We start from the raw sequence: 115,343 nt of genomic DNA, 5'->3' as shown, positions 1-115,343 counted from the left end.
ACCGTAACATATTTGTGAAATTTATTGTTTAATAACCCAAGCATGAAAAGCTTGGGATTTTTTTTAGGTAGGTATAAGAAACGGTTATTATTTTCAAAAATCATTTATCCATGTATGAGTAAATTGATTTTATAATCAACTTCTTGGATGCATTTGTTTCCAGTCTATTGAAATATTTATATTTGTAAGTTAGGCTTCGGGTATTTTAAATAGGAGAAAAAAATACTTATGGTTGAATTAAAGGTCAATAATCATTGTCATCTGCAAAATGATTTGAATGAAATCAAATTTCAGGACTTAACAGCTGACAAATTTGAATTTGCTGCCCTTCCTCCAGAATCTCCTATTGAAATGCCTGTGCAAAATTTATTTTCAAGGCCAAATATTCATAATCGATCTAAAAGAATGAAAACTGAACCAAAGACAATTTTCTTTAGAAGATTGTTTGTTTTTTTATTATCTTTTTTATTAACGGCGTACGCCTCCTACGAAATGAATCTAGTGTTTAACAGCACAGGCATGAATTCCCTTGGCGTTATTATTCTGATTATTTTTACAGTATTGTTTTTATGGATTGCCTTTTCTTTTGTTTCATCACTTGGAGGATTTTTTGAGCAATTGAAACAAAAGGGAGGTCTTTCGCTAAATATCGATCCCAAAGCACAAATTCCTAATTTGCATAATAAGACAGCAGTGCTAATGCCTACCTACAACGAGGATCCACATCGTGTTTTGGCTGGTTTGAAAGCAATCTTTAACAGTCTTCAAGCGACTGGTCAGGGTGATCACTTTGATTATTTCATTTTATCGGACACTACCGATCCGGATGTATGGGTTGAGGAAGAGGCAACTTATTTACGCCTGATTGAAGAAACAAAGGGTCTAAATAAGATTTTTTATCGACGCCGTTTTGAAAATACCGATCGTAAGGCTGGAAATTTGGGGGAATGGGTTCGACGTTTTGGTGGGGCCTATGAACATATGTTGACTCTTGATGCGGATAGCCTGATGGAAGGGGACACGATAGTAAGAATCTGTGCAGCCATGGAAGAAAACCCAGAAGTTGGATTGATTCAAACTTTACCGGTTATTGTCAATGGCACAACGTTGTTTGCGCGCTTGCAACAATTTGCCGGACGGGTTTATGGTCCTACTATCGCTTATGGTTTAGCATGGTGGCACGGGTCAGAAAGTAATTATTGGGGACATAATGCGATCATACGGATCAAAGCTTTTGCCGAGCAGGCTGGATTGCCCCATCTTCCGGCAGTGAGAAAACCTTTTGGTGGCATGATTATGAGTCATGATTTTGTTGAGGCGGCTTTGATGAGAAGGGGGAGATGGGCCATTCATATGGTTCCTGCATTACAGGGTTCCTATGAGGAAAGTCCGCCTTCCTTGACTGATATTGCTATCCGTGATCGTCGTTGGTGTCAGGGGAATTTGCAACATGCCATGATAATTCCAACAAAAAAGTTGAGCTGGATAAGTCGTATGCATATGATAACAGGTATTGGGGCGTATGTAATGTCACCATTGTGGCTGTTATTTTTGCTTGCCGGTATTCTGGTATCACTACAGGCTTTATTCATGAAACCGGAATATTTCAGTACAACGGATCGCGTATTATTTCCTCACTGGCCCCAGGTTGATCCAGTTCAGGCTGAATATGTTTTTATTTTAACTATGCTTGTTTTGTTGGCCCCTAAATTTTTAGCGTGGATTGCTCTTTTGGCCAATCCTTTTTTAAGAAAAGGATGCGGTGGAGAAATCAAGGCTTTGTTCTCCATTGTTATTGAAACGCTTGTAGGTGGATTGATTGCACCTGTTGCGATGTTGATTCAAACCGCGGCGGTAGCGTCAATATTGTTGGGATATGATTCAGGATGGAATGCCCAACGTAGAGACGTCGGTTATATTCCCTTAAAAGATGTTATCCGGGATTATTGGCCACATACAGTTATTGGTATTTTAATGGGTGCAGCTGCCTGGGCAGTTTCTTTTTCTTTATTTTTATGGATGACACCTGTATTGCTGGGATTATTATTGGCAATTCCTCTAGTATGGATGACTTCAAGTCAGAAAATTGGAATTTTATGTCGCAAATTGGGTTTGCTAATAATTCCTGAAGAAGTTAATCCGCCAAATATTTTGCGACTTGATAAAAAAGAAAAAGAAAAAATTGCAAATTTGGAAGTTAAAAATGCCTTTCACAATTTAGATAACAGTAAGCTAATTCAATTTCATTTGGCTCAGCTCCCTCAGGAACGGAATAAAGGGGAAGCTATTAATGCAAATGAATTGGTAAGTATTGTTAAAATTGAGGAGGCAGACAATCGTCAGCAACTTTTGGAGAATTTAACAAAAGCAGAAAAATCGGCTGTACTAGCCTGTAAAAAAGCTCTCATCAAATTTTTTAAAGTGCCTTTATAAAGATTATAAAAAATGAGATAAAATCTTTAGAGATTGTCTTACTTCTATGCTAGGAAGTAAGACTTAAAATAAATTATATAATTTTTTATAGTTTCTCATTTTTAAAAATTAATTCAGAATGTAATATTGTTGAATAATCAACGGTTTAGTTAAATTGATTAGATAATGATTATTATATAATATTTAATATTTGTTTTTCAAAAACAATAAATGGTTTTGTTTTTATCTCTATTGTTCGATAAACGCATTTTTTTTTCCAATTCAAAAATTTTTTCTGTCAAAATTTCACTGGATTGATTTGTTTTTTTTCCTTTTTTGGTTAGAATTACAAATTCTACGTTATTGGCTTTATGAGAATAACGCTGGCTGCTGACACGATAACGTTTATAAATTTTTGCAAAAATTGATACACGGCCAATTGTACAGTTTTGGCGTATCATTTCCTCCAAAGGTATAAAACCATCTGTACTATAGCTAGTCATTATCCATTGTGTAGGCAGAGTCTGAAGAAGTGTATTATAAGCATCACTTGCCTGTTTGCGAATGGTATAAGCACTTTTTCGGTCTTTTCTCCAATCCTTACGAATTGCAGATTTATCCCGGCAGGAAATTTTGTTGGATATATTAGGCTTGTCCCACAAGGTAATACTGTTCAGGACATGATAATTGGATCCGTATGGATGCTGGTTATAGGGTGGATCTAAATAGGCAATTGAGTAATCGGGTAAATTCATATTTTGTAATTTTTCAGCAAGAAGTTGCGCATCCATTTGAAAAATTAAATTTTCCTGATGATTGTTAAAAAATTGTATAGGTTGTAGCTTTAAATCTCCCGCAATACGATAAAGGGCGGTTTTTGTTTGTCCGCCCCATCCCTTATGAAAGCCTTTGAAAACGCCACTTGTATTTGCATGATAACACGCACAATAAAGTAGTGGAGCAAGCAGGCAGGCAAATTGAATTTCGCTAAGTTTATCTTTTTGTTCCCATTCGAATATTTTTTCACGTATTGCATCAATTTTTAAACCGTTTTTTCGCATGTAAAAAAGCCGGTCTTTGGATAAATCATATTGGTCATCATTTTCAGGACATAAATGAGAGGTTACCCAATTCTGTATCGGTGGCAGATTATTTAGATACAGCAAAATATCTTCATAGGATTGTTCATTGAAGAATTTGGGAGAAGATTGTATCTGTATTGAAGCAATATTGAGGATTCGGCTATAAGGTTCCCAATCATTGGAAAATACGCGATAGCCTATTTTTTTTGCAAGGCGGCTGACTACGCCGCTGCCTGAAAATAAATCTATAAACAATCCATTTTTTGGCGAACCTTTAGTTTTGGACAGACCGAGATGAATTAAATCCAATAATTTTCGTTTATTCCCTATATAGGGTATAAGCTGATTAAATAAAAAGTTATCAGTTTGATAAGCTGAATGTTTTTCTTTATTCCACTGCATTTAGTATATTAAACTTGTATGGTTTACTTGTCACGATCATGAAGGAAGAGAAATAACAAAATTATCATAGAGTAAATTTGATCAAAAAATTTGTTTTTTATGGAAAATATTACATTTTATAATGATGTAAATTCATTACGTTTGTAACCTTGAACGAATAAAGCGGATAGTAATGAGGTATGCTGAATTTTATTTATAATTTTTTCAGCAACAATCGGTTTGGGATAAAAACCGATACCTAATCCTGCAGAACTTAACATGGGCAAATCGTTGGCACCATCGCCAATTGCCATTGTTTCATCATTGGACAAGGAAAGTTCTTTTGTAAGGCGTTGAAGATGATTCAACTTAGCTTCTTTTCCAAGAATGGGAGGAATAACCTTTCCATCAAGCATATTATCCTGAAAACTTAATTGATTTGCATGATTTTCATCAAATTGACAAATCTGGCTTACTTTTTCGGTAAAATAGGTGAACCCTCCGGAAATTAAAGCTGTATGCGCATAATGGTTTTTCATTGTAGCTACAAGAATTTTTGCCCCTTCATTGAGTTTTGTTTTATTCCAGGTTTTTTCCAAAAAATTTATAGAAACATTTTTCAACAAGGCGATTCTTTCTTTTAGGGCTGTTTCAAAATCAAGCTCACCATTCATGGCACGTTCGGTTATTGCAGAAATGCGATCGCCAATTCCTGCTTCGGCAGCCAGGTCATCAAGTGTTTCATTTTTCACGATAGTACTGTCCATATCAGCTATTAAAAGCCTTTTTTTTCTGTGCGTGGAACAGGTTATAAAAAAATCTGCCTCATCAATATCCAGCGATTTTTTTATATCTTGATAAAGTGTCAGAGCTCCGGTTAGATTATTAATGGAAGCTGGAGCGATAAAATCTATCGCTTCTTCATGAGAAAGCCATTGATAATTCAGATATGAGAATTTCTGTCTAACTCGATCTATAATTGATTGATTAAGCAATGAGGGTGGTGTTACCAAAGTAAAAATAAAGGACATAAAATTATCCGTGATAAGATTGGGGCTTTAACATAATGAATTCAGATCAATTTGATTTTGGTTAACTTTTAATGATTTTTCTCATAAAAACAAGAACTTCTGAAATTTAATTATATAAAGCGGTTTTCAGGGAATTGTTTTATAACTAATTAGTGATTCAATTATTATGAATAAACCAAAACATGGATTATGCTTATGGAACAGGCGGTGCTTCAATCACGGTCTTTAAATAATGAATTGCGGCAGGAAAAAAAAAATTGGGCGGTTATTGTTGCCGGTCCAACATGTTCAGGTAAATCTTTCCTCGCTTTACAGCTTGCACAAAGTTTAAATGGATCAATTATCAATGCGGATGCAATGCAATGTTATGCTGATTTACGTATCATAACCGCTCGTCCCTCTTTTGAGGATGAAAAACGAGTTCCACATTATTTATATGGGGTGTTGCCTTGGTATGAAACGGGTAATGTTGGTTGGTGGCGACAACAGGCACTTAATCAGTTGCAGAAAATATGGGAAAATCACAAATTGCCTGTATTATGTGGTGGAACAGGCATGTATTTTCATTCCTTAATTCATGGTATTGCCACGATACCTGAACCGGATCCGTCAATAAGGAAACAGGCACGTCAGTTGGTCAATGATGGAAAACTAGCGGATTTATATAATGAATTGGCCAAAGAAGATCCTGAATCGGTCGAGGAATTAAAATCTAATGATTCTCAAAGAATTGCTCGAGCATGGGAAGTCTGGAAATCAAGTGGGAAAGGATTGAGATATTGGCAAAAACATGCGCATTTACCTGGTGCAGATTGTAATTTTATTGTTATTCGCCTTGCACCTGAGCGTTCTGTTTTACGTCAAGCCGTAGCTAATCGTTTTGGATTGATGATTGATGAAGGTGCACTGGAAGAGGTTAAACTTTATGCGGAAAAAAAACCGTCTTTGTCATGTCCTTTGTCCAGAGCTCATGGAGTTCCAGAGTTTATGGCTTATCTTAATAACAGGATTTCTATTAAAGAGGCCGTTGAACAGGCTGTAAAGAATACGCAACGATACATTAAGCGTCAGGAAACATGGTTTTCACATCGAATTTTAGCGCCAGTGCAGCAAACTTGTATTTTTAATTCAAGAATAGACAGAAATACGCAATATTTGCAAAGAATTATTAAAAAATCTGAACTTTTTATTAATAGTTTTATTGACGAATAATCATTTATTGATTAGGGTAATTTCAATAATAATTTATAAGATAAGATTAAACTGCAAATCATTTTATTTGGTTTAAATTTATAATTCTATTAATACCAAGGATTAATTGAAAATGACAGAGGCTATGCAAAAGAACGGTAATAATGCTCTTAAAGAAAAAAAAAATTATGATATGACTGGAGCAGAAGTTCTTTTACAGGTACTCGTTGATCAGGGTGTGGATATTATTTTTGGATATCCGGGTGGGGCTGTTCTGCCCATTTATGATGTTTTATTCAAGCAAAAGAAAATTCGCCATATTCTAACACGCCATGAACAGGCTGCCGTGCATGCCGCTGAAGCCTATGCCCGTTCAACGGGAAAGGTAGGTGTTGTTTTGGTTACCAGTGGACCGGGCGCAACCAATACCGTTACTGGGTTGGTGGATGCCTTAATGGACTCCGTTCCCATTGTTTGTATCAGTGGACAGGTCTTCAGAAGTTTGATTGGTAATGACGCTTTTCAAGAAGCGGACACGGTTGGGATTACTAGGGCCGCGACTAAATTTAATTATCTGGTTAAGGATACGGAAAAATTGGCTCAGAAATTGCATGAGGCATTTTATATAGCCAAAACAGGTAGGCCCGGACCTGTTCTTGTCGATATTCCAAAAGATGTCACTTTAGAAAAAGCACCCTATATTAAGAAAAACAAAGTCGAACCTTATCCATCTTATAGACCGGTTACTGAACCCGATGAAAATCAGGTTGTAAAAGCGGTAGATGCAATGAAAAAGGCAAAGCGTCCCTTATTCTATATAGGAGGTGGGGTTATTAATGCTGGAAAAAAGGCATGTGAATCGTTAAAGAGATTGGTTAACTTAACCGATTTTCCGTGTACTGCTACGTTAATGGGTCTTGGTGCATTTCCCGGTTCAGACAAGCATTTTCTCGGCATGTTAGGAATGCATGGAACTTATGAAGCAAATATGGCCACCCATGATTGTGATGTCTTGATTGCTTTGGGTGCGCGATTTGATGACCGTGTTACAGGCAGTGTAAAACATTTCTCACCGAATTCCATTAAAATACATGCTGATATTGACCCTTCTCAAATTAACAAGATTGTAATTGTTGACATACCTATTGTCGGGGACGTGGCCAAAACGATCGAGTTGATGATCAAGCTATGGGACAAAAGGGAAGATCAGAAAAAAGATTTGAAAAACTGGTGGAAACAAATTGAAGCATGGCAGTCAATAGAGTGCCTGAAATATGATCAGGATAAATCAAAGGGCAGTATTGTAAAGCCCCAGCATGCCATTCGTTCGCTTTACAAAGCGGTTAAAAAAAGAAAAAAAGAGGCATATGTAACAACAGAAGTCGGTCAGCACCAAATGTGGACAGCTCAATATTATGTTTTTGATCAGCCTAATCATTTCATGACATCTGGTGGATTGGGAACCATGGGGTATGGATTACCGGCTTCTGTAGGAACACAAATTGCGCATCCCGAGGATCTTGTTATAGATATTGCGGGCGAGGCCTCTACCATGATGAACATTCAGGAACTGGCCACAATCAAACAATATCGTCTGCCAGTGAAGATTTTTATCTTGAATAACCATTATATGGGTATGGTGCGACAGTGGCAGGAATTGGTTCATGGTGGACGCTATTCTGAAAGTTACAGTGAAAGTCTGCCTGATTTCGTCAAATTGGCGGAAAGTTTTGGCATTAAGGGATTGAGAATAAAAACGATTGATGACTTGGATAATGTCATTGATGAAATGCTTGATGAGCCGGGACCAGTGTTGGTTGATGTTTGTGTTCAGCAAGAGGAAAATTGTTTTCCAATGATTCCAGCGGGTGCACCCCACAATCAGATGATATTGGGAGCAAATAAAAAATAAGGCTTGGCATTTTTTATTTTATTTTAATGTTGGGAATAAAAATGGGCAATCAACGTAATAATGTATCGTTATCGGAAGTCATCGAAGATAAAGATAATTTTGTTAAAGCTGTTTTTTCTTTGATTGTTGAAAATGAAAGTGGTGTTCTGTCCCGTGTTATAGGTCTGTTGTCGGGACGCGGGTATAATATTGAAAGTCTTACTGTCGCGCCTGTAAATAAGGATGAAAAGAAATCCAGAATCAATATTCTGACTTCTGGCACTCCCATGGTGATTGATCAAATCAAAGAGCAGTTAAGTAGGCAGGTTCCTGTCTATCATGTTGTTAATTTATGTGAACAGAGTTCATATGTTGCACGCGAATTAGCATTAATTAAGGTTGTTTCCAAAGGAAATGAAAGAACAGAAGCGTTAAATTTGGCTGGTGCATTCCGGGCACAGGTTGTTGATGCAAGTATTGATTCCCTTGTGTTTGAACTGACTGGTAAAACTGAAAAAATAAATGCTTTTGTGGATTTATTACGTCCATTGGGTTTGGTAGAATTGTCCAGAACAGGTATTGCCGCAATTGGACGTGGTTGTCATACAATTTATTAAATTGAAAATTTGTAAGGATTATTAAGATGCGTGTTTATTATGATCGTGACGCAGATGTTAATTTGATCAAGAATAAAAAAGTTGCCGTATTGGGCTATGGCAGCCAGGGTCATGCCCATGCAAACAATATGAAAGATAGTGGGGTAAAAGATATTGTAATTGGTCTTCGTCCAGGTTCCAAGAGTGCACAAAAAGCAGAAGCGGCTGGTTTAAAGGTTATGAGTGTCGCAGATGCTGCCGCCTGGGCTGATGTTGTTATGATTTTGACTCCAGATGAAGCGCAAGGGGATTTATATCGTGAAGAATTGGAAAAAAATCTTAAGCAAGGAGCCGCAATTGCCTTTGCACATGGTTTAGCCATTCATTTCAAGATTATTGAACCTCGTCCTGATCTGGATGTTTTCATGATTGCTCCAAAAGGTCCAGGCCACACTGTTCGTTCAGAATATCAGCGTGGTGGAGGGGTTCCATGTTTGGTTGCCGTTCACCAGAATCCTTCAGGTAATGCCCTAGAGATTGCGCTTTCTTATGCCGCCGCAATAGGTGGTGGCCGTTCTGGCGTTATTGAAACAACCTTTCGTGAGGAATGTGAAACAGATCTTTTTGGTGAACAGGCGGTATTATGTGGTGGATTGGTAGACTTGATCCGAAATGGGTTTGAAACGCTTGTTGAAGCAGGATATGCACCTGAAATGGCATATTTTGAGTGTCTTCATGAGGTTAAGTTGATTGTTGACCTTATTTATGAGGGAGGGTTTGCCAATATGAACTATTCAATTTCAAATACAGCGGAATATGGAGAATATGTTTCAGGTCCTCGGGTTATTACAGAAGAATCTCGTAACGCCATGCGGAATATTTTAAAGGATATACAGGATGGAACCTTTGTTAATAAATTTATGACTGATAATAAGGTTGGACAAATAAGTTTAAAAGCACGTCGCCAGCAATTGAACAATCATCCAATTGAACAGGTTGGTGGAAAATTACGTGAAATGATGCCATGGATTACAAAAAACCGTTTGGTTGATAAAAGTAAAAACTAGTTTTTTAAATTTTTTCGTTTTAATAAAGCTATGATTTAATAAAATCATAGCTTTTTTGTGTAAAAAGTAAAAAAATTACCAGCTTATTGAACGATCCAGCTGTTTGTTCAGGGCATTGGTTTTATCAAGGATATTGGCAATGAATTGATCTTTTTCACTCGCTTTGAAATAATTGAAAATATCCTGTATTGTATTGAGTGCTGTATATCCCCGGTTATTTTTAAACAACTTTTCAGCATGGTCATACATACCCTGCGCAATTAGTCGTTTGATATTGATATTTTGATCGTCAATATAAAAATTAATCAGTTGATCATATGTTTGTTTAATTTCAATACCTTTATGTAACATAATTTGAAGCTTTGCTTTTTTTAAAATTGCATCGGCACCATTATAGCGGGTTTTTGGATTATTTTTATGATGAGCAACAGCGATAAATTCTGTATAAGTTGAAAGAGCCTGGTCATATTGCTGTGAATTGATTTGAAGTTCGGCCTTGGTTAGATAGGCATTGCTGATTTCATAATATAATTTCTCGTCTTGAGTATCCTTATAAAGTTTTATTACATCGGTTAAATATTGCAAGGCGAATTTGCTCTGTTTCTGTTTTTCCAAAATAATGCTTTTATTGATATATGCCTTGATAATTATGTCATTCAGGTCATTTTGTTCTGAATCATGAACTGATTTATATTTGTTCAAGATCTGGTCGTAGACAGAAGAGGCCTGGTTCAAGCGGTTAAGATCAGTGAGGATATTGGCTTTGGTAAGCAGTGCCATAGCGACGATCTTCCTGATTTTTGGGTTGGTGAATTGTGAAAAATCATCATGAATTTGGTTGCATAGAACCAACGCTGTATCTGTATCATGTTTACTGTTTAAAATCTGCGTTTTACCTAACAGGGCAATGGATTTGTAATATGGCAAATCTTCATCTTTGTTTGTAGAGGCATTGATTTTTGCCAGAATTTCATCATAGGTTTTTAATGCGGCGTTTTGTGGATCATTGCCAAATAAATCTTTTTGATTTTCAGGAATGTGAACTACGCGATGAAGTATTTCGGCTCGATATAACAAATTTTGCAAAAGAAATTTTTTGATCTGAGGATTGGGATCATCATGATATAACCGAATAAATGCATTGCTGTTATAAAGTGCTATTCCCCATTCTTTACGGTCAAGACGGTTTTTGGTTCTGGCCATAATGGATCGGGCAGTGATTAACCGAAGGGTTGGATCTTTGTCTTTGACAAATTTTTCTACAATTGATGAATGGATGTTGAGGGCTGTATCATGATGCCCAGTTTCGTTCAGAATTACAGTTTCATTATACATAACCTGAGCAATCATGCGCTTAATATCAATTTTCTGATCAGATCCATATGTGGAAACCAAATATGAAAAGGCTAGCATGGCTTCATCATATTGTTTTTGTTGAAGTAAGAGGTTACCTTGGTTAAACCGCGCTTTTGCTACATCATACCGTATTTTTTTATTGTTGCTGCCCATGTAGAGGTTGCTGAGTTGTTCATAGGTAATGATGGCTCCTTCAATATCATGAAGATTGGTAAGGATTTCGGCTTTTTTTAATAAACCCTTGGCTACAATTTTCTGAATTGTCTTATTGTGACGATTACCGTAATATTCTGACAGAAAACTAAAGTCCCCCATAGCCTGTAATGGTTTGTTATTTTTCAGATATAAATATCCAGATTGCAAGGCTGCATCTGCGTGATTTTCGCTTTGCACTTCATAGCGATAATATATTCCAATACCAACACAGGTTAAGAAAATGAAAGCATATAAAATTATTTTTTTACGCATGAATATTACTTTACCCTTAATTTAGAATATTTGGGGATAATTCTGACTATTTTATCGTTTTTTTTGAATAATTACACTTTATTTAAAAATAAAATATTTTTCACTCGACAATGAAAATTCTATTTTCTGTTAGGATTAACAATTATACCATAATTGTAATCTATTTATAAGATGAATAGCTAGAAATTCATAACATATTGTGTTTAATTATATATTATTTAATTTTCAGGAAAGAACATATGAAAAAAAGAATTTGGGCAAAACAGGATTGCAAATTGATATTATAGATCTTTATCAATCGAATTGGATGGATGAAAATATAGCTTATAAAGAAACGCTTTTTGCCTATGAACAACTTTTGAAAGAAGGAAAGATCCGTGCCATAGGTGTATCAAATCCCAATTTGAAACAATTGTCAAATTTCGATACAGGTTGTTCACAAAGCAGTAATTATCAATATATCAAACATTACAATCTAAATCTTTACGACAATCCGCAATTTGATGATACATTACGTAATCTTGTGATCAGAAAAAATATTGGGGTAATTATTTATTATAGTCTTAATTCAGGATTTTTAATGGGGAAATATCGAAATTATGAAGATATGATCACAGTGCGAGAAATGACAAGATTGCCACATACTTGAATGATCAGGGCATGCGGATTTTAAAAAACTTTAGATAAGATTTCAGTCAATCATCATGTTAATCAGGCATTTATAGCTTTGGCATGGTCGCACGCACAAAAAGAAGTTGCCGGCCTCTATTGCAAGTGCGACAAGTATCAAGTCAACTAAAGGATTTAATTAATTTTTTAATGTTAAATCTATTACTTGCTGAATTATCTGACCTGGATCAGGCAAGTATGAAACAGTGGCAATTAAATGATTCAAGAGATTTTCAGACTTGGATTTTACCCTAAACCTTTTTAACTGCTAAAATAATAATCATGCTGATAATACAGGCAGTTCCTAGCCAGTCTATTAAGGTAAATTTCACATTTAAAAGGAAAACAGAGAAAAAAACAGCTGATAACGGTTCCACCGTTGCTAAAATGCTACCTTTTGTGCTGCCCAATAATTTTATTCCTATAAGATAGAAAAGAAAACCAAACATTCCTCCGCCAAAAATGACTATCATCAGTTCAATCCAGTTAATAACATTTAGATTTACTTCTAGATGCCAGAAAGGGTAGAAAAAATTGAGAATGATCCCGCCGATTAACATACCCCATCCCGCAATGGTTGAGGTATTATATTTTTGGAGAAGGGGGATTGGATATAATGTATAAATTACCGAGCTAAGAATACTGATACCACCGTATAACAAAGCTTTTGGGGGAAGGGTGATTTCATAAATCGAACCGTTTGTAATGATACAGAATGTTCCTGTAATTGCTAAGATAATGGATAGGATAACATATAAAGAGGGAGGTTTTCTCAAATAGATAGTCAATATGACTGCAATGACGATTGGATATAAATATTGCAATATTGTTGCTGTTGCCGCATTGGAATATTTAACGGTTAAAAAGTAGCAGAGTTGTGAAACAAGAATGCCAAAAATTGAAAAATTCACCAGGTAGATAATGTCTTTTCTGTTTTTTAAGGGAAGAAAAATATTTTTCCCGTATTTGCGATAACAAAGTCCTAACAGGATTGTTCCAGGTAACCACATGCGTATAGCGATCATCCAGGCTGTATTAATATGAACGGTTTGTAAAAGATATTGTCCGATTACACCACTCAATCCCCATAGGCAGCCAGCAAGGATGGCAAAAAACATTCCTTTTGTTTGATCAGAGAATTTGAAACGGTATGGGGATTTATCCGGGGAAATTGTATTGTTCATGTTTGAATACTTCATGAAAATATTTAAGTGAATTAAATTCACTATAAAAAATATTTGGATGACTCAATAAATGGCTAAATGCTTATTTAATAAACTTTTTTGAAAAATAAAGTTTAATTTTGATGAGATTGGTAGATTTTTCTTGAGCTTAACTTAAATAGTGTTTATATAACACACTACGTTTATGGGTTGGGCTTGGAAAATGGGCTGCCCTTCTTATGACGTAAGTTTCGATGTTAGCAATAACGTATCCAGAATTTTTAAGGAGTATGAAATGCCCAAGATCAAGACCAAGTCATCGGTCAAGAAAAGATTTAAGATCACGGCAACAGGTAAGGTGCTGGCTGGTCCAGGTAACAAACGTCACGGTTTGATTAATCGTACCCAAAAAGCAAAACGCAGCAATCGCGGGACACAGGTATTGGAACCACAGGATGGTCGTACAATTAAACAATGGGCCCCATACGGTCTGCCACGCTAAGGAGTACAAAGAACTATGGCAAGAGTAAAAAGAGGTGTTACCACACACGCCCGTCATAAAAAGGTATTGGATCAATCCAAAGGTTTTCGCGGTCGTTCATCAACCAATTATCGCATTGCGCTTGAACGTTTGGAAAAATCTTTACAATATGCATATCGTGATCGTCGCGTTAAAAAACGAGATTTCCGTTCATTGTGGATTCAACGTATCAATGCCGCTGTTCGTGAACATGGATTGACCTATAGCCGTTTTATCAATGGTCTGAATAAGGCTGGTATCGAGCTGGATCGTAAAGTGTTATCTGCAATTGCTTATGATGATGCAGCAACCTTTGCAGAAATCGTTAAAAAGGTTCAGGCTGCACTTGCTTAACTTTTTATGAGATTAATCTGTTCATGAAAATGAATGGAATAGAGAGGGTTGTCTGATGACAGCCCTTTTTTGTTTATTGAGGGGTTAGATGGATAAGGATCTTGAAATCATAAAGCAGGAAACGCTTCATGCTTTAGATCAGGCACAGGATTTGCGTGCATGGGACAGTGTTCGGGTATCAGCGTTGGGGAAATCAGCCCCGTTGGTACAGAAATTGAAAGAATTGGGAAAGGTTGAACCTGCATTACGTAAAGAGCGTGGTCGTGTTTTAAATGAATTAAGAAATGAGCTGACCAAAGCAATTGAAATACGTAAGGCCATTCTTGAGGAAAAAGCGTTAAATGAAAAATTGAATGCGGAGGCAGTTGATGTCTCAATGCCTGTTTCTGTTGTAAAAGGTACATTGCATCCCTTGCAACGAACAATCGAAGAAATTGTTGCCATTTTTGCGGCAATGAACTTCAAGGTTGCAGAAGGGCCTAATATCGATACGGATTGGTTTAATTTTTCTGCGTTGAACATTGATGAAAGCCATCCCGCGCGTGCTGATCATGATACGTTCTATCTCCCCTCCAAATCTACAGATGAACAGCAACTATTATTAAGGACTCAGACTTCAACAGTACAAATTCGCACGCTTTTGGAACAGGAACCTCCCATACGCATCATTGCACCAGGTCGTACCTATCGTGCAGATCATGACGCAACTCATTCACCGATGTTTCATCAGTGCGAGGGTATGGTTGTAGAGAAAAATATCACTTTGGGTCATTTAAAGGGATGTCTTGTAGATTTTCTTAGAGCTTTTTTTGGAATACCAAATTTACCCGTTCGTTTTCGTTCGTCCTATTTTCCGTTTACTGAACCTTCCATGGAAATCGATATCGGCTGGAACCGCAAAACTGGAGAATTAGGTGGTGGTTCAGATTGGCTTGAAATTCTCGGCGCAGGGATGATGCATCCACGTGTATTGGCAAATTGCGGTGTTGATCCTCGTGAATGGCAAGCTTTCGCTTTTGGTGTCGGTATCGAACGTCTGACGATGTTAAAATATGGAATTGCTGATTTGCGGTCATTTTATGAAGGTGATGTACGTTGGCTGCGTTATTACGGGTTTTCCCCTTTCAAATCCCCAAGTATTCATGAAGGGATATAGGAAATGAAATTTACACTGTCTTGGCTTCATGATCATTTGGATACAAATAGATCTCTTGAAGATATATGTGCAGCCTTGAATAAAATTGGTTTGGAAGTGGAAGGGGTCGAGGATCCTGGTAAAACACTGGCACCTTTTAGGACAGCCCAAATTATTTCTGCCGAACAGCATCCCAATGCTGACCGTCTTCGTGTTTGTCATGTTGATGCTGGTAAAGGATTTGAAGATATTCAGATTGTTTGTGGTGCACCCAATGCCCGTGCTGGGCTAATAACGGTTTTGGCACCTGTTGGTACCTATGTGCCTGGAAGTGATATTACAATCAAAGCGGGTAAAATCCGTGGAGAGCAAAGTAATGGCATGATGTGTTCTTCCCGTGAATTAAATCTGGGAGATGATCATGATGGTATTATGGAATTGCCAGTTGATACTCCAATAGGTGTATCTTATGCAGAATATGCCCAGTTGAATGATCCAGTCATTGAAATTGCTATCACTCCAAATCGTGGTGACGCATTATCAATAAGAAATATAGCCCGAGATTTGTCTGTCGCCGGTATGGGAACACTGAAACCACTGAAGGTTCCAAAAATACAAGCGCAATTTTCATCAGCTTTGAGTTGGAATAACCAATATGAAGACGCCTGTCCCTGGATACTGGGCAGAACAATTCGAAATGTTAAAAATGGTCCAAGTCCCGAATGGTTACAGAAACGCTTAAGAGCTGTTGGAATAAGACCAATTTCATGTTTGGTTGATATAACCAATTATTTTGCCTTTGATCTTGGACGTCCATTGCATGTTTATGATCTGGACAGGATTGCAGGCAAGCAGCTAACAATATGTCGTGGCAATGGTGAAAAATTCCTGGCCTTGGATGAGAAAGAATATCAAGTCACTGACAAAGATTGTGTCATGATTGATGAAGCCGGTGTTCAATCCTTGGCAGGATTGATAGGTGGTAAAAAAACAGGTGTCAGCGAGAATACAACAGATATTTTTCTTGAATGCGCTCTTTTCGATCCTGCTTTGATTGCCTTGAGTGGTCGACGTCATATGATCGTGACTGATGCGCGACAAAGGTTTGAACGGGGCGTTGATCAGGCTTTGTTACCAGATGCGATCGAATTGGCTACGCAAATGATTATCAAATTGTGTGGGGGGCAGGCAAGCGATGTGGTTCATGCAGGTCAAGAACCCAAATGGCAGCGTACTGCAACATTGCATTATAATCGTTTGAAAGATTACGGGGGATTGACAGTATCGGAAAATAGAGTTTCGGAAATACTGACCAATCTTGGTTTTGTGATTGCAGAAAAAAATTCGGAATGGATAAGGGTTGATGTACCTTCATGGCGTAATGATATCGCAATGCCTATCAAAATGGCCTATAATTCCAAGTTGGATATGGTAAAAAAAGACAGACTGCTTGATTCTGTAAGAGCCCTGGAGGGTGAAGCCGATTTGGTGGAAGAAATATTGCGTATAGAGGGATTGGATAAAATTCCCGCCTGTTCAATGCCTTTGATTCAGCCCGTTCCTTCACCTGCACTAACAACAGATCAGGAGCGTTCTATTCTTTGTTCCCGTCTGCTTGCTGCACAAGGTCTGATCGAAACAGTAAATTTTTCATTTGTAGATCATGAAATTGCTGCACGATTGGGGGAAGCGCCTGAATCTTTACGTTTAATGAATCCAATTTCAAATGATATGGATCAATTACGGCCAACCCCTCTGGCTTCGATCCTGCCTGTTATGCAGCGTAACATAGCACGAGGTATTGGTGATATTGGACTTTTCGAAACTGGTCCTGCCTTTACACGAAATCAGGAACGCCTTATTGCAGCCGGTGCACGGTACGGACATATGCAACGTCAATATGATGGTAAAGCACCAAAAGTTACTTTATGGGATGTAAAAAAGGATGTTTTAACGGTTCTCGATGGACTGGGCATTTCAATTGATTCTTTAAAAACGGTTGGTGAAACACCGAATTATTATCATCCCGGACGCTCTGGCAGGTTGAGTTTGGGGCCAAAAAATATATTGGCTTATTTTGGTGAGTTGCATCCTTCTTTGGTAAAAGAATTTGGTTTTGATCAGACTCCCATGATTTTTGAAATTATGCTTGATACAGTAATTCCAAAGAAGATTATCAGGAAAAAGGCACCTGTACTTTCAATCTTTCAACCCTTAAAGCGTGATTTTGCCTTTGTTTTAAAAGACGGGATCCCTGTCGAGCAGCTTTTACAGGTCGTTAAACAGGCTGATCGCAAATATATAAATTCGGTTGAATTGTTTGATGTTTATAGAGGAGATAAAGTTCAGGCAGATCATAAATCCGTCGCTGTTCAGGTAACTATCCAGCCAAATGACCGAACATTGAAAGATGGGGAAATAGAGGCAATCTCCCAAAAAATCATCAAGGAAGTTGCACGTTTGCTTGGTGGAAATTTAAGATAAACCCAGTCTGTTTGTATTAAAGCCCATGTAAGAAGCCGTTACATGGGCTTTTTAAATTCCGCGATATATTTATATATTTACTATTTCACTCTTAATTTTGTCTGGTCTAAATATTATGCCTGTGACGAATAAATCCTTGGGGAATTTTTCTTTTAATCTGTTTGCGACCCTGTCAGGACTTTTGACGATTTTGTTATGGTCAAGTCTGGCCATCATGACAACTTTTGTAGCCTCAATACCCCGATTTGAGCTTCTATGGTTTGGTTTCGGTTTGTCTTTTGTTATTGGCACATTGATTCTGGTCCTAACGGGACGTTTAAATGAAATGAAACAGCCATTAAAACCCTGGATCACCGGATTTAGTGGAATTTTCTTTTTTCATTTGTTCTATTTTTTGGGATTGGCTTTGGCACCGCCAGCGCAGGTAACCTTGATGTCATATCTATGGCCAACAATGCTGGTTGTTTGCAGCGCTTTTTTAAGTAAGCGACAGTTTCATATAGCATATTTGATTGGCGTTCTGATGGGATTGGCCGGGACTGTTTTTTTAATGTATGGAGGAAAAAATACAGTAATTACCCCGTGGGTTTTATCAGGGTACTTTCTTGGTTTTTTATGTGCCATCGTATGGACAATCTATTCATTGGTTAATAGAAAATATGTAAATGTTCCAGCCGGCATGCTGATTGGTGTTTGCGGTGGAATTTCATTGGTAGCCATGCTGATTCATTTCAGTATTGAACCAACAGTCATCCCATCCCTGAAAGAAATGATAATCTTGATCTATATGGGTTGCGGTCCGATGGGAATTGCCTTTCTTGCCTGGGATTATGCCTCAAAAAATGCTAATATGTCATTATTGGGAAGCTTGGCCTATTTGGCACCTTTACTATCCATGGTATGGCTGGTGGTGGCCGGTAAGGCTTCAGCAACATTTGGATTGGGAATGGCTGTTATTTTAATTGTGGGAGGGGCAATAGTTGCAACTTACCCTTTAAAACATGTAAAAGAATAGCAATCTTTGTAAAAAATCTATAGATATATAACTAAAGTTAAACTTGATTTATTGAGACAGTCCTATTGATATTGGTGCACCATGACAGATACGCCTTTGGAATCTATTCGTAATTTTTCTATTATCGCTCATATTGATCATGGGAAATCCACCCTTGCTGATCGTCTTATCCAGGCATGTGGTGCATTGACGCAAAGGGAAATGCATGCCCAGGTCTTGGATAATATGGATATTGAGCGTGAACGTGGCATTACGATCAAGGCGCAAACTGTAAGACTGCATTATAAGGCAAATGATGGAAAGACCTATATCCTTAATTTAATGGATACACCGGGTCATGTGGATTTTGCCTATGAAGTAAGCCGTTCTCTTGCCGCTTGTGAAGGATCGTTGCTGGTCGTTGATGCCTCTCAGGGGGTAGAGGCGCAAACCCTGGCAAATGTGTATCAGGCCATTGATGCAAACCATGAGATCGTTCCAGTTTTAAACAAGGTTGATTTACCAGCTGCGGATGTTGAAAAAACCAAGGAACAGATTGAGGAAATCATAGGCATTCCGGCAGATGATGCCATTGGCGTCTCGGCAAAAACAGGTTTGAATATTGATGCGGTTTTAGAAGCATTGGTGACCCGTCTACCTTCCCCCAAAGGGGATTTGGAGGCACCCTTACAAGCTTTGTTGGTGGATAGCTGGTATGATACTTACCTTGGCGTCATTATTTTAGTGCGTATTAAAGAAGGTCGCCTTAAAAAGGGGATGCGTATCCGCATGATGTCAAACAACAGAACATATCATGTTGAACAGGTGGGTGTTTTCACGCCCCATATGCGCGAGGTTGAATCCCTGGGTGCTGGAGAGCTGGGTTTTATCAATGCCGCGATTAAAACCGTGGCAGATTGTCATGTGGGTGATACGATTACCGATGATCGCCGACCTGCGACCGAACCTTTGGCTGGATTCAAGCCATCAATTCCAGTTGTTTGGTGTGGATTATATCCAATGGATGCCGATGACTTTGAAAAGCTGAGAGAAAGTCTAGGTAAATTGCAGCTTAATGATGCATCATTTCATTATGAACCGGAAACTTCCGCTGCGTTGGGATTTGGTTTCCGCTGTGGATTTCTGGGATTGTTACATCTTGAAATTATACAGGAACGGTTAAGTCGAGAATTTGATCTTAACCTGATAGCTACAGCACCCTCGGTTGTTTATCATTTATACAAACGGGATGGGACGATTGAGGATCTTCATAATCCTGCTGACATGCCTGATCCTACCCTGATTGAAAAAATAGAGGAACCATGGATAAAAGCATCCATTATGGTTCCTGATGAATATCTGGGAGCTGTATTGGGTTTATGTACAGAGCGCCGTGGTCAACAGGTTGACCTGACGTATGTTGGGGCAAGGGCAATGGTTGTTTATCGCCTGCCGTTAAATGAGGTTGTCTTTGATTTCTATGATCGCCTCAAGTCCGCGACACGAGGATATGCCAGTTTTGACTATCATATGGATGGCTATGAAGAAAGTGATTTGGTTCGAATTAGTATTTTGGTAAATCAGGAACCTGTTGATGCCTTGGCCTTTGTTGCTCACCGTTCCGTAGCCGAATCACGCGGACGGGCAATCTGTGCCAAATTGAAAGACTTAATTCCGCGTCAACTGTTCAAGATTGCCATCCAGGCAGCAATAGGGGGACGTGTCATAGCTCGTGAAACCATTGGGGCCCTATCAAAGGATGTTACTGCCAAATGTTATGGAGGTGACATTTCTCGAAAACGTAAACTGCTTGAAAAACAAAAAGAAGGTAAAAAACGTATGCGACAATTTGGTAAAGTTGAAATTCCTCAGTCAGCCTTTTTAGCAGCATTGAAAATTGACCGATAATTTTTGATACAAGATTTTCATTATTACTCTGACCTATTTGATTTTTTGAAAAATATCAAATAGGTTTTTTTATTGTTGATTTGTCTGAATGCTAGCGTTTCTTTTAATTTGTACTTTGATCTATTTTTCTGCTTTTTTTTATTTTTTGGGTAAAAATCAAGTTCCTTTAAAAAAAGGGTTTACATTTGTTTCCAGTCGTAAAAATAAAAATCATATTAATTATAAAAATTGTAAACATGAATTATTTTCCGCTGACGATTTTATTTATAAACGATATGCAGAACAAAACACTAACATTAACCGATGTAATCTATATCCTGTAATCCCCGTTAATTTCGAATCTATTTTCATATTTAATTGTCTGCAAATGTGGTTGATCGATAAGAGATTGCATTGGTATATAGGTTTTGAAGTGTCAATGGGGGCATTCATCAAGACTGATTCTTCCTTGCCCCAGGAAATTCAAGATCAAGCTTTTTGGTCCTATAATAATAAACGTGTTGATTTTTTACTGGTTAATTGCTTCGGAACACCCAAATTGGTAATTGAATATCATGGTTCTGGTCATAACCTTTCAAGGGATGCAGAGGACCGTATGAAAATCAAACGGGCTATTTTATACAAAACAGCCATTCCTTTGCTTGAAATTAGTTATACGATGTCTAAAAATGAGATTATTTATTGGTTAAATCAGTTTTACAAGGAACATATCAAAAGTGATGAGAGGGGTTGAAATCGAACCTACAGTTAAAAATTCATAAAGTTTTTAAAACCATATTAAATTCGATATAAAAGATCAGTTTAATATTTAAATATATGAAAATTATACATGAATCATTTTTTGAAATTTATTTTAATCTATATTGTTAAATGGTTTAATTTCAGTTTTAAAGTTTTTCAGAAATAATCTTTGTTTTTTATGAAATTTTTCTTGCCTAATATGAAAAAATTGTTATCTTTCACCTTAGTTAACCTTTTACGGAGAGATGGCCGAGTGGCTTAAGGCGCACGCTTGGAAAGCGTGTGTACGTGAATAGCGTACCGTGGGTTCGAATCCCACTTTCTCCGCCATTAAATAAAACATTATCCCACATTACCTAACATTTCTCGCAGAAAACTGGCGTTTTTAAGTAAATTACCAAACATTATCCCACATTATAAAACATTTGAACGCATTTAATATTGGGGTATGTCGATGTTAACGGATAAAGCCATAAAAACAGCCAAATATCAGGAACAGGGTAAAACAAACTTTATGAACGTGGTTTATACCTTGGTTATAACAAAAGCAAATTCTAAAATATGGCGTTTTAAATACACTTTCGCAAAAAAGTGAAATGCTAACATTTGATTCTTATGCTTAAATACCATTGGCAGACATGTGAGAAGCAAAATATGGTTAAAGCTATCGATCTTGGAATTGCTAATTTACAACAAAAATTTTTTCAATCTATACAGCAAAAAAATGTTTTAAAAATATGTTAATGATTGGTGGATTCAAATAAAGATAAGTATTTGAAGCTTATATATAATCTTTAAATGTAATATTATTTCTAAATTTGAAATTAATATCGCATGCATACTTCTAAAAGAAATAACATACAGGAAAAAAAATGACTGAAAAAAAATAATATTCTTGAGCCATATCTCTGAAGAAAAAGAATTGGCAATATTATTAAAAAAAATATTAAAGAATTGCTCCTATCTTCAGTTGATGTTTTTGTATCTAGCGACGATCAAAGTATAACACTTGGCAATAAGTGGCTTGAAACAGTCAGTAACAATCTAGAAAAGTGCATTCTAATCATTGTTTTGTGTAGTCAAGAAAGCATTAAAAAACCATGGATAAATTTTGAATGTGGAGCTGGATGGTCGCGAAAAATACCAATTATACCTATCTGTCACTCTAATTTAACAGTTGCCAACTTGCCCATTCCATTAAATCTATTGCAAGGATTTGATATACAAAAACAAGGTAAATTAACAGGATTAATATCCAGAATAGCGAAAGAAATAAATATAGATACACCAAAATTTGATGAACCGTCCATATTACAAGAAATAGAAAAATTTGAAAAAAATTATCAGATAAATTCTAAAATAAAAAACGAACTAAAGAAGATAGAAGAAAACACCCCATCTTTTTATAAAATCCTGAAAGATATATTCGCTAGTGGTCAAATTAATTCATCGAATTGTAATATTTCTATAAATGGATTTACTCAGTCATTATTTGATGACATTAAACAAAATCTAAAAAATTTACAAAAAAATCAACTTTTAGAATTTCAATATAAATCTAATGGAGGAATATCTTTAACAAACGAAGCAACAGATATAATGGGAACACTTCATTTAAATTTTAAAGACTTTTTTAACATCTACAAACAATATTTAACTTCAAATCCTACAACATCATCCCTCTAGACTGATTTTGTTCTTTTTCTTAGTTTTCATGAGCATATTTTTGAATCTTTACTCTAAATTTTTCGATCATTCTAGATAATAAAAATTCTGAAGAAATCTCAAAAAAGATAAAGGTCAATCTTCATATTGCATTGGAGAAAATTATGCTCACTCTGATTTTATGGAAAAAGTGCAATGGAATGAAATAATAGAATTGACAATTTTAACACTACATGTTAAATTATTATTTATAATGGAATATTTGTAATTTTTTATTAAAAAGCGGTGGCTTATTTCAGTTTAATTAAAATATATCAGATTTTTAATAGGGATAGGATAGTTGTGTTTTTCACAGAATCCATGTATCGAAGGTAATTCGCTAGTGTCTTTCATCGGTAGCTATTAAGATTTTTTGGTATATATATTCTTTATAAATTAATTATTTGTTGAGAAATTGAGGAATTTTACGGGTGTAAACTTGGTAAATTTTAATTTTCAGGTAAAATTTAAAAAATACCGATCAAGCTGCTGTTTTTACATTTATAGGTTATACCTAGATTCCTTTAGATTTCATCATGGTTATATTTGAATGGCAGCTGATTAATTTCACATATAATGGCAATGATTAGTATTAGTGCAGCCTCAAGGATTGCTGGGACTTGCAGTTTTTTGTCAACACGATTTTGAATGAGATATTCGAAGATTTTGGTGAGAATGCATTGTCAGAACTCACCTTGGCAAGACGTACTGAAATATAATTTGGTGAAGTTTCTAAGTGTGTTGCCTTATTAATGGGCAGCTGATGAAGCGTATGATGATTGTATAGGGCTTGAAATTGTTGCTTGAATACGTAATTAAGAACGATTGTCAATTTTTCATACTGTGATTTATGAAGATCCTGACATCCAGCTTTATGGTTAGATCCTTTTTGACATTTCCAGAATGTATGAAAACTTAAATATTTTCTGTTTCTTATCCTAAAAGGAACGAGTGTAGGAATGGGTGAAGGTAGCAAACCATTTATAGTTAATTTACCAACAAGTTTTACTGGAAGGTTCAAATATGTTTTGAAGACAAGTAAGCAGTAATATATCTTATGTTATTGCCGCAAATGATTGTCAACAATAATTAATTAACTTTTTGTATTTATCAATCAGAATACATTTTTTTTACAAATCATGTTGATATTATGATTTGGTATTGGCGATTACTTTTGCAAATGTTCCAGATGAAAAAGATTTATTCCTATTATTTTAAAAACAATGGAACAGATGGAAGGTTTTAGGATTATTAAGAATCTGTTCAAGAAATATCTATAAAAAATCAAGTTGTTTCTACATTAAATGAAGATAAAGATCATGTATTAGCCATTTTTATTCATATTTAATGAAGCAACGTTGTCAAAAATATAAAACAAACAATGTCGCCATAATATTATGGGTAGGCATTGTTTTATAATATCAATTTAATAAAAACCGTTCTTGTGAACGGTTTTTTTTATTAAGGATAAATAGATGAATAATTATTTAATTAATAATAATGAACCAAAAATTTTACCGGTGAATGAAACTCTATGTAAATCGCAAAAAAATAATATTATTGAACAAAATGATCGTGAAATATTTGAGTTGCCAGGTGGATGTTTGAGTGGAATAATACTGCGTTTATCTTGCAAGGGACCAACAGAGCAAAAATTCTATAGTTTTTCTATAAAAAACCGTATGCTTGAAAATGATACAATCGCAACTGTTAGGTTTAGTCCAACAAGCGATAGTAATGTTACGGCGGATAAATATTCGCTTCAGGAACAAACTTTTACAGTTCGTTTCAATGGAGGGGAACTTAATAAAGATGTCCCCTTGAAATGTGAAGTCAAGACAGAAAAAGAGGAGATTTTAGATTTTGTCTGTATTCTTCCAATTCGTGCGGAGGGTGTGCTGTATGAGAATAATGATGGTCTTGTCGTCATTATGGGGGCTACAGGTCCAAAAGGGGAAAAAGGTGATAATAATTTAAACGATGAAACAACAGATTTACATGTTAAATCAATCAATTCCTCAGCTCTCGTTCCAACAAAAGCCGCCCCTTCAGCCTCACTTTTTTCAATAGTAAATAAGGTATATGAAACACGTTCATTTAATCTGCCAAACAGACCAATTGAAATTACAATGCATAGAGGCGGGAAAGCAAGAATTATAGAAAATACAGTATATAATGCTGTAAATTCTTATCGTGCCCATCAAGAGATATCCTTTGAATTTGATATTCAGTCAACAGCTACGGATGGAAAGTTCATTATATGGCATGACAATCAAACCGACAGACTGCTTGATCATAGTTTGGAATTGCGAACATCAACCTATGAAGATTTGAAATCTTTACGTTTTACTGGCTTAAAAAATACACCTTATTATGATGTTGTCAAATTAAGTTCACTGGATGAATGGTGTCAGTTTATAGCAAAAGTCAATCGTCCATTTTATCCTGAAATCAAGAGATTTGAAACCATAGATCAAGTTACACAAATTGTAAAAACTATTCAATCTTATGGGTTAAGTCATCTGGCGACTTTTGAAAATGGTGCCTATTCAGTATTGGAACATGTTCGCTCTTTAGATTCAAAATGTCGTGTAGGGTATATACAATTTGGTGAAGACAACAATATAGATTCAGCTATTAAAAAAATGCAAACCTTGGGAAACGGGGTTTTGTTATGGCAAATTGACACTGTTTCGCAAGATCCCTCAATTATACAAAAATGCATTGATGCCGATGTTGGATTAAGTGTTTGGACTGCTGCTGATGATCATGAATTTTTAAAGGCACTTACAGCTGGAGCAACTTCTGTAACTTGCAATAATTATCCTGTTCAAGCATTTTAAATAAGGGGTTGAAAATGAAAGATATTATAATAGCGGGTCGTGAACTGTCACAATTTCCAATAAAAATAAATGGAACATCAACAATTGACAAGAATAGTGATGGAACATGGACATTTAAATCAACAGATACGAACAGTAATGCTTATGGATATTATAATGTTCCCGCGATATTTGGTGAAACGGTTAGTCTTACAGTAACGGCAGTATCCTTGGAAGAAGCTGATGATAATCAAAAATATCCTTCGATTGCCGTACGTTGGATATCAGCTAACGGAGTATGGAAACAATCATCAGAAAATTATGTAAATTCAACAATGGTTGGAGTATATACGGCTGAGTTGACCATCAATGAACCTGTTGATCCAGGTGATATCATTCAAGTTTCATTTGGTCATTTCCGTCCGTCCATGGCATCTGGAAAATTTTTTGATGCACAAGTTAATATATCAAATAGTAGGTATCCAGTTGTAAGAAAAATGTTTGCCTCGACATTGACAATCGAAGCGAGTAAAGCCGGTGAATTGCCCGATTTTTCTTATAAAACCCAATTCCAACAGTTAAATTTGAATATGATAAAATGGGATGATAACAGCACCTTAATATTGCAGGATGATCAGCTGAAAGTGGCAAATGCAGAAAATAATCTTTGGTACGTTAATCCGAAAATATTGATGTCCTTACCAGAACTTAGTGATTATTTTACAGTCAATGTTTTTCATGGAATGTATGATTGGACCGGTGGAAGTTTTAAGTTGACTTTTGCAGATACAAAAACTGGAAAATTAATTGATTTTAAAACCGATGCCACAAAAAAATTGGTAATACAATATGAAATAAATATATGATGGTGCACTTGATTATTAATCAAAATGGATAAAGGATGCATTGGAGATTATTTATAGGAGTAATATATAATGCATCTTGTTAAAGAAATTTTTCAAAATTTTCATAAATATAGAATTTTACCGCATTATAATTGTGGTGCTCTTGGAGGGTAATAATTATTCAGAATTATGTCAAAGCAGCATCCAAGGGTTAAACTTGGACCAGCGGCAGTTTAAATATTATATGTAGCTTGAATATTTTTATTTATTACGTATTAAAAATAATATTAGTTCAAGAAACTAATATTGATGGATAAATTCGTTTTATTGTTATAAAATATCACGTAATGTTGTAATGACATTCAATGTTATTTACTGTCAGTAAAATTATACCTATCCAAATTATTAATTTAATTCATTTTTAAATAAAGATGTGGATTTATGGTACATTCTGCAGTTTCAGTTGAGAATGAATTTTTCTGTCTCGCAAAAGATGAAGATAAGTCAATTACAAATATGAAATTTCAGAAATTGCCTTACATTGCACATAATTGGAGTTTAGCTTTACTAAATCAACCTTTAATTTCTTCACGTGTATGGGTAACATTTTGTAAGTTTCCTTTTAGAATTTTATCAGAAAAAGGAGCGTCATTATTTGATTGTATATTGATGTTGTATTTTGAAATAATGGTTTGCAAAAGTTTGTTTATGGTGCCTCTTTTTTTGGTCTTCATTTAAATCAGATTTGAAAATCTTGTTAATTTATCCTGTTAGGAACTGATTATTCCGTAAAAGTTGCCGCCTTGCATCAAGCTTATGTTTGGTTTTTAAAATAGATGAAGAAATTTCTTTTCTTTTGGTCAAGGTAAAATTCTTTATTCAAATATGGCCTTTCATGCCAGCTATGTGATTGTCAGGATTTGGCGAAAAACTCTTGATGTGTCAAGAAAACGGTTTAAAGGAAAGCAAACCTAAATTATTGAATAAAGTCTTAAACTTTTATATGAATAAATTAGGTTATGAAAAAAATGAATTAGCCAAAGTAATACAATGCAATATCGACGACCTAGATCAATTGATAAGGTTGAATTCATATAATTAAAATTATTATTTTACAACAGTAAAACTTCAGTTACCCACCCATTGCGGTGGGTTTTTTATTATCCATTTCCCATTCTAAAAAGGAAAAACCAGCATGACCAAAACGATAGGTGGAATTTATCTTAATCATTTGAAACATGAGGTGATAACACCAGCCCTGAACTATATAAATCTTGGTGGACAGAGGGCGATCAATCAGGTAACGGGAACTTTTCTGGTTGAGGGATATGCATGCAACTATACATATCTCAGGCAGCTGGGAAAGGGGCCGGCGTTGGGGCCATGTCAGATGGAGCCCGTGACCTATCATGATATATGGGACAATTATCTCAACAATGCGAGAAGGCAACCGCTAAGAAGTCTTTTAATGCATATCGCGGGTGATTTTAACCTGGACAACAGGGGGATACCGAAACCCGAGACATTGACAGGAAACCTTTTCTTTGCCGCGGCCATGTGCCGCGTTTTCTATATCCGGATCAGGGAGATACTGCCAGATTCCAGGAATGCAACGGCAATGGCCCAGTATCACAAGAAGTATTACAATACGGCGTTGGGAAAGGCGGATTGGCAAAAGAATATCGACCGTTTCCAGCAGGCCATTGATTGTTAGGATTTATATGTTTTATTCTTCAAAATAATAAGCATTTATAGGCTATTAAAATATTTTTAAAATAAAAAAAACAAGCTTTTTCATTTCTGGGTATAATGTGGGGTATAAATAAAATAAAAATATAAAATTTATTTTATTTATCAATTTGTTATTTGTTTAATTCGTCGGACACCTTCTCCGCCATTCAATAAATTATTCTCTATAAATTACATTTCCCAAAAATATTAAGTTTTTTTTGTAACTTTATGATGTTTTAATATTATGAAAAAATTATCAGTTAATAAAAAAGAAATTTATATCTTTTGTTTTATTTTGTTACAATTCTTTAGGTTAGTGAGTTTTTTTATTATTATTGCTTCAATTTCAAATAAAGTATCATCTAAAAAAATTTACAAACCATTTTTGTTGATCCATCTAAAACTATCTAATTCATTAATTTGTTTTTCTATCTTTATTTTATTTGTCAACCTTGTCATATTAATGGGTGGTTTTTAAGGATTATTAAAAAAAACAAATAAATTTTTTAAATTTACAATATATTATCAATGTTCTGCTTAGTATAAGACTTGGTGATGTTATCATGGTTATTGATGTTATTTTTGCGGTAGTCAGGGTTTTGCAGGAAAGTTATTGACGCTTTTATTTTTGAATATTTTATGACATAATGTCAATATTATTTCCAATTAAAATAATGTTGGATTAAAATGTTACGTACAGAATTCGCACAATTACGAGAACAGGCTGGGATTTCCATTAAAGATTTGGCTAATGAGGCAGGTTTTACACAAAGAACATTATATAGATGGGAAAAGGGTGAAGCCGTTCCGCGTAAGGCTGTTATGACATTATTACAAAACAAGATAGCCATTGCGGGAAATGGGCAATGCAAATTCAGGTTCATTGATCTGTTTGCGGGCATAGGGGGGTTGAGACGTGGATTTGACCGGATTGGCGGTCAATGTGTGTTTACAAGCGAATGGAATATGTATTCGCAAAAAACCTATAGGGCCAATTACGCATGCAATCATGAAATTGCGGGTGATATAACCAAAATAAGTGAGCGGGATATACCTGATCACGATATCCTGCTGGCGGGTTTTCCATGTCAGCCATTTTCAATTGCCGGCGTGTCAAAAAAAATATCCCTTGGATTGAAGCACGGGTTTGCATGTGAGACACAGGGCAACCTGTTTTTCGATGTCGCGCGTATTATCAGATATCATCGTCCAAGGTGTTTCCTGTTGGAGAATGTGAAAAATCTTGTCAGTCATGACAGGGGAAGAACCTTTTCAATCATTCGCAATGTGTTGGAACATGAGCTTGGGTATTGCCTGCACTGGCGTATCATTGATGGAAAAGGGTTTGTTCCCCAGCATCGTGAGCGTATTTTTATCGTCGGGTTTCTGGATAAAAACGATTTCAGTTTTGACACATTATCCTTGCCCGATCCGTTGTCAGGGCCCCGCCTCTCGGCAATCCTGCACCCTGAAAACGGTAGTGAAAAACCGGAAAGCCACTATACCGTGGGAAAAAAAGCCTCTGTTTCCGAAAAATACACGTTATCCGACAAATTATGGAAATATCTGCAAAACTATGCTGACAAGCATAAAAAGGCGGGAAACGGTTTTGGTTTTGGACTGTGCGATCATGACAGTGTGGCCAGAACATTGTCGGCACGCTATTACAAGGACGGATCTGAAATCCTTGTCTCACAGGGATGCGATAAAAACCCGAGACGGTTGACCCCGAGAGAATGTGCGCGGCTGATGGGGTTTGACAGGCCTGGGCAGTCAGATTTTAAAATTCCCGTTTCGGATACCCAGGCATACAGGCAATTCGGAAATGCGGTCGTGGTTCCTGTTGTTGAGGCTGTTGCCAGTCATATACTTCCCCATTTGCTGGATTGATGGGTGTTTCATTATTAAAATGATCGATATTGTTGATCAGAAAACCAGAAGTAGAATAATGTCGTGTATTCGTTGTAAAAATACAGCTCCTGAAATGTTTATACGCAGAATATTGCATTCACGAGGTTATCGTTACAGGTTGCATGATCATAAACTGCCCGGCAAGCCAGATATGGTTTTTCGAAAATATAATGCTGTAATTTTTATTCATGGCTGTTTTTGGCATGGGCATGACTGCCATTTGTTTAGGATGCCTTCATCAAGAGTGGAATTCTGGAAAAATAAGATAGAGACAAATAAGAAAAGGGATATGAATGCTATTTGTAATCTTAGGGAACTTGGTTGGAGGTCGATGATTATATGGGAGTGTGCCATTAAGGGGAAAAAAAAGGTTTCTGTAGAAGACCTGGTGTCTATTACCGATTACTGGTTTCGTAAATGTAATGATAATATGCAAGTTAGAGGAAAGTAAATGGCCTCATTAAATGAGCTTTCTTATTGGCTGAATGAACAGAGAAGAATGGATAGGGTCTGGTATGTAAAACGTCTTTCAGCCAATGATACTTTGGCATCAGGATCTCATCAGGCTGGTCCTTACATGCCTAAAAAGCTGCTTATGGATCTTTTTCCATCATTGCAATATAGTGGTAAAAAAAATCCAAGGGTTACATTTGAACTGTGACTTGACAGTTGTCATGATATCAGGGATGTAACGGCAATATGGTATAATAACAAATGGCATGATGGTGGAACTCGAGATGAAGTGCGTATAACAAACTGGGGAGGTCAGCATTCGGCTTTGCTTGAACCTGAAAATACGGGTTCTTTGGTTATTTTTTCTTTTCAAAGACAACAGGGACGGGATGTTTCTCTTTGTAATGTGTGGGTGTGTGATCATGTAACAGAGGAAGATTTGATTGAAAATCTTATAGGAGTTATTATTCCCGGGAAACATATTATTCGATCCTGGGATAGGAATTGCTTTGAAGAAAAGAACAAAAACAATTCTTGTTGCTTGTCACCAGAGAATATACCAGAAGATTGGAGAAATAACTTTCCGACAACTATAGATATTTTTAAAAAAGTAATTGAGTTAATACCTGATATTGGTGATACTATCGATGAGCGTCTTATTAGACGTAGAAATTGTGAATTTGAGCTTTTTAGAAATATTGAAAAAAATATAGAGTTTTCTTTTATTCAGCAGGGATTTAGTACGATTGACGCATTTCTTGAAACAGCAAAAAAAATTTTGCAAAGAAGAAAAGCACGGTCAGGTCGTTCGTTAGAGCTTCATCTCAGAGAGATTTTTTTAGAAGAGAAATTAAAGGAAGGGTTAAATTTTTCATATCAACCAGAGACGGAAAATGGTAAAAGACCAGATTTTGTTTTTCCATGTGAAAATGCCTATAAAAATCAACATTTTTTATCAAAACAATTGAGAATGCTGGCTGTTAAAACAACATGTAAGGATAGATGGAGACAAATATTAAATGAAGCGGATCGTATCCCAGTTAAACATTTGTTCACATTGCAAGAAGGGGTTTCGGTAAATCAGTTTCAGGAAATGTGTGAATCAAATGTTAGATTGGTGGTGCCAAAACCTTTAATAAATAAATATCCTTTGGAAATTCAAGGACATCTTCAAACCCTAGAATCTTTTGTGGGAGATGTGCGTTTATTGTCCAATTAATATAGATGCGAAAATTTATCGTGATAGTTTTCTGGTAAACTTATATCTTTTAAAGATAACTTATCAAAAGCGGGTGTAATTTATATATTGTGATTGCCATCTTCTCCGTTATTTAATAAATTTTTCAAGATAGAATAATAATTATTCTCAGAATCAATTTACTCAATAAGAATTTTAAATTCGTAATTTCAATATTTCATCCCATCGTGTTGTATAGCGTTGGCTCAACTGTTCCCGTTTAAGGTGCCATCTTGCCTTTTTTCTCTGTCCACCTATAAGAATTGTATGGGATCCCATTTGTTGATTAATCCTGTCGATCACTTGCATAAGACTATTATTGCGCTTGATTGATTGGTCATTTTGGGTATGGGTGAAAAAATCGAGCTGTCTTTGATTTTTATGGATGATATCCAAAAGCATTATGCCTGCTTTATGATAATGGTATTCAGCCCTGAAAATATTACGAAGCCCTTTTTGAGCAGCCCTGATGATTTCTCGGCTATCATCTGTAGGATATGGCATGGATATGGCAAAGGAAGGGTTGTATTGTAACGATTGATCGTGAAAACGGTTGGTTCTTAAAAAAACCAGAACAGCATGGGTAATGGAATGCTGTTTTCTTAATTTTTCGGTAGCTCGGCAAGTATGCAAGCGAATGGCTTCCTCAATATCAAACAGGTTGTTGGTACTTTGACCAAAACTTCGAGAAGCGACTATATTTTTTTTTGGTGTATGAAAATCTGTCAGTTCAATACAGGAAATTCCTCTTAATTCCAGAACAGTACGTTCCAAAACAACTGAAAAATGCTGTTGCATAAATTTGGGGCTGCAATTTTTTAATTGCCAGGCATTTTCAATACCCATTGCGATCAGTTTGGCATTTAAGTGACGACCGATGCCCCATATTTCAGAAATTGGTAAATTTTCAAGAATATGTCTAAAATCAGAAGCATGAATATCTAAACAGAAAATACCTTCATGTTTTTTATCTTTTTTAGCGATATGGTTGGCTATTTTTGCAAGAGTTTTGGTGGTTGACAGACCAATGGAAACAGGGATTCCAGTGTTTTTTTTAATGATTTTTTGAACATGGCGACAATAATTATTGGTTTTCTGATCCCCATTTAAATGAATAAATGCTTCGTCAATAGAATAAGGCTCAACATGATAAAAATAATTCTGAACAGTTTCAAAGACACGTTGGCTCATATCACCATAAAGTTCGTAATTGGAACTTAATAAAGTGATTTTCTCTTGTAAATCCAAAGGAATTTTAAATGCCGGCATTCCCATGGGGATGAAAGGTTTAAGCTCGTTAGAGCGGGCAACAACACATCCATCGTTATTTGAAAGAATACCAACCGGACGATTTTCCAATTTTGGATTAAAAACACGTTCACATGAAACGTAAAAATTATTACAGTCAATTAGTCCAATCATTATTTTATTTATTATGGTAGAACAGTTTTTAACGATTGCGGTTTCTGAAAGAATGGATTGTATGAATGACCACTCCCCAGATCATGGTTTCTTTGTCCTTGATTTCTATAGGGGGGTAATTAGGATTGCCAGATTTCAAATAAGGGATATTGTTTTTAATTGCCAAAGCTTTACAGGTTAACTCTCCATCAACAGAAGCAATGACAATATCACCCTGACGGGGATCTAGCGATCGGTCAACTATCAAAAGATCATGATCGAAAATACCGTAATCAATCATGGAATCCCCAGAAACCCGTATGTAATAAGTTGCAGAAGGATGATCAACCAAATGTTCTGTGAGTTCCAGTTTCCCTTCAAGATAGTCATCTGCAGGAGAGGGGAAACCCGCTTTCACCAGCATTTCAATGTGAGGTAAAAAATATCTGCATGTGTCAGGATGGACAGGGTGAATAGAAACCATTTCTGTCTCAACCATAATTTGATCTCCATAAATAATTTTTTGGCCGACTATAAAAGTTAATTTTCTATTAATCAATGAAAGAATAAAAATTTTTATAGTTCTTTGAATGACTTATTTGGTTGTGTTATCAAGTTTGAGATATGGGATCATTTAGGGTAAACGAATTAATTATTTAATTAGTCGGAATAAATTTTAAAGTCCGAAAAATTGCAATCTAGATATTGGGTAATTATGACCGATATAAATCGTTAAAGTAATGAATATGTTATTTATACCATGAATTATATATAAATCATATGGTTATCTTTTGAGGTTGGAGTATATTCAGTAATTTATTTTAGTTTTTATTAGGTTAAATTATGAAATTTAGATTTATACAGACAATTTTTATGGGTATATAATTATAATCTTGTTATATCGCTTATATATGTTGCGGGTTCTTAAATGAAACCTATCATCGATATGACGAAATCATTATCAAAAAGGAATTATAACATATTGACAGCTCCTTCCATTGAGGTATCTCAATGGAAAATCAATGACCAAATATCAAGTTTTAGATGGATCAATTGTAAAGTGTTCATTAATCAGGTTTGTTTCAGATAGTCAATCTATGTTTACATTGGGACAGCAAATATTACAGCTTGGTGGTGATATGGAAAATTCTCATTGGTGCGAATATACACGATATTAATGGATATTATGGGAAATTAGTAATTTTGCCTGATTAATTTACGACACCAAAAATTATGGAGCATCAAATAATTAGGTCATTCTTCCGCTTCTTATTTTTTCACTGCATCATGTATGTTGGGTGAATTTAAAAGATGATATAAATTATCATTATGTTTGTGTAGTAGCCAATCACTGGAAAAAATTTATATTATCATATTTTTAACTAAAAGTAATAATGTTGAAACAAATGGTAATAAAGATGGTAAATAATCCTAATATTAGTAAATTGAAAATGAAGAAATTTTTTCTTTGAAGATGCGGTAAAACATTACTAAATATAATGTTTAGAATTATAGCCACCCTACGGGGTGGTTTTTTTATTAATGTATTTATATATTTAAAAAATCAATTATTTATTTTATTATATATATTTAATGAATTAGTTTAAATATTAAAATAATATTTTTTAAATGCAAAAAAAATTATTAATTTTTAAAATTGAAAACTAATATGTAATGATATATAATAAATATGTTTTAAAAAGCCGAAAAATAGAATGAGAACAATAAGGTGCTTAAACAAGTTTCCAATTCTATTTTCCGGAAGCGAAATGTATTATATGGAATGATATGAAGATATTCAATACTTATTATTAAAAAATTAACTGTTTTTTTATATTTTAATTATAAAATTATTAAAAAGCATTGAAATTCAAATAAAAATTGAACTAATAAATTTTTGTTGATTTGTATAAAAATCAAATTGATTTTGATTTTGTTTTCAGCGACAGTTTTTTGGCAAATTGTTGCAATAATTCGTGATGCAACAAGGCAACTTGAACTGAACTTGCCAATTGTCGGGCGGAAACAGTATAAGAAGCATTGGAAACAACGGCGGCATAATCAGCGTGATAAAATTCTTTTGCTGATAAAACTTCTTGCACTGCTTTGTTGCCAACCGGTTTGGTATACAATTTGCATTGTAAAATTAATGTCTTGTTGTTTTTATAGGCAATAACATCGGCTCCCTGATCGCCACTAGCGTTTGTTACCTTAGCATCCCACCCAATCTGTTGCAGTAAATTTGCACAAAATGCTTCATATTCCAGAGGTTTTAGATAATTGACGTTATTAACATTTTGTTTTTTTTCTAAATTTGTTTGTTCAACAATTATATGAATATGTTTGACTAGTTGTTTTTTGATTGATGGTAACAAATCAACAAGATTTTTTTTTGTCAGACGCGGATGAATTCTAGTCTTAATAAATCGTTGTATTTCTTTGAACCATCTATCTTCGATAATGGAGCCATAATCATCTTTATAACAAAGTTGTTCTCTTTTAAGTGTTAATATTTTCCGATGACGTTTTATTTCATTGATTGCCAATTTCATAGCTCTTTTTTTACGGTAAAAGCTTGTAAATTTCAGGAATGAATTTCTAAGTGTAAATTTCTTGCGGATAGTAAAGATAGTTATAAAAACAATAATAAATATGAATATCCGTTGATATGGATATGTAAATATTAAATTTTTAAAATTATATAAAATAAAAAAAGTTGTATTATTTGTATAAGAATTTTTTTCCTCTGAAATAATTTTCAAAGCTGTATTGAACATCGATGTTGTTCCTTGTAAGGAAAGTTCGATAGTTTGATTGGGAAATGTAATGTATGCGTTTTTTTTTGTAATAATTTCTTTTACAAATATATTGCTTTGGTCCGTATTCAATGAGGTTTCATATATGAATGGATGTGTATTTTGCTTTTTTTTTAAATAGTAAGAGTGATGATCGGTTTTGAAAATAATTGAGGGTTGCTTATTAAATTGATTATCGAATTGAATAAGGGCTAGCTTGATCAATATGGGTTGATTGGTTTTTAAATTGATAAAAAAATTAAATTTTTTTTCTTTTTTTTTAATAATTATTTGATTGTTGGTTACAGATTCTATTTGCCAATTATTGGTTGCAGCTTGTGATGCAAAAGGATAGAAAAGATAAAAACTGAAAAATAATAAGTTAAAAGCAAATTTAGGTAGCATAAACAAATGAATAGGGGTTTCGTGAGATATTTTTTTAATAATTTATGAGAAAATTGACAAAGATTTATATTATTTTATACAATTCAATAGTGCCAAATATCATTTTACATGATTAGTTTATCATTTTTATGGTGCCCAAAAGAAGACTCGAACTTCCACAGCCTTGCGGCTACAGGTACCTGAAACCTGCGCGTCTACCAATTCCGCCATTTGGGCTCTTAAATATATTGATACTTCTTACTGATGTTCTTATAGTTGGTCAATGGAATTTTTGATTTTTTTAATTTTTCAAATGAGAATAAACACTATTCGATAAATTTGATTATGAAGCTGGGAAAGTTTGATGCGTAAAATAGCAACGATTATTGGTGGTGATGGATTAATTGAAAATTACCTTGTTGAGCGGTTGGTTAAGCAGGGATATGTGATAAGATTGGCAGTACCTTTTCCTGCACATACGAGAGAACAGAAAATATTTGGTAATGTTGGACAGGTTACCCCATTGTTTTGTTCATTTGATCAAGAAAATACTATTGTTCGATCCATTGAAGGTGCAAGTGTCGTTATTAATCTGGCAGAAGCTTTTGTTGGAAAAAGCAAGGGTAATCTTGAAAAAATAAATGTAAAAATCGCTGAAAAAATAGCAAAAATCGCAAGTGCAGCAGGTGTCAAAAATTTATTGCATTTTTCTGCTTTGGGTGCTGATTCCACAAGTCCTTCCTCATATCTGGTCAGCAAGAAAAAGGGGGAGGAAACTGTATTGAAAACATATCCTTCTTCAACGATTGTAAGGGTTGGAATCAGTTTTGGTCCAGAAGATCAGTTTTTGAATAAGTTAGGATTTCTATCAACTTTTTTCCCTATTATGCCAGTTTATAATGTTAATACACGTTTACAACCTGTCTATGTAGGGGACATTGCTGATGCTGTTATTAAGATTGTTGAAAGTGAAGAAAATAATGGGGAAATTTACGAGTTGGCGGGTCCTGAAATACTTACTAATCGTGAGTTGATTTCCAAGGTTTTAAAAATAGTTCATCGAAAAAATGATGTAAGCGGGTTATGTCCAGGTTTTATAAAATTAATGGCTTGTTTCCTGGAATATATGCCAGGTTCCTTAATGACCGCACGATTGGTTAATTTAATGAAATATGATTCTGTTGCTGGTCACAAGGGTAAAAATTTTGAATTTCTAGGTATTGTTCCATCTTCAATTGAAATGATCGCTCCCGCTTATCTATATTGTTACAGGCCTGCTTGCGACTTTGAAGAATTAAAAAAATTACAAAAAGAAGCCTATATTTGAAAAAAAGTTATGAAAGGTCAGTAGTACTGTCTTTTTATTAAAAACGGAATAGGATAGAAAGTTTAGGTGTAATCTGCCTTAAATATTAAGGAATTTAATTATGCCTAACCTAATGCTTAAATTTGTTAATTTAGATCAGCAGCAGCCTGAAAAACGTAATGCTGTTGAACGCAAACATGATTTTAACGAGATTTATCGACGCTTTTCAGAGGAACAAGCCAGAATTCAGGCCAGTCGCTGTTCACAATGTGGTATTCCATTTTGTACAACGAAATGCCCATTATCAAATTATATTCCTGACTGGTTGAAACTTACGGCTGAAAATCGTTTGGCAGAAGCTTATGCACTTTCAACTGCAACCAACAGTTTTCCTGAAATCTGTGGGCGCATCTGTCCACAAGATCGTTTGTGTGAAGGAAGTTGCGTAATTGAGGCGGATTACAAAAGTGTTACGATTGGAGCGGTGGAAGCATTTATAACCGATCATGCATTTGATCAGAATTGGGTCACACCTATTATGCCTTTGGAAGAACTATCGCAATCTGTGGGAATTATTGGTGCCGGACCTTGCGGTTTGGCTGCAGCGGTCGTTTTACGAAAAAAAGGATATCAAGTCCATGTATATGATCGCTATGATCGGGCTGGTGGTTTAATGGCTTATGGTATACCTACCTTTAAACTTGAAAAAAATATTGTAACTCGTCGTCAGGAATGGTTAGAGAAATCAAATGTGATTTTCCATTTCAATACAAGTGTCTCAGATAAAACAGCTGAGCATTCCATTGCTTTTGAGGATCTAAGAAATAAACATGATGCGGTATTGATTTCAACGGGAGTTTATAAAAAGAAAGAAGTAAGCCTTTTTGGTTCAAATCTTAATGGAATTGTGCAGGCACTGGATTATCTGATTGATTCTCAAACGCAAAATAACGATAAAAATGAAATGAATGCAAAGGGTAAAAGAGTTGTCGTTATTGGCGGTGGTGATACTGCCATGGATTGCCTAAGAACTGCAATTCGTCAGGGGGCGACCTCGGTTCAATGTTTGTATCGTCGAGATAGGGCAAATATGCCTGGCTCCATGCGAGAGGTAAAAAATGCAGAAGAAGAAGGTGTGGAATTCATTTGGCAGGCAGCTCCAGACGCTTTTGTAGGTGAAGAAAAAGTGGAGGCAATTCGCGCATTAAGAACCGAATTGGGTTTGCCAGATGCTGGTGGTAGACAAAAAATCAGAATTATACCTAACAGTCATTTCACCCTGCAAGCGGATATGGTTATCAAAGCACTTGGATTTGATCCTGAACCATTGACCACCCTGTGGGATAACGACCAATTGGATACAAATGAATCTGGTACCATAAAATTGAATCATCATAGTCGTATGACTTCTTTACCTGGCGTTTTTGCAGGCGGCGATATTGTACGCGGGGCAAGTCTTGTTGTATGGGCTGTCAAGGATGGGCAGGATGTGGCGGAAAAAATTGCCCATTGGCTTGAGCAACAAAATAATAAACAGAATGTTTCTGCTGCTTGAAAACAGATATCCAGAATTGAATGGATTCATTACGGTAGGTTAAGAAAATGAATAATTATTCCTTTGTTGAACAAAGAAAAAAGAATGAAGCGATCCTAAAAGATGTTTATTCCACCGAACAAGAACATGATGCTTGTGGTGTAGGATTTGTTGTGGCTCTTGATGGTCAAAAACGCCGAGATGTGGTTGAGGCCGGTTTGGCAGCTTTAAAAGCCTTATGGCATCGTGGCGCTGTTGATGCTGATGGGAAAACAGGAGATGGTGCCGGTATTCATGTTGAAATACCACAGGATTTTTTCTTGCAATCCATTCGTAGTGGTCATCATGCGGTAAAACAGGGGCAGCTGGCTGTGGGAATGATCTTTCTTCCTAAAAATGATTTGGCAAGTCAGGAGCGCTGTCGACAAATTATCGAAACCGAAATTATGGGGTTTGGCTATTCAATTTATGGTTGGCGTCAGGTGCCAATTGATACGAACTGTATCGGTGAAAAAGCGAATGCCACACGTCCTGATATTGAACAGATTCTTGTCATCAATACACATCATCATTCAGAGGATGTTTTTGAACGCAATCTTTATATTATTCGACGGAAAATAGAGAAAAAGGCTGTTGAAAGTCATGTTGATCTTTATATTTGTTCAATGTCCTGCCGTTCGATAATTTATAAGGGCATGTTTTTGGCGGAAAATCTGTCCGATTTTTATCCGGATCTGTTGGATGAACGATTTGTCAGCCGTTTTGTGATTTACCATCAACGTTATTCAACCAATACCTTTCCGACATGGAAACTTGCGCAGCCGTTTAGACGCATTGCCCACAATGGTGAGATAAATACATTATCAGGTAATATAAACTGGATGAAAAGTCACGAAACAAGACTTTCCCATCCGGATTTGGATGCCTATATGACAGATTTGAAACCGGTCATTCAATTCAATGGATCTGATACCGCGGCGTTGGACAATGTATTTGAGCTATTAACCTTTGCGGGTAGGGATGCCCCTACGGTAAAGGCCTTGATGATTCCACCGGCCCTGGGATTGCTGCAGGATATTACCCAGGATGTGAAAGATATGTACAGCTATTCCAACGCGGTAATGGAACCTTGGGATGGACCTGCCGCTTTATGTGGAACTGATGGTAAATGGATTATTGCCGGATTGGATAGAAACGGGTTACGTCCTTTACGTTATACGATAACAGCTAATGATTTGATGATTTTGGGATCAGAAACAGGAATGGTGCATATTCCTGAAGACCAAATTCTTGAAAAAGGCAGATTAGGACCAGGAGAAACAATAGGTTTTGATATGGATAATTGTCTTTTTTATCGCCCTGAAGATATAACACAGCTTCTAGTTAAACGTCATAATTATAGTGATTGGATTACGAATACACAGCAGATTACTTCCATAGTAAAAGATCAGGATAATGAGCCTGTCTTATTCGCAGAGGATGAATTACGTAAAAGACAGCTTGCTGTTGGAATGAGTATTGAAGACCTTGAAACAGTATTGCAGCCTATGGTTGAAAATTCTGCGGAAGCGATCGGTTCAATGGGCGATGATACGCCCTTGGCGGTACTTAGTGAGCATTATAGAGGATTATCGCATTATTTCCGTCAACGTTTCAGCCAGGTTACCAATCCACCGATTGATAGTCTACGAGAAACCCAAGTTATGACGTTGAGCACTCGTTTGGGAAATTTGGGTAATATCTTGGATCAGTCTTCCGAACAGTGTCAGTTATTACGTCTAAGCAGTCCGGTTTTGACGAGCAGTGAATTTATAGCATTGAAACAATATTGCGGTAAAACCGGGTGCAGTATTGATTGTAACTATAAGGTCAATGATGGTGAAAAAGGGCTTCGTCAAGCATTGGCAAGAATTTGCAGTGAAGCTGAAGAAGCTGTTCGATGTGGGTGTACACATATATTCCTTAGTGATGACAAGCAAGATAGGGATTATGCCAATATTCCAATGATTTTGGCAACGGCTGCCGTACATACTCATCTTGTTCGTCAATCCCTGAGAACCTTCACTTCTGTTAACGTGCAGGCGGCAGATTGTCTTGATGTGCACTCTATTGCGGTCTTAATCGGGGTTGGAGCTACGACAGTCAATGCTTATCTTGCTCAGGAATGTATAGCGGATCGTCATAAAAAAGGGCTTTTTGGAAATATTACATTAAGACAGGCTGTTCAAAACTATTGTAAAGCCGTAGATAAAGGCTTGTTGAAAATTATGTCCAAGATGGGAATTTCTGTGGTTTCTTCTTATCGAGGTGGATATAATTTTGAAGCGATTGGCCTGTCCCGGGCATTGGTTGCTGAATTTTTTCCGGGAATGTCTTCCAGAATTTCAGGGATAGGTTTATCAGGAATTGCACAAAATATAAAAAAGTCCCATCAATTAGCCTGGGATCCCAATGTGAAATTGTTGCCGATCGGTGGGTTTTACAAATGGCGTCAACAAGGTGAGAAACATGCTTTAAGCAGTTCTGTCATTAAACTGATTCAGCAGGCTGTGGAAAAAGACAGTTGGCCATTGTACCAACAATATGTCCATGAAATTCACAGACAACCTCCAATGGCTCTAAGGGATTTATTCGATTTTCAATCGACAAACAAACCGGTCCCTGTTGAATCGGTTGAGAATATTACAAAATTGAGAAAAAGATTGATTTCCCCCGGAATTTCTCTCGGTGCGTTAAGCCCCGAAGCACATGAAACTCTTGCGATTGCCATGAACCGGATTGGAGCCCGTTCAGATTCCGGGGAGGGAGGAGAAGACGCGGTTCGGTACAAACCCCGTGAAAATGGGGATAATGCATCGTCGGCAATTAAACAGGTTGCATCTGGAAGATTTGGGGTAACCGCTGAGTATTTGAATAATTGTCGTGAAATTGAAATCAAGATTGCCCAAGGTGCAAAACCGGGTGAGGGTGGACAATTACCAGGATTTAAGGTTACGGAATTAATTGGTCGTCTTAGACATGCCGTCCCAGGAGTTACTTTAATTTCTCCGCCTCCTCATCATGATATATATTCGATCGAAGATTTGGCGCAACTTATTTATGACCTCAAACAAATTAATCCAGAGGCAACTGTGGGTGTTAAGCTGGTTGCGGCTTCAGGAATTGGAACAATTGCTGCCGGTGTAGCTAAAGCCAAGGCTGATACAATATTGATTTCAGGTCATAATGGCGGAACGGGTGCCTCTCCATTGACTTCCATTAAATATGGTGGAATTCCTTGGGAAATGGGGTTGGCGGAAGCGCATCAGGTGTTGATGTTAAATGGTTTGCGTGACCGGGTGGTTTTACGTGTTGATGGTGGTATCAAGACTGGTCGGGATGTTGTTATTGCTGCCATGCTAGGAGCGGAGGAATTCGGTATTGGTACACTCAGTCTTATAGCAATGGGTTGTATCATGGTTCGTCAATGTCATTCCAATACCTGCCCCGTTGGGGTTTGTACCCAGGATGAAAAATTGCGTGCAAACTTTGTTCAGGATGGGGCTGAACGTGTGATCAATCTGTTTTCTTTCATTGCTGAAGATGTAAGAAACATTCTCGCCACACTTGGATTTACATCTTTGACAGACATAATCGGGCGAACAGATCTGTTACGTCAGGTTTTACGTGGTGCATCTTATCTGGATGATTTGGATCTGAATCCATTATTGGCACGAGTGGATCCGGGGATGCATGCTGGTTATTGTGTTCGTGAAGGGCGTAATGAGGTGCCTGAAACATTGGATGCACAAATGATTGTTGATGCTCAGCCATTATTCGAACATGGTGAAAAAATGCAATTGCGATATAATGTTTATAATACATATCGAGCAATTGGAACAAAAATTTCATCAATGATAACCCGTCGGTTTGGTATGAAAGGATTGGCGCCGGATCATCTGACTGTTCGTCTTAATGGATCAGCAGGCCAATCGTTGGGTGCGTTTGCAGTTCAGGGTTTAAAACTTGAGGTTTTTGGGGATTCCAATGATTATGTCGGGAAAGGGTTGTCAGGAGCCACCATTATTGTGCGTCCTGTACCAGAAACAAAACTTGTTTCAAATCATAATGTGATTGTTGGCAATACAGTCTTATATGGAGCAACGGCCGGATATCTGTTTGCGGCCGGAAAGGCAGGTGAGCGTTTTGCGGTTCGCAATTCGGGTGCCACGGCTGTGGTTGAGGGATGCGGTGCCAACGGATGTGAATATATGACTGGGGGAACAGTGATCATTCTGGGTGAAATAGGTCCTAATTTCGGGGCCGGTTTCACAGGTGGAATGGCCTTTGTCTACGATCCCCACCAACAGTTTGAACGTCGTGTCAATGCGTCAACTTTGCGATGGCAGCGTGTGATTGATAAAAAATGGGAAGACAGGGTAAAAAACCTTATTGAAAAGCATATTGAAGAAACAAAAAGCCGATATGCTGCGCATCTTTTACATGAATGGCAGAATACAATAAAACATTTCTGGCATATTGTTCCCACAGAATATGCTCGAGTTATAAATTTTGAATTTAATGAAGATATTTTAAAAGAAACTGCATAATTTAGAACGGTATTACATCAAATTATGGATGGGCAATAGGATCAATTTCATAAAAATTTATCCTATTTTCAAAGATTTTATCATTTTATTTTAATGAAAATATGTTAATTATAATGCAGTAAAGCTTTCATAACGGTCTAAGATGAATTCTATATTTTTTTACGAGGAATTTTTTTAGTTATATTGACTTAAGTTGATATCCCATCCGTATTAGGCTTGATATATAAAATAATTCTAATTTTGTTTATAGCGGAGAGACATCAATATGCCAGTTACAGGCCTGGCCACTGTTTTATTAGCGACAGCTATATTATTGGTCATTGTAAGCGCCGTTCAGCCATTGGCAAAACGGCTGGAATTATCTGAAACTGTAATACTGGCTATTGTTGGGGTTGTTCTTGGTGGAACAGCTGATTTGATTTTACACAGCTCCCACATACATGTTTTTGATACAGCCGCTGAAATATTACTTGATTTTCCAATAAACAGCGAAGGTTTTTTGTTAATATTTCTGCCCATATTGGTTTTTCAGGCGGCATTGGCTATTGATGTGCGTCGTTTGGCCCATGAAATCGGCACGGTTCTTTTATTGGCCATTGTTGCGGTCATTGTCTCTACTGCCACTATAGGTCTGGCCTTATATCCCTTTTCGGGAATGCCTCTGACAGTTTGTCTGCTGGTTGGAGCGATCGTTGCAACGACGGATCCCTCTGCTGTTGCTGGCATATTCAGAGAAATTGGGGCGGCAACTCGTCTTACCCGTTTGGTTGAAGGCGAAGCTTTATTGAATGATGCTGCAGCAATTTCCATTTTTTCGACTTTGGTTGCCGCTATTATTGCGCATAAAGAGGTACATTTATTTAGTTCAGCTCTAGCAATTTTTCTTTCTTTTGTCGGGGCATTGATTGCAGGATTTTTCTTTGCACGTTGCGCTTTGTGGATGATTGTAAGTTTGGGTTCAAATACAGGTCGATCTGCGGAAATTACTTTAACGGTTGCCTTACCATATATTTCCTATATTGTCTGTGATGACTTGTTGCACTGTTCCGGTGTTGTGGCAGCGGCAGCGGCAGGATTGACCTTATCCGCTTATGGTCCCTCGACATTTAGGCCTCAAACATGGCGATTTTTGAATGAGTTATGGCAACAAATAATATTTTGGGCAGGATCGCTATTATTTGTGTTGGCTTCTATGCTTGTTCCCCGTTTATTGATTGGTATGACAAAATGGGATTTTATTCTTATTTTATTGGCGACAATTGCCGGGTTGCTGGCACGCGCAATGGTTATTTTTGGGATGTTGCCTTTACTTGCAGCTACAAAACTTTCGCCTCCAGTGCCGACGCCATTTAAAGCGACAATGGTATGGGGTGGATTAAGAGGTGCCATTACACTGGCCCTTGCATTGGCGGTAACGGAAAATGAATTGATACCAACACCGATTTCCCAGTTTGTAGGTATTGTTGCAACGGGTTTTGTATTGTTTACCTTGTTGGTTAACGGAACAACGTTAAGAGCGGTGGTAATTTATTTTCGGCTAAATGAACTTACACCCATTGACCAGGCTGTGCGCCACCAGATCCTAGGAATTGGATTGGGTAATGTTAAGGACAAGGCTCGTCGCGTGGCAAATGAATTTGGATTTTCAAATGTCATTACCAATTATACGCTTGAAGAGATTGACCGTCGTATTAATGAGGAAAGAGAAGCAAATAGTTTTGATACAATGTTGACTGATCGTCAACGTATTTCACTGGCTTTGATTACAATAGCTGCACAAGAGCGGTCAATTTTACTGGATCTTTTCCGTATGCAAGGTTTGCCACGAAGAGTGATGGAAACTCTTTTGCGCTCAGCGGAAGCTACGCTGGATGGTGCATGGACCGAGGGAAGGTATGGATACGTAAAAGCGATGCAGAAAAGATTGCATCCTCCTTTTCGATTTCGTGTTGCGCAATATATACATCGAAAATTGCATATCGATCGTCCCTTGATGTACTGCATGATGGAACGGTTTGAAATATTGCTGGTATCCCGATTTGTATCGATTTCCTTAACACGTTTTATGAAAAGGCGTATAGAGCCGACATTGGGTGTGCGAATTGCCGAAATTGTTTCAGAAGTTCTGGATAGGCAAAATCGTATGTTGGATGATGCGTTGGAAATTATGCGCATTCATTACCAGGGATATATTGAAGCTCTTGAATCAAGGTTTTTGAAATTGGTCACTCTCAGATTGGAAAGTGATGAATATAACAGTCTTTGGGCTGAATCCCTGGTTAGTGATGAGCTTTATTCCGAACTGGAAAAAAATGTTGAAAAGCGTTTTGAACGTTATAATCGTCGCCTAAAATTCAATCTCAAAAGTGGATTGGAAGAGCGCGTGAAGGAATTGCCATGTTTACGCGGTGTGCCACAGGCTGTTTTATATGATATAAGTATGTCTATGTCGGTCTATTTTGTATTTCCGAGTGAAAAAATCCTTCATCGTAAACAGAAGGTTAAAAATGTCTATTTTGTCAGTAGCGGATTATTTGAAACACATTCTGCAAGTAAAAGTCTAACATATGGGATTGGTGATATTCTTGGTGCATCAGAACTTATTGCGGGTAAAAGAATTTATGCAAATTATCGTGCATTGAGGTTTGGATATTTATTGGTGATGCCAGCCGATGTATTTAAACGGTTAATTCAAGATTATCCGATTGTGGCCTATAATCTTTCAAAAATTGACGAGGCAAAAGATCGCCCCAATTCCCAGGATGACGATTTCATGATGTTGGGATATACACGACGTATAGCCAATAAGGAAAAACAGTTGATGTTGGGGTATGAGTCCAAGGAAATCAATAATTTAAAAAATGAGGGTAACATTGAAAATAATGATAAACAAAATAAAAACTGATAATTTATTCTTTTTGAATTAAAAATAGAACAGCAATCAGAACCAGATATGATTTCCATCACAGTTAATAAAAAGAAAATAGAACTGGATGTTCCATTAGATATGCCATTACTTTGGGTTTTGCGGGATATTGTTGGATTAACGGGTACGAAATATGGATGTGGTATTGGTTTATGCGGATCATGCACCGTTCATCTAGATGGTAAAGCTGTAAGATCTTGCTCCATTCCTGTTGGTGATATCGGGAATAGGGAGATAGTTACTATCGAGGGGGTTGGGGAAGACTCAATATTTCAAAAATTATTGGCGGCCTGGAAAGAGACGGAACCAACGCAGTGTGGTTATTGTCAACCTGGTCAGATCATGACGGCTTTAGCCTTGTTAAAAGAAAATGATAAACCTGATAAAAACGAGATTATAGAAGCTATGACAGGTCATATCTGTCGATGTGGAACATATCAACGTATTTATAAAGCTATTCAAATTGCTGCAGGTATAATGGATGAAGCATAAAAAAATTTCCCGTCGTGTTTTTTTGGGAAAAACGGGTGCTTTGCTTTTTGGGTTTATGTTACCGGTAGGGGGCAATGCACAAAATGATCAGTTAGAGAAAGATTCAGATTTTTCCGAGCGAAAAAACAAAAAACAACAATATTTAAATGCTTTCATAAAAATAAAAGCAAATAATGAAATCACTTTTTTCATACCCGATATTGAAATAGGGCAAGGGATTTTAACGGCTGCCTCAATGATTTTGGCCGAGGAATTGGATGTTGATTTAAAATCGGTTTCAATTGAAACCAAAATGATTGAAAATGAACAAATAAAAAATATGAAACCAAATGAGGATTTAAATCTGACCTATGGTTCATGTTCTGTTGCGAAAGATTGGTTCCCTCTCAGACAGGGTGCGGCCGAATTACGAATGATGCTTTTACAAACAGCAGCTGCGGAATTGAATATAGATAAAGGACGATGTCATACTGAAAATGGATATGTTATTTGCCCTGATAATCAAACATTCTCGTACGGAATGTTAATTTCAAAAATTATGACACTTGATATTCCAGAATCTGTTCAATTTAAAAATAGATTAGATTATAAAATTATTGGCAAACCACAACCAAGGATTGATACGAATAAAAAAATTAAAGGTCAGTCTGTTTATGGTATGGATATTAAACTTTCCGGGATGAAAACGGGTTATATTATCAGCTCTCCTATTGAAGGGGATCAAATCCATCAAATTGATGATAGACAGGCCAAAAATGTTCCTGGAATTCAGGATATTTTAAAAAATGAAAAGTCAATATGTATTATTGCTGATAATTTTTGGCGTGCCCTGAAAGCGGCTGAACGTCTTGTAATAAAATGGCAGGGTGATGAAAATATTCAACTGAATACATCAATGATTTATGAGAATTTAAAAAAGGGTATATCAAAACCTTCCACTATGCTTTTTCATAATAAAACTGCTTCAGTATCAGTTGAAATGGAAAATGAAAAAAAACTGTTTCAATGGGATTTTTTTCAGCCTATGCTTTTGCATGCGGCATTGGAACCTATAAATTGCACAATATATTTTCACGACAATCAATGTGAGTTATGGATAGGTTCCCAAGCCCCATCAATGTTAAAGGAGCATATTGCTGAAAAATTTCATCTTTGTAAAGAAAATGTAATTCTTCATTATAATGAAATTGGCGGTAGCTTTGGTCGTAGATTGGATCAAAAATACATTCTTGATGCAGCTGAATTTGCACGACAGGTGTCATATCCGGTAAATTTTATATGGTCAAGGGAAGCCGACTTTCAAAATGATGCGTTACGTCCTCCATATTATGACCAGTTAAAGATAGGCGTAAATAACAAATTGGCGATTACCTCTGTTCATCATAAAATGATGACTTTTATTGACGATACAGACAAGAGGAATCCATCCAGTCCGAATTACCTTTTGGGGTTGGATACAATGCCTTATCATATTCATGACTATAAGTTTGAATATTCTGTATGTGATGCTCCAAAATTGAATTTCGGATCTGGACAGGGTAGAGAGGCAACTCGTAATGTTTTTGTATTGGAAAACATGATTAACAATCTGGCATTATATACACGTATGGATCCGATCGAATACCGTAAAACTTTGGGTCTTGATGATCGTGCAAAAGCAGTTGTTGATTTGTTATTGCAAAATGTCGAATGGAATAAATCTCAATCTGGAGACATTCGGCAAGGTTTCGCCATGGCACATGTATTTGGCAGTTATATCGCTCTAATTATAGAAGCTGAAATTACAACCAGTTCAGTCATTCTTATACATCGTGCTGATGTGGCGGTTGATTGTGGTTTTATTGTAAATCCAGAACAAGTTTGTGCGCAAATTGAGGGTTCAGTTGTTTTTGGATTAAGTGACGCCTTGTATGGCGAAGTGCAAATAGAAAACGGACAAATTAAACAGCGGAATTATAATCAATATCGAGTATTGAGAATGAATGATATGCCTAATGTCAAGGTTCATATGGTTAACAGTAATGAATCTCCATCAGGGGTAGGTGAATTGGGAACAATAGTGGCAGCACCAGCACTGGGCCATGCCTTGGGATTGATTCAGGGTAAATTTTTTCATTCATTGCCTTTGGCGAAGCAGGTATTTCGCATAAATAAGAATTTTCATGATTAAATTCATCAATTCCTTAATTTTTTTTATGAAAAATTATCGTTTATTCATAATTTTATGTATCAATTTTTCCAGCTCATCATTTGGCATATTGATCGGTCGGGCAGCTGATGTGAAGAATGACCAAATGGATAAAGGAGAGTATCTTTTTCACGCATCAGGTTGTGAAAGTTGTCATACAGCTGATTATGGACCAAGACTGGCAGGGGGAAAACCTTTTTATATATCCAAACAGGGAACTGTTTATTCTTCAAATATTACCTCAGATGTGAAAACAGGAATTCAGAGTTATACAGATGATGAATTTATAAGTGCATTACAAAAAGGAATTGGTCATAAAGGAAAATATTTGTATCCCATAATGCCCTATACTGCCTATCGTGCCATGAGTCGTGATGAAATATTGGCAATCAGACGTTATCTTGAAAAACAACCTGCAATTGAAAATAAAGTTCCTGATAAAGAAATGGCTTTTCCCTACAATATGCGGTGGGCCATTCGTTTTTGGCAGATCATAAATTATACGGGCAAGCATTTTGAGTATAACAATCAGAAATCACAATCATGGAACCGGGGAAAATTTTTGACTGAAGGACCAGGTCATTGTTCATATTGTCATACTCCTGAAAATTGGTCCAATGGTCGCTTTGTTGTAAAAGATTATGCAGGGGGCGGTCATAGGGGATGGACAGCATATAATATTACCGCTGATGAGGATACGGGAATTGGTTCATGGAGTGACACTGATTTGGAAAAATATTTATCCCGGGGATATGTTTCAGGTCATGGAGCTGCATCCGGTCCCATGGCAGATGTTATAAATACGCAACTATCTTATTTAACACCCCAAGACATTCATGCAATTGTAATTTATCTACGTTCTTTACGTCCCATGGAAAAGCAACAAGGGGCAGCCAAGATATCTGTTGAAGAATTGGAGGTTACTGAACAAAGTCATAGTCATGGAAGCCATCTTTATTCTTCTGTTTGTTCAAATTGCCATCTGGAAAATGGTCAAGGAAGACAAGGGGAATATGAAAGCCTTTGGGGTTCGAGAACAGCAACGATAACGGGTGGTAATAACCTTGTTAAGGTTATTTTAAAAGGATCAAACCTTAAAGATCCTAAGCTGGGTAATTATATGATGCCTTCTTTCAAGGATATTTTCAATGATCAGGATATTGCAGATATTGCCAATTATGTTATTTCCCGTTTCGGAGGAAGAAACGGGCATGTAACCGCTGAACAGGTTGGAAAAGAAAGGGCACTGTTAAATAAAGAATAAATAGTGTAAATTAAAATACTATTCATTTTTATTCATTAATTCTAAAATCTCTTTAGCTGCTTCATAAGAGGGTGGTTGATGATGTGGTGCTTTTAAAGTGTTTAGAATTTGAATAAAAGCTTCTTTTTGTTTTTGAACCATATTTTTATCATTTAAAAATTCGATAACCTTCTCAGTCAATTTTACGGGATTACAGTTTTCTTGCAAGAGTTCAGGTACAACCTCTTTTTGGGCTAGAAGATTAACCATTGCTACAAAAGGCACCTGAATCATGTGTCTGGCAATCATTGCCGTGATGGGATGAACCCTATAGGTTACGATCATGGGTATATGGGCCAATGCAAGTTCCAAGGTTGTGGTTCCGGATTTTGTCAGGGCAATTTGTGCTGCTGCGTAGGCACTATATTTATCCTTTTTTTCATGAATAACCAGTGGTTTTACAGGCCAGTCTTCAATGATTCTTTCAACATAATGTCTGGCGAGCGGAGAGGTGGGTAGCACGGCAATAAGTTCTGGTTTTGTTTGTTTTAATAAAATTAAAGTTTTTTTGAATACGGGCATAAGCTTCGGCAATTCTGACCGACGACTGCCAGGCATTAAAAGTAAAATCGGTTGAAGTGGATCTATATGATGTTCAGTGCGAAAATCATCGGCATTTGCATGATGAATTTCTGTCTCGATAATGGGATTGCCAACAAATTGGGCTTTTATTCCATGTTTTAAAAAAAAATTTTCTTCGAAAGGAAAAAGGCAAAGAAGTTTTTCCCATAGTCCAGGAAATTTTTTTACTCTATTTTCATGCCATGCCCAAACCTGGGGCGCAACATAATGAACTCTGGGAATTGATAAAGATTGGACTTTTTTTAATAATCGTAAAGAAAAACCGGGACTATCAATTGTTACAATGATATCTGGATGAATTGTTTCAATATGTTTGACAGCTTGGTTAAGGCGTTTTGACAAGGTCCATATTTTGGGAAGGACTTCAACCAATCCCATCACGGCAAGATCCTGCATGGGAAAAAGGATTTTCATTCCCTGTTCTTGCATTCTTGGCCCCCCAACACCTAAAAACTGCAGATCGGGGTTAAAATGACGCAAAGCTTTAATTAGTTTTGCTCCCAATTCATCACCACTGGTTTCACCAGCCAAGATCCATATTATTGTTGGATTTTCTGATTTGTTCATTATTTATGTTTATTTTGATATAATTTTTCAGGATTAATCAGGGGACGGCTTATTTCATTGATAGATCCGTTTTGCCACGCATTATAGAAGCAACTTTTACGACCGGTATGGCATGCCACGCCTTTCTGATCGACAAAAAGCAGCAGTGTGTCGCCATCACAATCAAAAAGGAAATTCACCAATTTTTGTGTCTGACCTGAAGTCTCACCTTTATGCCATAATTTTTTACGGCTGCGAGAATAATAACAGACCTGACCAGTGGAAATAGTTTCAATAATTGCTTCCTGATTCATCCATGCCATCATTAAAACTTCCTTACTATCAAATTGTTGGGCAATAGCTGGAACCAAACCATCCTGATTGAATTTTATCTTGGCCAATAATTCATTGAAATTGGAACTGTGCATTATAATTTTTTTTCGTTGTTAAAACCATATTGTTAGAATACAGTTTGTTCATTGAGAATATCTATCTTAATTATCATTTAATTAATTAAATGATAAATAGCTTTGAATTAAACTGTTTTAAATTGCCAACTTATATATTATTTAATTTGGATTGAAAGAATAAGGGTTTGCATGACGGTATCTTCAATCAGGAAAATTCTGTTTATCACCTCTACCCGATTGGGAGACGCCGTAATTTCAACCGGAATACTTGATTATTTGTTACAAACCTATCCACAAGCAAAGTTTACAATCGCTTGCGGACCAGTGGCTGCTGGTCTTTTCGATGCAATGCCAAGGCGTGACAAGACATTGGTTATGAATAAATACCGCTTTGATTTTCATTGGTTGTTATTATGGTCACAATGTGCGATGCAATCCTGGGATTTGGTGATTGATCTTCGTGGTTCAGGAATAGGCTATTTTTTAAGAACAAGAAAAAAATGCATTGTACGTGGTGGAAGGATTAAGGAACATCGCGTGCATTATTTGGCCAGGTCATTATCATTGCCCTATACACCTTTACCAGTAGTATGGATTGATGAAAAAAATAAAAAAATGGCTGCAGAAAAATTGCCTGCCAACCATTATATTGCCTTGGCACCAACCGCAAATTGGATTGGCAAGATTTGGCCAATCGAACGGTTTATTCAAGTGGCAAAAAAACTTTTGGTTTATAATAAGGATTATGAATTCGTTCTTTTTTATGGGCCAGGAAGTCAAGAGTTTAATCTTGTGGATCCAATGAAAAGGACCAGTCTGCCAGTTATAGATAGTGGTGGTCAAAATACTTTAACAGAAGTTGCCGCTTTATTATCACGTTGTAAAGGTTTTATAGGTAATGATTCAGGTTTGATGCATTTGGCCGCCGCTTGTCAAATTCCAGTACTTGGTTTGTTTGGACCAAGTAAATTGTCTGAATATGAGCCAGCCGGGAACCATGCTCAAGGGTTGTCAGCGTCGAGTGGAAATGGAGTGGCAAATATGGAAAACTTAACTGTTGATGAAGTTTATAATGCTTTTCAGAATCTTTTGGAAACCTATAATAAACAAGATAGGCAAAATGATTAAAATGTAATTTAGGAATAAGTTTTGTAAATATGAGCAATCCATCAAATTTCCGTATTGCACACATTATGGCGGGAGCGGTTAATGGTGGGGCAGAATTGTTTTTCGAGCGATTATGTATTGCCCAGCATCTTCAAAAATTGTCTGTATTACCTATTATACGGAAAAATTCCGATCGTAAACGGAAATTTACCGAAGTTGGTTTATTCTCCCATGAATTACGATTCGGTGGGTTGTTGGATCTTTCAACGAAGTATGAACTAAAAAGAATTCTAAAGGATTTTTCACCAAGAGTAGCGGTGGCTTGGATGAATAGGGCGGCCTCTTTTATGCCAAGGGGTGATTGGATAAACGTGGGACGTTTAGGCGGGTTTTATGATTTAAAATATTACAGGCAATGTGATCATCTGGTTGGAAATACCAAAGGAATTGTAGAATGGATCAAAAACCAAGGATGGCCGGAAAATCGCGTTCATCATGTTCCCAATTTTGCAAGAACATTTCCCGATGCATGTGCAAGACGTCCCTCTTATATTCCCAATAACGCACCGTTTTTACTGGCGTTGGGTAGACTGCACGTTAATAAAGGATTTGATATTCTTATAAAGGCGATGCCTAATCTTGTAAATACCCATTTGCTTATAGCTGGGGAAGGTGAGGAGCGTCAAAAGCTTGAAAATTTGGCAAGATTCTTAAAGGTTCAAGATCGTGTCCATATGCCTGGATGGATTGGGGATATATCAGGTATTATCCAGGCTTGCGATATTCTGGTTTGCTCCTCTCGTCATGAACCTTTGGGTAATATAGTTCTAGAAGGTTTTTCCGCGACTAAACCGGTGGTTGCATTGGCTGCGCAAGGACCTGTGGAATTGATAGACAATGGGAAAAATGGTCTCCTAACCCCTCTGGAAGATGAAACAGCCTTATCAAAGGCTATCGCGTCCTTGACAAATGATGCGGCATTATCTCAAAGAATTGCAATTGCAGGACGTCAAAAATTCGAAAGGGAATTTAGTCAGGCGACTGTTTTACAAAAATGGTATGAATTTTTAACGAGAATTGAGAAAATCTGATGTGCGGAATAGCAGGAATTGCCTTGAAAGATGGCCACAGCATTTCTGAACATCAAAAAAAGATCTTATTGGAGGCTTTGCATCACCGGGGTCCTGATGGAAACGGATCATGGGAAAATAGTCATGTTGTTTTGTTGCATTCGCGTCTTTCCATTATTGATATAGAAGGGGGAAAACAACCTCTATCCAATGACAGTCAACAGGTTTTGATTGCAAATGGTGAAATATATAACAGTCCCGAATTACGCCATCTTTTTAAGAATTATATTTTTAAAACGGGAAGCGATTGTGAGGTAATCCTTCCCTTATGGCAGAAATTTCATGCCGATTATGTGAATTCCCTACGTGGTATGTATGGAGTTGCCATGGTTGACATAGATGAAAAAACGCTTGTTTTAAGCCGTGATCCCTTTGGTATAAAACCTTTATACTATGCTAGTGTAGAACAGGGTGTTGTATTTGCTTCTGAAGCGCAAGCAATTATCAAGGCAGGTTTTGTTAGGCATGATGATATAAATCAGTCTGCAGTCGATACATTGTTGCAATTGCAATTCATACCGGGCTATAAAACAATCTATAATAATATTTATCGGATTTTACCTGGTGAAACCCTGATAATCCGAAATGGTGAAATTATTCATCGGCAAACACAGTCTTGTTTTCCAAAAACAAGGTCTATGATTACAGATGAGAAAAAAGCTTTAAATCAGCTTGATAGTCTTTTGGAAGATTCGATTCGTATTCATGAACGTTCTGATGTGCCATTCGGACTTTTTCTATCAAGTGGTATCGATAGCTCAATTATATTGAAAATGATGCAGCGTCTGGGACGAATTAATCGTCTTCATGCCTGGACAGCCCGTTTTGAGATAAATAATGATTCTGGCTATGTTAAGGATGAAGCATTACAGGCGGCATCATTGGCAAAGGAAATAGGTATTCAACATCATTGCGTCACCATAAATCAGCAGGATGTTTTCAGACATTTACCTAAAATTATTGCTTGTATGGATGATCCTGTTGCCGATTATGCAATTATCCCAACATGGTTTCTTGCAAATGAGGCCAGATCCATAGTTAAGGTTATTTTATCTGGTGAGGGTGGTGATGAATTATTTGCAGGTTATGGACGATATCGTAAAGCAGCAAAATCTGTTTGGCTAGGCGGTAAAAGACTTTATCGCAAGGGTATTTTTGAACGAGACAATTTTTTCCTTCATTCCGTTTCCAGCGAATGGAAAAATTATTTCAGATTACAATATAAATTGCAGGATAAAAATGATTCACGCCTGAAAAATGCTCAAAAAATTGATATGAATGATTGGTTACCCAATGATCTTCTAATCAAGCTTGATCGTTGTCTCATGGCTCATTCTATTGAGGGAAGAGTCCCATTTCTGGATAAAAAAATTGCAGCATTCGCCTTCAATCTTGAAGATCATTTGAAAATAAGAAATGGCCAAGGGAAATGGATATTACGCAAATGGCTTGAATGGCAGTTTCCTCTAGCACAACCTTTTGCCAAAAAATCTGGATTTAGTGTTCCAATTGGTTTGTGGATCGAACAGCACGCCAATGAATTGGCCCAGGCGGTTTTTTGTCAGACAGATATTGGTAACAAAATTTCCTTATCAAATGTGAGATCTTTATTTGAAAAGGCATCTGGACGCAAGGAACGATTTATGGCTTGGAATATTTTATTTTATGCAATATGGCATCAGGTGCATATTGTTGGGAAAAATCCGCTGGGAAATGTTTTAGAAGTTTTAATGGATTGATAAAGGATTTTGCTTGTGCATTACGATCTGATAATTAAAAATGGTAATTGTGTTTTACCATGGGGACAATATGAAACCGGTATTGGTGTAATCAAAGGGCGTATTCAATCCCTGTCTGTTCAATCAAGTGATGCTGCCGAAAAGATTATTGATGCGAAGGGTCTTTATGTTCTTCCAGGTTTGATGGATTGTCATGTGCATTTTCGCGAACCGGGAAATGATATGGTTGAAACAATTGAAACCGGGACAAAAGCGGCAGCGATGGGTGGATTGACCACTGTTTTTGATATGCCCAATACAAATCCTCCCACAGCGGATAAGGAAATGATCATATGGAAACAAGAAAGGGCAAGGAAGACAAGCTGGGTTAATTTTGGATTTTACGTTGGTGCCACAAGGGAAAATACGCAAAACCTACCCAAGCTCGAAACGATGAAAGGGGTGTGTGGTATCAAGGTTTACGCCGGCTCTTCAACCGGTTCCTTAATGGTGGAAGATGATGAAAGCCTTGAAAATATCATGCGGTATGGTCATCGCCGAGTATGTTATCATGCCGAGGATGAATATCGTTTACAGACTAGGAAAAAGTTATTCTGTGAGGGTATGCCTTATGAAAATCATCGTTTGTGGCGTGATGAGGAATGTGCATTTCTTGGAACACGACGTATCATAAAATTAGCCCGTAAAACAGGTCGACCCGCGCATATCTTGCATACAACGACCCAGGAAGAACTTGAATGGTTGGTTGATTATAAAGATATCGCAACCGTTGAAGTGCTAGGAAATCATCTAACCCAAATCGCACCGGAATGTTATGAACGGTTAGGAGGTTTGGCGGTGATGAATCCTCCTATCCGTGATAAAAGACACTATGATGCGTGCTGGAGAGGGATTGAGAATGGTGTGGTTGATATCGTTTCCTCGGATCATGCGCCCCATGATCCAGAAGCCAAGGCAAAACCATGGCTATGCTGTCCATCAGGAATGCTGGGTGTACAGACTCTCGTGCCACTCATGTTGAATCATGTAAATGAGGGACGATTATCGCTTGGTCGTTTGGTCGATTTAATGGCATCTAATCCGGCAAGAATATATGGCATGCCTACAAAAGGACGAATTCAGGTCGGTTATGATGCGGATTTCACCCTGGTTGATATGAAAACTAATCGTCGTATCACCAATGACTGGATTGTTTCACCGGCAGGTTGGACACCTTATGATCAAATGGAAGTGAAAGGATGGCCTGTTGCAACAATCGTAAAAGGTAAAATCGTGATGCAGGATAATGAAATTTGTGGGAAACCTGACGGAGATTTGGTAGATTTTCTACCATAAGTCTGCATCATATCTAACTTTATCATCGAAAGGAAATATCCGATGAAAAAATTCATTTTGACCGCTATGATTGGATTTTCTCCAATACCCGGCGTGGCTGCTTTTGCACAGGATTGGACTGCATCCTGTGGCAATGAACCCAAGTCACCAGTGATAAACGTAAGCAATGTTACCAAATACAATGCCAGTGTTGAGCAGTTTAATAATTATAACAAGGCTGTTCATGTGTATTATGGATGTATTTCAAAACAGGCGCATGCAAAACAGGTTGCCATTAGCCAAAAAGCAAAAAATGAAATGGAATCGATCCAAAAAGTTAGCGCTGAAATGAATGCTAGAATTACTGCCAACCTTACTAAAATGCGTGCCACGATTGTCGATGGAAGTAAAAAATTAAAAAATGCAACAGGTGGAAAATAAAAAAACTGCCAAATTCAAGTCATAATAAACGCACAAAGGAGAAACTGTAAGTGTCAGAAGACCTGTTTAAAGAAATAGATGAAGAATTACGGACAGAAAAACTGCATTATTTCATGAGACGTTATGCTAAATTGGCAATAGTTGTTATTATTGCTGGTCTGGCCGTATTTGGTCTTTTACAGTTTAATCATTGGCAAAAGCATAAGAAAATTGTAAATGCATCAAATTCTTATATGCAGGTCATGCAAAAAACAGTACAGTTATCTCCTCAATCCAAAGATGATAAGATGGTTGACCAGATCATTGGTGAATTCAACCATATATCCAATCATTCTCCCCAATCTATACGGGCATTGGCACAATTAAAACAAGCATCATTACTACTGGATCAGGGAAAGCTTAAAGAGGCATCCGCAATTTGGGAAGCTTTGAGATTTGATAAAACTGCATCGCCTGATTTTCGTAATCTGGCTAATTTATTGTGGATTGAAAACCATCTTGATAATGTAGATCCAGGTGAATTACATAATCGTATCAGAGAATTGTTGGATCACAAGACTCCCTGGTATGCTTTGGCACGAGAGTGTGAGGCGATTTTGGATCTTAAAACTGGTAAAGTTATAGAGGCGAAACAGGTTTTTGGACGTTTATCTACGGATATGAATGCCAGTCCAGAACTACGGAAAAGGGCAAATGTGATGTTGCAGGTTATTGCAGCGAATAAAAGGGTTTAACGATGCAAGATATTCTACCTATAAAAAAGAAATTTTCACGTCGATCGATTCTTGCGACAACCGCAACTGGAATGGCTTTGGCAGCTTGCGGGCATAAGGATAATAAACCTGTTATTATTGGTAAACGAATAGACGTTTTTAGTACTGGTGCCGGACTGATGGTCGATCATAGTGACAAAACTCCAATCACTATTCCATCACCAGTTATCGACGAGAAATGGATGCTTGAGGGAAGAACGGCTGATCATGCCTCAATTCACAGTGCGATGGGTGGCGTGCATAGAATGTGGAGTTGCAGTATCGGATCAGGAAATTCCGAACCAAGCCCTTTATCCTATATTGCGCTGGGATCAAAAGGCCAGGGTATCATCAATACAACTCCGGTTATAGATGGCAATCATTTTTTCACAATGGATGCTGTGGGTAAGGTAACTGCGTTTGATTGGCAATCACGTAAGTTGCTATGGCGGCTAAATCCCAAAAAGAAAAAATCAAGGTCAAGTAATTTGGGAGGTGGTATTGGATTAACCGAGGATGCTTTATATATTGTGGATGGCGTGGCCGAAACTTTGAGGGTGGATCGGGAAACGGGAAAGGTTGTATGGCGTGTGGATGTTGGTACACCTGGTCGTTCCGCACCAACAATCGTAAACCAGTTATTGTTTTTTGGCACCATTGATGGACGGTTATTTTGTTTGGATACAAAAACGGGAAATCAGTTATGGTCCTATAGTACAGGCAGTGTTCAAACAAAATTATTTGGTCAGCCAGCACCAGCCTATTCAGAAGGCATTCTTGTCGCAGGCTTTGGATCAGGAGATTTGATTGCGTTGCGGGCAAATACCGGGGAGCAGATTTGGACTGATACGCTGGGTCGAAATGGTCGTAATGCTTTTGTGGATTTTGCGGCAATCAGTGCGCTTCCTGTAATTGCTGATGGTACGGTATATGCTATAAGTATCGGTTCAATCTTGGTGGCACTGGATTTAAGGTCTGGTCGACGTATTTGGGAACGTGAAGTTTCAGGTCAAAATTCAATGGTTGTTATTGGCGATTGGTTATTTGTTCTTTCCCTTGATCAGCAACTGGCTTGTCTCGACCGTGTAACGGGTCGGGTTCGTTGGGTCACTCAACTGAGACGTTTCAAGAATATGGAAAAATATAAAGATCCCATTGCTTGGTATGGTCCTGTATTGGCAGGCGGACAACTTATCTGTATCAGTGATTTTAACGATATTGGACTGGTAACCTTCAGTCCGGCATCAGGTAAAATAACCAATATTGTTAAAACAGGTATAACTCCCGCTCTAGCTCCGGTGGTTGTAAATGAGCGTTTGCTGATCCTGGGGCAAGATGGTAAATTAACTGCTTTTGGTTAGGAAATAAAATACGTGACATTGGCTAAACACAAATTGCCTGTTATTGTGATCGCGGGTCGTCCTAATGTCGGTAAATCGACATTATTCAATCGGCTGGCGGGAAGACGCTTTGCAATTGTAAGCGATCAGCCGGGGGTGACACGAGATCGGAAATCAGTTGACATTCTTCTAAACGATCGCCCCGTTACCTTAATTGATACGGCTGGATGGGAAGAGGATGATCCCGAAACTGTTCATGGTCGTATGCGTATATCCTCCGAACGGGCGGTTGATATGGCAGATGTGATTCTTTTTTGTGTTGATGCCAGAATGGGTATAACACCTGTTGATGAACATTTTGCGCAATGGTTGAGAAAACAGGGGCGTAAAATTCTTTTGGTTGTGAATAAGGCCGAAGGTCATTCCGGAAATGTAGCCGCCTTGGAAATGTATAAATTTGGTTTGGGGGAACCCATTCCTGTTTCTGCAGAGCATGGTGAAGGTATCATGGATCTTGTAGACCGGATTGAGGCGGTGCTTCCAATTGAACAGTTCCAGGATAATTCGGCATTAAATATATCATTGGAAAACTCTGAAGATAAACCATTGAGATTGGCAATTGTGGGACGTCCCAATGCCGGCAAATCAACTTTGATCAATCAATTGATAGGGGAGCAGCGTTTAATCACCGGGCCGGAAGCTGGATTAACACGGGATTCAATTTCAGTATCCTTTCACGATGAAAAAGGGGAAATTGAATTGGTTGATACCGCCGGATTGAGGAGAAAAGCCAGAATTGATGAGACACTTGAAAAAATGTCTGTCTCTGCCAGTATTGAAGCCCTTAAAATGGCCGAAGTGGTTGTCTTGGTTATTGATGCTGAATTGGGCATTCATGAACAGGATTTACAAATTGCCCGTCTAATTGAAAGAGAAGGACGCTGTTGCGTTATTGCGCTTAATAAGTGGGATATTTTAAAGGATAGGGTGGCCACCCGCCAGACTATAAGAGATAGAATTGAGATGTCGCTTTCACAAATGCATGGCATTCCTATCATTGCTTTTTCAGCTCTTACAGGTCGAGGGGTTCATAAATTAATACCCGCGGTTCGAAAAGCCTATGATGTTTGGAACAAACGTATTCCGACAGGGGAATTGAACCGTTGGTTTGAAGAGGCTATTTTGAGGCATGCCCCTCCCATGATTGATGGACGCAGATTAAAATTACGTTACATCACGCAGTCCAAGGCCCGACCACCAACCTTCATATTATTTGGAACTAGAACTTCAAAACTTCCCCTGGATTATCAGAGATATTTGATGAACGGTTTGCGTGAAATTTTTGATATGCCTGGAACGCCAATCCGTTTGCAATTCAGAGATAGCAAGAATCCATATATTCATGAAAAACAATGAAACTCAAAAAACACATTTTTAAAATTATTTTGTAATAAATATAAAAAATCTTCATACTTTTGCCTAAAACTTTGATAAAATTGAACTAAGTGATAAAAGAGTCCAAACCTTTTATTGCTTTTCAATAAAGAAAGGATGGCTTTTTATGTTTAATAAGAAAATGTTAACCTCTTTGGTTGTTGCCGGCGGTCTAAGCCTTGGCAGTATGGTATCCGCAATGGCCCAACCTGTTGGAATGACACCTCCACCTCCACCTCCCGGTGGCATATTTGGACCTGCGGTTGGTCCATTGGGATACATGTTCGAAAATCTTAATCTTAGCGCCGAACAACAGGCAAAAGCCAAGGTAATCGTCGATAGTGCTCGATTAAAGGAAGAAACCACTCGTCAGCAAGTTGAGGCTGTACATAGAGATATGGCAAATGCTTTATTGGCACCTGGTAAAGTAACAAAAGGAAATCTTGATCCATTTGTGGATAAATTGGAAAAACTTCACAGAGAAACTGCTGAAAATCATACCAAGACATTACTTGCCCTTCGTAACATTTTGACGCCAGACCAGTTGGTTCAGTTAAAAGCGCGTATCATCAAGATGAAGGACATTCATGGTCAAATGCAGTTATTGCGTGGACAGATGCGTCAAACAGCAACAAATGGAACCGCAGCACCAATGGTTGCGCCTAACCAAGCTCAATAATAATCAATAATTAGCTGAAGCTTTTTATAAGAAGCATGGTGACAGATAGAATTGAACAACATGCTTCTTATTAAACAATTATTCAATTGACAACCAATTAAAAATCAGGTTAATTCTATTTTCTAGATTAAGAAACGTTACCTCACGAAGGCTCGTGCAGTAACGCGTTATTTATTGTGTAAATGTAGGAAAAAAACGTGTTTAACCGTTTATCTGGTAAACTTTCTGGCGTATTTGACGGACTTTCGAAACGGGGGGCATTGTCTCAGGAAGACGTTAATGAGGCCATGCGTGAGATCCGTTTGGCAATGCTTGATGCCGACGTTGCTTTGCCTGTTGTCAAGGAATTTGTTAAAAAGGTTCAGGAAAAATCTGTTGGTCAGGAAGTCTTGCACAATATTTCACCTGGTCAGGCAATTGCCAAAATTGTAAATGATGCATTGATTGATGCATTGGGTGGATCAGGTGCTGTACCTCTTGCATTGAATGCTGCGCCACCTATTCCTTATTTGATGGTGGGTTTGCAAGGATCTGGTAAAACCACGACTTCGGCAAAGATTGCATATTTCCTAAATCGTCGTGAACGCAAGAAAATATTGCTTGCCAGTTTGGATACCTATCGTCCTGCCGCCCAATTGCAATTGCAGCAATTGGCCAATCAGATACGCGTAACTGCATTACCAATTATCGAGGGACAAAATCCATTGCAAATTGCCAAACGGGCCATGGAGATCGGTCGTTTAGAGGGATATGATATTGTTATCCTGGATACAGCTGGACGTTTGGCGATTGATGATGTTTTGATGCAGGAGGTTCAAAATATCAGAGATGCGGTTCAGCCTGTTGAAACCCTTCTTGTCGTTGATGCTATGACAGGGCAAGATGCGGTTAACACAGCCAAGCATTTCAATGAGAAAGTTGGGATTACGGGTGTTGTTATGACCCGTATGGATGGGGATGCACGAGGTGGTGCCGCATTATCAATGCGGGCAATTACTGGCGCCCCAATCAAGCTGGTTGGTATGGGTGAAAAGGTTGATGCGTTACAGGAATTCTATCCCGAACGTGTCGCCAGCCGTATTCTGGGATTGGGAGATATAGCGGGGCTGGTTGAAAAAGCTTCTGAAACTCTCGATACAGAGGAAAATGAACGTCTTGCCAAGAAGATGCTCAAGGGAAAATTTGATTTGAATGATTATTCGACTCAAATTTCACAGATAAATAAAATGGGATCAATTTCCAACATTATGGACATGATCCCAGGTATGGGAAAAGTTAAAGAAAAACTTGGCAATAAAGAGATAGACACCTCGATTCTTAAACGTCATCAGGCCATTATTTCATCAATGACTAAGGCTGAACGCAAAAAGCCTGATATTATTAAGGCATCTCGTAAAAAAAGGATTGCGGCAGGATCGGGGACAACAGTTCAGGAAGTCAATCGGTTGTTAAAACAATATGATCAGATGGCTTCCATGATGAAGCGGTTTAACAAGCTGGGCGTTAAAGGTTTAATGCGACAGGGGTTATCTGCTCTTTTACCTAAAGGAATGACGCCTCCACCTGGTGGTGGGATGATGCGTTAGTTTCTTTCATTAATGGCTAGAATCTGGAGAAAAAGAATCAATGAGCCTTAAAATCCGTTTATCCCGTTCAGGGTCAAAAAAACGTCCATACTATCACATAGTTATTGCTGATAGCCGTTCACCTCGGGATGGACGTTTTATTGAAAAAGTGGGTTCTTATAACCCCATGCTTCCTTCCGATCATGCTGAAAGAGTTCGTTTGTTTAATGAACGGATTAGTTATTGGTTGACAAAAGGGGCACAGGCAACCGATCGTGTAGCACGTTTTTTGGCAAATGCTGGTTTGGCGGAAAAATTTGTCTATAACGAACAGCCTCAGAAGTCTGCGCCGAAGAAAAAGGCCCAGGAACGTGCTGAAGCCGCAGCTAAGAAAAAAGAAGAAGCTGAAGCTGAGGCTTAATTGTTGATTATTGAATAAGGTTGCCCCTTTGATGAAAAAACAGTTGGTTCATGTTGCAACGATCGGTAAACCCCATGGCGTTAACGGGCTGGTAAGGGTTTATTCGTATCTGGAAAAGGCAGCAGATCTACAAAATTACAAGGAACTGATTGATAATCATGGGGAGCGCTGGTCTTTAATCTGGAAAAATGAACCAATTGCCATCCTTTATGATGGAAATAAAAATCCTGTTGATTCCAGAACAAATGCCGAACATCTGACAAACCGTAAGTTATACGTAACAAGAGATTCTTTTTCAAATTTGGAAGAAGAGGAATTCTATTTGGTAGATTTAATTGGTTTGCAGGCTCGTGTTCAGAAAATCAATCAGCAAAAGGAAGCGTTTGGTATCATTGATCATGTCCATGATTATGGTGCGGGTACCAGTCTTGAAATCAAACTGGATTCCAAAGAAATCATTATTGTTCCTTTTACAAAGCAATGTGTACCGGTAATTGATCTTGAAGCGGGATGGGTAAAAATCTGTTTACCTCATTTTATTGAGGTTTCACCTAATGAAGGTAATAAGGGAAATGTGTTGGCAGATTGAATTGTTGACTTTATTTCCTGAGATGTTTCCCGGCTTTTTGGAATTTTCCCTGGCGGGCAAAGCATTAAAAGAGGAAAAATGGACTTTGAAAACGCATGATTTGCGTCAGTTTGGTCATGGCAAACATAAGGCTGTTGATGATACGCCGTTTGGTGGTGGGGCAGGAATGGTTATTCGAGTGGATATCCTTGATGCTGCCTTACAGGCTACTTTACCGCAGGATGATCGTCCAGTTGTTTATTTTTCGCCGCGAGGACGTGTATTGCAACAAAAAGATATTCTGCGGTTTGTATCAGGGAGTGGTTTATATTGTATTTGTGGTCGCTATGAGGGGATTGATGATCGGATATTTCAAAAATATTCAATAGAGGAGATTTCTATTGGAGACTACATTCTTTCTGGTGGTGAGCCTGCCGCACTTGTTTTAATGGATGCCTGCATACGTCTGTTACCTGGTGTTATGGGATCTGATACCAGTGGGGAAGAAGAAAGTTTTTCTGAAGGTCTTTTGGAATATCCGCATTATACGAAACCTGCCAAGTGGCAGGGATATGACGTGCCCGAGATTTTACTTTCAGGACATCATGGGGCAATTGCTGCATGGCGTCAAGAACAGGCTGAAATGGTGACCAGAATGCGCAGACCAGATTTGTGGGACAGTTACCAGCGTAACGGTAACCTTAAAAATAATGACTGAATTTATATATTGTTAAAGGAAAAGATGATGGATATTATTCAAAAATATGAGGTTGACGAAATTGCTCGTTTAACAGCAGATCGTGCCATTCCTGAATTTTTCCCTGGGGATACAGTACGAGTTGATGTTCGTGTTGTTGAAGGGGAACGTAAACGTGTTCAGGCTTATGAGGGTGTCGTAATTGCACGTTCAAATAAGGGACTAAATAGTAATTTTACCGTTCGTAAAATTTCAAATGGTGAAGGAGTGGAACGTGTGTTTCCTCTTTATTCTCCAACAATTTCTGCGATTACGGTTGTCCGTCATGGTCATGTTCGTCGCGCAAAACTATATTATTTGCGTGGTCGTAGCGGTAAGTCAGCCCGTATTGCAGAACGTAATCGCGATGTTAATAAAAAAACAGAATCTGTTTAACAGGTTGAACTGATTTTTTATTTTATATTCTGATAATTTATAAAAATTATCAGAATAAATTATTTTAGTTTCTTGATATTTTGGATATATAAACTTATTGAATATAAAATTTTAAAAGGATAAAAAAATGAAAGCTCGTACTTTGTTTGATAAGTTGTGGGATAGTCACGTGGTAAAACAACTTCCAAATGGTACGGCACTCCTTTATATTGACCGTCACTTAATTCATGAGGTTACTAGCCCGCAGGCATTTGAAGGGTTACGGTTGGCTGGACGTAAAATTCACAGTCCGGAAGCGATGATGGCAGTTATTGATCACAATGTTCCCACAACAGATCGGGATAAACCGATGGAGGAAGGAGAAAGTCGTCATCAGATAGAAGTTTTAGAGAAAAATGTTAGGGAATTTGGTGTTCCATTCATTCCATTAAAATCTGCCCGTCAGGGGATCGTCCATGTTGTTGGACCCGAGGAAGGGATAACATTACCAGGTATGACTATTGTTTGTGGTGACAGTCATACTTCTACCCATGGTGCATTTGGTTCGCTTGCTTTTGGTATCGGAACTTCAGAAGTTGAACATGTGATGGCAACCCAAACTTTGCTACAGAAACCAGCCAAAAATTTTAAGATTAATATTGAAGGTAAATTAAAACCAGGTGTAAGTGCGAAAGATATTATTCTTGCTGTTATAGGAAGAATTGGTACAGCTGGTGGAACAGAACATGTAATAGAATTTACTGGTTCAGCGGTAAGAAATCTTGATATGGCGGGGCGGATGACCTTGTGCAACATGGCTATTGAAGCTGGTGCCAGAGCCGGGATCATAGCACCTGATGAAGTTACTTTTGAATATATTAAGGGGCGTCCATTTGCACCAAAAGGGAAAAATTTTGATGACGCTGTAGCTTACTGGAAAAGTTTGGTTTCTGATGATGGGGCGCATTATGATAAAGTTGTAGATATAGACGTCAACAATCTTGATCCTATGGTAACATGGGGAACAAGTCCAGAAGATGTGATATCTATTAAAGATAAAGTGCCAGATCCAGAAAAATTGAAGGATGAATCTCAACGTAAAAGAAAAAAACGTATGTTGAACTATATGGATCTGAAAGTTGGTCAACCGATTGCCGGTACAAAAATTGATGCTGTTTTTATAGGCTCTTGTACAAATAGTCGTATAGAAGATTTTCGGGCTGCTGCATATATTCTTAAAGGGCATAAAATTGCAGATCATGTCTGGGGACTGGCTGTACCCGGGTCGGGATTAATTAAGAAACAAGCTGAATCCGAAGGATTGGATAAAATATTCAAAGAGGCAGGTTTTGAATGGCGTGAAGCTGGTTGTTCCATGTGTTTGGCAATGAATCCAGATCGTTTGGAACCAGGACAAAGATGTGCTTCCACATCCAATCGTAATTTTGAAGGTCGTCAAGGTCCTGGCAGTAGAACACATTTAGTATCTCCAGCCATGGCTGCCGCTGCTGCAATCAAAGGTGAATTAACGGATGTAAGGGATATGATGTGATGGAAAAATTTGACAGTTTGACAGCAATTGCAGCTCCATTACCCGAAGAAAATATTGATACTGATAAAATAATACCGGCTCGTTTTCTCAAAACGACCAAAAGAAGTGGTTTGGGTAAATTCGCTTTCTATTCTTGGCGTTATGATGATAATGGAAATGAACGAAATGATTTTATACTTAATCGTGACCCGTATCGTCAGGCGAAAATTTTAATCAGTTATGAAAATTTTGGTTGTGGTTCGTCCAGGGAACATGCGCCTTGGGCTTTGCTTGATTTTGGAATACGATGTGTAATTGCACCTTCCTTTGCGGATATTTTTTTTAATAATGCATTTAAAAACGGAATATTGCCGATAAAGGTGTCCAGGGAAATTTGTGAACAATTGGTTGAGGATACCAAAATGGGAGCAAATGCTCGTATAACGGTTGATTTGGTACATCAAGAAATTATACGACCTGATGGTGAAAAAATTAAATTTGAAATTGACCCATTACGCCGTCAATTGCTTTTGGAAGGTTTGGATGATATTGGTCAAACCATGCAACATGTTGAATCAATTAAAAATTTTGAAAAAAACAGAAAGGAAAAGCAACCCTGGTTTCCTGAGATAATAATTGATGAACATAATATATAATTAATTCTATTCATAAATGGTTCATTTATTTAACTGAGCCATTTTTTATATTTAATTAATCACAAAACTAGGCATTAGTCTTTAGATTGAATTATTTTATAAGAAAAAATATTTGTCTAAAATTAATTATACAATTTTTTTGCAAACTCATTCTTAACAATAAAAACCAATGTATAAATCAGGTCAAAAATTATTTTTTCAAAATTAAAGCTTTTTTAATTAGGTTATGTAATAGATAATTACATTTTCTTTGTTAAAACTAATAAAGTTAAAAAAAAACAATATTTTTAATTATTTTTATTATTGCGAGAATTTTTATGACAAAAGAAAAAAAAATTTTGGTTTTGCCAGGGGACGGGATTGGTCCAGAAATCATGGAACAGGCTGTAAAAGTACTTGAGTGGGCAGATAAAAACTCGACGTTATCTTTCAAGCTTGAATATGAAGCGGTTGGAGGTGCATCCATAGATCAAAATGGAATACCATTAACTCAAAAGGTTATTGAAAAAGCAAAAAAAGCTGATGCGGTTCTTTTTGGAGCTGTGGGTGGACCGAAGTGGAATAATATTGATTTTAATAATCGACCTGAATTAGGGATTATTGGTTTACGTAAAGAACTTGGCTTATTTGCCAATTTACGTTCAGCGATTGTTTTTGATTCTCTGATTGAGGCCAGTTCAGTTAAACCTGAGATCATTAAGGGTTTGGATTTAATGATTGTTCGCGAAAGCACAGGAGGCGTTTATTTTGGTTCTCCCAGAGGAATTGAAACATTACCTGACGGAACTCGTAAGGGAATCAATACAGAAGTTTATACAAGTAAAGAAATCGAAAGAATTGCCCGTGTAGCTTTTGAGTTGGCTCGTCAACGCCAAAATCATGTTTGTTCTGTTGATAAATGTAATGTGATGGAAAGCGGTCTTTTATGGAAGGAAGTGGTGACAGAGATTCACCAAAAAGAGTATCCAGATGTCAATTTATCTCATATGTTAGCAGATAATTGTGCAATGCAATTGGTCCGTCAACCCTCACAATTTGATGTTATTCTGACCAGCAATCTTTTTGGGGATATTCTGTCAGATTTGGCTGCAATGCTGACGGGAAGTTTGGGTATGTTGCCTTCAGCTACACTAGGGGAGAAACAGTCAAATGGGGTTATTCCAGCATTGTATGAACCAATTCATGGCAGTGCTCCAGACATAGCTGGACAAGGAAAAGCCAACCCCTTGGCACAAATTCTTTCTTTGGCGATGATGTTGAAATATTCATTTAATGAACAACAAAATTCACGGAAAATCGTAAATGCATGTAAATTGGTATTAAACCAAAATTATCGTACACCGGATATTATGAGTATGGGAAAAAAAGAGGTAAACACGCAAGAGATGGGAAAACTTATTCTTGATCATTTAAATGGAAAAAATTAAAAATATTGAATATAAAGTTTTTAACATAACTTTTGAAAAATTATTATTCATTGGATGAATAAGATCAATTACAACGATATGTAAGGTTATGTTCAGTATAGGAAATGCTGGTAATCAACATTATCAATATAATATTTTGGGCAAATTTAATTCGTATCTAATATTATTTGCTCAATTTAGATTAATGGATTTTTGGTGATAAGAACTGATATTGTAAAATGTAAATTTACTTTAGAATATATCTTATAAAAGAAATATCATTTAATTTCTTTTATAAGAATAAAACTTTTGTGGATTAAAAACCTTCACGTTCCAAACGTTTACGTTCCATTTTACGCGCACGTCTTACAGCTTCTGCAGCCTCACGGGCACGTCGCTCAGAGGGTTTTTCATAATGGCGACGAAGTTTCATTTCACGGAAAATTCCCTCGCGTTGCATTTTCTTTTTTAAAGCTTTCAAAGCTTGATCAACATTATTGTCTCTAACCAAAACCTGCACTTGGTCATCATCTCCTGTTAAAGTTAAAAGTTAAGTAGTAAGGTATATAGTGTATATCAATGTTTATAATTGTTATAAGTTTACCGCAAACATACTCTATTTTATTTAAAAAGAAAATAGATTATTATTGTCTCACGGTTTTCAACTTATATAAAGTTTTTTATTTGTCTCGTTCTATAAATTTTGATTTACCTTTATACAAAGCTGGTGAAGAGTTATTATTTCTGCATGAAGATAAAATTCGATTTATGCAGGATATATTTTTTTTTATCCATCATGAAGCCATGTCTATTGTTGAACCAATATTAGATGAATATAGAATTGGGTTGGCTCATTTTCGATTGATGCAATTTATCTGTCATTATCCTGGGATTTCGGTAGGTGAGCTATGTTCAATGCTTGGAATTACAAAACAAAGTTTGAATCGCGTATTAAGAGAGACGCTTGAACAAGATTTTGTCTATTTTCAGCAAACTCCAACAGATCGCAGGAAAAAAGTGTTATTCTTGACAAAAAAAGGGAAAAAACTAGAGGAGGAACTTTTTAGTCTTCAACGCAAACAATTTGTTCGCGCTTTTAGAGAGGTTTCCAATAATACATATATAGAAGGATTCCAGCGTATATTATATGGTATGATCAGTAAAAAATCCAAAAAAATGCTAGAAAATCTTACCATTCGTAAAATCAAAGATAAAAATAATGTCGGAAAATAACAAATCACCAAACGAAAAAGATATTTTACATATTTTAGTTATCGATGATGATCCGCGTTTACGCCGGTTGTTACAGCGTTATTTAAGTGAAAATGGTTTCCGGATCAGTGGAGCAGAATCAGCATATGAAGCGCGTCAAATGTTAAAGTTTTTGCAACCTGATGCATTGGTACTGGATGTTACAATGCCAGGTGAGGATGGTTTGCAATTGACACATTCCCTTCGGGAGGAAGGCAAGGATATGCCGATCATCCTTTTGACAGCCAGGGGAGAACCGGAAGATCGCATAGCTGGATTGGAAGCTGGTGCAGATGATTATTTGGGAAAACCTTTCGAACCCAAAGAGTTGTTGCTTCGGCTGAAAATTCAGTTTCGTCGATTGACGCAACCCATTGCAGCGGAAAATATACGTTTAATTCGTCTTGGAAATATGGAGTTTGACCCTGTTCGAAATTTGTTATGCGATAAAAATGGCATTATTCATTTAACAGGGGGGGAGATAGCCTTGTTAAGGGTATTGGCGGCGCAACCTAATGAGATTTTATCCCGTGAGGAAATCGTTCAAAAAATTGGAATGGAGGAAATTGGTGAGCGTGCCGTTGATGTTCAAGTAACAAGGTTGCGAAGACGTATTGAGACGGACCCTCGACAACCGCAATTTTTACATACCGTAAGGGGTAAAGGGTATGTTTTAAAACCTGGATATTAAAAAATTAATTAATAACAGAAAATATAATTGTGAAAAATTCATATACGAATTTAAAAATTCCAAATTATTTTATAAATCGTAAAGTTATTGTTGAACGCACTGTACGACGAATTTTGCCGCGCTCTTTATTTAGTCGTTCACTTTTGATGATTTTAATTCCATTGATTGTTACGCAAACAATTTCACTGGAATTGTTTTATGGTAATTATCTTAGTACTGTTTCTCGTCGTTTGACAGATACTGTTGGCAGTGAGGTTGAGTTCATCGTCAATCAGTTTAACCAAACTAATTCGAGAGTAAAATACAATCAGATTATTGAGGATGCACAAAAATATTTTCAATACTCGATTACCTGGCGCAAAGGTCAAATATTCCTTGGAAACTCAAGAAAAAAATCGAATATTATCGGACCTGTTGATGAGCTTCTCAATCAAACCCTGACGGATCGACTTGATGAGCGGTTTGTTGTTGACTGGTTCAGTATAAAAGATCAGGTCAAGATATCCATAGAATTAAAACAAAGTGTAGTGGACATTCTAATACCCAAAAAAAAATTAACGGCTGGTAGTGTTTGGCTTTTTATTTTCTGGATTGTGGGAAGTGCCTTGGTTTTGTTTATAATGACTTCTGTTTTTGCGTGGATACAGTTCAGGGCCATTCGAAGATTATCCAGATCTGTTGAAAAATTTGGTAAAGGGATTGATCCAGGTAATTTACATCCTGATGGTTCAAGAGAACTAAGGAATGCAGCAATTGCCTTTAATGTCATGCGTGAAAGAATTTTAAGATATGTCAAACAGCGTACTGTTATATTGGCAAGCGTTTCTCATGATTTGAGAACGCCTTTGACTCGATTAAGGCTGAGTTTAGCCATGCTCCCTCAAAAAGGAATGTTTAATGCTGAGGAACAGGTTCAGGATATCTTGGAAATGATTACCGACATTGAGGAAATGGAACAAATGATTTCTGCTTACCTTTCCTTTGCAAGGGGTGAAGGAACGGAAGAACCGGTTTTAACAGATGTTTCTCAGTTAATTAAAGATTGTGTTGCAGCAGCATCTCGGGCTGATACGCGATTTTTGTCAGTTGAAATTGATCATGACCTGCCAGATTTGATCATTAGACCTCATAGCATACGTCGAGTTTTTTCCAATATTTTAGATAATGCTAAAAGATATGGGGGGGATGTAAAATTAAAGGTTCATATGAAAGGAAAAGGAATACAGTTCATCATCGATGATGACGGTCCTGGAATAGAAATCGAAAGAAGAGAAAGTGTATTCACGCCATTTGAGACAGGTAATAGACAAAAAGGCACTGGATTGGGACTGTCTATTGCGAAAAATATAATTCAGGGACATGGTGGTGATATAAAATTAGAAACCAGCCCATTGGGAGGGCTGAGAGTAATGATATTTATACCCAGATAGGTTTATGGCAATGTATTTCCTGAGCTGCCAGGTCCACCCGTTGTAAGTGGATTGCTTGAGAAAGGACCACCGTTACTGTTCGGTCCGAAGGTACTTCCAAGTCCCATTGCACTTAGTGGAGAGTATTTGCCAATATTTCCTAATAATTGCTGGAAAAAATTAGTTTTTGTTCCAGGAGTTGGAGTTACCTCTGATACCATGCTGACATTTTTAGCGTCTCTTTTACCCAATTCTTGTATTTTTGTTAAAGTCCCACTCTCATTAAAATATAAGGAAAGCACTTTTTGTTTTTTTATTCCTGGATAGGAAAGCGGGACAAGATGAGTCATCATCGATATGTAAATCCAGTTATTATTATTAAATGTCGCGTAGGTTGTAGGAGATCCCAAAATGTCGATAACATCTGATTTACTGGTACTACCAACTTTTAATGCAGAAAGGTCATTTTTTTCAATTATTGTTCCTCTTGGCATTGGAGGGGGAGAGAGAACTGAGCAGGCGGAAAATAATAGACTGCAAGAGATTAAGGAACCTAAAATAATATTCTTGCTTGTTTTTTGCTTAAATTGAGGACAGGATTTACTATTAAGAAGGTATACAAGAGGTTTTTTGTTGAAGCTGGAAGGCATAATGAATACATGATCCTCAAGTTAAACGAAAAATTAATCTTATAATTAAAGAGGTATTGTAGTTTAAATTAAACTGCAACAAAAAAAAACATTAGAAAGAAAAAAATGAATAACTGTTGCGAGTTTTCAAAAAAAATATTTATCAATCAAATACAAAAAAAAGAATTCAGGGTTACCATTGAAGCAAATAAATCAGAAAGAAAGGCTTTGGCTGAGCGGTTTTCAATTCCTGAAATTCTTTTTTTGTCATGTTTTTATAAATTGGCTTATTTTCATGGTGGGCATATAAGGGCGCAGGGAATACTGAAAAGCAGCATAATACAAAATTGTGTTGTTTCCCTAGAGGATTTTCCGGTTGATATCGAAGATGGATTTGAGTTGATTTTTATACCTTTGTCTCAAGTTTCAAGTGAACTGGAGGAGCTGGATGATCCAGATATCATTCCTTATGATAATGACTATATTGACATTGGAGAAGTAACCGCACAGCAACTAGCATTATTACTGGATCCTTATCCTCATAAGCCAAATGTTGAAAAAAAACTGATAATCAAAGAGAAAGATTTGGAAATACAAGGGACTAAATGTAAAAAAGACAGTCCATTTAAAATTTTGGAAAAATTGAAAAAGGATTAAAAATTATTTTTTTATAATATATTTGTATATTAATATTCTTGTCATTTTAATCAATTAAAGTATATTGTTTTTCAAAAGTGTTAGGGAAACCTTGATACGCTTTTTCAAGCTTGCTTAAAAGTCGATATTCTGTTAGACAGGTTGCTTCAATTTGAAAGTTCAATCATGTCGAATGAAATTGGTTATACTGGTTAAATTATTAGATAAATTAGGATAGGAGGGATCCCATGGCTGTTCCAAAGAAGAAAACGTCACCATCACGTCGTGGAATGCGTCGTAGTCATCATGCTTTACGCACTGAGGCTTATGGTGAATGTGCAAATTGTGGTGAACTGAAACGTCCACATCATGTATGTAGCCACTGTGGCTATTATGATGGTCGTGAAGTCGTCGCTGCCGGAGATGCTTTGAAGACCGCAGTACATCAATAAGACTGGAAAGCGTATTATAAATACCGATAACAACATTTTGATGTTAAGTTTAATGGTTTTTATAAATTGTAACTGTATTTATGACTGCAGAATCAGATATTCAAACGAAGCCTCAATATGATCTTGCGATTGATGCAATGGGGGGGGATCATGCCCCTGAAATTGTTATCAAGGGTCTTGAGATTACAGCCGTTAGACATCCAGAAGCAAAAATACTGTTAATCGGAGATAAAGAAAAATTGTCTCCGTTACTGAAAACATATTCCAAGGCAGCCAAAATATGCGATGTTCAGCATACAGACGTGGCTGTTCCAATGGAAATGAAACCCACTTCCGCTTTGAAATTACGAAATTCATCTATGCGTCTTGCCATGCAAAGTGTTGCATCGCAACAAGCCAAAGGGGTTGTTTCTGCCGGAAACAGTGGTGCAATGTTAGCACTGGCACAGGTTATCGTTAAAACGATGCCTGGTATTGCACGCCCGGCAATGGCTGCGATTACTCCAACAGCTAAGGGTGATATTGTAATGCTGGATCTGGGGGCGAATGTTTCCTGTGACAGTCGAAACTTGGTTGATTTTGCCATAATGGGTAACGCTTTTGCAAAAGCTGTGCTTGGTTTGCCTAAACCCACAATTGGACTTTTAAATGTTGGTTCAGAAGAATTGAAGGGTGATGATCGTCTTAGAAATGCAGCCGAAGTGTTGCGGAATAGCCCTTTGTCCGGACAATTTTATGGATTTGTAGAGGGACACGATATAACGGCAGGTACAACAGATGTTGTTGTTACAGATGGATTCACTGGAAATATTGCATTAAAAACAGGTGAGGGTGCCCTCAAACTCGTTTTTCACCTTTTAAAACAAGTTTACAGTTCTGGCTTGCGAGGAAAGTTGGGTTATCTGTTTGTTCGACCCGGATTGGAACGTATGCGTGAATGGCTGGATCCCAAACGTTATAATGGGGCAATTTTCGTCGGTCTAAACGGGGTTGTTGTGAAATCTCATGGAGGTACGGATGAAGAAGGTTTTGCATATGCCGTGGATGTTGCGATGGATATGATCAAGCACGGATTTTATGAAGAAATCCTTACGGGTTTATCACAGGTAAATCCACAGTAATATCGGTTATATTAAATTAAAGGGTTTCTATAGGGATGATTTATCGTTCACAACTTGTTGGATTTGGTGGATATTTACCTAAGCGTATCTTAACAAATGATGATTTGACATTGATGGTAGATACATCTGATGAGTGGATTCGTGAACGTACAGGTATTCGCGAACGTCATATTGTCTCGGAAGGTGAGACATGTGTTTCCATGGCTGTTGAGGCCGCAAGGCAGGCAATTGAATATGCAGGGATGAGTGTGCAGGATATTGATGCAATTGTTGTCGCGACTTGTACACCTGACAAAATATTTCCAAGTACTGCGGTTGAAATTCAAAAAGCGCTTGGAATAAAAAAGGCTTTTGGATTTGATGTTTCATCTGCCTGTGCTGGATTTGTATTTGGATTATCAGTTGCAGATAATTTTATTCGTTGTGGACAGGCAAAAAATGTATTGCTGATAGGTAGTGAGGTGTATTCTCGAATTCTTGATTGGAAGGATAGAAGGACCTGCGTTTTGTTTGGTGATGGTGCGGGTGCTGTTGTTTTAAGTGCTGTTAACACGGAGACCGAGAGAGGAATTCTTGGATGCTATTTGCATACGGATGGTCAATATGCGGATTTATTATATGTGGAAGGCACACCAGCAAAATTTCAAGATCAATGCTTTTTACGTATGAAAGGACAGGAAGTTTTTCGTCATGCAATAACAAAACTATCCGAGGTTATTGAAGAAGCGCTAAATGATCACAATCTAATATATCGTGATATTGATTGGTTGGTTCCACATCAAGCAAATTTACGGATTATTTCACGTATGGGTGCAAAAATCAAATTACCCTCTGAAAGGGTGATTGTAACTGTTGATCGGCATGCCAATACGTCTGCGGCATCCATACCGTTGGCCTTGAATGAAGCGGTAAGAGATAATCGTATGAAAAAAGGTGATTTAATTGTAATTGAAGCAATAGGAGGCGGTTTAAGTTGGGGGTCTGCATTGGTAAGATTGTAAATATATTTTTAAAAAATTAATTTAAAAATAATACAGAATTTATTTGGTAACACTATTGAATGAATGGTGTTAGACTTGTCATTTCAGTAACGGATTGTAATTATTTTAGACTATGCAAACTTTAACTCGTGCAGGATTAATTGAAAAACTTTATAGTCATATTGGCTTGTCCCGTAGTGAATCAGCTCAATTGCTAGAAACGGTTTTGGAAAAAATCGTTGTAACCCTGGAAAAGGGTGATTCGGTTAAAATCAGTGGATTTGGTACTTTTTCTGTCCGAAGAAAAGGAAACAGAATTGGGCGTAATCCTAAAACAGGTGTCGAGGTTGAAATTGAACCCAGATATGTTTTGAGTTTTCGCTCCAGTCAGAAATTGAAAAAAAATGTTAATGAGGGTATGATTAAAAAATCTTCTTGAAAGGATAAATAATGACCCAAGGTAACTCTGCTCAGATTATTAGTCAATCGAATGAAAAAGTAGATCCTGATTCAGAAGATAATGGAGTTACCAAAAAAGAACCTGGGGCTTTCCGTACTATTAGTGAAGTGGCTGATGAAATTCATGTACCCCAGCATGTTCTGCGTTTTTGGGAAACGCGTTTCCCTCAGGTACAACCGATAAAACGAAGTGGTGGTCGTCGTTATTACCGTGTTGAAGATATAACGCTTCTAAAGTATATATCTGAACTTTTATATATCCAAGGATATACGATAAAAGGTGTTCAGCGTCTTTTACAAGAAGAATTATTGAATAATAAAGTTTCGGATAATGAACAATTAAATTTTAAATCGGAATCTGATATATCGATAACAAATGAATCTCAATCCCCAAATGATGATCTGACAAATACAGATGAAAATAATCAGCAAGATTTATGTAAGGAATTGGAAAAATTGAAAAATGAAAAATCAATGCTGATTGATTCATTAAAAAATGTTTTGGTTGAGTTGCAAGAATTGAGAAAAATAATAGCTGAGGCTTAATTTTATATTGATCCAAATAAAATTGACTGCTATATGGCTGTATAGATTTGACGGGCAGTAGCGCAGTCTGGTAGCGCATCAGTCTGGGGGACTGGGGGTCGTGGGTTCGAATCCCGCCTGCCCGATATTCGTTAATATTTTCTTTTTTCAGCTGTCCAATTGTTCCATAACATAATTATGGCGGCCATTATCGCTGGACCGATAAATAAACCAATCATCCCCCAAGATTCCAGCCCTCCCAAAATACCGATTAATACCCATATAAATGGTAATTTTGTTGAGCCACCAATCAAAGCTGGTCTGATAAAATGATCTGCAATAAAAATAATGATGCAGCCAACAATCAGTATAGTTAAAGCGATCAAATAGGAAACTTGAAAAAAAGCGATAAACGCAACTATACCAATGGCAATCAGGGGGCAAAAAGGGATCATTGCAGCCAAGGCTGTCAATATGCCCAACAATGCCGCATGCGGTATATGCAGAAAATAGTATAGGGTTCCGAGAATGATACCCTGTCCTAGCCCGACCAGAACTAGTCCCGAAACTGTTCCATGAACTGATGAGATCATTTGTTGAGCAATTGTTTCTCCTTGTTTGCCAAACAATCGTCTCGAACCTGATTTGCATTGATGAATAATTGATTCTCCATCTTTAAAAATAAAAAATAAGGTTAAAATTGAAAAGAAAAACAGTAAACCTCTATGAAGGATTTGTGATCCTATTTTTTGTGTAACATATACTCCATGACTTAGATGCAAATTGGAAATTAGTGTCGAGGCAGAAGATGGATCTTCAAGGTTTTCTTTCCACCAGTGAATGATATTATTGTTTATAACTGGGATTTTATTAAGCCACTCGGGTGGTGGTAAACCCTCACGACTAATTTTAATGACCCAACTTATGCCTGTTTGCAAATCTTTTGTTGCTTCAAGTGCTATAAAACCCAGGGGAAGAAGAAAAACCAGGGTAATAAAACAGGAAAAAATAAAGGGTAGTATAAAATTAAATCGTTCATAGGGCCATTTTTGCTTGACAGTTTTGTAAAATGGCCAGCATGCTATGGCAAAGATAATTCCCCAAATCAGGGAAAACAAAAAGGCTTTAATGGTGTATAGACCAAATAGTATCAATACGATACTTAAACAACTGTGAGCGATAGTTTGATTATGGATTTGCTCTGCCAGTGACAATTGGCGCGAAATTTTTCTATTGATTATATGATCATCTTGGGACACGTTAATTATTCCCCAATATCCGTTATAATTCTTTTTTGATAATGGAAATGGCGAAGGCCTGAATGAAGGCGGCCTCTTTTAAGGCTGTATATCGACCTGCAGCTCCCCCGTGCCCTGAATCCATATTTATTTTTAAAAGCAAGGGATTGGACGATATATTGTGATCTCTTAGTTTTGCAATCCATTTTGATGGTTCCCAATAGGTAACACGGGGATCAGTCAGGCCTCCCATTGCAAGTATGGCAGGATAGTCTTGTTCTTTTATATTATCATAAGGTGAATAACTGGCTATATATTGATATGCTTTTGAATCTTTGATAGGATTGCCCCATTCTGGCCATTCTGGAGGTGTGAGTGGTAAAGTAATGTCTGACATTGTGTTTAATATGTCTACAAAAGGAACAACGGCAATGATTGCCGCAAAAAGATCAGGGCGTTCATTGGCTATATATCCCATTACCATACCGCCTGCTGATCTTCCGTCAGCAATGATTTTTTTTGGCTGTGTATAATTTTGTTCAACAAGATAATCGGCACAGCAAATAAAATCGGTAAAAGTGTTTATTTTGTTGAAGCGACGCCCCTCCATAAACCAATTCCAACCTTTTTCTGATCCGCCACGAATATGGGCTATGGCATAAATCCACCCTTGGTCGATATAATTTAATGCTGTTATGGAAAAAACAGGGTCAATGGCATATCCGTATGATCCGTAACCATAAAGAAGGGTTGGGTTTTTACCGTTTAATTTAATATCTTTACGATAGGTCAAGGTCATGGGAATTTTTTCACCGTCGTTTGCAATAGCCCATATTCTTTTTGATTCGTAAAGGCTTGAATTATAACCGCAAGGAATTTTTTGCTGTTTAATGATTTCTTTTTTACCAGTTGGAATATGAAAACGATTCCAGCATCGTGGAGTTGTAGGAGACTGATAACTGTATCGTAACCATTCTGTATCATATTCAAGCGTTTCATCCAAGGAAAGAAGGTATGCATCTTGATCACCTGTGATAATTGCATTTTCATCGTTTGTATTGGTGATAATTATTTTTGTATTAACCTCATGACGTTCCAATCTTATAAAATAATTTTTAAACGCCTTGAATTCCATTAGGTAAACATCAGGATTATGATTAATCCAATTTTGCCAATTTTTTTTTTCTATTTTATCCTGTATAAAATTATTCGGTATGGGTAATCGCATGAGTTTAAAATTGTATGCATTATCTTCATTTGTATAAATAATAAAATGATTGTTCCAATCTGTTATTTTGTAAAAAACACCTGTTCGTCTTTTTTTAAAACATATTGCTGCATGTGTGGGGTGTTGTCCCGATATGATCCAGACCTCGCTGGTATCATGATTACTGGCTGTTATATAAATCCATTGGTTGGAAAGACTACGCTCAATATTAATAAAAAAGCCTGAATCTTTTTCTTTATAAACTAGAGTATCTTGAGAAGTGGCTATATGATGTCTGTAAATTGCGGTAGGTCTGCCTTGATCATCGCGATAGACCCAAAATATATACTGACTGCATGGTGAAAAAGAGTAAGATCCAGAACAGGGTGAAATGGATTGTGGTAATATATCTCCTGTCTCCAGATTTTTAATTTTTAAATACCAAATTTCTGAGCCTTGGGTATCTTCAATATAGGCAAAGTATTTATGGTTAGGGCTGTGTGAAACCGAGCCTATTTTATAATAATCAATAGTACTTGCCTGAATATTTGGATCAATAAGCAATTGTTCTTCAAAATCATGAATTGATTTTCGATAAAAACACTTATGCTCTTTTCCCTCTTCAAATCGTGAATAATATATCCAGCTACCGTCAGGAAGTTCAGGGCTGCTTTCTTTATCAGCCAATTTTGATTTCAAGGAAAGAAAAAGCTTGTTTTGTAACGGTTTAGTCTGCTGCATTATTTTATTAGCATAATTATTTTCCTGCTCAAGATATTGTTTTATCTCTTTTTTTAGTTTTGAAGGATTGGACAAAACTTCCTGCCAATTATCATCTTTTAACCAGGCGTAAGGATCAGTTCTTGTAAATCCCAGTTGTTTTATGATTTTCTCTTTTTTAGGTGCTTTTGGCGGAAGAATTGATGACATAAGCTAGAACATTTCCTCTTTTTCAAATAATTTGCATAAGAGATAAGATTATCATATTTTATCTGGATTAATGAAATAATTAATTATTAGAAAATTGATAATTTCAGATTGATAATGTAAATTCTGTATATTTTGATAAATAGTTTTGAAGGTGGTATGAATGTCAGAAAAAAGAGTTTTAATCGTTGGTGCCGGTTTTTCCGGTGCTGTGATTGGCCGTATTCTTGCAGAAAATGACTGGAATGTGCATATTATTGATGAACGATCCCATACTGCTGGAAACTCATACTCCGAACGGGACAAAGATACAGGAGTCATGGTACATATTTACGGTCCCCATATATTTCATACAGATAATGAAGACGTATGGAATTTTGTAAATAAATATTCAGAAATGATGCCCTATGTCAATCGTGTGAAGACCACAGTTAAGGGACAGGTTTTTTCATTACCGATTAATCTGCACACGATTAACCAATTTTTCCAGAAAGCATTATCTCCTGATCAAGCAAAAGAACTTATTGCCGAAAAAGGTGATAAGTCAATTAAAGAGCCTGAGACATTTGAAGAACAGGCTTTGAAATTTGTTGGTAAGGAATTATATGAAGCTTTTTTCAAGGGTTATACCCTTAAGCAATGGGGACTGCATCCCTCTGAATTGCCAGCATCTATCTTAAAGCGTTTACCTGTTCGTTTCAATTATGACGATAATTATTTCATTCACAAATTTCAGGGAATGCCAAAAAGGGGCTATACAGATTTGGTAGATAATATTCTTGATCATCCTGGAATTAAAATTTCTTTGAATACAGTTTTTGATAAGGAAAAAGCAAAAAATTATAAACATGTATTTTATAGTGGTCCATTGGATGGTTATTTTCATCATCAATATGGTCGTTTAGCATACCGAACCCTGGATTTCGAAAGATTCACATATCAGGGTGATTTCCAGGGAACTGCTGTAATGAATTATGGAGAGGAAAGCGTTCCATATACCCGTATAACAGAGCATAAATATTTTGCTCCTTGGGAAAGTCATGAAGGCTCGGTTTGTTATAGAGAGTATAGCCGTTTATGTACAGAAAAAGATTTGCCTTACTATCCAATACGTCTTGTAGGTGAAATGAATCAGTTGGATCAATATATAGAATTGGCCGAAAAGGAACCTGATATTACATTTGTTGGACGACTGGGAACCTATCGTTATCTTGATATGGATGTAACCATTGCAGAAGCAATGAAAACAGCAAGATTATTTTTGAAATCCATTGAAAATAATGAAAAAATGCCAGTATTTACAGTCAGTATGAAGTAATTCATATTCATATTGCCTAAATCTATCTAAAAAATAATCGCTATTTCAATGTTAAATCGACTTGCTTTAATTTTAGCGATTATAAATTATTCTAATCAAAAATATTTATAGTCAACGGCAATAGTTTATCAAATTTTTTTATAATAATTCGTAATTTACGATATCTTTCGTTATTTATAAAATTTACGTAAAATTGTTTAGATTCATAATTTTTTAGAATTTAAAAAATTTTGAAGAATTCGTAACAGCTTTTGTTTGATTTTTTAAAGTGCTCTATATAGGTTCTTTTGAAGACATACATTAACTATATAGTTTTAAAATCGATGAGTGATTCAATAAAATCAAAACAAAATCAATATGTTTTAACACTTTCTTGCCCTGATAAACCAGGTATTGTTTCCGCAATTTCCACAGGATTATTTGAAGCTCAAGCCAATATTGTTGAGTCGCAGCAGCATGATGCTCTTTCGGGTTATTTTTTTATGCGTGTTGTGTTCACCCTAGAGAGCAATAAAAAAAATTATCAATGGTTATATTCCAGATTGGAGGCTATTGCTGCCCAATTTAAAATGACATGGTTCTTGCATGATCGGGAACGTAAAAAACGTGTGTTGTTGATGGTATCAAGATTTGATCATTGTCTGGTTGATCTTTTATATCGATGGAGAATAGGGGAACTGGCAATCGAACCCAGTGCAATTGTTGCAAATTATCCATATGAAGATTATGGTCATATTGATATGCAAGATGTACCATTTTATTATCTTCCTATTCTTAAGGATACCAAAAGAGAACAAGAAACGAAATTGTGGGATATTATTAAGGAAACCCGGACAGAGCTTGTTGTTCTTGCGCGCTATATGCAAATTCTGTCTCCTGAAATGGTAAAAAAATTGGCGGGTCAATGTATAAATATACATCATTCCTTTTTACCCGGCTTTAAGGGTGCAAAAGCCTATCATCAGGCTTATGAACGAGGGGTTAAATTGATTGGTGCAACAGCACATTATGTAACCGAGGATCTTGATGAAGGTCCAATTATAGAACAGGACGTTGAACGGGTCAGTCACAATGACACCCCTCATGACCTTATCCGTAAAGGAAGGGATATTGAAAGACGAGTTCTGGCAAAAGCCGTGCGTTATCATATTGAAGACCGTGTTCTTTTAAATGGTCACAAAACCGTTGTATTTTCGGATTGATCAGGGAAACAATTTCCCTCTCAATCCAGTTTTTATGCGATGGGTATACTGAGAATTCTTTGCAATGATGCCCATGCGAATAAAAAGGTCGATTAATACAAGATTGACATTAAATTTGAAATCATCTGTTTCGCATACTTGATGGTAAACATCTTCTAATTTTTTTAATTGGAAAGATTCAACCTCTCCATCATTGGGAACCGGTTGAAAATCTTCCGGCAACCATAGATCATAGCAATATAACACATCTCGCCTTAACCCTTCAGGTCTGATCATGCTATAAGTAATCAGTGATTTATATTCCGCATTTATCATGAGGGCGTTCGGAATGCTTGCTTCTTCACGTGCTTCTTTTTCTAGAGTGTTGTCATGGGTAAATCCTGCTGGTATACCTCCCGCGACGATATGATCCAGTTTTTCAGGATCAAGCCGTTTATACTTTGCCCGTTTCGCGATCCACAAATAAATTTGATTTCTTTTCTTAACCAAACCATTGAGATGAACTCCAGTTCCAATCAGTCCAAGATCAGGAATAACGGCACGATCAATTTTTCCAACCGGTTTAGCATATGGTGAGGGATAGACATCAAAAAGTTCATTCATGGAGCGAACCATATTATTTTCAATTAGTTGATTACCCAGCATCTCGATTGAATATTGTGCTGGTAAAGTACAAATATTATTTTCTTCCATAACAACATGATGTTTTTGGAGAGTATCCATAAATGAAGGTCGAACCCATCCTATGATCTGATTATGCGCCTTGAAAGGTAAAAAATCTTTTTGTAACTTGGCGGTGTTACATTTTTTTATATGACGAAATAAATTTTTAAATTCAATAGGTTGCATTAAAAATCTCTTATATTTCTTTAATAGTTTTTTTATTTCAAAGTTATCTATTTTTATATTTTTTCATTTTTGGGGTAAACACTTCATATATATTGATAAAACAATTACAATCTTTTGAAAATAACATGTCACGATATTCCAAATTTTCCTATGTCGACAAAGAAAGCACTCGTTCAGGATGGTCTACTTTACTAGAGCTCTTGACCTATTTGTGGCCTCGTCAGCATATAACGTTGAAAATTCGCTTTATCTTTGCGATGGTTTTGATGATTGTTGCCAAAATCATAGCCTTGGGTGTTCCTTATCTTTATAGCAAGATTGTGGATTATTTTTCCCAGAATAATCATGAAATAATTTATGTGCCGATTTATCTTATTGTTGGATATGGATTGGTTAGGATTTTTTCCAGTTTATGTTCGGAATTGAAAGACACGGTTTTTGCGCCATTACGATTTCGGGTGATGCGTATAATAACCCTAAAATGCTTCGAGCATGTTCAAAGACTTTCACTAAAATTTCATTTAAATCGAAGAACCGGAGCAATTACACGGGCTATTGAGCGGGGTGGTGAGGGAATTGAAACAATTTTGAGAGTGGGTATATTCAGTATCATTCCAACAGTTATTGAAACCTTGATGGTTCTCGGTGTGATTGCTCATTTGTATAACGGATATTATACACTTGTTGTCTGTCTTGCAATATTAGCCTATTTTTTCTTTACGATTTGGTTTACATCTCGGCGTATCAAGATTCGTCGAAAAATGAATGAAATTAATAATGAAGCCAACAATCGTGCCTTGGACAGTTTGTTGAATTATGAAACTGTTAAATATTTTTGTAATGAAGCCCATGAAATAAGACGATATGATGAAGCATTGGCACATTATGAAAAAGCTTCCATTAAAACACAAATAACGCTCAATATCCTGAATTTTGGTCAATCTTTCATTATAGCCATTGCATTGACATTTATTATGTTAATGGCAGCACGTGACATTGTCAGTTATCATTTTACTGTCGGAAAATTTGTCTTGATTAACACCTATTTGATGCAGCTTTATCAGCCCTTGAATTTTCTTGGCAGTATCTATTCTAATTTGCGAAAATCAATTGTTGATTTGGAAAATATGTTTTCTCTTTTGGCACAGCCAATGGATATCAATAATCAAGAATGCGCCAAATCACTTCCAACTGAATTGGTGAATGCGGGGCCTGCCAAAATTGAATTTAAAGATGTTTTTTTTGGTTATGATCCCTCTAGGGAAATTTTGCATCATGTAAGCTTCCTGGCGGAACCAGCCCAGCAAGTTGCCATTGTTGGTCCAACAGGAGCCGGGAAATCAACAATTAGCCGTTTGCTGTTCCGTTTTTATGATGTTACATCCGGCGCTGTATTGATCGATAATGAGGATATACGGTCTTATAAACAGGATGATTTGAGAAAGGCCATTGGAGTTGTACCTCAAGATACGGTTTTGTTTAATGATTCAATCGGTTACAATATTGCTTATGGTAAATTAGGAAGTTCACAAGCAGAAATTGAAAAAGCAGCAAGGCTGGCTCAAATCCATGATTTTATTGTTGGTTTGCCCGAGGGATATAATACTCAGGTGGGAGAAAGAGGGTTAAAACTTTCCGGTGGCGAAAAACAAAGGATAGCTATTGCAAGAACGATATTGAAAAATCCAAGGATGTTAATCCTGGATGAGGCAACAAGTGCGTTGGATAGTCAGACAGAAAAAGAAATACAGCAGGCTCTTTTCCAGGTTTCTCAGGGTAGAACCGTGATTACAATAGCTCATCGTTTATCAACAATTATTCATTCGGACATGATTCTGGTTATGATGGATGGGAAAATATGCGAACAGGGAACTCATGAATTCCTGCTTGCAAAAAATGGTTTTTATGCCAATATGTGGTCTATACAGAGTCAACATTCTGATAAATAGGCTAGAAATAGTGAAAATTTTTAATTTTGAGGTTTAAAATTTGGATTTTTACTTGACTATTTCGTGAATTTTAGTCATAGGGCTAAACTAAGTATTTTTTATTTGCCAAACATTAAGTCTTGGCTTTCACAATCCGAGGATGAAAACAAATGTCTCGCCGTTGCCAAATCACAGGCAAAGGTGTGTTGACAGGAAATAATGTCAGTCACGCCAATAACAAAAACCGTCGCCGTTTCCTGCCTAATCTGCAGGATTATTCCTTAAGGTCCGATATTTTGGGTCAACAAATACATTTACGCGTCACAACGCATGGTCTCCGTACCATTGAACATAATGGCGGTTTAGACAATTTTCTGCTAAATACACCGAATCGTAAGCTTACAGAAGAGGCTTTAGTGATTAAACGCCGTATTCTTCAGGCTCAGGAAAAAAAATCAGCAGTAGCTGCTTAAATTTTTAAAAAATTGATTATCTAGTAATTAAATAACTTCCTTGATTTAATCTTAAGGGAGTTATTTTGAGTTAAAAAAGGAAATTATTCTTTTAATCTTATGATTTGATGAATATATTTTCTGAATATTTTTCTATCGTTTGTGGAGGTTTTACTTTTGTCCGACCATTCTGATCTTTCTAAAATCCGTAATATAGGTATTACCGCGCATATCGATGCGGGTAAAACAACGACAACTGAACGTATTCTATATTATACAGGTGTCTCCCATAAGATTGGTGAGGTCCACGAAGGGAACACCACCACTGACTATATGGCACAGGAACGCGAAAGAGGGATTACCATTACTTCCGCTGCCGTTACCTGTGAATGGAACAAGCATCGTATCAATATTATTGATACTCCGGGCCATATTGACTTTAACATTGAAGTTAACCGTTCATTGCGCGTACTTGATGGTGCGGTTTTCATTATCGAGGGTGTTGCTGGTGTCCAACCTCAGTCTGAAACGAATTGGCGTTTGGCTGACCGTTATAATGTCCCTCGCATTATTTTCATTAACAAGTTGGATCGTACAGGTGCAAATTTTGAATATGCTTTCAGCACTTTAAAAGATAAGCTGGATATTGTCGCTATCCCTCTACAGCTTCCGATTGGTGCGGAAGAAAATTTAAAGGGTGTTATCGACCTTGTCAATATGAATGCCATTATATGGGAAGGTGATGATCTTGGTGCCAAATACAATATTGTTGAAATCCCTGCTGAATTAAAGGAAAAGGCAGAAGAGGCACGTCAAAATCTTCTGGACACCGTTTTGGCTGTTGATGATGCGGCTATGGAAGAATATTTTGACAAAGGTGATGTTTCTGTCGAGGTTTTAAAGAAATGTATTAAAAAAGGTACCATTTCTGGTGAATTTCGTCCGGTTCTTTGCGGTTCTTCTTTCAAGAACAAAGGTGTTCAGCCTTTGTTGGATGCAATTGTTGATTACCTTCCTGCTCCTGATGATGTGGAAGGAATTCGTATTGCACCTCCTGAAGATGAAGAGGTTGATGAAAATAAATTACCAATCATTCCCGTTGATCCAAATGGCAAATTTGCCGGTTTGGCTTTCAAAATCATCAATGATAAATATGGTTCTCTAACTTTCGTACGTGTTTATCGTGGTATCTTACGTTCTGGTGACACGGTTTTGAACACAACCCATGGTCATAAAGAGCGTATTGGACGTATTTTCCAAATGCACGCTGATAAACGTATAGAAATCAAGGAAGTGCATGCTGGTGATATTGCCGCTTTTGTTGGATTGAAGGATACGAAAACAGGGGATACTTTGGCAGATCCGGCAGATCCGGTTGTTTTGGAACGCATGCAATTTCCAGTACCTGTTATCGATATTTCTGTCGAACCAAAAACCAAGGAAGCGGTTGAAAAAATGACACTTGCGCTTCAGAAATTGGCGGCAGAAGATCCATCTCTACAGTTAAAGACAGATCAGGAAACGGGGCAAACAATTCTTTCAGGTATGGGTGAGTTGCATCTTGATATCATCATTGACCGTTTACGTCGTGAATATGGTGTTGATGCGAATATTGGCGCACCACAGGTTGCATATCGTGAAACCATTACTCAGTCTCATACAGAAACCTACACCCATAAAAAACAGTCTGGTGGTGCGGGTCAGTTTGCTGAAGTCAAAATTATTTTCGAACCTACTGAACGAAATGAGGGAATTATATTCGAAAATAAAATTGTTGGCGGTGCGGTTCCCAAGGAATATATCCCAGCTGTTGACAAGGGTATCAGAAATCAGGCATCTACCGGTGTATTAGCGGGATTTCCAACTGTAGACTTTAAATTTACGCTTGTTGATGGTAAATATCATGACGTTGACTCTTCTGCATTGGCGTTCGAGATTGCCGGTAAAGCCTGTTTCCGTGAAGGAATGAAAAAAGCTGGTCCAGTCATTCTTGAACCTATCATGGATGTCGAAATCACCACACCCAATGATCATGTTGGTGATGTTGTTGGTGACTTGAACCGTCGTCGCGGAATGATTCAAAGTCAAGAAACTTCTGGAAGCACTGTCATGGTTCGCGCTTTCGTTCCATTGAAAGAAATGTTTGGCTATATTTCTGATCTTCGTTCAATGACCAAAGGTCGTGCATCCTTTACAATGCAATTCCACCATTATGATCCAGTTCCCCGTAATGTTGCGGATGAAATTATTAGTCAATCTGCCTGATTTTAAATAACAATTTGATACGATTCAAAACAGCCTTTTATATAAAAGGCTGTTTTTTTATGAATTGTATGTAATGAAATAAATATCTTCGGTTTTATTTGTATAAATTTAAAAATTATATCATGATTGATTTCTATCAAATAATTTTTGAAATTTCATGGGAATTTATTAAAGTGAATTTTCTTTCTCTTTTTTCAAATCAAGATATCAAAATTGGTCAAAATGGGATTTGATTAGAACCGTTGACTTATTTTCATACAAAAGGATTGCAGGCGGCAAGTCAAGAAGGTGATTTATGGAAACTTCGTGTTACTGTTATTCCTCATCCTTCTAAAGTTAAAAATTATATTAATGAAGCTTTGGAGGCAATGGAACGTCAAGAGTGTTAACCTTTTGCCGTTATTGATGAAAATACAGGAAAAGTTTTGGGTACAACTAGCTTTTTTGAAATTGTCCCTGATGTGCGACGTTTGGAAATTGGCTATACATGGTATGCAAAATCTTTTCAAGGAACTCATGTAAACACAAATTGTAAATATTTATTGCTAGAATATGCTTTTGAAAAATTGCAAGCCAATACCGTCGTTTTACGAACTGATATTTTTAATTTCAAAAGTCAAAGAGCAATTGAACGACTTGGTGCAAAAAAGATGGAATTCTACGTGGTCATATTCTTAGACAGGATGGTACTTTGCGCGATACCATTATTTACACCATAATTTCAAGTGAATGGACAAACGTCAAAGTACATATATCCGCTTTGTTAAATAAGTTATATTAATGAATATTCACATATTAGAAGTATTTTAAATCAGATAAAAATAAGTGAGAGGCAATATTGATATGAGAGTTAAATATTGCCTCATGTCAAATAATATTTTTAATAACTGGTATTCCCTTTATGTTCCATAATTTTTTTATAAATAAAAAGAATGATAACAGCTCCTACAATTGAAAATAATATTCCAGCTTTTTCTCCATCACGATAGAAATGAAGAAGCTCACCTAACCAAGTTGCCAAAGCGGAACCGGCAATTCCTAAAAGAACGGTGATAATAAATCCGCCCGGCTGTTTTCCAGGCATAAGTAATTTTGCAATACCACCAATAATAAACCCAACAATAATAGCGCCAATTAAAGAAAACATAAGTTACTCCCTTGAACAAAACTATCTTGTTGTATAGTGTAAACGATTTTTTACTAAAACAATAGATTTATTATTATCTTTTATTTATCCGAATGCATGTAATCGATGAATGAGAGCGATTGAAATTTCCCTGACCAAATCGAAATTATATTGCATGGGTTTAAATATTTGACGGTCATCCATTGCATATGCACCTTCATTTCTTGGACCTTTTGGTTCATAAAAATATAGATCGGATACATGTTCAGATGCTTGTGGAAAGATATGATTGACGAGCATATGCAAAACCGAGGGTATTTCCAAACACAAGATTTTAATATCCAAATGTTCTCTGTTATAACCGTTAAATGGAGAGAAATATGGAATCTTGGTTGATAACATCCAGATTTTTTCAATTAATGCCAATCGGATAGCATGTAACAGGATTTCCTTATCATCCATGATTGGCGTATTTTTCCAAATTGACAGAAGAATAATATGATCTTTCTGTATGCGATGAAAAGTTGCCTGGGTACTCGACCAGCAATCTAGTCGTTGCAATCCGTTTGCCAGCGCCATATAGGATTCCTGTATCACAGGATTTTTTTCAGTTGCAGCCCGATCTAGCCAGATGCCGGGATCAAGCATATAGATTCCGGCTCTCAAGACAGATGCATCGGAGTGTTTAAGGGCATGAAAGGCAAAATCGAGGGATTGCCTGAACCGTTTGCTGTTTGTCAGCATTTCTTCAAATGTATCGGGGTTGGCCGACATTGCGGTTCCCAAACCTTGAAGTACATTAGCACACCAACCCAATTGTTGTAGAATTGCATTGTTAGGAATAGCACGCAATTCCCTTGGATGTTTTATGTAACTTCTTCCTGCTGCTGTATCATTTTGGCGAACTGCCGGTCTTGACCCCGTTTGATCGATGAGGGAGGGACCAAATGTGCTTAACAAGGTTCCATATCCCTTGTCATTAATCAATTCATTCATGGATGCGTTGATCGTTGAAAAAAAATCTGCATTAAAATCTTTTTCATCATAGATGGGATCATGGTCAACCTTATCAAAATCGTAGATATGCTCTGCTATGATACTGATTGTGGCATTGGCCAGCAATTGTGTGCCAAAAAGTAAATATCCGTCTCCACCTTGAAAAGCCGTTTCTTGTCTGCTTCGTATACCAAGTTTATGAAAATATTGCTCAGTAATTTTTGGGGATAGATATTCCAGACGATCTTGCATGCTGAATGGATGACCACCACGACCAATACTTTCGCCATGTGTATCGAATAGAATAAGTTGAATATTTGATAATTGATATTTAGCCAAAAGTTTAGCAATTTTTTTGCGTAATTTTTCAATCTGATATGTGGCTGCAATTTGACCAATAAATCTGCCGGAATCAGAATACCCAAATTGCAGGCATAACTTGCCCGTTTTTTTCAAGTAATTACGCCAATGCGGTGATCTCAGGGCTTGTTCAATAATCTTGTCGCCATGATTGAGGGCATAATCTGTTTCAAATAATGGCGAAATCTCGATATTTTTCTCAATCCCAAATAATCTTGCAAGCCAAAGGGCCATAAGTAATGTAAAACCGCTTTCTGTTTCGGCAATTAAAAAGCGAATAGGGGTTTTGCTATCAATATGTTTGAGTATCTGGGTTAACAGCATCATTAATATGCTTGCCGAGGCTTTTTCTGTTAGCAAGGCACCAAAATCCACAGGAACAGGGTCAATTTTATCCAAGGCTGTATTTATCGTATTAAAAAGCGTTCTTGTATGAGAAGGATTTTCAGGATTACTGGTTATTCCCAATCGTTGACGGGCCATATTGTGAATTTGGGTGGAATTAAGTCTAACATGGGAATGTGAAAGACTTAAACCATGAGTGACAAAACCCGCCTTCGCGATCAATAAATCAATAATGAAATTATCATCAACATCGTTTATGGCTTGATCAAAAAGAGGAAGAAGCTGATCGTGTGAAAGAATTGATTCATGACGGTTTTCAATCAATAATCGGGAAAAATTTGAAAACTGATCAGGGTCAGGCTTTAAAGGACAGTTATGAATTTGATCCTTGACATGGTTTAGGGCAATTGCAACAGTATTTTTTAATTGGTCGACACCATTTGGGATGTTGTCTAATTGCTGATATAGACGTTCCAATTGTAGTTTTTTCATCTGTAGGCGTATGAGTAAACTATCCCACCAGCCTATGTCGCTTCGGCCATCCGTATCATATCCTACCCAACTGCTCAGTAAAATTGGACTGGGATTCAGATTGGTCCAATGGTCAGGCCAATATTCCTTCGCTGTCTCAAAAAGTGTATAATTGAACAGATCCAAAGCGTTTCGTCCCCTAACAATAGCATTATTTGCAAGTTGAAGTTCCTCTTTCAAATCAGGGGGGGCAGATCGTCTGTGAGTCGTAAAAAAGGGAATATCTGTGTCATCATCTATAGGATGACTGGCCATATCTGCCAAGGCTGTGTAAACCGGATTGGCAAGGGAAAAGGTTGGATGTGCCGTAAATATTGCGGCGAATTTGGTAGTTTCAACTAATTTCTTGAAATTTTCAAAACTTGTTTCCTTATTTTTTTCGTTTGCGTAATCGGATTGCTGGATCAATTTTTTTATGACGGTTTCGATACGTTGCCGAATATTATCTTTAGTGGGATTGTAAAGGTATTTTTGCAAATGTTTGGCATGTGACAAAAAAGCGGAATCTCTCAATTTCTGGATTATTTCTTTGAGATTTTCTGTAGTGAGATCATTTGACTCTAATTTTTGGTTAATTTTCTGTGCTAAGGTCAGGACAGGATTTTCTGTTGGTTGGTGATCTTTTTTTGATCTCAATTGATTGGTTAACTGTAGCAGCTCATCAAGTATCTGGGAAGAGGAGTTCGTTGATTCCGTCATGATCCAAAATTATCCATTACTAGTTTTATATAATTAAATCTGTTTTAATATGATTAATTATTATAAAGAGAAATAAAAGGTATAAATTCACGATAACAATAATTACACGAAAAAATGTTGAAGGCGATGAATAAAGTTTCAAGTTCGGATGAACACGTAAAAATAATTTTCCTACGCTATCATCGATTGGCAACTTTTTTGCTGTTAATCATGGGATGTATAACTTTATTAGGCTATTATCTGACGACTTATACAGGAATCAAACATAATTTCTGGGTTGAATTGATTTTGGCTGGTAGCCAGGCTGGATTTATCGGTGGATGTGCTGATTGGTTTGCGGTGACAGCATTATTTCGACATCCCATGGGTTTGCCCATTCCTCATACCGCAATTCTACCAAAACAAAAAAAACGTCTAGGATACGGGTTGGGATGGTTTATAGCTCAGTATATTTTTACTGAGAAAGACATCACTCTGATTTTGAAAAAAATGGATCTTCCAAGTTTTTTGGGAAAATATTTGGATAAAACAGAGAATATTGAATATCTGAGCAGTGTTTTGTTGAAATCTCTTCCTGATTTTCTTGATCGGATTGAAGATGGTCGGATCAGCAACTTAATAACAAAAATTATAAATCGTCTTTTGAGTGGAGAATCAATCTCACCTTTTATCGGTAGAATCATAAGAACAATGCTTGATATTGATCAGCATCAAGACATAATTTCATTCATTTTGGAAATTCTTAAAAAAACGCTTAAAGAAAAGGAATCAAGCCTCAGGGAAATGATTCATAGTCGAGTGGAAGAACAGGGTGGTCGTTTTCTGGGATGGATGATCGGTGATTCAATTGCGACAAAAGTTTTGGTCGCTGTAAATAAGGAAATGGATCGGATAGATCCACATAATGATGCTGTAAGAGAAAAAATCGGTCAGTGGATAAAGGATGAAATTGATAAAATTGAGAATGACCCTGAACGTGTCAAAAATATATCTGAAGCTTTTAGACAAATTGTAAATCATGAAAGTATACAGGAATGGCGTGAAAATCTTTGGAAAAAAATTAGAAAATTTATTCACGATGATGCAAGGAATGAGGATGGATGGTTTAGGAACGTGATTATTGATTCAATTCATTATTTTTCTGAACTGCTACAGAAAGATCCCAAAATCAGAAAAAAAATAAACAAGGCGATATTGAAACTTATTTCAAGATCATTACCAAATTTTAAGGAAGGGTTGATCCGTTTTACTGAAACTGCTGTTTCACAATGGGACAGTCAAGCGTTGGTTGATCGACTTGAATGTCGAATAGGCAAGGATTTGCAATATATACGGATAAATGGTTCTATTGTAGGTTTTTCAATCGGAATAATCTTTTTTTTATTTGTTAAACTGTTTTTTAATCCTTAAACTGTTGTATTATAAAAAAATAAAAAAAACTTTTAAATCGATAAAAATGGACTTATATAGTCCTATATAATATGTTTTATTTGATCGAATTGATAAATTATGTTGAAACTATCCAAACTTATTGATTATGCAACGATTATTATCATAAGCCTTGATCAATATAAAACTGTTGTCTCTTCATCCACACTTGCTACGAGAACACATATTCCTGAACCTACTGTGGCCAAGATACTGAAAATGCTGACCAAGGCTTCCTTGACAAAATCTTCGCGAGGACCGGGAAGTGGATATTATCTATTGAATGAGCTTAGTGAAATTTCTCTTGCTACGGTTGTTAGAATTATTGAGGGACCCATTAAGTTGGTTGATTGTAAAAAGGATGATTGTCGTATTGAGAATGAAGAGTGTATTTTATATGGAAAATGGGAAATATTGAATTATCAAATAAAAAATGTTTTTGAAACTTTAACTTTGGCAGATTTAAAAAAGAGTTCTGCCAGATTTGACTTAAATAAGAATTAACAAATTCAAGAAACAAACATTTAGAAACAGAGCATATTATGAATAAACATGTCCAAGATGAGGCCTTGTTGAAGCAGCTTAAGACAGATACCTACAAGTGGGGGTTCGAAACGGATATTGAAATGGATATCCTACCCAAGGGACTTGATGAAAATGTTATCCGTTCAATTTCTGCTCGCAAGAATGAGCCTGATTGGATGCTGGAATGGCGTTTGAAAGCCTATCGGATGTGGATGAACATGGAGGCTCCAACATGGGGTAAGTTCAAACATCCTGAAATTGATTTCCAGGACTTGCATTATTATGCAGCGCCAAAAAAGAAAAAAGGACCAAAGTCTCTGGATGAGGTCGATCCCGAATTGTTAAAAACATATGCTAAATTGGGTATACCCTTAAAAGAACAGGAAATTTTGGCGGGGGTTGAAAAACCGGAAAATGGAGAGATTGTACCTGTTGCCATTGATGCAGTTTTTGATAGTGTCTCTGTTGCCACGACGTTTAAAGAAACTCTTGCGAAAGCGGGAGTGATTTTTTGTCCAATTTCAGAAGCTATACAATCTTATCCAGATTTGGTTAAAAAATACCTTGGTAGTGTGGTGCCACAGGGAGATAATTTTTATTCAGCCTTGAATTCCGCTGTTTTTACTGATGGTTCATTTGTATATGTTCCGAAAGGTGTGAAATGCCCTATGGAACTTTCAACTTATTTTCGTATAAATGCAAAAAATACCGGACAATTTGAACGTACGCTCATTATTGCTGATGATGCTTCTACCGTATCATATTTGGAGGGATGCACAGCTCCTCAACGGGATGAAAATCAATTGCATGCTGCTGTTGTAGAACTTGTGGCCATGAGTGAGGCTTTTATAAAATATTCCACAGTCCAAAACTGGTATCCGGGTGATAAAAATGGTAAGGGGGGAATTTACAATTTTGTTACCAAGCGTGGTGCTTGCCGTGGTGTACGATCACGTATCTCATGGACACAGGTTGAAACCGGATCGGCAATTACCTGGAAATATCCTTCCTGCATTTTACAAGGGGAAGGATCAATCGGGGAATTTTATTCTGTAGCGGTAACAAATGGGTATCAGCAGGCTGATACCGGTACAAAAATGATTCATATAGGAGCTAATTCACGTTCCACCATTTTGGCAAAAACCATTAGTGCAGGAAAATCTGACAGTACATATCGTGGATTAGTTAGAATGATGCCAAAAGCCCGAAACAGTCGCAATTTCACTGAATGTGACAGTTTACTGATCGGAAATAATTGCGGTGCACATACAGTTCCCTATATTGAAAGTAAAAATAGTTCCGCCAAAATTGAACATGAAGCAACAACTTCGAAGATTTCCGAAGAACAGTTATTTTACTGTCAACAGCGTGGATTAACCAAGGAAGCGGCAATCGGATTAATTGTGAATGGGTTTTGTAAAGATGTTTTAAAAGAGCTTCCAATGGAATTCGCTGTAGAAGCGCAACAGCTTTTACAGATAAGTCTTGAAGGAAGTGTGGGTTAGTTTAAACTATGAATATGTTATTAGAAATAAAAAATTTACATGCATCCGTTATTGATGACACTGTTGAAAATGGATCAAAGCAAATTTTAAAAGGTGTCAATTTATCAATTCCCGCTGGTGAAACTCATGTTATTATGGGACCTAACGGTTCTGGTAAGTCAACGCTTTCCTATGTCTTGTCTGGTCATCCCAGTTATAAAGTGACATCTGGTCAGGTATGGTTTAAAGGGGAGAATCTTCTGGAAATGTCTCCTGATGATAGAGCCGTGGCGGGATTGTTTCTTGCCTTTCAGTCTCCCGTGGAGCTGCCTGGGGTCAATAATGCCAATTTTTTACGTACAGCAACCAATTCCGTTCGTAAGGCGCGAGGACAGGAAGAACTTGACGCGGTGTCATTTCTTAAACTGGCCCGTCAGTTGGCAAAAAAGCTTTCATTTCCAACAGACATGTTTAAACGCAATGTAAATGTCGGTTTTTCTGGAGGTGAGAAAAAACGAAATGAGGTTCTGCAAATGTCCTTATTGCAACCATCTTTTGCAATATTGGATGAAACTGACAGTGGGTTAGATATTGACGCGCTGCGTATTGTCGCAGAAGGAGTTAATACTCTTCAATCTCCAGAATTTTCCTCTTTAATTATCACTCATCATCAGCGTTTATTGGATTATATCAAGCCTGATTATATCCATATTTTAGCAAGGGGTCGCATTATCCATACTGGAGGAGCTGATTTATCACTTCAGCTTGAAAAAGAAGGTTACGGACGGTTTTTGGATGAAATTGATGAATAATGTCACCGCGATGAACAAGCGTGAAAATTGGTTGGAAATATTAAATAGGTTGTCTTTATCTGAATATTTACAAGACAAGAGAAATATTGTTGATAAATTGCTGACTCTTCAATTCCCGACACGTAAAACTGAAGCTTGGAAATACAGCGATTTGAAATGGTTGCAAAAAACAGATTTTTCGCGTGATTTTGTTATTGATGAAGCGTTTGTTCATAGGGCCTTAGAAGAAATATTAACCGTAGATTTGCTAAATTTACCTAGAATAATCACCTATAATGGTCAATATCTAGAGACTTTTTCAACAATTAGTCTTCATTCAAACGAATTTTCTTTAAACAAGAATTTCAAAAGTGGTTGGTCAATTCCGAACGATGATTTTTTGACGGCATTGAACAAAGTTGTTGAAAATCCCGTTTTGCAATTTAATTGTAATAAAAATTTCAATGACCAGAAAATTTTATGTATTAATCTAGGGAAAGCTGAAATAACTGAAAAACTGTTTTTTTCACCAAAGTATTCATTTTATATTGAGAAAGAAAATAAATGTTCTGTAATTGAAATAAATTATGGAAAAGGTGTTTATTTTGCAAATTCCGTTCATGAAATAGAACTGGGAAGAAAGTCTAAACTAAACTATACCATTATCAACCATACATTATCAGAAAGCTATAATTGTTCTAGTAATTATGTTAAATTGTCTGATCATGCATGTTATCAGCAATTTTTGTTAAATAAAGGTTCCAGATTTTCACGTTATGAACTGAATATTGATTTGGCCGGAGAATGGAGTAAGGCAGATTTTGATGCTGTCCAGATTTTGTCAGGTCAACAGCATGCCGATATTGCATCAAAAGTGGTTCATAGTGTTCCACATTGTCAATCCAATCAGAATGTTAAAAATATCCTATCTGATAATAGTCATGGGGTTTATCAGGGCAAGGTGCTAGTCAATCGTTTAGCCCAGAAAACGGATGCACAGCAGCAAAACCAGGCCCTATTATTGTCAGATAAAGCGGAAATAGATACTAAACCTGAGCTTGAAATCTATGCAGATGATGTTAAATGTTCCCATGGTGCAGCAATAGGGGCATTGGACCAAGAACAATTGTTTTTTTTAATGTCTCGTGGAATTTCTTATGAATTGGCCAGAGAAATGTTGATTAATGCATTTGTTAACGAGTCTATTGAAAAGATCGAAGATACCCTATTGCAGAATTTATTATATTATTACGTAACCGCCTCAACTTGAAAAGTGATTGCGATGTCTAACCCTGTCTATTCTTTTAATATTGAGCAAATTAGAAATGATTTTCCAATTTTAAAACAAAAAATTCACGGTAAAGATTTTGTATTTTTGGATAGTGGCGCATCAGCCCAAAAACCAATACAGGTAATTGAAGCGATGCAAAACGCCGCATATACGCAATATGCAAATGTGCATCGAGGCATTTATGCCATGAGTGAGGCTGTTACAGATCAATATGAATCAGTCCGAAAAAAAATTGCCGGTTTTTTAAATGCATTTACGTCCGATGAAGTGATTTTTACTAAAAATAGTACTGAAGCGATCAATCTTGTAGCTTTTTCCTATGGAGGTCTGATAAAAAAGGGGCAGGGTGTTTTAATAACTGAAATGGAGCATCATGCCAATCTTGTTCCCTGGCAAATGTTGCGTGACAGATTAGGGATCCATTTATACATTGCACCGATATTGGAAAATGGTGATATCGATATATTGGCATTTGAACAAATTTTAATTGAAAATGATATTGCATTGGTTGCTGTAACCCATATGTCCAATGTGTTGGGAACGATTAATCCAATCAAAATGCTGGCTGAGATGGCACACAAGAATGGTGCCAAAATTCTTGTTGATGGCAGTCAAGGAATTGTTCATCAATCGGTTAATGTTCAGGATCTTGATATAGATTTTTACACTTTTACAGGACACAAACTTTATGGTCCAACGGGTATTGGCATTTTATGGGGAAAAAAAGAATGTCTGGATCAAATGCCTCCCTTTATGGGAGGAGGGGACATGATTGAAAATGTGACTTTTGAACGGTCAACCTGGGCAAAAATTCCTACTAAATTTGAAGCTGGTACACAACCTATACTTGAGGTGATCGGTTTGGGGGCTGCAATAGATTATGTTTTATCTATCGGATATGATATTTTAATGCAGCATGATAAAAATCTGGTTGAATATGCGCTGATTAAAATGAGGAATATTCCTGGTTTATCTATATTGGGATCATCATCTGTAAGGGGAGGGGTAATCTCTTTTTCGATAAAGGATATTCATGCTCATGATATTGCAACCCTGTTGGATCAAAATGGGATCGCCATTCGTGCAGGTCAGCATTGTGCTGAACCGTTAGTGAATAAATTTGGTTATACAAGCGTATCGCGGGCTAGTTTTGCAGTTTATACAACTTTTGATGAGATCGATAAATTTGTGGATGGATTGAATATGATTATTGATTTTTTTCAAAGATCTAATCATTGATAAAGATTTTTTACCCATAATTATATGAATGGCAGAGTTTTTTATGGATAATGTTGATCAAAAAAGGTCAGATAATATTGGAAAAGCAGTATCTACATCTGAATCTGATGTTAATCAAGAAAATATCGAGGCTTGGAAACCTGAGGATAATTCAAACCCACAGATTAACAATTCTAAGGAAGAAATTGATGAAAATGCAATTATTGATGCTGTTTCAACAATTTATGATCCAGAAATTCCAGTTAATGTATATGACTTGGGATTAATTTACGCTATCGATTTACATGATGATGGAAAGGTGCAAGTTGAAATGACTTTAACAGCGCCCAATTGCCCAAGTGCGCAAGAATTACCCGTCATGGTTCAGCAAGCTATTGAAAAAGTTAAAGGAGTGACCGAAGTAAAGGTGGAAATTGTCTGGGACCCTCCCTGGGATCCTTCAAGAATGAGCGATGAAGCTCGACTAACCTTGAATATGTTCTGAAATTTATATCGGTTTAAATTTTAACTGAAGATAAATAATAATGTTATTTATCTTCAGTTTCTTTTTTTAAAGCTTACGAAACGGCGATAGCATAAAGGCAGGTACAAATTGTCCAAATCCAATAACAGGTGTATCGTTATCAATTAATGCATGTGTTAGAGGAATACGTGGAGCAACTTCAATCAAATTCTTATTATCCGCCTTTCTAGATTTGGTTTTTTGTTGACGAGAATTTTTATTTTTAATCAATTTCTTATCTGTTGAATTATCTGTTTCTTTAGAAGTATTCATAAAATCGTTAATATCAAGAACGGGAATGGTTTCATTTATAAGTTTTTCGATATTTACAATTAACTCTTTTTCCTCAAGTGTTGCAAGGCTATAAGCATAACCCGTTTTTTCCGCTCTTCCTGTTCTTCCAATTCGATGTACGTAATCTTCGGGTTGAAGAGGTATATCAAAGTTGAAAACATGCGTTAGATTTTCAACATCTATCCCTCGTGCGGCAATATCAGAACAAACGAGGAACTGAATTTTTCCATTTTTAAAATCTTCCATCGTTTGGGTTCGATGATGTTGTGCGATATCACCATGAAGAGAGGCACTTTTGAAATCATGTTTCTTCAGGGAACGAGTTAAAATGTCAACATCTTTTTTTCTATTACAGAAAATTATCGCATTTTTTACATTTTCCTGCTGTAAAAGAGTGCGTAAAATTTTTCTTTTTTTGTTATCAGGAACGATGATAACTTTTGATTCAATAGTTGAGGCTACTGATGAAGGTGGTGAAATAGATATTTCAATTGGATCTACAAGAAAAGAATTTGTCAATCTTTTGATTTCTGGGGGCATCGTAGCTGACAAAAGCAGGGTTTGTTTTTGTTGGGGTAAATAGGAAACAATTTTTTCAATGTCTGGGATGAAACCCATATCGAGCATACGATCTGCCTCATCAATGACGAGTATCTGAATCTGATTGAGTAAAATTGCTCCCTGACCAAACAAATCAATCAATCGACCCGGTGTTGCAATAATAATATCGGTTCCACGTCGAAGATTTTCTTTCTGTTCAGACTGACTTTCGCCACCAACGAGTAAACTATGGGAAAATTTTACATATTTATTATATAGTTTCAGATTATCTGCAACCTGAAGTGCCAATTCACGAGTGGGTTCTAGAATTAAAGCGCGTGGCATTCTTGCACGTCCCTTGGACTGGGAAAGCATCTCGAGAATTGGTAATGTGAAAGAGACGGTTTTACCGGTACCGGTTCTGGCTATCCCAACGATATCTTTTTTTTGCAAAGCCATGGGAATGACAGCTGCCTGAATTTCCGTAGGCTTGTCAAATCCTATTTTATCAATGGCTGACAAAATTGAGGGAGACAATTTGAGTTGTTCAAAAGTCTCAATTTTTTCAATCGCAAGATTTGTAGATGTATTGTTGTCAATTAATTTGTTTTTTTGTATATGAGAAGGCAAAATAAAACTTACCGTTAACACTTAAAAATAATAAAAATAGCTTATTCATTTATATAATAAGAATATTGTAATTAATCAATATACTTATTTTGTTGTGAAATAGAATAACTAATAATAATTTCATTAAAAATTTAATAATAAAATGTCTATTATTCCCAAAAATATAATTAATTTGAAAATATTACAAATTTTATTATAAAGATCAGCCTTTGGTCGTATAGATCGGTTTGCTTTTTGATAGGCTGACGTAAAACTATATAGATGGAGAATTATCATTAGAATAGTGGTAATTATGGCGGCATAACCAGACCAGTTTACAGTTTTGTCAAAAAAGTGGTGAATAAAAAGAATCAATTGACAAATCAGGATGGCAAAAGCGTTAAAACCATTAAGTTGATAAATTCTTTTCAGGTTTTGCAATAATACGGAAGATTTGAGTGTTTTATCAAGTAATCCAACTGATGATCGAACACTCAGACAATAAAAAAACAGACTTCCGATCCATAAGGAAAGAGCAATAGAGTTAATTGAAGTGATAATTCCCCAGTAAAAATTCATATGAGCCATACTAATTCCCTAGATATTGTGGTTTCGATAGATTAAATCCGTCTTATCATTGGCGTGATGATTGTTAAAATCATTCATGTCAAATAAAGGCAAAAAAAGCAATTTTTCTTTATAGTTTGTCATATTATAATCATTCGTAGTTATAATTATAAGTGATATACTTAATTCATCACATTGAAAGATATATCATTATGCAATTAAAAAATGAAAAAACTAATTTGCTTCTGATAAATCCAGAAGAAATGAATCAGGTTGACAAGATCGCAACGCAATATTTGCCTGTCTTAACTTTGATGGAAAATGCTGGATTAGCCGTTGCACGGGCAATTATGCAATTTTATAAACCTTGTAAAATACTTGTTTTATGCGGTCCTGGAAATAATGGAGGTGATGGATATGTCGTGGCACACATACTTGCCAATGAGGGATGGCCAGTTAAGGTTGCCTCTTTGAAACCTCCAGAAAAGGGAACTGATGCTTACAAGGCTTTTGTTCAATGGAGTGGGGATAAAACTGATTTTAATATTCAATCTGTTAAGGATGCAGATTTAGTTGTGGATGCTGTTTTTGGTGCGGGATTATCTCGTGACATTGATGATCATATAAGTTCGGTGTTGAAAGCTGCAGATCATCTTGTTGCCATAGACATGCCCTCTGGTGTTGATGGCAAGACAGGTATAATCAGAGGTTATGCTCCCCACGCTGAATTGACCGTAACGTTTTGTAGAGCCAAAGCGGGACATTATCTTTTGCCTGGACGAGAATATATAGGTAAACTTGTTATTGCCAATATAGGTATACCAGAAAACATATTGTCAGAGCTATTAATAAATACTTGGTTGAACGAACCGGGATTATGGGAACTTCCAATTGCAGACGTTGAAGATTATAAATATCATCGTGGCATTGTAAATGTTGTGGGAGGGGGAACGGTAACAGGAGCCGCTCGTTTATCAGCATTAGCAGCTTCTTCCTGCGGGGCTGGATTGGTGCATATCTTTGCCTTTGGTAGCCGTGATTTATATTTGTTAACTTCACCCTGTTTTATGGTTGATGAGGGTGACTTCACTGATACCTTACAGGATAAACGAAGAAAAGTCTGGGTATGCGGGCCTGGTCTGACAGAAGATGAGGTTAAAATATCCCTAACAAATTTAATCAAGACAAATAAAACGATTGTTGCCGATGCAAGTGCTTTGACAAAAGAAAATTTTGATTTGTTGAAACAATGTGCCGTTATTACGCCTCACATAGGTGAATTTAAACGGATATTTGGTGATTTTAAAGATTGCCGGATTGAAGCGGTTAAAAAGGCAGCTAGTATTCTTAATACAGTGGTCATTCTCAAAGGTCCGGATACATTAATAGCTTCTCCCGATGGCAGGGTAGCGGTCAATTGTCATGCAAATGCACGATTGGCGACAGCAGGATCTGGGGATGTACTAACGGGAGTCATCGCGACTTTGCTTGCATGTGGTATGGAGGTATGGGAAGCGTCTTGTGCCGCGGTCTGGATTCATGGAGAGGCAGCTTTTTTACATAACAATTCTTGGCCTAATGCAATGGACTTAATTCACAATCTTGGCAAGGCGAGAGATAATGGTCGATATCACGTGGAAAAATGAAAATAAGAAAAATTGAGTTTTGTTAAAAAAATTGTTGCCCTGCGATAGATAGTGCGTTAAATAGAAAAACTTCAATGCACAGACGTGCGGATGTGGTGAAATTGGTAGACACGCTAGACTTAGAATCTAGTGGCGCAAGTCGTGGGGGTTCAAGTCCCTCCATCCGCACCAAAAACGTATGATGTTAATTCCATATGATTTTTGTGATCTGGCTGTTAAAGTGATATAAATTAATGTTAATTCTGAAACGCTCTATAATATTAGGGTAAAATTTAATTTAGACCGAGAGGATGGCCTGGCTGATGCAGGTTACTGAAACGCTTTCTGAAAGCTTAAAACGCGGCTTCAAAATCATTATTGAAGAAAAACAACTCGCTGAAACGAGAAATCAACGATTAACAAAACTTGGACACGAGATGAATATCCCTGGTTTCAGGCCGGGAAAAGTGCCATTAACGATTGTTGAGCAACGTTATGGAGAATCTGTTCAGAATGAGGTTGTCAATGAGGCGATTTCAAATGCAGTCAGAGATACATTGAGTGAAAGAGGTCTGCGACCTGCCCGTCAACCATCGGTCAATCTCAAAGAGGGTTATAAAAAGGGGGATGATCTGGAATTCACTTTTGAAGTTGAATTGATTCCAGACTTTGAAATTCCAGATCTTAAAGATATTCATTTGACACGCTTAAAAGCCAAGCCAGATGAAAAATCGCTTAAATCTGCTTTTGACACAATTGCCCAACGGCAACGTGAATTTAAAGCTATTGATGAAAAGCGGCCTGCTAAATCCGGTGATGTTCTGTCTGTTGATTTTGTGGGTAAGGTTGAAGGCGTAGCTTTTGAGGGTGGCATCGCAGAGAATGTTGATGTTGAAATTGGTGGTAAGGGGTTTATTCCGGGATTTGCAGAACAGATTGAAGGAATGACACCAGGAGAGGAAAAAGTAATAACGGTTACTTTCCCTGAAAACTATCAGGCTGCCAATTTGGCTGGCAAGGAGGCAACATTCGATATCAAGGCAAAAATCTTAAAAGAGGCTATTGTTCCTGAAGTGAACGATGAATTTGCAACCAAACTCGGATTTGAAAATTTAGATAAACTAAAAGAAGCTGTTGAAAAGCAAATTGTTGCTGAATATGATCAGATGTCCCGTTTGAGATTGAAACGTGATATTTTGGATGTGTTGGCTGAGAAAGTTAATTTTGAATTGCCTGAAGGACTGGTTGATACAGAATTCAAGCAAATTTGGCAGCGTATTGAAAATGACCGTAAAAATGATCTTCTTGATGAAGAAGACAAGAACAAAGACGAGGAAACTTTAAAGGCAGATTATCGCAAAATTGCAGAAAGACGTGTTCGCCTTGGATTGCTGGTTGTTGAAATTGGAAGAGTCAATTCGATAACAATTAATGAAGACGAACTTGTTCAGGCGATGCGGGCCGAGGCGATGCGTTATCCGGGGCAAGAAAAAGAAGTTATGGAATTTTTCCAGAAAAATCCGCAGGCTGTCGAATCTATTCGCGGTCCACTTTACGAGAATAAAGTTCTTGATTACATTACAGAGCTTGCCACGGTAGAGGATAAAGAGGTAAGTCCGGAAGAGCTCTCTAAGATGCCCACTGTTAAAATTTAGGAATTTCATAGATTTTGGTATTGGGAATGTCTGGAAATTTTTCCAGACATTCTTTTTTTGGAAAATTGAATTCTATCTTATTTTTGTTGTATTTATTTTCTTAAATTGAATAAATATACTATTATTTAATCAAACATAAATTTGGGAAGAAAATTAATGAGAGATTTCAAGTCTCTGGAAATATATGATAATACACTTGTTCCAATGGTTGTTGAACAAACGTCCAGAGGGGAACGTGCTTTTGATATTTATTCTCGTCTGCTTAAGGAAAGAATCATTTTTCTCACGGGTCCTGTATATGATCAAGTTGCATCTTTGATTTCTGCTCAGTTATTATATTTAGAAAGTGTAAATCCAAAAAAAGAAATTTCTTTCTATATCAACAGTCCTGGTGGTGTAGTATCGGCTGGTTTGGCAATTTATGATACGATGCAATATATACGTTGTCCTGTGAGTACTGTCTGCATTGGTCAGGCAGCCTCAATGGGGTCATTACTTTTATGTGGAGGTGAACCCAATAATCGATTTGCCTTGCCCAATGCGAGAATCATGGTTCATCAGCCTTCTGGTGGTGCGCAAGGTCAGGCAAGCGATATAGAAATTCAGGCCAAAGAAATATTGGAAATACGTAAAAAGCTTAACGAGATTTATAAATCGCATACCGGAAGAACACTAGAGGAAATTGAACAACGTCTTGAAAGAGACAGTTATATGTCACCTGAAGAGGCTAGGGATTTTGGTATAATTGATAAGGTAGTTCAAAATCGTAGTGCAGATTTGTTAAAAGAAAGTGACAAATAGTCATAATATTATTATAAGATTTCTTTAAAAATTATCTTATTTAACTAAATAATTTATATAATGATATTTACTGGTTGGTATTTCTGACCCTGACTTTAATTGGGGGTGAAGGTTAAAATGACTGATAATAAAAAAGATTCAAAAAATGCATTATATTGCTCCTTTTGCGGGAAATCACAGCATGAGGTGCGTAAATTAATCGCAGGTCCAACCGTATTTATTTGCGATGAATGTGTCGAATTATGTATGGATATTGTGCGTGAAGAGAATAAAACGCAAATAGCAAAAAAACAAGGCAATCTACCCACTCCTAAAGAAATTTGCAAAATTTTGGATGATTATGTTATAGGACAGACAGACGCAAAAAAGGTTTTGTCCGTTGCTGTTCATAATCATTATAAACGGTTAAACCAGATTGATAAAGCTGGTGATGTGGAGATAGCTAAATCCAATATCCTGCTTATTGGACCAACCGGGACCGGTAAAACCTTGTTGGCCCAAACCCTTGCAAGAATTCTGGATGTTCCTTTTACAATGGCAGATGCAACAACCCTGACCGAGGCAGGATATGTTGGTGAAGATGTCGAAAACATATTATTGAAATTGTTACAGGCTGCAGATTATAACGTGGAACGGGTGCAGCGGGGTATCGTTTACATTGATGAAATTGATAAAATTTCACGTAAATCCGATAATCCTTCAATTACAAGGGATGTGAGTGGTGAAGGAGTTCAGCAAGCTCTTCTTAAGATTATGGAAGGTACTGTTGCATCTGTTCCTCCTCAAGGAGGACGGAAACATCCGCAACAGGAATTCCTGCAAGTGGATACTACGAATATTCTCTTTATTTGTGGTGGTGCATTTGCAGGTTTGGATAAAATCATTAGTGATAGGAGTGTAGGGTACACGATTGGATTTGGTGCAGAAGTAAATTCCCAAGATCATAAAGAAGTTGGGAAATTGTTTCGACAGATGGAACCTGAAGATTTGATGAAATTCGGTTTAATTCCTGAATTTATTGGAAGATTGCCCGTAATCGCTACACTTGATGATCTTGATCAAAAAGCCTTGATGAAGATACTGACTGAGCCAAAAAATGCTCTAGTAAAACAATATCAAAAACTGTTTGAAATGGAGAACGTGCAATTGCAATTTACAGAAGAAGCTATTCAGGAAATTGCTAATAAGGCCATTGAACGACAGACAGGTGCGCGTGGGTTGCGTTCAATTCTGGAAGATATTCTTTTATCAACAATGTATGAATTGCCAGATCTTAAAGGGGTAAGCAAAGTTGTCATTAATAAAGAGGTGATTAACCATAAAGAGGAACCGGTTTACGTTTATGAGGAGATATCCCCTCATAAAGAACAAACAGCATAAACACTTATTGTTTTATGGAAAAGACTCTTTTAAAAGGGTCTTTTTTATTATTATCAAAAAAGGTTGAGAAATATCTTATTTTTGATGTAATTTTTTTTTATATTAATTTATTATCTGTAATAAATCTTAATATTTAAGATTTTTTTTACTCATAAAGGTTCAGGATAATTAATTCTGTTTATTACTTTAAAAAAAATTAATACACTGCATATATAATATTAAGATTGTAATCTTATAGAATGTGCCATCCTGGGCATTCTTACAGGATCGTCCATATAAGGAGGTCATAAATTTATGACAGAAAAGAAAATTGAATCCGAAATCTCTGAAGAAAAAGAGAAGGATGCCAATAAAGACCAAGAAATAAGACAGTCCAATATTATGGCTGTTCTACCGTTAAGGGATATTGTTGTATTTCCATATATGATTGTACCTTTATTTGTAGGGCGAGAAAAATCGGTCTGCGCTTTAGAGGAAGTTACGAAAAATCATTCAAAAATATTGCTTGTTTCCCAAAAAGATGCTTCAGTTGAAGATCCTACGGAAAAGGATGTTTATTCATTTGGAACAATTGCAACTATTTTACAGTTGTTAAAATTACCTGATGGAACAGTCAAGGTATTGGTAGAGGGTATTCAACGTGCCAAGGTCAAGAAATTTATTGATCATGAAGCTTTTTTTGAGGCAGAGGTTGAGCTTATTGAAGAAACGGAGAATGATGACAAGGAGATTAATGTCTTAAAAAGAACAATGACTAATCAGTTTGAGCAATATGTTAAACTGAACAAGTCAATCGCGCCTGAAGTTCTGGTAGCTGTCAATCAAATTGAAAATTCTTCCAAGGCTATAGATACAATTACAAGCCATCTCAATCTTAAAGTTTCTGAAAAACAGGAAATACTTGAAACGGTTGATTTGAAAAAACGCTTGGAAAAACTTCTTGAACATTTGGAAACAGAAGTTGGAGTATTGCAAGTTGAAAAGCGTATACGAAACCGTGTTAAAAAACAGATGGAGAAGACACAGCGCGAATATTATTTGAATGAGCAGTTAAAGGCTATTCAAAAAGAATTGGGCGAGGGTGAAGACGGTAAAGATGAGTTGACAGAACTAGAAGACAAGATAAAAAAACTTCGCTTAACCAAGGAAGCTCGTGACAAGGCACTATCTGATCTTAAAAAATTACGCGGGATGAGTCCGATGTCTGCAGAGGCAACCGTTGTGCGTAATTATTTAGACTGGATTGTAGGTCTGCCTTGGAAAAAACGTTCCAAAATTTCCAAGAATCTAAAAAAAGCGGAGGAAATTTTAAACCACGATCATTATGGACTGGAAAAGGTAAAGGAAAGAATTCTTGAATATCTTGCTGTTCAAATCCGCTCTTCCAAACTTAAAGGTCCAATTTTATGCCTTGTTGGACCGCCAGGTGTTGGTAAAACATCCCTTGCCCGTTCTATAGCCAAGGCAACGGGACGTGAATATGTTCGCATGTCCTTGGGGGGTGTACGTGATGAAGCCGAGATTCGTGGGCATCGTCGAACATATATTGGTGCAATGCCCGGTAAAATTATTCAGGGAATGAAAAAGGCTGGGACTTCTAATCCTTTATTCTTACTGGATGAAATTGATAAACTTGGAGCAGACTGGCGCGGAGATCCAGCTTCCGCTCTTTTGGAAGTTCTTGATCCTGAACAGAATTCCACGTTTGTAGATCATTATCTAGAAGTCGATTATGATCTTTCTGATGTAATGTTCATTACAACGGCAAATAGTTTCAATATGCCACAACCTTTATTGGATCGTATGGAAATTATCCGTATTGCCGGTTACACAGAAGATGAGAAGGTTCAGATCGCCCGTCAGCATTTGATCAAGAAGGAGGGGGAATCTCACAGTCTTAAACCAACAGAATGGTCGATTGATGATGAGGTATTGCGTGAACTTGTCCGCACATATACCCGTGAGGCAGGTGTACGTAATCTTGAACGAGAGATAGCGAAAATTGCTCGTAAAATTGTCAAGAAGATCGTTTCTGGAGAATGTGACCATGTAAAGATCACGTTGGATAATCTGGAGGATTATGTCGGGGTTAAACGGTATTTTTATGGTGAAAGTGAAGAACGTGATATTATAGGTGTCGTAACTGGACTTGCGTGGACAGAAGTAGGTGGTGACATTCTTCATATAGAAAGTGTCATGGTTCCAGGCAAGGGGCATATAAAGATAACCGGGAAGCTTGGCGAGGTAATGCAGGAAAGCGTATCTGCAGCCTTATCTTATGTAAAAAGTCGAGCTTTACAATTTGGAATACATCCTGACTTGTTTGAAAAGCATGATATACATGTTCATGTTCCTGAGGGTGCAACCCCAAAGGATGGACCATCTGCTGGTGTTGCGATGGCAACCAGTATTGTCAGCATTATGACAGGTATTCCTGTTCGTAAGGATATAGCCATGACAGGGGAAATCACTTTGCGGGGCAGGGTTTTACCTATAGGCGGTCTTAAGGAAAAATTGCTTGCTGCATTGCGTGCAGGAGTTAAGAAAGTTTTCATTCCTCAAGAAAATGAAAGGGATTTGGTGGAAATACCCGATAATGTCAAATCAAATCTGACAATTGTTCCGGTTAAAATGGTAGATGATGTTATTCATCAAGCATTGATTAGACCCTACGAATCTATTGAGCTAGAGGAAACCTCTACACCAGTAATTGCGAAAAAAAGTAATGTTTCATCAAAAAAACAGCTGGCACATTAAATAATGTGGTGATATTGCAACCAAAAATAGAATAAATGTATTAAAATAACTATTGAAGTCCTTGAACGGTTGACGTTCTTGAAAAGTGCTTCAATAGTTTAAGATATGGATGTAATATCCATTAGCAGTTAAATTTAGTCTGTGATTATTATAGAAAGAAAAAAAGAATGGAAAAACCTCTAAATAAACAAGAACTTGTTGCCGCTGTTGCTGAAAAAACAGAATTGTCAAAAGCCAAATCAGGTGAGGTTATCGATGCAGTATTGAGTACTATTGAAGAAACACTTGCAAAAAAACAAGAGGTTCGCCTTGTAGGTTTTGGCAGTTTCGTCACTGCTCATCGTAAAGCAGCCAAAGGGCGTAACCCACGTACAGGTGAAGAAATCAAGATTCCAGCATCTACTTCAGTACGTTTTAAACCTGGTAAATTGTTAAAAGAAGCTGTTAGTAAATAATTTTAAAAAAAAGTTCAATTTTTTTGAAAAAATGACTGGACAACACAACGGCTTCAGTGTTAAGAAGTCGTTGTTCCAGTAAACGGAACGGGCGATTAGCTCAGTTGGTAGAGCATCTCGTTTACACCGAGAGGGTCGGCAGTTCGAGCCTGTCATCGCCCACCATAAATTAATGTTTTATTAAATATTAATATTGACAAAATATTAAAGAGCTTTTAGAAAAGCTTCATATAATGCGCGGGTGTAGCTCAGTTTGGTTAGAGCGCCGGCCTGTCACGCCGGAGGTCGCGGGTTCGAGCCCCGTCACTCGCGCCATTTAGTTTATAGTATAATGGCACAATAATAGAAAATCACTAAAATTTTCATCAAAATAATTTGTTCCATCAAATTTATTAAAATAATCAATAAAAATCAATATATTTAATATTAACAGTGTAATTCTTTTTTTTCTTTGATATAAAGAATTGAGTTCATTTTTGATAAATGATTTAATTTTCTATAAAAAATTAAAGAGTATTAGCCATGCAGGCAATTTTAAACAGTTATTTACCCGTGTTAATATTTGGGATTATTTCTTTAATAATTGCGGTTGCAATGTTGGGTGCGGCATTATTTTGTGCAAAACAAAAACCATATGCTGAAAAGATAACGCCTTATGAGTGCGGATTTCCGGCATTTGAAAATGCACGTCATATGTTCGACGTGCGCTATTATTTGGTGGGAATATTATTCACGATATTTGATCTGGAAATGGTGTTTCTGTTTCCATGGGCTTTGACCCTGTCTAAAACTGGCATGTTCGGTTTTTTCTCTATGGTTGTATTTCTTTTAGTCCTGACCATAGGTTTCGTGTATGAATGGTGCAAAGGTGCACTGGAATGGGATTAAGTAAAAATAAGTCCATTGTCGGTTAAAATGAGTAGATAATGAATATAAAAATAACAAATAAATCTGATCCTGATCAGATTTACTGGAATCAAGAAACGTTACCTCCTGGATCTGAACAGGATGCAGTTATTAAAGGAATAACGGGGGCAATTTCAAATAAAGGTTTTGTTGTTGCCAAGCTTGACCAATTAATCAATTGGGGAAGAACTGGCAGTCTTTGGCCAATGACTTTTGGACTGGCTTGTTGTGCTGTTGAAATGATTCATGCCTATATGCCACGTTATGACTTGGATCGTATGGGGGTTGTACCAATGGGATCGCCCAGACAGGCAGATGTCATGCTTGTGGCTGGTACGGTAACGAATAAAATGGCACCTGCTTTACGTCGATTATATGACCAGATGTCAGAACCAAGATGGGTTCTTTCAATGGGGTCCTGCGCAAATGGTGGGGGATATTATCATTATTCCTATTCAGTCGTAAGGGGATGTGATCGTATTGTCCCTGTAGATGTTTATGTACCCGGGTGTCCGCCAACCGCTGAGGCATTGATTTATGGTATTATGTTGTTGAAAAAGAAAATCAAGCGTACAGGGACAATTCTTCGTGGTTAATTTTACAGAAAATTCAAAAAAAAGAACTTTAAGTCAAAAAGCAAATTTGCAGGCGATTGGCATGATGCTCATGTCTTCGTCAAATGGCGTTGTCAAGGCTGAGTTTGATCACGATGAACTAATCATATTGGTTAAACTCAACTGTTTGCTTGATGTGTTAATTCTGCTTAAAAATCATCCCATTTGCAAATTCGAACAATTGATGGATTTGTGCGGTGTTGATTATCCCTACCGTCAAAAAAGATTTGATGTTGTCTATAATCTTTTATCTGTAACATTGAATCAGCGTATTCGTATCATTGTTCATACAGATGAAAAAGAGCCGGTTCCCTCCGTTCATCATTTATGGAAAAATGCAACGTGGTGGGAACGTGAATGTTATGACATGTTCGGTGTATTATTTTCCGGACAGCCTGATTTGAGGCGCATTTTGACGGATTACGGATTTGATGGACATCCTTTGCGAAAGGATTTCCCTGTTACAGGATATGTAGAAGTTAGATATGATGCTGATCAAAATAAAGTAATTTATGAACCGGTCCATTTGACACAGGAGATGCGGGACTTTGATTTTGACTCACCCTGGGAAGGTATTGTAACACTACCTGGTGATGAAAAGATTCATGAGAAGCGTCAAAATATTAAACCGTATTCTATATAGGATTAAACGGTAAAAGGATATTTGATGAGTGAAATTATACAAGAAGGGGTAACCGATAAAACATCACAGGTGAAATCTGAAATTTCTCAGAATATATCACATGTTTTATCAGGTGATACGCACACGATTAATTTTGGACCACAACATCCTTCTGCTCATGGTGTGTTGCGTGTTGTGATGGAGTTAGAGGGTGAGGTTGTTAAAAGGGCAACTCCGCATATTGGTTTATTACATCGTGGAACAGAAAAATTACTGGAGCACAAGGCTTATCATAAGGGACTGCCTTATTTTGATCGTTTGGATTATGCCTCTCCAATGAGCGAGGAACATGCCTATGTTCTTGCTACAGAAAAATTGTTGGGGATTGATGTTCCTGATCGTGCAAAATGGATAAGAGTTCTGTTTGCTGAAATAACCCGTATATTAAATCATTTACTGAACGTGACTGCCATGGGTCTCGATTGTGGGGCGATGACACCTGCATTGTGGGCTTATGAAGAGCGCGAAAAATTAATGGAATTTTATGAAGGTGTATCTGGCGCCCGCTTTCATGCGAATTATTTTAGGCATGGGGGGGTGGCTAAGGATATGCCCGCAGGTATGGAAGAGAAAATTGGAAAATGGGTTAGAGATTTTCCAAAATTAATCGATGATATTGAAGGATTGTTAACAGAAAACCGTATCTGGAAACAGCGAACTGTTGGAATTGGAATCTGTACAACTGAAGATGCATTGTCATGGGGATTTTCTGGTCCATGTTTGCGAGCATCGGGAGTTGCATGGGATTTGCGGCGATCCCAACCCTATGATAATTATGATAAAGTTGATTTTAAAATTCCCGTTGCTCGGCAAGGGGATTGTTATGATCGGTATTTGATTCGTGTTGTTGAAATGCGCGAGAGCGCCAAAATAATTGAGCAATGCCTAAACAAGATAAAGCCTGGTCCAATTAAGACTGAAGATAATAAAATCTCACCTCCAAAACGCAAAGATATGAAACATTCAATGGAGGCATTGATTCATCATTTCAAACTTTATAGTGAAGGATTTCATGTTCCTGCAGGTGCAACCTATACTGCTGTTGAAAGTCCAAAAGGTGAATTTGGGGTATATCTTGTGGCGGATGGCGGAAGCAAACCTTATCGTTGTAAAATACGTCCGACAGGTTTTTCGCATCTTCAAGCATTGGATGAATTATCCCATCGATATATGTTGGCTGACATGGTTGCAATTATTGGTTCGTTGGATTTGGTTTTTGGTGAAGTGGATAGATAGGGTGTAATGTCAGAAAGTAAAATGAATATTGAGCCATCTGACTTCACTTTTGATAAAGAAAGTGAAATGCAGATAGAGAAGGTGCTTGCAAAATATCCGACAGGGAGAAAAGCAAGTGCTGTTATACCTTTATTATATATCGTTCAAGATCAGATGAAACGTTTGACCAAAAGTGCTTGGGTGCCAAAGGCGGCCATGGCTGCTGTTGCAAAACGTCTGGAAATTTTTCCTGTGAGGGTGTTTGAAATTGCCACATTTTATACAATGTTTAATCTCGAACCCATAGGGCAATATCATTTGCAAGTTTGTGGAACAACACCATGCTGGTTGAGGGGATCGGATGAAGTGGTTGAAGCCTGTAAAAAAGCGACAGGAATTAGGGAATTTGGTCAAACCAGTGAAGATGGATTGTTCACGCTTTCCGAGGTTGAATGTTTGGGTGCCTGTGCAAATGCGCCTATTCTACAGGTTGATCATGATTATTACGAAGACATGAATGGTCCAAAAACCATTGAGTTAATTAATGCATTGAGAAGAGGGGAAAAAACGCCTCCAGGATCTGCATTAAAT

100 protein-coding genes, 6 tRNA genes and 1 pseudogene (2 of these 107 running past the window's edge) are annotated in these 115,343 nt (G+C 36.9%); 87 read left to right on the top strand and 20 right to left on the bottom strand.

All coding sequences use genetic code 11. The features are described from left to right. A protein-coding gene (locus H3T57_RS04260; protein WP_198193298.1) for a glucan biosynthesis protein G crosses the window boundary here: on the top strand, positions 1–7 show its final stretch. Its footprint begins 1,550 nt before the window's first position; 7 of the gene's 1,557 nt are visible here — the last part of the coding sequence; its start codon lies beyond the left edge, outside the window; its stop codon occupies positions 5–7. Between the two features lie 221 nt (positions 8–228). After that, positions 229–2,433, top strand: coding sequence for a glucans biosynthesis glucosyltransferase MdoH (gene mdoH / locus H3T57_RS04255; RefSeq protein ID WP_198193297.1), 2,205 nt, complete (start codon positions 229–231; stop codon positions 2,431–2,433). A 197-nt stretch (positions 2,434–2,630) separates the two neighbouring features. Here mdoH and H3T57_RS04250 read toward each other — a convergent pair whose 3' ends face one another. Continuing rightward, the gene (locus H3T57_RS04250) at positions 2,631–3,896 is read right to left on the bottom strand and encodes a DNA adenine methylase (RefSeq protein WP_198193296.1); all 1,266 of its coding nucleotides are present in this window, start codon (positions 3,894–3,896) and stop codon (positions 2,631–2,633) included. Between the two features lie 116 nt (positions 3,897–4,012). Next, on the bottom strand, positions 4,013–4,906 hold the full coding sequence (gene serB, locus H3T57_RS04245) for a phosphoserine phosphatase SerB (RefSeq protein ID WP_198193295.1): 894 nt from the start codon (positions 4,904–4,906) through the stop codon (positions 4,013–4,015). A 195-nt stretch (positions 4,907–5,101) separates the two neighbouring features. Between serB and miaA the strand changes: the two genes are divergently transcribed. The 4 genes from miaA (at position 5,102) to ilvC (ending at position 9,651) form a co-directional block, all read left to right on the top strand. Then, positions 5,102–6,118 (top strand): tRNA (adenosine(37)-N6)-dimethylallyltransferase MiaA, encoded by a 1,017-nt coding sequence (miaA, locus tag H3T57_RS04240; RefSeq protein WP_198193294.1) that lies wholly within the window; start codon positions 5,102–5,104, stop codon positions 6,116–6,118. Positions 6,119–6,230: 112 nt separating this feature from the next. Then, a complete protein-coding gene (gene ilvB / locus H3T57_RS04235; protein WP_370552869.1) occupies positions 6,231–8,009 on the top strand; it encodes a biosynthetic-type acetolactate synthase large subunit in 1,779 nt (592 codons plus the stop codon). Between the two features lie 41 nt (positions 8,010–8,050). Further along, positions 8,051–8,605 (top strand): acetolactate synthase small subunit, encoded by a 555-nt coding sequence (ilvN, locus tag H3T57_RS04230; protein ID WP_110439014.1) that lies wholly within the window; start codon positions 8,051–8,053, stop codon positions 8,603–8,605. Positions 8,606–8,631: 26 nt separating this feature from the next. After that, positions 8,632–9,651, top strand: a complete 1,020-nt coding sequence (ilvC, locus tag H3T57_RS04225) for a ketol-acid reductoisomerase (RefSeq protein WP_122123421.1) — start codon at positions 8,632–8,634, stop codon at positions 9,649–9,651. A 75-nt stretch (positions 9,652–9,726) separates the two neighbouring features. On the opposite strand, the gene H3T57_RS04220 is transcribed toward ilvC, so the two are convergent. After that, positions 9,727–11,475, bottom strand: coding sequence for a tetratricopeptide repeat protein (locus tag H3T57_RS04220; RefSeq protein WP_198193293.1), 1,749 nt, complete (start codon positions 11,473–11,475; stop codon positions 9,727–9,729). A 199-nt stretch (positions 11,476–11,674) separates the two neighbouring features. Here H3T57_RS04220 and H3T57_RS04215 point away from each other — a divergent pair, with 199 nt between their 5' ends. Then, positions 11,675–12,124 carry an aldo/keto reductase gene (locus H3T57_RS04215; RefSeq protein ID WP_198195201.1) on the top strand — a complete coding sequence of 150 codons (450 nt, stop codon included), beginning with the start codon at positions 11,675–11,677 and terminating at the stop codon, positions 12,122–12,124. Positions 12,125–12,207: 83 nt separating this feature from the next. Further along, entirely contained in the window at positions 12,208–12,399 is a 192-nt protein-coding gene (locus tag H3T57_RS09075) for a hypothetical protein (protein ID WP_232349723.1), read from the top strand. Here the strand turns inward: H3T57_RS09075 and H3T57_RS04210 are convergent. Further along, complete coding sequence (locus H3T57_RS04210; protein WP_198193291.1) at positions 12,396–13,328, bottom strand: DMT family transporter; 933 nt, start codon at positions 13,326–13,328, stop codon at positions 12,396–12,398. The genes H3T57_RS09075 and H3T57_RS04210 overlap by 4 nt on opposite strands. 274 nt (positions 13,329–13,602) lie before the next feature. Between H3T57_RS04210 and rpmI the strand changes: the two genes are divergently transcribed. The 9 genes from rpmI to H3T57_RS04165 all read left to right on the top strand — a co-directional run bounded on the left by rpmI (position 13,603) and on the right by H3T57_RS04165 (position 23,129). After that, a complete protein-coding gene (gene rpmI, locus H3T57_RS04205; RefSeq protein WP_110438865.1) occupies positions 13,603–13,809 on the top strand; it encodes a 50S ribosomal protein L35 in 207 nt (68 codons plus the stop codon). Positions 13,810–13,824: 15 nt separating this feature from the next. Continuing rightward, the gene (rplT, locus tag H3T57_RS04200) at positions 13,825–14,181 is read left to right on the top strand and encodes a 50S ribosomal protein L20 (RefSeq protein WP_110438866.1); all 357 of its coding nucleotides are present in this window, start codon (positions 13,825–13,827) and stop codon (positions 14,179–14,181) included. Positions 14,182–14,269: 88 nt separating this feature from the next. Beyond that, on the top strand, positions 14,270–15,337 hold the full coding sequence (gene pheS, locus H3T57_RS04195; protein ID WP_198193290.1) for a phenylalanine--tRNA ligase subunit alpha: 1,068 nt from the start codon (positions 14,270–14,272) through the stop codon (positions 15,335–15,337). A gap of 3 nt (positions 15,338–15,340) precedes the next feature. Next, complete coding sequence (gene pheT / locus H3T57_RS04190) at positions 15,341–17,800, top strand: phenylalanine--tRNA ligase subunit beta (protein ID WP_198193289.1); 2,460 nt, start codon at positions 15,341–15,343, stop codon at positions 17,798–17,800. A gap of 115 nt (positions 17,801–17,915) precedes the next feature. After that, complete coding sequence (locus tag H3T57_RS04185) at positions 17,916–18,815, top strand: DMT family transporter (protein ID WP_198193288.1); 900 nt, start codon at positions 17,916–17,918, stop codon at positions 18,813–18,815. Positions 18,816–18,896: 81 nt separating this feature from the next. Continuing rightward, positions 18,897–20,702 (top strand): translation elongation factor 4, encoded by a 1,806-nt coding sequence (gene lepA, locus H3T57_RS04180; protein ID WP_122123428.1) that lies wholly within the window; start codon positions 18,897–18,899, stop codon positions 20,700–20,702. Positions 20,703–20,847: 145 nt separating this feature from the next. After that, positions 20,848–21,435: a DUF2726 domain-containing protein gene (locus tag H3T57_RS04175; RefSeq protein WP_198193287.1), complete on the top strand. Its 588-nt coding sequence runs from the start codon at positions 20,848–20,850 to the stop codon at positions 21,433–21,435. A gap of 247 nt (positions 21,436–21,682) precedes the next feature. Then, a tRNA-Ser gene (locus tag H3T57_RS04170) sits at positions 21,683–21,773 on the top strand. A gap of 624 nt (positions 21,774–22,397) precedes the next feature. After that, positions 22,398–23,129, top strand: coding sequence for a TIR domain-containing protein (locus H3T57_RS04165; RefSeq protein ID WP_198193286.1), 732 nt, complete (start codon positions 22,398–22,400; stop codon positions 23,127–23,129). A gap of 610 nt (positions 23,130–23,739) precedes the next feature. On the opposite strand, the gene H3T57_RS04160 is transcribed toward H3T57_RS04165, so the two are convergent. Next, complete coding sequence (locus H3T57_RS04160) at positions 23,740–24,168, bottom strand: hypothetical protein (protein ID WP_198193285.1); 429 nt, start codon at positions 24,166–24,168, stop codon at positions 23,740–23,742. Positions 24,169–24,622: 454 nt separating this feature from the next. Here H3T57_RS04160 and H3T57_RS04155 point away from each other — a divergent pair, with 454 nt between their 5' ends. The 7 genes and pseudogenes from H3T57_RS04155 to H3T57_RS04125 all read left to right on the top strand — a co-directional run bounded on the left by H3T57_RS04155 (position 24,623) and on the right by H3T57_RS04125 (position 32,128). Further along, positions 24,623–25,990, top strand: a complete 1,368-nt coding sequence (locus H3T57_RS04155; protein ID WP_198193284.1) for a glycerophosphodiester phosphodiesterase family protein — start codon at positions 24,623–24,625, stop codon at positions 25,988–25,990. Between the two features lie 14 nt (positions 25,991–26,004). Next, positions 26,005–26,835, top strand: coding sequence for a hypothetical protein (locus H3T57_RS04150; protein WP_198193283.1), 831 nt, complete (start codon positions 26,005–26,007; stop codon positions 26,833–26,835). A 1,174-nt stretch (positions 26,836–28,009) separates the two neighbouring features. Beyond that, positions 28,010–28,528, top strand: coding sequence for a hypothetical protein (locus H3T57_RS04145; protein ID WP_198193282.1), 519 nt, complete (start codon positions 28,010–28,012; stop codon positions 28,526–28,528). A gap of 704 nt (positions 28,529–29,232) precedes the next feature. Beyond that, entirely contained in the window at positions 29,233–30,435 is a 1,203-nt protein-coding gene (dcm, locus tag H3T57_RS04140; RefSeq protein WP_198193281.1) for a DNA (cytosine-5-)-methyltransferase, read from the top strand. Positions 30,436–30,493: 58 nt separating this feature from the next. Next, positions 30,494–30,907 (top strand): very short patch repair endonuclease, encoded by a 414-nt coding sequence (locus H3T57_RS04135; protein WP_232342134.1) that lies wholly within the window; start codon positions 30,494–30,496, stop codon positions 30,905–30,907. Then, positions 30,908–31,381, top strand: a pseudogene (locus tag H3T57_RS09070) (EcoRII N-terminal effector-binding domain-containing protein); the annotation flags it as partial. 69 nt (positions 31,382–31,450) lie between these two features. Beyond that, positions 31,451–32,128: a type II restriction endonuclease gene (locus H3T57_RS04125; RefSeq protein WP_232347534.1), complete on the top strand. Its 678-nt coding sequence runs from the start codon at positions 31,451–31,453 to the stop codon at positions 32,126–32,128. 174 nt (positions 32,129–32,302) lie between these two features. Here H3T57_RS04125 and H3T57_RS04120 read toward each other — a convergent pair whose 3' ends face one another. Together H3T57_RS04120 and H3T57_RS04115 are read right to left on the bottom strand one after the other, a co-directional pair. After that, complete coding sequence (locus H3T57_RS04120) at positions 32,303–33,568, bottom strand: Y-family DNA polymerase (RefSeq protein WP_198193278.1); 1,266 nt, start codon at positions 33,566–33,568, stop codon at positions 32,303–32,305. 28 nt (positions 33,569–33,596) lie between these two features. Beyond that, positions 33,597–34,046, bottom strand: a complete 450-nt coding sequence (locus H3T57_RS04115; RefSeq protein ID WP_232349722.1) for a LexA family transcriptional regulator — start codon at positions 34,044–34,046, stop codon at positions 33,597–33,599. A gap of 523 nt (positions 34,047–34,569) precedes the next feature. Here H3T57_RS04115 and H3T57_RS04110 point away from each other — a divergent pair. Further along, positions 34,570–34,725, top strand: a complete 156-nt coding sequence (locus H3T57_RS04110) for a hypothetical protein (RefSeq protein ID WP_198193277.1) — start codon at positions 34,570–34,572, stop codon at positions 34,723–34,725. Between the two features lie 738 nt (positions 34,726–35,463). Here H3T57_RS04110 and H3T57_RS04105 read toward each other — a convergent pair. Together H3T57_RS04105 and H3T57_RS04100 are read right to left on the bottom strand one after the other, a co-directional pair. Beyond that, positions 35,464–36,093, bottom strand: a complete 630-nt coding sequence (locus tag H3T57_RS04105) for a restriction endonuclease (RefSeq protein WP_198193276.1) — start codon at positions 36,091–36,093, stop codon at positions 35,464–35,466. A gap of 783 nt (positions 36,094–36,876) precedes the next feature. Continuing rightward, positions 36,877–36,963: transfer RNA gene (locus H3T57_RS04100), tRNA-Leu, on the bottom strand. Positions 36,964–37,090: 127 nt separating this feature from the next. Between H3T57_RS04100 and H3T57_RS04095 the strand changes: the two genes are divergently transcribed. The 7 genes from H3T57_RS04095 (at position 37,091) to H3T57_RS04065 (ending at position 51,025) form a co-directional block, all read left to right on the top strand. Further along, the gene (locus H3T57_RS04095) at positions 37,091–38,053 is read left to right on the top strand and encodes a complex I NDUFA9 subunit family protein (RefSeq protein WP_198193275.1); all 963 of its coding nucleotides are present in this window, start codon (positions 37,091–37,093) and stop codon (positions 38,051–38,053) included. A 100-nt stretch (positions 38,054–38,153) separates the two neighbouring features. Further along, a complete protein-coding gene (locus tag H3T57_RS04090) occupies positions 38,154–39,587 on the top strand; it encodes an NAD(P)-dependent oxidoreductase (protein WP_110438885.1) in 1,434 nt (477 codons plus the stop codon). Between the two features lie 47 nt (positions 39,588–39,634). Then, positions 39,635–44,155 (top strand): glutamate synthase large subunit, encoded by a 4,521-nt coding sequence (gene gltB / locus H3T57_RS04085; RefSeq protein ID WP_198184902.1) that lies wholly within the window; start codon positions 39,635–39,637, stop codon positions 44,153–44,155. A 265-nt stretch (positions 44,156–44,420) separates the two neighbouring features. Continuing rightward, positions 44,421–47,060 (top strand): cation:proton antiporter, encoded by a 2,640-nt coding sequence (locus tag H3T57_RS04080; protein ID WP_155565315.1) that lies wholly within the window; start codon positions 44,421–44,423, stop codon positions 47,058–47,060. 48 nt (positions 47,061–47,108) lie between these two features. Next, positions 47,109–47,573, top strand: coding sequence for a (2Fe-2S)-binding protein (locus tag H3T57_RS04075; protein ID WP_110438888.1), 465 nt, complete (start codon positions 47,109–47,111; stop codon positions 47,571–47,573). Continuing rightward, entirely contained in the window at positions 47,563–49,743 is a 2,181-nt protein-coding gene (locus H3T57_RS04070; protein ID WP_198193274.1) for a xanthine dehydrogenase family protein molybdopterin-binding subunit, read from the top strand. Before H3T57_RS04075 ends, H3T57_RS04070 begins: the two co-directional genes overlap by 11 nt. A gap of 25 nt (positions 49,744–49,768) precedes the next feature. Then, complete coding sequence (locus H3T57_RS04065) at positions 49,769–51,025, top strand: cytochrome c (protein WP_198193273.1); 1,257 nt, start codon at positions 49,769–49,771, stop codon at positions 51,023–51,025. Between the two features lie 18 nt (positions 51,026–51,043). On the opposite strand, the gene lpxB is transcribed toward H3T57_RS04065, so the two are convergent. After that, positions 51,044–52,213 carry a lipid-A-disaccharide synthase gene (lpxB, locus tag H3T57_RS04060; RefSeq protein ID WP_232349721.1) on the bottom strand — a complete coding sequence of 390 codons (1,170 nt, stop codon included), beginning with the start codon at positions 52,211–52,213 and terminating at the stop codon, positions 51,044–51,046. Beyond that, a complete protein-coding gene (gene hisI / locus H3T57_RS04055) occupies positions 52,213–52,620 on the bottom strand; it encodes a phosphoribosyl-AMP cyclohydrolase (protein ID WP_198193272.1) in 408 nt (135 codons plus the stop codon). The genes lpxB and hisI overlap by 1 nt, the downstream gene beginning before the upstream one ends. A 171-nt stretch (positions 52,621–52,791) precedes the next feature. Between hisI and H3T57_RS04050 the strand changes: the two genes are divergently transcribed. The 17 genes from H3T57_RS04050 to leuB all read left to right on the top strand — a co-directional run bounded on the left by H3T57_RS04050 (position 52,792) and on the right by leuB (position 69,817). Then, positions 52,792–53,730: a glycosyltransferase family 9 protein gene (locus tag H3T57_RS04050; protein ID WP_198193271.1), complete on the top strand. Its 939-nt coding sequence runs from the start codon at positions 52,792–52,794 to the stop codon at positions 53,728–53,730. Positions 53,731–53,759: 29 nt separating this feature from the next. Continuing rightward, positions 53,760–54,800, top strand: coding sequence for a glycosyltransferase (locus H3T57_RS04045; protein ID WP_198193270.1), 1,041 nt, complete (start codon positions 53,760–53,762; stop codon positions 54,798–54,800). After that, the gene (gene asnB, locus H3T57_RS04040; RefSeq protein WP_198193269.1) at positions 54,800–56,578 is read left to right on the top strand and encodes an asparagine synthase (glutamine-hydrolyzing); all 1,779 of its coding nucleotides are present in this window, start codon (positions 54,800–54,802) and stop codon (positions 56,576–56,578) included. The genes H3T57_RS04045 and asnB overlap by 1 nt, the downstream gene beginning before the upstream one ends. A gap of 15 nt (positions 56,579–56,593) precedes the next feature. After that, a complete protein-coding gene (locus H3T57_RS04035) occupies positions 56,594–57,913 on the top strand; it encodes a dihydroorotase (protein ID WP_198193268.1) in 1,320 nt (439 codons plus the stop codon). 42 nt (positions 57,914–57,955) lie between these two features. Next, positions 57,956–58,333, top strand: a complete 378-nt coding sequence (locus H3T57_RS04030) for a hypothetical protein (RefSeq protein WP_198193267.1) — start codon at positions 57,956–57,958, stop codon at positions 58,331–58,333. A gap of 50 nt (positions 58,334–58,383) precedes the next feature. Further along, positions 58,384–59,067, top strand: coding sequence for a tetratricopeptide repeat protein (locus H3T57_RS04025; RefSeq protein ID WP_155565325.1), 684 nt, complete (start codon positions 58,384–58,386; stop codon positions 59,065–59,067). Positions 59,068–59,069: 2 nt separating this feature from the next. After that, entirely contained in the window at positions 59,070–60,446 is a 1,377-nt protein-coding gene (locus H3T57_RS04020; protein ID WP_155568001.1) for a PQQ-binding-like beta-propeller repeat protein, read from the top strand. A gap of 18 nt (positions 60,447–60,464) precedes the next feature. Continuing rightward, positions 60,465–61,841, top strand: coding sequence for a ribosome biogenesis GTPase Der (gene der / locus H3T57_RS04015; RefSeq protein WP_232349761.1), 1,377 nt, complete (start codon positions 60,465–60,467; stop codon positions 61,839–61,841). Between the two features lie 145 nt (positions 61,842–61,986). Beyond that, positions 61,987–62,538: a Spy/CpxP family protein refolding chaperone gene (locus H3T57_RS04010; RefSeq protein WP_155566700.1), complete on the top strand. Its 552-nt coding sequence runs from the start codon at positions 61,987–61,989 to the stop codon at positions 62,536–62,538. 197 nt (positions 62,539–62,735) lie between these two features. Further along, positions 62,736–64,124: a signal recognition particle protein gene (gene ffh / locus H3T57_RS04005; RefSeq protein ID WP_198193265.1), complete on the top strand. Its 1,389-nt coding sequence runs from the start codon at positions 62,736–62,738 to the stop codon at positions 64,122–64,124. 40 nt (positions 64,125–64,164) lie between these two features. Further along, entirely contained in the window at positions 64,165–64,524 is a 360-nt protein-coding gene (rpsP, locus tag H3T57_RS04000) for a 30S ribosomal protein S16 (RefSeq protein ID WP_110438903.1), read from the top strand. A gap of 31 nt (positions 64,525–64,555) precedes the next feature. Beyond that, the gene (gene rimM, locus H3T57_RS03995; RefSeq protein ID WP_198193264.1) at positions 64,556–65,113 is read left to right on the top strand and encodes a ribosome maturation factor RimM; all 558 of its coding nucleotides are present in this window, start codon (positions 64,556–64,558) and stop codon (positions 65,111–65,113) included. Next, positions 65,097–65,810: a tRNA (guanosine(37)-N1)-methyltransferase TrmD gene (gene trmD / locus H3T57_RS03990; protein WP_198193263.1), complete on the top strand. Its 714-nt coding sequence runs from the start codon at positions 65,097–65,099 to the stop codon at positions 65,808–65,810. The genes rimM and trmD overlap by 17 nt, the downstream gene beginning before the upstream one ends. A gap of 27 nt (positions 65,811–65,837) precedes the next feature. Then, on the top strand, positions 65,838–66,224 hold the full coding sequence (rplS, locus tag H3T57_RS03985; RefSeq protein WP_110438906.1) for a 50S ribosomal protein L19: 387 nt from the start codon (positions 65,838–65,840) through the stop codon (positions 66,222–66,224). A gap of 127 nt (positions 66,225–66,351) precedes the next feature. After that, positions 66,352–67,755, top strand: coding sequence for a 3-isopropylmalate dehydratase large subunit (leuC, locus tag H3T57_RS03980; protein ID WP_198193262.1), 1,404 nt, complete (start codon positions 66,352–66,354; stop codon positions 67,753–67,755). After that, positions 67,755–68,390, top strand: coding sequence for a 3-isopropylmalate dehydratase small subunit (leuD, locus tag H3T57_RS03975; protein WP_155569147.1), 636 nt, complete (start codon positions 67,755–67,757; stop codon positions 68,388–68,390). Before leuC ends, leuD begins: the two co-directional genes overlap by 1 nt. Before the next feature lie 317 nt (positions 68,391–68,707). Beyond that, positions 68,708–69,817: a 3-isopropylmalate dehydrogenase gene (leuB, locus tag H3T57_RS03970; protein ID WP_198193261.1), complete on the top strand. Its 1,110-nt coding sequence runs from the start codon at positions 68,708–68,710 to the stop codon at positions 69,815–69,817. A 295-nt stretch (positions 69,818–70,112) separates the two neighbouring features. Here the strand turns inward: leuB and rpsU are convergent, their stop codons facing one another. After that, on the bottom strand, positions 70,113–70,316 hold the full coding sequence (gene rpsU, locus H3T57_RS03965) for a 30S ribosomal protein S21 (protein ID WP_084440514.1): 204 nt from the start codon (positions 70,314–70,316) through the stop codon (positions 70,113–70,115). 164 nt (positions 70,317–70,480) lie between these two features. On the opposite strand from rpsU, the gene H3T57_RS03960 reads away from it, so the two are divergent. From H3T57_RS03960 to H3T57_RS09205, 3 genes are read left to right on the top strand one after another with little or no spacing between them, the layout of a single operon-like run. Next, positions 70,481–71,029 carry a MarR family winged helix-turn-helix transcriptional regulator gene (locus H3T57_RS03960; RefSeq protein WP_162988571.1) on the top strand — a complete coding sequence of 183 codons (549 nt, stop codon included), beginning with the start codon at positions 70,481–70,483 and terminating at the stop codon, positions 71,027–71,029. After that, positions 71,016–71,738, top strand: a complete 723-nt coding sequence (locus H3T57_RS03955) for a response regulator transcription factor (RefSeq protein WP_110438910.1) — start codon at positions 71,016–71,018, stop codon at positions 71,736–71,738. Before H3T57_RS03960 ends, H3T57_RS03955 begins: the two co-directional genes overlap by 14 nt. Before the next feature lie 29 nt (positions 71,739–71,767). Beyond that, entirely contained in the window at positions 71,768–73,168 is a 1,401-nt protein-coding gene (locus H3T57_RS09205; protein ID WP_198193260.1) for an ATP-binding protein, read from the top strand. Positions 73,169–73,170: 2 nt separating this feature from the next. Here H3T57_RS09205 and H3T57_RS03945 read toward each other — a convergent pair whose 3' ends face one another. After that, positions 73,171–73,797, bottom strand: coding sequence for an outer membrane protein assembly factor BamE (locus tag H3T57_RS03945; protein WP_155580315.1), 627 nt, complete (start codon positions 73,795–73,797; stop codon positions 73,171–73,173). A gap of 105 nt (positions 73,798–73,902) precedes the next feature. On the opposite strand from H3T57_RS03945, the gene H3T57_RS03940 reads away from it, so the two are divergent. The 7 genes from H3T57_RS03940 to H3T57_RS03910 all read left to right on the top strand — a co-directional run bounded on the left by H3T57_RS03940 (position 73,903) and on the right by H3T57_RS03910 (position 78,095). Continuing rightward, positions 73,903–74,433 (top strand): DUF177 domain-containing protein, encoded by a 531-nt coding sequence (locus tag H3T57_RS03940; protein ID WP_155580316.1) that lies wholly within the window; start codon positions 73,903–73,905, stop codon positions 74,431–74,433. Positions 74,434–74,660: 227 nt separating this feature from the next. After that, positions 74,661–74,864 (top strand): 50S ribosomal protein L32, encoded by a 204-nt coding sequence (gene rpmF / locus H3T57_RS03935; protein ID WP_155565337.1) that lies wholly within the window; start codon positions 74,661–74,663, stop codon positions 74,862–74,864. A gap of 80 nt (positions 74,865–74,944) precedes the next feature. Next, positions 74,945–75,985, top strand: coding sequence for a phosphate acyltransferase PlsX (gene plsX / locus H3T57_RS03930; protein ID WP_155565338.1), 1,041 nt, complete (start codon positions 74,945–74,947; stop codon positions 75,983–75,985). A 35-nt stretch (positions 75,986–76,020) separates the two neighbouring features. Beyond that, on the top strand, positions 76,021–76,986 hold the full coding sequence (locus H3T57_RS03925) for a beta-ketoacyl-ACP synthase III (protein WP_155565339.1): 966 nt from the start codon (positions 76,021–76,023) through the stop codon (positions 76,984–76,986). A 112-nt stretch (positions 76,987–77,098) separates the two neighbouring features. Continuing rightward, a complete protein-coding gene (locus tag H3T57_RS03920) occupies positions 77,099–77,404 on the top strand; it encodes an integration host factor subunit alpha (protein WP_122123476.1) in 306 nt (101 codons plus the stop codon). 11 nt (positions 77,405–77,415) lie between these two features. Continuing rightward, positions 77,416–77,970, top strand: a complete 555-nt coding sequence (locus H3T57_RS03915) for a MerR family transcriptional regulator (protein WP_198193259.1) — start codon at positions 77,416–77,418, stop codon at positions 77,968–77,970. Between the two features lie 51 nt (positions 77,971–78,021). Next, positions 78,022–78,095, top strand: a tRNA-Pro gene (locus H3T57_RS03910). 6 nt (positions 78,096–78,101) lie between these two features. Here the strand turns inward: H3T57_RS03910 and H3T57_RS03905 are convergent. Both H3T57_RS03905 and H3T57_RS03900 read right to left on the bottom strand, forming a co-directional pair. Then, positions 78,102–79,208, bottom strand: a complete 1,107-nt coding sequence (locus tag H3T57_RS03905; protein WP_198184922.1) for an AI-2E family transporter — start codon at positions 79,206–79,208, stop codon at positions 78,102–78,104. Positions 79,209–79,230: 22 nt separating this feature from the next. Next, positions 79,231–81,324 carry a S9 family peptidase gene (locus H3T57_RS03900; protein ID WP_198193258.1) on the bottom strand — a complete coding sequence of 698 codons (2,094 nt, stop codon included), beginning with the start codon at positions 81,322–81,324 and terminating at the stop codon, positions 79,231–79,233. A gap of 160 nt (positions 81,325–81,484) precedes the next feature. Between H3T57_RS03900 and glf the strand changes: the two genes are divergently transcribed. Then, on the top strand, positions 81,485–82,639 hold the full coding sequence (gene glf / locus H3T57_RS03895; RefSeq protein WP_198193257.1) for a UDP-galactopyranose mutase: 1,155 nt from the start codon (positions 81,485–81,487) through the stop codon (positions 82,637–82,639). Positions 82,640–82,962: 323 nt separating this feature from the next. Continuing rightward, a complete protein-coding gene (gene purU / locus H3T57_RS03890) occupies positions 82,963–83,841 on the top strand; it encodes a formyltetrahydrofolate deformylase (protein ID WP_122123480.1) in 879 nt (292 codons plus the stop codon). Here the strand turns inward: purU and H3T57_RS03885 are convergent, their stop codons facing one another. Further along, positions 83,842–84,690 carry an NUDIX hydrolase family protein gene (locus H3T57_RS03885; RefSeq protein WP_198193256.1) on the bottom strand — a complete coding sequence of 283 codons (849 nt, stop codon included), beginning with the start codon at positions 84,688–84,690 and terminating at the stop codon, positions 83,842–83,844. Between the two features lie 125 nt (positions 84,691–84,815). On the opposite strand from H3T57_RS03885, the gene H3T57_RS03880 reads away from it, so the two are divergent. The 5 genes from H3T57_RS03880 to H3T57_RS03860 all read left to right on the top strand — a co-directional run bounded on the left by H3T57_RS03880 (position 84,816) and on the right by H3T57_RS03860 (position 90,054). Further along, positions 84,816–86,639, top strand: a complete 1,824-nt coding sequence (locus H3T57_RS03880) for an ABC transporter ATP-binding protein/permease (RefSeq protein ID WP_198193255.1) — start codon at positions 84,816–84,818, stop codon at positions 86,637–86,639. Positions 86,640–86,788: 149 nt separating this feature from the next. Further along, positions 86,789–87,091 (top strand): 50S ribosomal protein L28, encoded by a 303-nt coding sequence (rpmB, locus tag H3T57_RS03875; RefSeq protein ID WP_110438924.1) that lies wholly within the window; start codon positions 86,789–86,791, stop codon positions 87,089–87,091. Positions 87,092–87,247: 156 nt separating this feature from the next. Further along, a complete protein-coding gene (fusA, locus tag H3T57_RS03870) occupies positions 87,248–89,335 on the top strand; it encodes an elongation factor G (protein ID WP_110439017.1) in 2,088 nt (695 codons plus the stop codon). 242 nt (positions 89,336–89,577) lie between these two features. Then, complete coding sequence (locus H3T57_RS03865) at positions 89,578–89,724, top strand: hypothetical protein (RefSeq protein WP_198193254.1); 147 nt, start codon at positions 89,578–89,580, stop codon at positions 89,722–89,724. A gap of 12 nt (positions 89,725–89,736) precedes the next feature. Beyond that, complete coding sequence (locus tag H3T57_RS03860) at positions 89,737–90,054, top strand: GNAT family protein (RefSeq protein WP_347400966.1); 318 nt, start codon at positions 89,737–89,739, stop codon at positions 90,052–90,054. A gap of 161 nt (positions 90,055–90,215) precedes the next feature. Here H3T57_RS03860 and H3T57_RS03855 read toward each other — a convergent pair whose 3' ends face one another. After that, on the bottom strand, positions 90,216–90,482 hold the full coding sequence (locus tag H3T57_RS03855) for a GlsB/YeaQ/YmgE family stress response membrane protein (RefSeq protein WP_110438926.1): 267 nt from the start codon (positions 90,480–90,482) through the stop codon (positions 90,216–90,218). An 84-nt stretch (positions 90,483–90,566) separates the two neighbouring features. Further along, positions 90,567–93,392 (bottom strand): phosphoenolpyruvate carboxylase, encoded by a 2,826-nt coding sequence (locus H3T57_RS03850; RefSeq protein WP_198193252.1) that lies wholly within the window; start codon positions 93,390–93,392, stop codon positions 90,567–90,569. Between the two features lie 126 nt (positions 93,393–93,518). Here H3T57_RS03850 and H3T57_RS03845 point away from each other — a divergent pair, with 126 nt between their 5' ends. The 7 genes from H3T57_RS03845 to H3T57_RS03815 all read left to right on the top strand — a co-directional run bounded on the left by H3T57_RS03845 (position 93,519) and on the right by H3T57_RS03815 (position 100,634). Continuing rightward, complete coding sequence (locus H3T57_RS03845; protein WP_196424494.1) at positions 93,519–94,802, top strand: DUF445 domain-containing protein; 1,284 nt, start codon at positions 93,519–93,521, stop codon at positions 94,800–94,802. Between the two features lie 99 nt (positions 94,803–94,901). Next, positions 94,902–95,324, top strand: coding sequence for an Rrf2 family transcriptional regulator (locus H3T57_RS03840; RefSeq protein WP_198193251.1), 423 nt, complete (start codon positions 94,902–94,904; stop codon positions 95,322–95,324). A 38-nt stretch (positions 95,325–95,362) separates the two neighbouring features. Further along, on the top strand, positions 95,363–96,850 hold the full coding sequence (sufB, locus tag H3T57_RS03835) for a Fe-S cluster assembly protein SufB (RefSeq protein WP_198193250.1): 1,488 nt from the start codon (positions 95,363–95,365) through the stop codon (positions 96,848–96,850). 8 nt (positions 96,851–96,858) lie between these two features. After that, complete coding sequence (gene sufC, locus H3T57_RS03830) at positions 96,859–97,641, top strand: Fe-S cluster assembly ATPase SufC (RefSeq protein WP_155568018.1); 783 nt, start codon at positions 96,859–96,861, stop codon at positions 97,639–97,641. Beyond that, the gene (sufD, locus tag H3T57_RS03825) at positions 97,634–98,890 is read left to right on the top strand and encodes a Fe-S cluster assembly protein SufD (RefSeq protein WP_155571855.1); all 1,257 of its coding nucleotides are present in this window, start codon (positions 97,634–97,636) and stop codon (positions 98,888–98,890) included. Before sufC ends, sufD begins: the two co-directional genes overlap by 8 nt. Positions 98,891–98,902: 12 nt before the next feature. Next, on the top strand, positions 98,903–100,150 hold the full coding sequence (locus H3T57_RS03820; RefSeq protein WP_155571856.1) for an aminotransferase class V-fold PLP-dependent enzyme: 1,248 nt from the start codon (positions 98,903–98,905) through the stop codon (positions 100,148–100,150). Between the two features lie 43 nt (positions 100,151–100,193). Further along, complete coding sequence (locus H3T57_RS03815; protein ID WP_232349719.1) at positions 100,194–100,634, top strand: SUF system Fe-S cluster assembly protein; 441 nt, start codon at positions 100,194–100,196, stop codon at positions 100,632–100,634. A 66-nt stretch (positions 100,635–100,700) separates the two neighbouring features. On the opposite strand, the gene H3T57_RS03810 is transcribed toward H3T57_RS03815, so the two are convergent. Further along, complete coding sequence (locus H3T57_RS03810) at positions 100,701–102,116, bottom strand: DEAD/DEAH box helicase (protein ID WP_232349718.1); 1,416 nt, start codon at positions 102,114–102,116, stop codon at positions 100,701–100,703. A 123-nt stretch (positions 102,117–102,239) separates the two neighbouring features. Further along, positions 102,240–102,683, bottom strand: coding sequence for a hypothetical protein (locus H3T57_RS03805; protein ID WP_198193248.1), 444 nt, complete (start codon positions 102,681–102,683; stop codon positions 102,240–102,242). 191 nt (positions 102,684–102,874) lie between these two features. On the opposite strand from H3T57_RS03805, the gene H3T57_RS03800 reads away from it, so the two are divergent. The 14 genes from H3T57_RS03800 to H3T57_RS03735 all read left to right on the top strand — a co-directional run. Then, a complete protein-coding gene (locus H3T57_RS03800; protein ID WP_198193247.1) occupies positions 102,875–104,308 on the top strand; it encodes an NAD(P)H-hydrate dehydratase in 1,434 nt (477 codons plus the stop codon). Between the two features lie 86 nt (positions 104,309–104,394). Continuing rightward, positions 104,395–104,479, top strand: a tRNA-Leu gene (locus H3T57_RS03795). A 131-nt stretch (positions 104,480–104,610) separates the two neighbouring features. Next, positions 104,611–105,942 carry a trigger factor gene (tig, locus tag H3T57_RS03790; RefSeq protein ID WP_198193246.1) on the top strand — a complete coding sequence of 444 codons (1,332 nt, stop codon included), beginning with the start codon at positions 104,611–104,613 and terminating at the stop codon, positions 105,940–105,942. Between the two features lie 156 nt (positions 105,943–106,098). Further along, positions 106,099–106,743, top strand: a complete 645-nt coding sequence (locus H3T57_RS03785; RefSeq protein ID WP_198193245.1) for an ATP-dependent Clp protease proteolytic subunit — start codon at positions 106,099–106,101, stop codon at positions 106,741–106,743. 117 nt (positions 106,744–106,860) lie between these two features. After that, positions 106,861–108,123, top strand: a complete 1,263-nt coding sequence (clpX, locus tag H3T57_RS03780) for an ATP-dependent Clp protease ATP-binding subunit ClpX (RefSeq protein WP_198193244.1) — start codon at positions 106,861–106,863, stop codon at positions 108,121–108,123. A gap of 381 nt (positions 108,124–108,504) precedes the next feature. Beyond that, positions 108,505–110,880, top strand: coding sequence for an endopeptidase La (gene lon / locus H3T57_RS03775; RefSeq protein ID WP_231504076.1), 2,376 nt, complete (start codon positions 108,505–108,507; stop codon positions 110,878–110,880). Between the two features lie 167 nt (positions 110,881–111,047). Then, positions 111,048–111,335: an HU family DNA-binding protein gene (locus H3T57_RS03770; protein WP_110438938.1), complete on the top strand. Its 288-nt coding sequence runs from the start codon at positions 111,048–111,050 to the stop codon at positions 111,333–111,335. An 89-nt stretch (positions 111,336–111,424) separates the two neighbouring features. Continuing rightward, positions 111,425–111,500 (top strand) — tRNA-Val (locus H3T57_RS03765). A 72-nt stretch (positions 111,501–111,572) separates the two neighbouring features. Continuing rightward, positions 111,573–111,650: transfer RNA gene (locus H3T57_RS03760), tRNA-Asp, on the top strand. A gap of 207 nt (positions 111,651–111,857) precedes the next feature. After that, positions 111,858–112,223, top strand: coding sequence for an NADH-quinone oxidoreductase subunit A (gene ndhC / locus H3T57_RS03755; RefSeq protein WP_198193242.1), 366 nt, complete (start codon positions 111,858–111,860; stop codon positions 112,221–112,223). Positions 112,224–112,261: 38 nt separating this feature from the next. After that, positions 112,262–112,837: an NADH-quinone oxidoreductase subunit B family protein gene (locus H3T57_RS03750; RefSeq protein WP_155565358.1), complete on the top strand. Its 576-nt coding sequence runs from the start codon at positions 112,262–112,264 to the stop codon at positions 112,835–112,837. Continuing rightward, positions 112,830–113,498, top strand: a complete 669-nt coding sequence (locus tag H3T57_RS03745) for an NADH-quinone oxidoreductase subunit C (protein ID WP_370552865.1) — start codon at positions 112,830–112,832, stop codon at positions 113,496–113,498. Before H3T57_RS03750 ends, H3T57_RS03745 begins: the two co-directional genes overlap by 8 nt. A gap of 24 nt (positions 113,499–113,522) precedes the next feature. Then, complete coding sequence (locus H3T57_RS03740; RefSeq protein ID WP_198193241.1) at positions 113,523–114,773, top strand: NADH-quinone oxidoreductase subunit D; 1,251 nt, start codon at positions 113,523–113,525, stop codon at positions 114,771–114,773. Between the two features lie 6 nt (positions 114,774–114,779). Continuing rightward, positions 114,780–115,343 carry the 5' portion of an NAD(P)H-dependent oxidoreductase subunit E gene (locus H3T57_RS03735; protein ID WP_198193240.1) on the top strand. Its footprint extends 72 nt past the window's final position, so only the first 564 of its 636 coding nucleotides appear in the window; its start codon is at positions 114,780–114,782; the stop codon falls past the right edge of the window.

Source organism: Commensalibacter sp. W6292M3, from assembly GCF_016101315.1.
Taxonomy (GTDB): domain Bacteria; phylum Pseudomonadota; class Alphaproteobacteria; order Acetobacterales; family Acetobacteraceae; genus Commensalibacter; species Commensalibacter melissae.
The sequence above is the reverse complement of the archived record's forward strand: the minus strand, read 5'-3'. Positions and strand labels throughout refer to the sequence as shown.

Excerpts from the sequence above, each read along its gene's own strand:
- mdoH (WP_198193297.1), top strand. The coding sequence starts at position 229 with ATGGTTGAATTAAAGGTCAATAATCATTGTCATCTGCAAAATGATTTG.
- H3T57_RS04250 (WP_198193296.1), bottom strand. The coding sequence starts at position 3,896 with ATGCAGTGGAATAAAGAAAAACATTCAGCTTATCAAACTGATAACTTT.
- serB (WP_198193295.1), bottom strand. The coding sequence starts at position 4,906 with ATGTCCTTTATTTTTACTTTGGTAACACCACCCTCATTGCTTAATCAA.
- miaA (WP_198193294.1), top strand. The coding sequence starts at position 5,102 with ATGGAACAGGCGGTGCTTCAATCACGGTCTTTAAATAATGAATTGCGG.
- ilvB (WP_370552869.1), top strand. The coding sequence starts at position 6,231 with ATGACAGAGGCTATGCAAAAGAACGGTAATAATGCTCTTAAAGAAAAA.
- ilvN (WP_110439014.1), top strand. The coding sequence starts at position 8,051 with ATGGGCAATCAACGTAATAATGTATCGTTATCGGAAGTCATCGAAGAT.
- ilvC (WP_122123421.1), top strand. The coding sequence starts at position 8,632 with ATGCGTGTTTATTATGATCGTGACGCAGATGTTAATTTGATCAAGAAT.
- H3T57_RS04220 (WP_198193293.1), bottom strand. The coding sequence starts at position 11,475 with ATGCGTAAAAAAATAATTTTATATGCTTTCATTTTCTTAACCTGTGTT.
- H3T57_RS09075 (WP_232349723.1), top strand. The coding sequence starts at position 12,208 with ATGGTCGCACGCACAAAAAGAAGTTGCCGGCCTCTATTGCAAGTGCGA.
- H3T57_RS04210 (WP_198193291.1), bottom strand. The coding sequence starts at position 13,328 with ATGAACAATACAATTTCCCCGGATAAATCCCCATACCGTTTCAAATTC.
- rpmI (WP_110438865.1), top strand. The coding sequence starts at position 13,603 with ATGCCCAAGATCAAGACCAAGTCATCGGTCAAGAAAAGATTTAAGATC.
- rplT (WP_110438866.1), top strand. The coding sequence starts at position 13,825 with ATGGCAAGAGTAAAAAGAGGTGTTACCACACACGCCCGTCATAAAAAG.
- pheS (WP_198193290.1), top strand. The coding sequence starts at position 14,270 with ATGGATAAGGATCTTGAAATCATAAAGCAGGAAACGCTTCATGCTTTA.
- pheT (WP_198193289.1), top strand. The coding sequence starts at position 15,341 with ATGAAATTTACACTGTCTTGGCTTCATGATCATTTGGATACAAATAGA.
- H3T57_RS04185 (WP_198193288.1), top strand. The coding sequence starts at position 17,916 with ATGCCTGTGACGAATAAATCCTTGGGGAATTTTTCTTTTAATCTGTTT.
- lepA (WP_122123428.1), top strand. The coding sequence starts at position 18,897 with ATGACAGATACGCCTTTGGAATCTATTCGTAATTTTTCTATTATCGCT.
- H3T57_RS04155 (WP_198193284.1), top strand. The coding sequence starts at position 24,623 with ATGAATAATTATTTAATTAATAATAATGAACCAAAAATTTTACCGGTG.
- H3T57_RS04150 (WP_198193283.1), top strand. The coding sequence starts at position 26,005 with ATGAAAGATATTATAATAGCGGGTCGTGAACTGTCACAATTTCCAATA.
- H3T57_RS04145 (WP_198193282.1), top strand. The coding sequence starts at position 28,010 with ATGACCAAAACGATAGGTGGAATTTATCTTAATCATTTGAAACATGAG.
- dcm (WP_198193281.1), top strand. The coding sequence starts at position 29,233 with ATGTTACGTACAGAATTCGCACAATTACGAGAACAGGCTGGGATTTCC.
- H3T57_RS04135 (WP_232342134.1), top strand. The coding sequence starts at position 30,494 with ATGTCGTGTATTCGTTGTAAAAATACAGCTCCTGAAATGTTTATACGC.
- H3T57_RS04120 (WP_198193278.1), bottom strand. The coding sequence starts at position 33,568 with ATGATTGGACTAATTGACTGTAATAATTTTTACGTTTCATGTGAACGT.
- H3T57_RS04115 (WP_232349722.1), bottom strand. The coding sequence starts at position 34,046 with ATGGTTGAGACAGAAATGGTTTCTATTCACCCTGTCCATCCTGACACA.
- H3T57_RS04110 (WP_198193277.1), top strand. The coding sequence starts at position 34,570 with ATGACCAAATATCAAGTTTTAGATGGATCAATTGTAAAGTGTTCATTA.
- H3T57_RS04095 (WP_198193275.1), top strand. The coding sequence starts at position 37,091 with ATGCGTAAAATAGCAACGATTATTGGTGGTGATGGATTAATTGAAAAT.
- H3T57_RS04090 (WP_110438885.1), top strand. The coding sequence starts at position 38,154 with ATGCCTAACCTAATGCTTAAATTTGTTAATTTAGATCAGCAGCAGCCT.
- gltB (WP_198184902.1), top strand. The coding sequence starts at position 39,635 with ATGAATAATTATTCCTTTGTTGAACAAAGAAAAAAGAATGAAGCGATC.
- H3T57_RS04080 (WP_155565315.1), top strand. The coding sequence starts at position 44,421 with ATGCCAGTTACAGGCCTGGCCACTGTTTTATTAGCGACAGCTATATTA.
- H3T57_RS04075 (WP_110438888.1), top strand. The coding sequence starts at position 47,109 with ATGATTTCCATCACAGTTAATAAAAAGAAAATAGAACTGGATGTTCCA.
- H3T57_RS04070 (WP_198193274.1), top strand. The coding sequence starts at position 47,563 with ATGAAGCATAAAAAAATTTCCCGTCGTGTTTTTTTGGGAAAAACGGGT.
- H3T57_RS04065 (WP_198193273.1), top strand. The coding sequence starts at position 49,769 with ATGAAAAATTATCGTTTATTCATAATTTTATGTATCAATTTTTCCAGC.
- lpxB (WP_232349721.1), bottom strand. The coding sequence starts at position 52,213 with ATGAACAAATCAGAAAATCCAACAATAATATGGATCTTGGCTGGTGAA.
- hisI (WP_198193272.1), bottom strand. The coding sequence starts at position 52,620 with ATGCACAGTTCCAATTTCAATGAATTATTGGCCAAGATAAAATTCAAT.
- H3T57_RS04050 (WP_198193271.1), top strand. The coding sequence starts at position 52,792 with ATGACGGTATCTTCAATCAGGAAAATTCTGTTTATCACCTCTACCCGA.
- H3T57_RS04045 (WP_198193270.1), top strand. The coding sequence starts at position 53,760 with ATGAGCAATCCATCAAATTTCCGTATTGCACACATTATGGCGGGAGCG.
- asnB (WP_198193269.1), top strand. The coding sequence starts at position 54,800 with ATGTGCGGAATAGCAGGAATTGCCTTGAAAGATGGCCACAGCATTTCT.
- H3T57_RS04030 (WP_198193267.1), top strand. The coding sequence starts at position 57,956 with ATGAAAAAATTCATTTTGACCGCTATGATTGGATTTTCTCCAATACCC.
- H3T57_RS04020 (WP_155568001.1), top strand. The coding sequence starts at position 59,070 with ATGCAAGATATTCTACCTATAAAAAAGAAATTTTCACGTCGATCGATT.
- H3T57_RS04010 (WP_155566700.1), top strand. The coding sequence starts at position 61,987 with ATGTTTAATAAGAAAATGTTAACCTCTTTGGTTGTTGCCGGCGGTCTA.
- rpsP (WP_110438903.1), top strand. The coding sequence starts at position 64,165 with ATGAGCCTTAAAATCCGTTTATCCCGTTCAGGGTCAAAAAAACGTCCA.
- rimM (WP_198193264.1), top strand. The coding sequence starts at position 64,556 with ATGAAAAAACAGTTGGTTCATGTTGCAACGATCGGTAAACCCCATGGC.
- trmD (WP_198193263.1), top strand. The coding sequence starts at position 65,097 with ATGTGTTGGCAGATTGAATTGTTGACTTTATTTCCTGAGATGTTTCCC.
- rplS (WP_110438906.1), top strand. The coding sequence starts at position 65,838 with ATGGATATTATTCAAAAATATGAGGTTGACGAAATTGCTCGTTTAACA.
- leuC (WP_198193262.1), top strand. The coding sequence starts at position 66,352 with ATGAAAGCTCGTACTTTGTTTGATAAGTTGTGGGATAGTCACGTGGTA.
- leuD (WP_155569147.1), top strand. The coding sequence starts at position 67,755 with ATGGAAAAATTTGACAGTTTGACAGCAATTGCAGCTCCATTACCCGAA.
- leuB (WP_198193261.1), top strand. The coding sequence starts at position 68,708 with ATGACAAAAGAAAAAAAAATTTTGGTTTTGCCAGGGGACGGGATTGGT.
- H3T57_RS03955 (WP_110438910.1), top strand. The coding sequence starts at position 71,016 with ATGTCGGAAAATAACAAATCACCAAACGAAAAAGATATTTTACATATT.
- H3T57_RS03945 (WP_155580315.1), bottom strand. The coding sequence starts at position 73,797 with ATGCCTTCCAGCTTCAACAAAAAACCTCTTGTATACCTTCTTAATAGT.
- H3T57_RS03940 (WP_155580316.1), top strand. The coding sequence starts at position 73,903 with ATGAATAACTGTTGCGAGTTTTCAAAAAAAATATTTATCAATCAAATA.
- rpmF (WP_155565337.1), top strand. The coding sequence starts at position 74,661 with ATGGCTGTTCCAAAGAAGAAAACGTCACCATCACGTCGTGGAATGCGT.
- plsX (WP_155565338.1), top strand. The coding sequence starts at position 74,945 with ATGACTGCAGAATCAGATATTCAAACGAAGCCTCAATATGATCTTGCG.
- H3T57_RS03925 (WP_155565339.1), top strand. The coding sequence starts at position 76,021 with ATGATTTATCGTTCACAACTTGTTGGATTTGGTGGATATTTACCTAAG.
- H3T57_RS03920 (WP_122123476.1), top strand. The coding sequence starts at position 77,099 with ATGCAAACTTTAACTCGTGCAGGATTAATTGAAAAACTTTATAGTCAT.
- H3T57_RS03915 (WP_198193259.1), top strand. The coding sequence starts at position 77,416 with ATGACCCAAGGTAACTCTGCTCAGATTATTAGTCAATCGAATGAAAAA.
- H3T57_RS03900 (WP_198193258.1), bottom strand. The coding sequence starts at position 81,324 with ATGTCATCAATTCTTCCGCCAAAAGCACCTAAAAAAGAGAAAATCATA.
- glf (WP_198193257.1), top strand. The coding sequence starts at position 81,485 with ATGTCAGAAAAAAGAGTTTTAATCGTTGGTGCCGGTTTTTCCGGTGCT.
- purU (WP_122123480.1), top strand. The coding sequence starts at position 82,963 with ATGAGTGATTCAATAAAATCAAAACAAAATCAATATGTTTTAACACTT.
- H3T57_RS03885 (WP_198193256.1), bottom strand. The coding sequence starts at position 84,690 with ATGCAACCTATTGAATTTAAAAATTTATTTCGTCATATAAAAAAATGT.
- H3T57_RS03880 (WP_198193255.1), top strand. The coding sequence starts at position 84,816 with ATGTCACGATATTCCAAATTTTCCTATGTCGACAAAGAAAGCACTCGT.
- rpmB (WP_110438924.1), top strand. The coding sequence starts at position 86,789 with ATGTCTCGCCGTTGCCAAATCACAGGCAAAGGTGTGTTGACAGGAAAT.
- H3T57_RS03855 (WP_110438926.1), bottom strand. The coding sequence starts at position 90,482 with ATGTTTTCTTTAATTGGCGCTATTATTGTTGGGTTTATTATTGGTGGT.
- H3T57_RS03850 (WP_198193252.1), bottom strand. The coding sequence starts at position 93,392 with ATGACGGAATCAACGAACTCCTCTTCCCAGATACTTGATGAGCTGCTA.
- H3T57_RS03845 (WP_196424494.1), top strand. The coding sequence starts at position 93,519 with ATGAATAAAGTTTCAAGTTCGGATGAACACGTAAAAATAATTTTCCTA.
- H3T57_RS03840 (WP_198193251.1), top strand. The coding sequence starts at position 94,902 with ATGTTGAAACTATCCAAACTTATTGATTATGCAACGATTATTATCATA.
- sufB (WP_198193250.1), top strand. The coding sequence starts at position 95,363 with ATGAATAAACATGTCCAAGATGAGGCCTTGTTGAAGCAGCTTAAGACA.
- sufC (WP_155568018.1), top strand. The coding sequence starts at position 96,859 with ATGAATATGTTATTAGAAATAAAAAATTTACATGCATCCGTTATTGAT.
- sufD (WP_155571855.1), top strand. The coding sequence starts at position 97,634 with ATGAATAATGTCACCGCGATGAACAAGCGTGAAAATTGGTTGGAAATA.
- H3T57_RS03820 (WP_155571856.1), top strand. The coding sequence starts at position 98,903 with ATGTCTAACCCTGTCTATTCTTTTAATATTGAGCAAATTAGAAATGAT.
- H3T57_RS03815 (WP_232349719.1), top strand. The coding sequence starts at position 100,194 with ATGGATAATGTTGATCAAAAAAGGTCAGATAATATTGGAAAAGCAGTA.
- H3T57_RS03805 (WP_198193248.1), bottom strand. The coding sequence starts at position 102,683 with ATGGCTCATATGAATTTTTACTGGGGAATTATCACTTCAATTAACTCT.
- H3T57_RS03800 (WP_198193247.1), top strand. The coding sequence starts at position 102,875 with ATGCAATTAAAAAATGAAAAAACTAATTTGCTTCTGATAAATCCAGAA.
- tig (WP_198193246.1), top strand. The coding sequence starts at position 104,611 with ATGCAGGTTACTGAAACGCTTTCTGAAAGCTTAAAACGCGGCTTCAAA.
- H3T57_RS03785 (WP_198193245.1), top strand. The coding sequence starts at position 106,099 with ATGAGAGATTTCAAGTCTCTGGAAATATATGATAATACACTTGTTCCA.
- clpX (WP_198193244.1), top strand. The coding sequence starts at position 106,861 with ATGACTGATAATAAAAAAGATTCAAAAAATGCATTATATTGCTCCTTT.
- lon (WP_231504076.1), top strand. The coding sequence starts at position 108,505 with ATGGCTGTTCTACCGTTAAGGGATATTGTTGTATTTCCATATATGATT.
- H3T57_RS03770 (WP_110438938.1), top strand. The coding sequence starts at position 111,048 with ATGGAAAAACCTCTAAATAAACAAGAACTTGTTGCCGCTGTTGCTGAA.
- ndhC (WP_198193242.1), top strand. The coding sequence starts at position 111,858 with ATGCAGGCAATTTTAAACAGTTATTTACCCGTGTTAATATTTGGGATT.
- H3T57_RS03750 (WP_155565358.1), top strand. The coding sequence starts at position 112,262 with ATGAATATAAAAATAACAAATAAATCTGATCCTGATCAGATTTACTGG.
- H3T57_RS03740 (WP_198193241.1), top strand. The coding sequence starts at position 113,523 with ATGAGTGAAATTATACAAGAAGGGGTAACCGATAAAACATCACAGGTG.